Origin of the sequence: Microbulbifer zhoushanensis, from assembly GCF_021729055.1 — a bacterium.
In the GTDB taxonomy this organism is placed as follows: domain Bacteria; phylum Pseudomonadota; class Gammaproteobacteria; order Pseudomonadales; family Cellvibrionaceae; genus Microbulbifer; species Microbulbifer zhoushanensis.
This window is the reverse complement of record NZ_JAJSAO010000003.1, coordinates 173015-288357: the sequence shown is the minus strand read 5'-3', so window position 1 is coordinate 288357 and position 115343 is coordinate 173015. Positions and strand designations below refer to the sequence as shown.

At 62.1% G+C, this 115343-nt stretch carries 98 protein-coding genes and 1 riboswitch (1 of these 99 cut by a window edge); of the genes, 49 read left to right on the top strand and 49 right to left on the bottom strand.

What is annotated here, in order from left to right:
* On the bottom strand, positions 1-790 hold the start of the coding sequence (locus tag LVD10_RS07515; protein WP_237062805.1) for a PhoX family protein. 1139 nt of this gene lie to the left of the window's left edge; the window shows 790 of its 1929 coding nt (coding positions 1-790); it begins with the start codon at positions 788-790; its stop codon lies off the left edge, out of view.
* 228 nt (positions 791-1018) lie between these two features.
* Here LVD10_RS07515 and LVD10_RS07510 point away from each other — a divergent pair, with 228 nt between their 5' ends.
* The 3 genes from LVD10_RS07510 to LVD10_RS07500 all read left to right on the top strand — a co-directional run bounded on the left by LVD10_RS07510 (position 1019) and on the right by LVD10_RS07500 (position 6564).
* A complete protein-coding gene (locus LVD10_RS07510; RefSeq protein ID WP_237062803.1) occupies positions 1019-3628 on the top strand; it encodes a TonB-dependent receptor in 2610 nt (869 codons plus the stop codon).
* A 378-nt stretch (positions 3629-4006) separates the two neighbouring features.
* The gene (locus tag LVD10_RS07505) at positions 4007-5956 is read left to right on the top strand and encodes a phytase (protein WP_233006398.1); all 1950 of its coding nucleotides are present in this window, start codon (positions 4007-4009) and stop codon (positions 5954-5956) included.
* 68 nt (positions 5957-6024) lie between these two features.
* On the top strand, positions 6025-6564 hold the full coding sequence (locus LVD10_RS07500) for an HD-GYP domain-containing protein (protein ID WP_233006397.1): 540 nt from the start codon (positions 6025-6027) through the stop codon (positions 6562-6564).
* An 83-nt stretch (positions 6565-6647) separates the two neighbouring features.
* Here LVD10_RS07500 and LVD10_RS07495 read toward each other — a convergent pair whose 3' ends face one another.
* The 4 genes from LVD10_RS07495 to LVD10_RS07480 all read right to left on the bottom strand — a co-directional run bounded on the left by LVD10_RS07495 (position 6648) and on the right by LVD10_RS07480 (position 9946).
* The gene (locus tag LVD10_RS07495; protein ID WP_439651227.1) at positions 6648-7115 is read right to left on the bottom strand and encodes an REP-associated tyrosine transposase; all 468 of its coding nucleotides are present in this window, start codon (positions 7113-7115) and stop codon (positions 6648-6650) included.
* Between the two features lie 73 nt (positions 7116-7188).
* Positions 7189-7902 carry an outer membrane beta-barrel protein gene (locus tag LVD10_RS07490; protein ID WP_233006395.1) on the bottom strand — a complete coding sequence of 238 codons (714 nt, stop codon included), beginning with the start codon at positions 7900-7902 and terminating at the stop codon, positions 7189-7191.
* Between the two features lie 129 nt (positions 7903-8031).
* Positions 8032-8688, bottom strand: coding sequence for a replication protein P (locus LVD10_RS07485; protein ID WP_237062800.1), 657 nt, complete (start codon positions 8686-8688; stop codon positions 8032-8034).
* Positions 8609-9946, bottom strand: a complete 1338-nt coding sequence (locus LVD10_RS07480) for a DnaT-like ssDNA-binding domain-containing protein (RefSeq protein ID WP_237062797.1) — start codon at positions 9944-9946, stop codon at positions 8609-8611. The genes LVD10_RS07485 and LVD10_RS07480 overlap by 80 nt, the downstream gene beginning before the upstream one ends.
* Before the next feature lie 196 nt (positions 9947-10142).
* Here LVD10_RS07480 and LVD10_RS07475 point away from each other — a divergent pair, with 196 nt between their 5' ends.
* The 6 genes from LVD10_RS07475 to LVD10_RS07450 all read left to right on the top strand — a co-directional run bounded on the left by LVD10_RS07475 (position 10143) and on the right by LVD10_RS07450 (position 15786).
* Complete coding sequence (locus tag LVD10_RS07475; RefSeq protein WP_237062795.1) at positions 10143-11345, top strand: permease; 1203 nt, start codon at positions 10143-10145, stop codon at positions 11343-11345.
* Positions 11346-11503: 158 nt separating this feature from the next.
* On the top strand, positions 11504-13804 hold the full coding sequence (locus LVD10_RS07470; protein ID WP_237062793.1) for a heavy metal translocating P-type ATPase: 2301 nt from the start codon (positions 11504-11506) through the stop codon (positions 13802-13804).
* A complete protein-coding gene (locus tag LVD10_RS07465; protein WP_233006390.1) occupies positions 13801-14172 on the top strand; it encodes a cupredoxin domain-containing protein in 372 nt (123 codons plus the stop codon). Before LVD10_RS07470 ends, LVD10_RS07465 begins: the two co-directional genes overlap by 4 nt.
* Before the next feature lie 97 nt (positions 14173-14269).
* Positions 14270-14728 (top strand): hypothetical protein, encoded by a 459-nt coding sequence (locus LVD10_RS07460; protein WP_233006389.1) that lies wholly within the window; start codon positions 14270-14272, stop codon positions 14726-14728.
* A gap of 273 nt (positions 14729-15001) precedes the next feature.
* Positions 15002-15460 (top strand): ATPase, encoded by a 459-nt coding sequence (locus LVD10_RS07455; protein ID WP_237062791.1) that lies wholly within the window; start codon positions 15002-15004, stop codon positions 15458-15460.
* A 71-nt stretch (positions 15461-15531) separates the two neighbouring features.
* Positions 15532-15786: a DUF5676 family membrane protein gene (locus tag LVD10_RS07450; RefSeq protein WP_237062789.1), complete on the top strand. Its 255-nt coding sequence runs from the start codon at positions 15532-15534 to the stop codon at positions 15784-15786.
* Positions 15787-15861: 75 nt separating this feature from the next.
* Here LVD10_RS07450 and LVD10_RS07445 read toward each other — a convergent pair whose 3' ends face one another.
* The 11 genes from LVD10_RS07445 to LVD10_RS07395 all read right to left on the bottom strand — a co-directional run bounded on the left by LVD10_RS07445 (position 15862) and on the right by LVD10_RS07395 (position 27766).
* Positions 15862-16362: a YybH family protein gene (locus LVD10_RS07445; RefSeq protein ID WP_237062787.1), complete on the bottom strand. Its 501-nt coding sequence runs from the start codon at positions 16360-16362 to the stop codon at positions 15862-15864.
* A gap of 43 nt (positions 16363-16405) precedes the next feature.
* Positions 16406-17260 carry a CopD family protein gene (locus tag LVD10_RS18040; protein WP_233006385.1) on the bottom strand — a complete coding sequence of 285 codons (855 nt, stop codon included), beginning with the start codon at positions 17258-17260 and terminating at the stop codon, positions 16406-16408.
* Between the two features lie 3 nt (positions 17261-17263).
* Entirely contained in the window at positions 17264-17626 is a 363-nt protein-coding gene (locus LVD10_RS07435) for a copper resistance CopC family protein (RefSeq protein ID WP_233006384.1), read from the bottom strand.
* A gap of 95 nt (positions 17627-17721) precedes the next feature.
* Positions 17722-18633 carry a copper resistance protein B gene (locus tag LVD10_RS07430; RefSeq protein WP_233006383.1) on the bottom strand — a complete coding sequence of 304 codons (912 nt, stop codon included), beginning with the start codon at positions 18631-18633 and terminating at the stop codon, positions 17722-17724.
* A gap of 11 nt (positions 18634-18644) precedes the next feature.
* Positions 18645-20594: a copper resistance system multicopper oxidase gene (locus LVD10_RS07425; RefSeq protein WP_255774600.1), complete on the bottom strand. Its 1950-nt coding sequence runs from the start codon at positions 20592-20594 to the stop codon at positions 18645-18647.
* Between the two features lie 8 nt (positions 20595-20602).
* Entirely contained in the window at positions 20603-21115 is a 513-nt protein-coding gene (locus LVD10_RS07420; protein WP_233006382.1) for a DUF411 domain-containing protein, read from the bottom strand.
* 151 nt (positions 21116-21266) lie between these two features.
* Positions 21267-21683: a CopL family metal-binding regulatory protein gene (locus LVD10_RS07415; protein WP_237062785.1), complete on the bottom strand. Its 417-nt coding sequence runs from the start codon at positions 21681-21683 to the stop codon at positions 21267-21269.
* A gap of 119 nt (positions 21684-21802) precedes the next feature.
* Positions 21803-23668, bottom strand: coding sequence for an NADH:ubiquinone reductase (Na(+)-transporting) subunit F (nqrF, locus tag LVD10_RS07410; RefSeq protein WP_237062777.1), 1866 nt, complete (start codon positions 23666-23668; stop codon positions 21803-21805).
* The gene (locus LVD10_RS07405) at positions 23665-24396 is read right to left on the bottom strand and encodes a hypothetical protein (RefSeq protein ID WP_237062775.1); all 732 of its coding nucleotides are present in this window, start codon (positions 24394-24396) and stop codon (positions 23665-23667) included. Before LVD10_RS07405 ends, nqrF begins: the two co-directional genes overlap by 4 nt.
* Before the next feature lie 86 nt (positions 24397-24482).
* On the bottom strand, positions 24483-27212 hold the full coding sequence (locus LVD10_RS07400; RefSeq protein WP_237062773.1) for a TonB-dependent receptor domain-containing protein: 2730 nt from the start codon (positions 27210-27212) through the stop codon (positions 24483-24485).
* 173 nt (positions 27213-27385) lie between these two features.
* On the bottom strand, positions 27386-27766 hold the full coding sequence (locus LVD10_RS07395; RefSeq protein ID WP_237062771.1) for a hypothetical protein: 381 nt from the start codon (positions 27764-27766) through the stop codon (positions 27386-27388).
* A gap of 286 nt (positions 27767-28052) precedes the next feature.
* Here LVD10_RS07395 and ppk2 point away from each other — a divergent pair, with 286 nt between their 5' ends.
* Positions 28053-28847, top strand: a complete 795-nt coding sequence (gene ppk2 / locus LVD10_RS07390) for a polyphosphate kinase 2 (RefSeq protein WP_237062769.1) — start codon at positions 28053-28055, stop codon at positions 28845-28847.
* 42 nt (positions 28848-28889) lie between these two features.
* Here ppk2 and LVD10_RS07385 read toward each other — a convergent pair whose 3' ends face one another.
* On the bottom strand, positions 28890-29597 hold the full coding sequence (locus LVD10_RS07385) for a 4'-phosphopantetheinyl transferase family protein (RefSeq protein ID WP_237062762.1): 708 nt from the start codon (positions 29595-29597) through the stop codon (positions 28890-28892).
* A 136-nt stretch (positions 29598-29733) separates the two neighbouring features.
* On the opposite strand from LVD10_RS07385, the gene radA reads away from it, so the two are divergent.
* Positions 29734-31128, top strand: coding sequence for a DNA repair protein RadA (radA, locus tag LVD10_RS07380; protein ID WP_233006374.1), 1395 nt, complete (start codon positions 29734-29736; stop codon positions 31126-31128).
* A gap of 17 nt (positions 31129-31145) precedes the next feature.
* Here the strand turns inward: radA and LVD10_RS07375 are convergent, their stop codons facing one another.
* A complete protein-coding gene (locus tag LVD10_RS07375) occupies positions 31146-31529 on the bottom strand; it encodes a DUF6249 domain-containing protein (protein WP_233006373.1) in 384 nt (127 codons plus the stop codon).
* Between the two features lie 166 nt (positions 31530-31695).
* Here LVD10_RS07375 and LVD10_RS07370 point away from each other — a divergent pair, with 166 nt between their 5' ends.
* Genes LVD10_RS07370 through LVD10_RS07360 form a run of 3 tightly spaced genes read left to right on the top strand, consistent with a single transcriptional unit; the run spans position 31696 to position 34284 of the window.
* Positions 31696-32529 carry an ABC transporter substrate-binding protein gene (locus LVD10_RS07370; protein WP_233006372.1) on the top strand — a complete coding sequence of 278 codons (834 nt, stop codon included), beginning with the start codon at positions 31696-31698 and terminating at the stop codon, positions 32527-32529.
* Positions 32513-33517 (top strand): FecCD family ABC transporter permease, encoded by a 1005-nt coding sequence (locus LVD10_RS07365; protein ID WP_237062753.1) that lies wholly within the window; start codon positions 32513-32515, stop codon positions 33515-33517. Before LVD10_RS07370 ends, LVD10_RS07365 begins: the two co-directional genes overlap by 17 nt.
* On the top strand, positions 33514-34284 hold the full coding sequence (locus tag LVD10_RS07360; protein ID WP_233006370.1) for an ABC transporter ATP-binding protein: 771 nt from the start codon (positions 33514-33516) through the stop codon (positions 34282-34284). The genes LVD10_RS07365 and LVD10_RS07360 overlap by 4 nt, the downstream gene beginning before the upstream one ends.
* Positions 34285-34304: 20 nt before the next feature.
* On the opposite strand, the gene LVD10_RS07355 is transcribed toward LVD10_RS07360, so the two are convergent.
* Complete coding sequence (locus LVD10_RS07355; RefSeq protein WP_233006369.1) at positions 34305-34508, bottom strand: hypothetical protein; 204 nt, start codon at positions 34506-34508, stop codon at positions 34305-34307.
* A 132-nt stretch (positions 34509-34640) separates the two neighbouring features.
* Positions 34641-34782: riboswitch (cobalamin riboswitch) on the top strand.
* A gap of 124 nt (positions 34783-34906) precedes the next feature.
* On the opposite strand from LVD10_RS07355, the gene LVD10_RS07350 reads away from it, so the two are divergent.
* From LVD10_RS07350 to LVD10_RS07340, 3 genes are all read left to right on the top strand, one after another.
* On the top strand, positions 34907-36769 hold the full coding sequence (locus LVD10_RS07350; RefSeq protein WP_237062751.1) for a TonB-dependent receptor plug domain-containing protein: 1863 nt from the start codon (positions 34907-34909) through the stop codon (positions 36767-36769).
* A gap of 229 nt (positions 36770-36998) precedes the next feature.
* Entirely contained in the window at positions 36999-37625 is a 627-nt protein-coding gene (gene cobO / locus LVD10_RS07345) for a cob(I)yrinic acid a,c-diamide adenosyltransferase (RefSeq protein ID WP_237062749.1), read from the top strand.
* Between the two features lie 163 nt (positions 37626-37788).
* Entirely contained in the window at positions 37789-39762 is a 1974-nt protein-coding gene (locus LVD10_RS07340) for an alpha/beta hydrolase family protein (RefSeq protein ID WP_237062747.1), read from the top strand.
* Between the two features lie 54 nt (positions 39763-39816).
* Here LVD10_RS07340 and LVD10_RS07335 read toward each other — a convergent pair whose 3' ends face one another.
* Together LVD10_RS07335 and LVD10_RS07330 are read right to left on the bottom strand one after the other, a co-directional pair.
* Entirely contained in the window at positions 39817-42057 is a 2241-nt protein-coding gene (locus LVD10_RS07335) for a TonB-dependent receptor (protein WP_237062745.1), read from the bottom strand.
* Between the two features lie 484 nt (positions 42058-42541).
* Complete coding sequence (locus tag LVD10_RS07330) at positions 42542-43273, bottom strand: OmpW/AlkL family protein (RefSeq protein WP_233006364.1); 732 nt, start codon at positions 43271-43273, stop codon at positions 42542-42544.
* A 149-nt stretch (positions 43274-43422) separates the two neighbouring features.
* On the opposite strand from LVD10_RS07330, the gene LVD10_RS07325 reads away from it, so the two are divergent.
* Entirely contained in the window at positions 43423-44127 is a 705-nt protein-coding gene (locus tag LVD10_RS07325; RefSeq protein ID WP_233006363.1) for a glutamine amidotransferase-related protein, read from the top strand.
* Positions 44128-44227: 100 nt separating this feature from the next.
* On the opposite strand, the gene LVD10_RS07320 is transcribed toward LVD10_RS07325, so the two are convergent.
* Positions 44228-44776, bottom strand: coding sequence for a thioredoxin family protein (locus tag LVD10_RS07320; RefSeq protein ID WP_237062737.1), 549 nt, complete (start codon positions 44774-44776; stop codon positions 44228-44230).
* A 612-nt stretch (positions 44777-45388) separates the two neighbouring features.
* Between LVD10_RS07320 and LVD10_RS07315 the strand changes: the two genes are divergently transcribed.
* Positions 45389-48277 (top strand): TonB-dependent receptor, encoded by a 2889-nt coding sequence (locus tag LVD10_RS07315; protein WP_233006361.1) that lies wholly within the window; start codon positions 45389-45391, stop codon positions 48275-48277.
* Between the two features lie 62 nt (positions 48278-48339).
* On the opposite strand, the gene LVD10_RS07310 is transcribed toward LVD10_RS07315, so the two are convergent.
* Both LVD10_RS07310 and LVD10_RS07305 read right to left on the bottom strand, forming a co-directional pair.
* The gene (locus LVD10_RS07310; protein WP_237062735.1) at positions 48340-49323 is read right to left on the bottom strand and encodes a questin oxidase family protein; all 984 of its coding nucleotides are present in this window, start codon (positions 49321-49323) and stop codon (positions 48340-48342) included.
* Between the two features lie 30 nt (positions 49324-49353).
* A complete protein-coding gene (locus LVD10_RS07305) occupies positions 49354-50163 on the bottom strand; it encodes an MOSC domain-containing protein (RefSeq protein WP_233006359.1) in 810 nt (269 codons plus the stop codon).
* 346 nt (positions 50164-50509) lie between these two features.
* Between LVD10_RS07305 and LVD10_RS07300 the strand changes: the two genes are divergently transcribed.
* Together LVD10_RS07300 and LVD10_RS07295 are read left to right on the top strand one after the other, a co-directional pair.
* Positions 50510-52093 carry a diguanylate cyclase gene (locus LVD10_RS07300; protein WP_237062733.1) on the top strand — a complete coding sequence of 528 codons (1584 nt, stop codon included), beginning with the start codon at positions 50510-50512 and terminating at the stop codon, positions 52091-52093.
* A gap of 146 nt (positions 52094-52239) precedes the next feature.
* Positions 52240-53454: a methyltransferase gene (locus tag LVD10_RS07295; RefSeq protein WP_237062725.1), complete on the top strand. Its 1215-nt coding sequence runs from the start codon at positions 52240-52242 to the stop codon at positions 53452-53454.
* Between the two features lie 53 nt (positions 53455-53507).
* On the opposite strand, the gene ettA is transcribed toward LVD10_RS07295, so the two are convergent.
* Entirely contained in the window at positions 53508-55172 is a 1665-nt protein-coding gene (gene ettA / locus LVD10_RS07290; protein ID WP_233006356.1) for an energy-dependent translational throttle protein EttA, read from the bottom strand.
* Positions 55173-55449: 277 nt separating this feature from the next.
* Here ettA and LVD10_RS07285 point away from each other — a divergent pair, with 277 nt between their 5' ends.
* Both LVD10_RS07285 and mmsB read left to right on the top strand, forming a co-directional pair.
* Complete coding sequence (locus LVD10_RS07285) at positions 55450-56592, top strand: enoyl-CoA hydratase/isomerase family protein (protein ID WP_233006355.1); 1143 nt, start codon at positions 55450-55452, stop codon at positions 56590-56592.
* A 61-nt stretch (positions 56593-56653) separates the two neighbouring features.
* Positions 56654-57565, top strand: coding sequence for a 3-hydroxyisobutyrate dehydrogenase (gene mmsB / locus LVD10_RS07280; RefSeq protein WP_233006354.1), 912 nt, complete (start codon positions 56654-56656; stop codon positions 57563-57565).
* 25 nt (positions 57566-57590) lie between these two features.
* Here the strand turns inward: mmsB and LVD10_RS07275 are convergent, their stop codons facing one another.
* Together LVD10_RS07275 and LVD10_RS07270 are read right to left on the bottom strand one after the other, a co-directional pair.
* On the bottom strand, positions 57591-58010 hold the full coding sequence (locus LVD10_RS07275) for a SpoIIAA family protein (RefSeq protein WP_233006353.1): 420 nt from the start codon (positions 58008-58010) through the stop codon (positions 57591-57593).
* A 42-nt stretch (positions 58011-58052) separates the two neighbouring features.
* On the bottom strand, positions 58053-58625 hold the full coding sequence (locus LVD10_RS07270) for a hemerythrin domain-containing protein (protein WP_233006352.1): 573 nt from the start codon (positions 58623-58625) through the stop codon (positions 58053-58055).
* Positions 58626-58986: 361 nt separating this feature from the next.
* Between LVD10_RS07270 and LVD10_RS07265 the strand changes: the two genes are divergently transcribed.
* From LVD10_RS07265 to fnr, 3 genes are all read left to right on the top strand, one after another.
* The gene (locus LVD10_RS07265) at positions 58987-59670 is read left to right on the top strand and encodes an OmpW/AlkL family protein (RefSeq protein WP_233006351.1); all 684 of its coding nucleotides are present in this window, start codon (positions 58987-58989) and stop codon (positions 59668-59670) included.
* Positions 59671-59743: 73 nt separating this feature from the next.
* The gene (hemN, locus tag LVD10_RS07260; protein WP_237062723.1) at positions 59744-61129 is read left to right on the top strand and encodes an oxygen-independent coproporphyrinogen III oxidase; all 1386 of its coding nucleotides are present in this window, start codon (positions 59744-59746) and stop codon (positions 61127-61129) included.
* Positions 61130-61227: 98 nt separating this feature from the next.
* Positions 61228-61983, top strand: coding sequence for a fumarate/nitrate reduction transcriptional regulator Fnr (gene fnr / locus LVD10_RS07255; protein ID WP_233006349.1), 756 nt, complete (start codon positions 61228-61230; stop codon positions 61981-61983).
* A gap of 39 nt (positions 61984-62022) precedes the next feature.
* Here fnr and LVD10_RS07250 read toward each other — a convergent pair whose 3' ends face one another.
* Positions 62023-62589: a hemerythrin domain-containing protein gene (locus tag LVD10_RS07250; protein ID WP_237062721.1), complete on the bottom strand. Its 567-nt coding sequence runs from the start codon at positions 62587-62589 to the stop codon at positions 62023-62025.
* A 404-nt stretch (positions 62590-62993) separates the two neighbouring features.
* Here LVD10_RS07250 and LVD10_RS07245 point away from each other — a divergent pair, with 404 nt between their 5' ends.
* The 13 genes from LVD10_RS07245 (at position 62994) to ribA (ending at position 73900) form a co-directional block, all read left to right on the top strand.
* Complete coding sequence (locus LVD10_RS07245; RefSeq protein ID WP_237062719.1) at positions 62994-63485, top strand: outer membrane beta-barrel protein; 492 nt, start codon at positions 62994-62996, stop codon at positions 63483-63485.
* Between the two features lie 229 nt (positions 63486-63714).
* Entirely contained in the window at positions 63715-64980 is a 1266-nt protein-coding gene (gene glyA, locus LVD10_RS07240; RefSeq protein WP_233006346.1) for a serine hydroxymethyltransferase, read from the top strand.
* A 348-nt stretch (positions 64981-65328) separates the two neighbouring features.
* Entirely contained in the window at positions 65329-66429 is a 1101-nt protein-coding gene (locus LVD10_RS07235) for an extracellular solute-binding protein (RefSeq protein WP_237062717.1), read from the top strand.
* Between the two features lie 100 nt (positions 66430-66529).
* Positions 66530-66994: a transcriptional regulator NrdR gene (nrdR, locus tag LVD10_RS07230; protein ID WP_233006344.1), complete on the top strand. Its 465-nt coding sequence runs from the start codon at positions 66530-66532 to the stop codon at positions 66992-66994.
* Positions 66991-68124, top strand: coding sequence for a bifunctional diaminohydroxyphosphoribosylaminopyrimidine deaminase/5-amino-6-(5-phosphoribosylamino)uracil reductase RibD (ribD, locus tag LVD10_RS07225; protein WP_233006343.1), 1134 nt, complete (start codon positions 66991-66993; stop codon positions 68122-68124). Before nrdR ends, ribD begins: the two co-directional genes overlap by 4 nt.
* Before the next feature lie 26 nt (positions 68125-68150).
* Entirely contained in the window at positions 68151-68813 is a 663-nt protein-coding gene (locus LVD10_RS07220; protein WP_233006342.1) for a riboflavin synthase, read from the top strand.
* Positions 68814-68872: 59 nt separating this feature from the next.
* Positions 68873-69985, top strand: a complete 1113-nt coding sequence (ribBA, locus tag LVD10_RS07215; RefSeq protein ID WP_237062709.1) for a bifunctional 3,4-dihydroxy-2-butanone-4-phosphate synthase/GTP cyclohydrolase II — start codon at positions 68873-68875, stop codon at positions 69983-69985.
* Positions 69986-70065: 80 nt separating this feature from the next.
* On the top strand, positions 70066-70536 hold the full coding sequence (gene ribH / locus LVD10_RS07210; protein WP_233006340.1) for a 6,7-dimethyl-8-ribityllumazine synthase: 471 nt from the start codon (positions 70066-70068) through the stop codon (positions 70534-70536).
* Between the two features lie 126 nt (positions 70537-70662).
* Positions 70663-71106 (top strand): transcription antitermination factor NusB, encoded by a 444-nt coding sequence (nusB, locus tag LVD10_RS07205; protein WP_233006339.1) that lies wholly within the window; start codon positions 70663-70665, stop codon positions 71104-71106.
* Positions 71107-71117: 11 nt separating this feature from the next.
* Positions 71118-72095 carry a thiamine-phosphate kinase gene (gene thiL, locus LVD10_RS07200; protein WP_233006338.1) on the top strand — a complete coding sequence of 326 codons (978 nt, stop codon included), beginning with the start codon at positions 71118-71120 and terminating at the stop codon, positions 72093-72095.
* 3 nt (positions 72096-72098) lie between these two features.
* Positions 72099-72593 carry a phosphatidylglycerophosphatase A family protein gene (locus LVD10_RS07195; RefSeq protein WP_233006337.1) on the top strand — a complete coding sequence of 165 codons (495 nt, stop codon included), beginning with the start codon at positions 72099-72101 and terminating at the stop codon, positions 72591-72593.
* 35 nt (positions 72594-72628) lie between these two features.
* Positions 72629-73267, top strand: coding sequence for a retropepsin-like aspartic protease family protein (locus LVD10_RS07190; protein WP_233006336.1), 639 nt, complete (start codon positions 72629-72631; stop codon positions 73265-73267).
* A gap of 15 nt (positions 73268-73282) precedes the next feature.
* A complete protein-coding gene (ribA, locus tag LVD10_RS07185; protein WP_233006335.1) occupies positions 73283-73900 on the top strand; it encodes a GTP cyclohydrolase II in 618 nt (205 codons plus the stop codon).
* Between the two features lie 164 nt (positions 73901-74064).
* On the opposite strand, the gene LVD10_RS07180 is transcribed toward ribA, so the two are convergent.
* Together LVD10_RS07180 and pulA are read right to left on the bottom strand one after the other, a co-directional pair.
* The gene (locus tag LVD10_RS07180) at positions 74065-75138 is read right to left on the bottom strand and encodes an L-dopachrome tautomerase-related protein (RefSeq protein ID WP_237062707.1); all 1074 of its coding nucleotides are present in this window, start codon (positions 75136-75138) and stop codon (positions 74065-74067) included.
* Between the two features lie 211 nt (positions 75139-75349).
* Positions 75350-78703, bottom strand: coding sequence for a pullulanase-type alpha-1,6-glucosidase (pulA, locus tag LVD10_RS07175; RefSeq protein ID WP_237062705.1), 3354 nt, complete (start codon positions 78701-78703; stop codon positions 75350-75352).
* A gap of 695 nt (positions 78704-79398) precedes the next feature.
* Here pulA and rsgA point away from each other — a divergent pair.
* Positions 79399-80544 carry a ribosome small subunit-dependent GTPase A gene (gene rsgA / locus LVD10_RS07170; protein WP_237062703.1) on the top strand — a complete coding sequence of 382 codons (1146 nt, stop codon included), beginning with the start codon at positions 79399-79401 and terminating at the stop codon, positions 80542-80544.
* A 318-nt stretch (positions 80545-80862) separates the two neighbouring features.
* Here the strand turns inward: rsgA and LVD10_RS07165 are convergent, their stop codons facing one another.
* From LVD10_RS07165 to LVD10_RS07145, 5 genes are all read right to left on the bottom strand, one after another.
* Complete coding sequence (locus tag LVD10_RS07165) at positions 80863-82722, bottom strand: DUF885 domain-containing protein (RefSeq protein ID WP_237062701.1); 1860 nt, start codon at positions 82720-82722, stop codon at positions 80863-80865.
* Between the two features lie 63 nt (positions 82723-82785).
* The gene (dxs, locus tag LVD10_RS07160) at positions 82786-84699 is read right to left on the bottom strand and encodes a 1-deoxy-D-xylulose-5-phosphate synthase (protein WP_233006330.1); all 1914 of its coding nucleotides are present in this window, start codon (positions 84697-84699) and stop codon (positions 82786-82788) included.
* A gap of 163 nt (positions 84700-84862) precedes the next feature.
* Positions 84863-85774 carry a polyprenyl synthetase family protein gene (locus LVD10_RS07155; protein WP_237062699.1) on the bottom strand — a complete coding sequence of 304 codons (912 nt, stop codon included), beginning with the start codon at positions 85772-85774 and terminating at the stop codon, positions 84863-84865.
* On the bottom strand, positions 85775-86038 hold the full coding sequence (xseB, locus tag LVD10_RS07150) for an exodeoxyribonuclease VII small subunit (protein WP_233006328.1): 264 nt from the start codon (positions 86036-86038) through the stop codon (positions 85775-85777). It lies immediately after the preceding gene.
* A gap of 88 nt (positions 86039-86126) precedes the next feature.
* Positions 86127-87632, bottom strand: a complete 1506-nt coding sequence (locus tag LVD10_RS07145; RefSeq protein WP_237062697.1) for a DUF7133 domain-containing protein — start codon at positions 87630-87632, stop codon at positions 86127-86129.
* Between the two features lie 757 nt (positions 87633-88389).
* Between LVD10_RS07145 and LVD10_RS07140 the strand changes: the two genes are divergently transcribed.
* Entirely contained in the window at positions 88390-88956 is a 567-nt protein-coding gene (locus tag LVD10_RS07140) for an HNH endonuclease (RefSeq protein ID WP_233006694.1), read from the top strand.
* A gap of 237 nt (positions 88957-89193) precedes the next feature.
* Here LVD10_RS07140 and LVD10_RS07135 read toward each other — a convergent pair whose 3' ends face one another.
* The 5 genes from LVD10_RS07135 to LVD10_RS07115 are packed head-to-tail and all read right to left on the bottom strand — an operon-like array spanning position 89194 to position 94600.
* Positions 89194-90192, bottom strand: a complete 999-nt coding sequence (locus tag LVD10_RS07135) for a D-alanine--D-alanine ligase (protein WP_237062695.1) — start codon at positions 90190-90192, stop codon at positions 89194-89196.
* Between the two features lie 37 nt (positions 90193-90229).
* Positions 90230-91096: a penicillin-insensitive murein endopeptidase gene (gene mepA / locus LVD10_RS07130; protein WP_233006325.1), complete on the bottom strand. Its 867-nt coding sequence runs from the start codon at positions 91094-91096 to the stop codon at positions 90230-90232.
* A gap of 44 nt (positions 91097-91140) precedes the next feature.
* Complete coding sequence (gene hisC, locus LVD10_RS07125; RefSeq protein ID WP_237062694.1) at positions 91141-92235, bottom strand: histidinol-phosphate transaminase; 1095 nt, start codon at positions 92233-92235, stop codon at positions 91141-91143.
* Positions 92232-93311, bottom strand: a complete 1080-nt coding sequence (locus LVD10_RS07120; protein ID WP_233006323.1) for an FHA domain-containing protein — start codon at positions 93309-93311, stop codon at positions 92232-92234. Before LVD10_RS07120 ends, hisC begins: the two co-directional genes overlap by 4 nt.
* Complete coding sequence (locus LVD10_RS07115) at positions 93302-94600, bottom strand: S1C family serine protease (RefSeq protein WP_233006322.1); 1299 nt, start codon at positions 94598-94600, stop codon at positions 93302-93304. Before LVD10_RS07115 ends, LVD10_RS07120 begins: the two co-directional genes overlap by 10 nt.
* Positions 94601-95707: 1107 nt before the next feature.
* Here LVD10_RS07115 and LVD10_RS07110 point away from each other — a divergent pair.
* The gene (locus tag LVD10_RS07110; RefSeq protein WP_237062686.1) at positions 95708-96205 is read left to right on the top strand and encodes a hypothetical protein; all 498 of its coding nucleotides are present in this window, start codon (positions 95708-95710) and stop codon (positions 96203-96205) included.
* Here LVD10_RS07110 and LVD10_RS07105 read toward each other — a convergent pair whose 3' ends face one another.
* From LVD10_RS07105 to LVD10_RS07090, 4 genes are all read right to left on the bottom strand, one after another.
* Positions 96206-98770, bottom strand: coding sequence for a serine/threonine-protein kinase (locus tag LVD10_RS07105; RefSeq protein WP_237062685.1), 2565 nt, complete (start codon positions 98768-98770; stop codon positions 96206-96208).
* Between the two features lie 187 nt (positions 98771-98957).
* Entirely contained in the window at positions 98958-101579 is a 2622-nt protein-coding gene (locus LVD10_RS07100) for a serine/threonine-protein kinase (RefSeq protein WP_237062683.1), read from the bottom strand.
* Between the two features lie 112 nt (positions 101580-101691).
* On the bottom strand, positions 101692-102672 hold the full coding sequence (locus LVD10_RS07095; RefSeq protein WP_237062681.1) for an FHA domain-containing protein: 981 nt from the start codon (positions 102670-102672) through the stop codon (positions 101692-101694).
* 417 nt (positions 102673-103089) lie between these two features.
* Positions 103090-103608 (bottom strand): MarR family winged helix-turn-helix transcriptional regulator, encoded by a 519-nt coding sequence (locus LVD10_RS07090; protein ID WP_233006693.1) that lies wholly within the window; start codon positions 103606-103608, stop codon positions 103090-103092.
* A gap of 371 nt (positions 103609-103979) precedes the next feature.
* Between LVD10_RS07090 and ectA the strand changes: the two genes are divergently transcribed.
* From ectA to LVD10_RS07060, 6 genes are all read left to right on the top strand, one after another.
* Positions 103980-104576: a diaminobutyrate acetyltransferase gene (gene ectA / locus LVD10_RS07085; protein WP_237062679.1), complete on the top strand. Its 597-nt coding sequence runs from the start codon at positions 103980-103982 to the stop codon at positions 104574-104576.
* Positions 104577-104664: 88 nt separating this feature from the next.
* Positions 104665-105999 carry a diaminobutyrate--2-oxoglutarate transaminase gene (ectB, locus tag LVD10_RS07080; protein ID WP_233006316.1) on the top strand — a complete coding sequence of 445 codons (1335 nt, stop codon included), beginning with the start codon at positions 104665-104667 and terminating at the stop codon, positions 105997-105999.
* Positions 106000-106050: 51 nt separating this feature from the next.
* Positions 106051-106452 carry an ectoine synthase gene (locus tag LVD10_RS07075; protein WP_233006315.1) on the top strand — a complete coding sequence of 134 codons (402 nt, stop codon included), beginning with the start codon at positions 106051-106053 and terminating at the stop codon, positions 106450-106452.
* An 87-nt stretch (positions 106453-106539) separates the two neighbouring features.
* Entirely contained in the window at positions 106540-107988 is a 1449-nt protein-coding gene (locus LVD10_RS07070; protein ID WP_237062677.1) for an aspartate kinase, read from the top strand.
* Positions 107976-108929: a tetratricopeptide repeat protein gene (locus tag LVD10_RS07065; RefSeq protein ID WP_233006313.1), complete on the top strand. Its 954-nt coding sequence runs from the start codon at positions 107976-107978 to the stop codon at positions 108927-108929. The genes LVD10_RS07070 and LVD10_RS07065 overlap by 13 nt, the downstream gene beginning before the upstream one ends.
* Positions 108930-109035: 106 nt before the next feature.
* Positions 109036-110457: a sodium/proline symporter gene (locus tag LVD10_RS07060; protein ID WP_233006312.1), complete on the top strand. Its 1422-nt coding sequence runs from the start codon at positions 109036-109038 to the stop codon at positions 110455-110457.
* A gap of 393 nt (positions 110458-110850) precedes the next feature.
* Here the strand turns inward: LVD10_RS07060 and LVD10_RS07055 are convergent, their stop codons facing one another.
* From LVD10_RS07055 to LVD10_RS07035, 5 genes are all read right to left on the bottom strand, one after another.
* Entirely contained in the window at positions 110851-111417 is a 567-nt protein-coding gene (locus LVD10_RS07055; RefSeq protein WP_237062674.1) for a YceI family protein, read from the bottom strand.
* Between the two features lie 38 nt (positions 111418-111455).
* On the bottom strand, positions 111456-112070 hold the full coding sequence (locus LVD10_RS07050) for a cytochrome b (RefSeq protein ID WP_233006310.1): 615 nt from the start codon (positions 112068-112070) through the stop codon (positions 111456-111458).
* Positions 112071-112250: 180 nt separating this feature from the next.
* Positions 112251-112922, bottom strand: coding sequence for a hypothetical protein (locus LVD10_RS07045; protein WP_233006309.1), 672 nt, complete (start codon positions 112920-112922; stop codon positions 112251-112253).
* Positions 112923-113030: 108 nt separating this feature from the next.
* Positions 113031-113984 carry a magnesium/cobalt transporter CorA gene (gene corA / locus LVD10_RS07040; protein ID WP_237062672.1) on the bottom strand — a complete coding sequence of 318 codons (954 nt, stop codon included), beginning with the start codon at positions 113982-113984 and terminating at the stop codon, positions 113031-113033.
* A gap of 125 nt (positions 113985-114109) precedes the next feature.
* On the bottom strand, positions 114110-114547 hold the full coding sequence (locus tag LVD10_RS07035) for a host attachment protein (protein WP_237062670.1): 438 nt from the start codon (positions 114545-114547) through the stop codon (positions 114110-114112).
* A 295-nt stretch (positions 114548-114842) separates the two neighbouring features.
* Here LVD10_RS07035 and LVD10_RS07030 point away from each other — a divergent pair, with 295 nt between their 5' ends.
* A complete protein-coding gene (locus LVD10_RS07030; protein ID WP_233006306.1) occupies positions 114843-115271 on the top strand; it encodes an Hsp20/alpha crystallin family protein in 429 nt (142 codons plus the stop codon).
* Positions 115272-115343: the final 72 nt, after the last annotated feature.

Genomic DNA, 115343 nt, shown 5'->3' with positions numbered 1-115343 from the left:
CTACCGGGTCGGCAATGGCGTCCGGGTCTCCCTGGAAAGCGCCACCGAAGCCCTCTTCGGCAATCAATACCGTGCCCCAGGGGGTCTTGCCGCCGGCGCAGTTTCCCACGGTGCCGAACACCCGGGTGCCACTGGGGTCGGCGGCGGTCTGCAGGCGCGGGTCACCGGCGGCGGGGCCGACGATATCCATTTCGGTGCCGAGGGTGATGCGGCGGTTGTAGGGGCTGTCCAGCACTGCCTGCCAGCCAGCCGGGGTTTTCTCGATCTCCACGATGGCGTGACCACAGGCGGCCTGCTCGATGGCCACATGTTCGGCGCTCACGCCGCGGGTGGCGCTGTACTCATCGTTGTAGCCAGGAAACATCAGGTGCGGCTGGGTGTATTCGTGGTTGACGCACAACAGGCCGCGCTTGCTGCTGTCGCTGCGGCAGTGCCTGTCCCCATCCCCCGGGCCGGCGTCCTCGGCCAGTGGCATAAAGGCAATGAAGTCGTTGTTGTAACCAAAGCGTTGCTGCTGCTCTGCCGCGGTCAGCCCTTCCGGGTCGAATACACCGGCCCCCGCCTGGATGGGATCCCCCCAGCGCAGCAGCACGTCGGCGCGATAACCCTCGGGCAGGTGATGGCTGGCATCCAGGCCGTGGGGGACCTCGGTAAAAGTCAGCGAAGCCCGGTCAAGCCCGGGGCTTCGATTGCACGCTGATAGCAGGCCACTGGTGGCACCGGTTGCACCGAGGGCACCTATCGCTTTGAAGAGAGTGCGGCGGGACGGGTCTGGCGGCAGCTTTTTCATTTTGTCTCCGGCTCTTTCTGTGACAGTGACCAGGGCTCGCTGTCACAGATTTGCAACCTCATAGTAGTTTAGTGGGCATCGGAGTCTGCCAGTGTCCCGTGACAATTCAGTGAACGATCAGTGATGCCTGCGGTGCCACAATTTTCAACAAAATGTCACCCAACAGTCACGCCCGACGTCTAACCTGCGCCCCATCGAACACCTGCCATAAAAAGGAATGGGGACCTTATGAAAAACCGATCGACCCGGGTCGCACTCGTTACACTGCCGCTAACGGCAATCGCTGCTGCGGTTATTTCTGTGAATGCAGTGGCACAGGCTGGGGAAGGCGCCCTGGAAACCATCGAGGTGACTGCCCAGGCGGCCAACGCCAGCAGTGATATCGAGCGCCAGCGCCGCTCCAACAAAGTTGTTGCGGTGCAGACTTCCGATGCGATTGGCGAATTGCCAGACGCCAACGTCACCGAAGCACTGCAGCGCATGCCAGGTGTATTTATCGCCCGCGACCAGGGGGAGGGGCGTTTCGTCGGTGTGCGGGGTATCGACCCGAACCTGAATGCGGCGACTATTAATGGGGTCAGCCTGCCCGCGCCGGAAACCGACAGCCGGGCCGTGGCCATGGATGTGATCCCCTCCGACCTGCTTGCCAGCCTGGAAGTATTCAAGACGCTCACGCCGGATATGAGCGCGGACTCCATCGGCGGTGCCATTGAGATCAAGAGCCTGAATGCCCTGGACCAGGATGGCCAGCAGTTCAAGCTGAGTGTCGAGAACAGTTACAGCACGTTGCAGGAGGAGAACAGCCCGAAGCTTGCCGGTACCCTCACCAGGGTATTCGAGCTGGATGGCGGTCGCGAGCTGGGGGTAGCGATTGCCGCGAGCCACCAGGAACGAAAATTCGGCTCTGAAAATGTGGAGACAGATGGCATCTGGGAGGAGCTTACCGCGGAGGATGGCAGTGAGGGCTTTGGGGCCGCCGAGATTGAGCAGCGCGATTACACCGTGACCCGCGAGCGTACCGGCCTGGCCGCCAATTTCGACCTGAGCCTGGGCGAGACCAGCCTGCTTTACCTGCATACCCTCTATTCCGATTTCTCCGATGAAGAAGAGCGCCAGCGTAATTCCTGGAAGCTGGATGAGGAAAATGATAATCCGGCCACTATCACAGCCAGCTCTGCGGTATGGAACGACGCGGCACTGGAAAAGTCGTTGAAGGACCGCTTCGAGGAGCAGCAGATCCTCTCCATGGTCTTTGGCGGAGAGCATGACCTGGGTCAATGGGGCGTTGAATATGCGCTGGGCTACTCCCATGCCGAGGAAGCCGAGCCACACCGCCGCGATACAGATTTTGTACAGGAAGGCTTGCAGCTGGGCTACACCAGTGCCGGGGAAAAACCCACCCTGGCCATCGGTGCTGGTGATGTCGAAGCGGCGATGGATGCGTCCAATTACAAGCTCGACGAGATTGTGATCGAGGACAATTTTACCGAGGATGAGGAGGTCAGCTTCCGCATCGATATCAGCCGCGAAATACAGCTGGCCGGTAACCCTTCCGAGCTGAAATTCGGTTTGCACGAGCGACGCCGGGAAAAGACCGGTGACCTGAATGCCGTGGTTTACGACGATTTTGGTGGCGACTTTACCCTGGCTGATTTCGCCATGAACAATGTCGACTACAGCCTGGGCCGCTTTGGTCCCGGGATTAATATGGGTGGCCTGAATAACTTCATCGACGCCAGCCTGTCCAGCTTTGCAGTGGATGAAACCGATACCGCCCTGGACTCTGCACGCGACTATGCCATGAACGAGGATATTTCTGCGCTGTATGTCATGAACAGCATTGAGATGGACCGTGCCCAGTTGGTATACGGCGTTCGCTACGAGTCGACCGACTTCTCCGCCGCGGGAAACCAGGTGGTTGAGTCCGGTGAAGCCATTCCCGGTGCGGAGCAAGTTGCCGAAGACGTTTATGTTTCCCCGGTGAATTTTGCACAGGAGTACAGCAAGCTGTTCCCGAGTGTGAACTTCAAGTACGACTATAACGATAATATCGTTCTGCGCGCCGCCTATACCGAGTCCCTGTCGCGACCCGCGTTTGGTGCACTCAACCCGTCACCGGAAACCATTGAATACGATGAAGGCGAGCTGGAGGTGGAAGCAGGCAACCCGGCACTGGATCCCTATGAAGCGCAGAACCTGGACTTCACTGCGGAGTATTACGCCGATGCCCTGGGCATGTTCTCAGCGGGCATTTTCCACAAGCGTATCGATAACTTTATCGTGACCGCAGACGTGGCCAGCACTACGGACTTCAGCCGCTATGTGGGCAGTCTGCCGGTAGAGGACGCGGAAGTCCTGCAGTCGATCAACGGCGACACTGCAACCCTGACCGGCGCCGAGCTGTCATGGACCCGCGGTTTCGATAACGGCCTGCTGTTGCGTGCCAATGCCACCTTCGCAGACTCGGAAGCCAGCCTTGGCCCCGGGGCTGGTGCCGGGCGCAACGACGAGATATCACTGCCCTCACAGGCAGATATAGTGGGCAACTTTATCGTTGGTTACGAGCGCGATGCACTGAGCCTGCGCCTGGCCACCACGTTCAAGGGCGAGCGCCTGCTCGAAGTGGACCTGGAGGATGCCGCGGGAGACCGGTATGAATCCGACCACATGCAGGTAGATTTGTCGGCCAGGTACCGCTTCAGTAACGGGCTCCAACTGACCTTCAGCGGTGTCAACCTCACCGACGAGCCGTTCTTTGTCGAGAACTCTGGCTATAACGGCCAGTATGAGGAATATGGTCCCACCTACGCGCTGGGCCTGACTTACAGCACCTTCTAAAGTCTAGAGTCGGGATAGCAGCGGGATAGAGCCGGGAGCGAATAGCAGCAGAAGCCGGGCCCCCGGGTTGGGGACCGGCTTCCTGTTGCTGATGGGTTGTAACCTGCCAGCCGTGGACCGGGGCAGGAGCTGTCGACAGGTCCTGCCGGCCCCATTCGTTTTTGCCTGCCAGTTTTATTTGCCTGGATTTTGGCGCAAGTTCGCTCATCATTTTGTTTGCTCGCCCCTGTCATTACCCCGACCAGGGACCCCTCGGGCAGCTGGTGGTCACGGGACTATCCCGGCGCGGCGCATAGAGCCCCGCGGGTCATTCTTTTGCCACAAAGCTGGCGTAAATTTGTCATATTCTTAAAGATACTTTGCGGAAAAACGAAGACGATGGCACTCAATATTCTGTCGAAAATCGCGCCGGTTGCCGCTGTGGTGGTGTTGCTGGCGGGCTGTGATAGGCGACCCGGAGAATCCGTGCAGAGCTCGCCCCAGGCCCTCCAGGCTTCCGGCACCCTCGAGCTCTCCGGTGTGGTTTCCAGCCAGGTCGCCCCGTTGGCACTGGGTGGGGAAAATTACCTGCTGCTGGCGAGCGAGGTGCGTGGCCTGGTCCTGCTGCGGGAAGACGGCAGCGAGGCCGCTTCCCTCGATGGCGGCAGTGTCGAGCGCTTTGCCGTGCAGTCGCGCGCGGACGGCAGCTGGCTGGTCGCGGCCTTCGATGAGGACGACGGCCAGGTGCACCTGCGATCACTTGAAGTCGAGCCAAGTAGCGGCCAGCCGGGGATGAAATACCTGGGCATGCTCAAGGTTGCGGCACCGCAGACAGCGCTGTGCTTCTCCCGCCAGGGCAATCGCTCCCACCTGTATACCATCGATGAAAATGGCCTCGGCCATGAATATGTGGTTCACCCGCGCGACCAGGCCTGGTTGTTCACCGAGCTGCGCCCGCTGCACTTCGGCCAGCAGGTCAACAGCTGTGTAGTGGACGACCAGCGCCAGCGGCTGCTGGTATCGCAGCCGCCGCTGGGGGTCTGGAGCCTGAATGCCAGTGCGGAACGCGACGAGGAACGCGCGGTATTTATTGCCGGCGATACCCTGGGCGAGCAGTTCGGCGGTTTGTGGCTGGACGCCGACCGGGACCTGCTGTGGCTGGCCAGCGGCGACCGTGTGGAAGCCTTTCCACTGTCAGGGCCGCGGGGCGAGGCGATCTATAACCGCGCGTTGCAGGAACTGGAACCGGTCTCCATCGCACGGCAGAGCGATGCGCTGTTTGCCCTGGAAGAGGAAAGCAATGCTGTACAGCGTTATGCGGTGCAGCTACCGGAGCCCGGGCCTGCGGAAGAGTCACCGACTGCGGCAACCGCCGCACCGCAGATCCCTACCGTTGGCGCAAGGGCACAGACAGTACCGGTGGCATCCGGTGGCGATGCCGCCGATGACCCGGCAATCTGGGTCAACCCGAAGGACAGCAGCAAGAGCCTGGTACTGGGAACCGACAAGAAGCGCGGCCTCAATGTATACAACCTGTCCGGCCGGCTGCAGGAACAGTTCGTTGTCGGGCGGGTAAACAACGTCGACCTGCGACCGGTGGACAGCGGCCGCTTTGCTGCACTGGCGGCCACGTCGAACCGAACCACGCCGGGCGTAAACCTGTTTGGTATCCACCGCAGTGGCGATGTGGAACACCTGGGGTTACGCGAGATGGGATTGCAGGACCCGTATGGCCTGTGCATGTACCGCAACGACGGGCGCACCATGGTATGGGTATCGGACAAGGATGGCGCCCTGCACCTGGCGGAGATCGAGCTGGGCGATGACCCGCTGGAATGGCAGTTGCAGCCGCGGGCAAAACTGCCGGTGCAGAGCCAGGTGGAGGGTTGTGTCGTGGATGACGAGCGTGGCGTATTGTTCTTCGGTGAGGAGGACCGTGGTATATGGCGCCTCGATATCGCCGCATTCCTGGCCGGCAATGCGCAACCGGAATTGCTGGTGGAAGTCGATGACCGGCAGCTGGTGGCGGACGTGGAGGGTATCGATATTTTCCACGATGGAGAACGCGGGTACCTGGTGGTCTCCAGCCAGGGCAATGACAGCTACGCCCTCTATACCCGCGACGGCAGCGAGTTTATCGGCCATTTCCGGGTCGATATCAACCTGGCGCTGGGTATCGACGGGAGCTCGGAAACCGATGGCCTGGCAGTGACCAGTGCGGCCCTGGGCGATGACTACCCGGGTGGCCTGCTGGTGGTGCAGGACGGGCGCAAGCGCATGCCCGCGGGGCCGCAGAATTTCAAGCTGGTGTCCTGGGCGGATATTGAGGAACAGCTGCAACTGCAGTAACTTCTCCTGTCGGCCCTGTGATGTGTTGGTCGCGGGGTGGGCTGTGATGGATAACCCGGTGATCACCTATGGAAATCGAAGAGAAGATCCCGCTGCTGGAAGAGATACTGGCTGACTGGCGGGAATGTATTGGCCCGGAATACCCGGGCTACCGTAATCACGTCTACCGCATGCTGCATTTCTGCTTTGCACTGCGTGAATGCAGCGAGGAAGAGCGGCAGAAGCTGGTGATTGCCGGCGCCTTTCACGATATCGGTATCTGGGTCGATGATACCGTCGACTATCTCCCGCCCTCTATTACCCCGGCGATGCAATACCTGAAGCACAACGGTCGGGAAGGCTGGTGCGACGAGGTGCGCCTGATGATCAGCGAGCACCACAAACTGCGCCGGTATCGCGGCGAGTACGCGCCGCTGGTGGAACTGTTCCGCCGTGGTGACCTGGTGGATTTTTCCTGCGGCCTGGTCCGTTTCGGGCTGGACGCCGGTCTGGTGGAAGAGGTGCGTCGCGCTTTCCCCAATGCGGGTTTCCACAAAAGCCTGGGCAGGCGCGCCCTGCGCTGGCTACCCCGGCATCCGCTGCGGCCATTGCCGATGATGAAGTGGTAGGATAACAATCGCGGCCAGCGGCCGCTCCTATGGCACTTAACACGATCATGTAGGAGCGGCCGCTGGCCGCGACAATTCCCGGGTTATAACCAGGCAGAATTCCAGAACGGATATTCCCCGACGTTTTGTACGAGCCCCGCGCGCAAAGGATTGGCAATCACATACCGTGCCGCTTCGATAACCCCTTCTTCTTTTCGTAGTGCGCGGTCATGGAAGGCGCGCTCCCAAATCGCTTCTTGATGCAGACACTGGTTAACCTGGTATGCACTGGAAGATTTGAGACGCTTGATAAGTTCACTCAAGTCAAAGGAATTTCCAAGCTGTATCAGCCAGTGCACATGATCGGGCATCAATACCCAGGCGAGCATCCTGGCATCGCCCAGTAATGAAGGGTCCTGAAAAGATGTGCAGGCCTGCCGTGCCAATGTGAAATCTTTGAATATTGGTAGGCGCTGGTGAGTGCAGGTGGTTACTAGGTATACCTGCCCGGGCATGGAAACCCGGCCCCGGCGTAGTGAACGATGTCCTTTTCGTGAGTGAGCTATCGGCATATCCATATGCGTGCCTGAGTCGCGGCCAGCGGCCGCTCCTACGGAGTGGCTGGGTTTTAGCGATTGTTATGGCCTAAAAATGCATACTCCACCCCAGCGATGCGGTCTCCACGTCGAACTCGCCGCGCAGCTCGCCGCTGCCGATATCGCTGAAGGTCTCCCACTCGGCCCGCAGGGTCCAGTTGTTGTGGTGGCGGTAGCTGATGCCGGCGCCGTAGCCGTAGTGGAAGCCGTTATCGGTTGCACCACTGCTGCCGTTTACCGGTACCAGCTCTTCGGTGATAGTGCCGTCTTCCTGCTGGAACCGGAACAGGAATTCACCCGCCTGGCGCTCGGACAGCTCCATATTCCAGGCGCCGCCGCCGACCTTGGCAAACAGGCTCAGGCCGCGGTATAGCGGCCAGTGCCCCACGGCGTAGGCGTTGACCAGGTAGGTCTCGAGCTCATCCTCGAGGCGCAGGAACTCGCCGCGCGCATTGCGGAATTCGAAGTCCAGGTCGCTGCTGGCCAGTTGCTGCAGGCTGGCTTCCACCGCGAAGTAGGGGCTCCAGCGCCAGCCGGTGTACAGCTTCCAGGTCTCGCCGCCCTCGCCGCAATTGAGCAGCCGGGCCGGTTCGCCGTTGAAGCTGAAACGTTGCACCCGGTCCGACGCCTGTGGGCAGAAATTACCCTGGCCGGCGTCGCCGACACTGACGCCGACATAACGGTGGGAATAAAAGTCTGCACTGGCGGGCAGGGCAAGGGTAAGGGAGGTGAGTACCGCGAGCAGAACATGGGGCCTGGGCATGGCAATACCTGCATTCGGTTGATATCGGGGTCTATCTTCCCCCAACCCTACGCGGATTGTTTGCCACGGGATGAAATTTGGCGGTTGCTTCCTTTTATCGGCCCGGACGGGCCGGGCGCGAGAGGGTCTCTAGAGTTCCAGCTCTGCCCGCAGTTGCGCCATGCGCTCGGCGTTTTCCGCCTTGCTCAGTGGCTCGCCGGGCTTTTCCTCCAGCAGGGGCTGCTCGGGTGCGGGCAGCGCATCGCCCTCCAGCACCCGGGCGCAGATCTTGCGGTAGTGCTCGGCGAACACCGGGTAGGCCACGTGTTCCGGGTTGTTGGCGAGGAAGAACCAGTTGGCCTCGCGGCCGGCGTGGTAGACCGCCGGGTGGCTCCAGTTGAACGCGGCCTTGGGGCTGGGGGCGTTGCAGGCCTCGCGATAGGCGGCGCGGGCCTCGGGCAGGCCGTTGTCGCCGGCGGCACACAGCTGCAGCATCTTGTGTACCGTGGGCAGGTATTCGCTCTGGCGGATAGCGCGCTTGGCCCCGGCGACGATCTGCGCCGGGGAAAAGGCCGCCAGGGACTCCAGCCACAGGCGCTTGGCGTGGTTCAGGGTCTCGGTGTCGGGGAAGGCCGAATTGAACTGGTTGTGATAGCTCAGTTTCAGCAGGCCGAAGACCTCGTTCAGGGCCCGCTTGCGCTCGTTCAGCTGTTCGTCGCCGGCTCCGCTACCAGTCTGTGTCCGTGACGATGTCGAGGACGGAGCGGTCCCGGGTTCTCTGGTTGTCGGTGTGTTGCTGCGTGCCATTGGTCTTTCCTATCGCCAGCTTGTTGCGCTCTGCCCACTGGTAGCGCGCATGGCGGACGAACACGGCGTCCCAGCTCTTGCGCGCCGCATTCTGGCCCCGCCAGTAGATAATAAATTCGGGGACCAGCGACAGGGCGAAGTCGCGGTCTATTTCACACTGGTTTACCAGGTGGCTCAAGCAGTCACCACCGGGTTGCCAGTTGCGTGTTATGGGCTTGGCTACCGGGTTCTTTTCAATGCCCTGGCAGTAGTAGGCCCATTCCTCGCGTGCGTACTCGATAAACAGCTCCCCCCAACGGGCGCTGTGGCCACCGCGCTCCAGCCACTTGTATATAAATTCGGGCAGCAGCTCGGCGGCAAAACTTGGGTTGATCGCCAGCCGGCGCAGCTGCTCCCAGGTGTGCTCGCTGGGCTGCCAGTCACGGGTCATTGGGGTGGGCTTGCGCTTCTCGATAAACGGGGTGTCCTGCTTCTCCCAGTCCTCGGTGACCCAGTCATTGAACTCCAGGTCCCAGGAGATGGACTGCTTGCCGCTGGAGCGGTGGTAGTCGACGAAGCGCTGCAGGGCCCGCTGCACGAAGGTGCTGGGTACGCCCTCGTCCGCCAGCTTGCGCAGGGTGTCCTCACCCGGGTACCAGCCCTGCGGCAGGGGCTGCTTGCGCTGGGCGGTGGCGCGAAATGCCTCCCAGCGGCTCTTGACCTGCTTGAGGAACAGCGAGCCGAAGGAATGCCGTGGTTCGCCGCGCTCGCGCCAGTAGGTGACGAATTCCGGCAGCTGCTCGCGCCAGAAATGCTCGGGCACTCCCAGCTGGGCGATACGGGCCTGGGTCTCCCGGTCCGGCTGCCAGCCGGGTCCGATGGTATTGGCGCTGCGGGCGTTGTGTTCCGGGGGCGGTGGCTCCTGCATTCGCGGGGAGTGGTCGATGTGGCCTGTGGGCTCCGGGCGCCGGTGTTCGCCGGGCAGGGCAAACTTGAGCTGCATGCTGGTGCCGTAGGGGGCTGAGCCCAGCAGCAGGGCGCCCTGGTTGCGCAGGCTGGTGGCCACGCGCTGGATGTCCGCCGGCTCCCAGAAGGGCAGCAGCAGCTGCAGCTGTTCTCCCTCGGCGGTGTACCACTCCCGTCCCGGGTGCGATTCCGGCTGCAGGAAGGGCAGCAGGTCGCCGAGTGCCGTGAGCAATACCGCCTCCTCCAGGCCGATGGTGGCGGCCAGAGTAGGGGACAGGCTCAGGGGTCTTTCCGGTAGCAGGGGGTGTTTCATGGCGCGATTCTATCACCCCCGCCGCCCTCCCGCAGAGGTCTTCCGGCACCGAAATTGGCCCGTTGCGGGTTTGACTGCCGGGTCGGGGCTGTGTTGTTCTCCGGCACAGTACGTGGTTTCCCCCGATAGGGGGGACCGGGTTTCGCTAAAGTGAAAGTGCGGCCCGTCGTGGGTCGGCCGAACTGGAGACTCGACCATGCAGGCATTCCTGTCCACCTGGCACGAAGCGGCCGTCACCACCCTGGGCCTGTTCTGGATGGCTTTCTGGGCTTTTGGCCTCGGCTACCTGATCAGCAGCATGATCCAGGTGTTTGTGACCCGCGAGCGTATGCGGCGCAGCATGGGGGAGGCGGGCGCCGGGAGTGTGGGACTGGGCACCTTCTTCGGGTTTATTTCCAGTTCCTGTTCGTTTGCCGCGCTGGCCACCACGCGCGCCCTGTTTGCCAAGGGCGCCGGGCTGGTGCCGGCACTGGCCTTCCTGCTGGCGTCCACCAACCTGGTCATCGAGCTGGGCATCGTGATCGCGGTGTTCCTGGGCTGGCAGTTTGTGGTGGGTGAATATGCCGGCGGCGTGCTGCTGATCCTGCTGATGTGGCTGGTGGTGCGGTTGACGGCACCGAAGGGATTGGTCAAGAAGGCACGCAAGCGCGCCCGCTCTGCCGAGGAGTCCAGCGACGACGACGGCGAGGTGCCCGAATGGCGCGAGCTTATCCGCAGCCGCGAGGGCTGGCGCATGGTGGCGAGCAAGTACGTCATGGAATGGCACATGGTATGGAAGGACGTCACGGTGGGTTTCACCGTTGCGGGCATCATCGCTGCCTTCGTGCCGCAGTCATTTTTCCGCAGCCTGTTCGTCGGTTCCGGCGAAGCGGACCCCGCTTTCTGGGAAGTGCTGTTGCAGTGCCTGGTGGGGCCGGTGGCCGCCTTTTTTACCTTTATCGGCTCCATGGGCAATATTCCCCTGGCCGCGGTGCTGTTCGATAACGGGGTGGCCTTTGCCGGGATCATGGCGTTTATTTTCAGCGACCTGGTGGTGCTGCCGGTGCTGCGTATCCAGGCGCAGTATTACGGCTGGAAGATGGCGCTGTATATCCTCGGGGTATTCCTGCTGATCCTTGTCAGCACTGCGCTGCTGTTGCACTACGGGTTCGCCGCCCTCGACCTGCTGCCGGACCCGTCGTCCGCGAAGACGGTGACCGACCGCGAATTCTTCAAGGTGGACTACACCCTGTTCCTGAACCTGCTGTTTGCCCTGCAGGGACTGGTATTCCTTATCTGGCGCTGGAAGGCAAAAGGGCTGCCGGGGCTGAAAACCGACAGCCTGAGTGAGCGTATCTTGCTGGTGCTGGCGACGTTGGCGGTTATCTGGCTGGTGATCGGGGTGCTGCTGCCGGCATAACGCTGCCTTCGATTCCCCATTGCGGTGTCAGGATGCTTGCCCTGCCCCCGGGGCAGGGTTTTATTCTCTGTCGCGTGTCCCAAACATCGAACTGGTCCGCTTGCCTGTGGGCGTAAGTCGCAGCCACGAGAACGCGTCCAGTTGATAACGGAGAGAACATGAGCGCGGAAACAACGACAACTTCGCCCCGGACTTTTCGCCTGGAGGGCGTCACCTGCGCCGGCTGCGTGCGCAAGATCGAGAATTCACTGGGGGCTGTCGAGGGCGTAGCCGAAGCGCGCGTCAATCTGGCGGACCGGACGCTACAGGTGTCCGGTGAGGCCAGTGACGCGGAGTGCATCGCCGCGGTGGAGTCCGCCGGTTACGGTGCCGAGCGGGTGCGCGCCAGTGAGCGGGAACGCCGCGAACAGCAGCACGAGGAAGAGCAGCGCCATTACCGCGCTCTGCTGCTGCGCTGCGCCCTGGCGCTGGGCCTGGGTGTGCCGCTGATGGCGTGGGGATTGCTCGGCGGTGACATGATGGTCAATACGCCGTCGCAGCAGCTGGCCTGGGGCGCCGTGGGCCTGCTGACCCTGGGGGTGCTGGTCTACTGCGGCGGGCATTTCTTTACCGGCGCCTGGCGTGCCTTCCGTCACCACAATGCCAATATGGATACGCTGGTGGCGCTGGGTACCGGCGCCGCCTGGCTGTTCTCCATGGCGGTGGTGCTGGCCCCGCAACTGCTGCCCGAGGCGGCGCGGCATGTCTACTTCGAGGCCAGCGCCATGATCATCGGCCTGATCAACCTGGGGCAGGCACTGGAACTGCGCGCCCGCGGTCGCACCAGCGCGGCGGTGGAAAAACTGCTGGAGTTGCAGGACCCCACCGCGCGCGTGGTGCGCGACGGCGAGGAGCGCGACCTGCCGCTGGAAGAGGTGCGCGTGGATGACCGCGTGCGGGTGCGGCCCGGCGAGAAAATCCCCGTGGACGGTACCGTCGAGGAAGGCAGCAGCCTGGTTGACGAGTCCATGCTCACCGGCGAGCCGGTGCCGGTGAAAAAGGGTGAGGGGGATTTCCTGTCCGCCGGTACCCTGAACAAGAATGGCACCCTGTTGTTTCGTGCGGAAAAAGTCGGCGCCGACACCCGCCTCGCGCAAATTATCGAGATGGTGAAGAACGCCCAGAGTTCGCGGGTACCCATCGCGCGGCTGGCGGACCGCATCTCGGCCATCTTCGTGCCGACGGTAATGATCATTGCGGTGCTGGCGGCGCTGGCGTGGTTCAATTTCGGCCCGGAGCCGCGCGCCGCCCATGTGCTGGTGGTGATGACCGCAGTACTGATTATCGCGTGTCCCTGCGCGCTCGGCCTGGCGACACCCATGTCAGTGATGGTCGGCGTGGGCAAGGGCGCCGAGCACGGGGTACTGATCCGCAATGGCAAGGCGCTGCAGCAGGCGAGCAAGCTGCGCACGCTGGTGGTGGACAAGACCGGCACCCTGACCGAGGGCGAACCGAAACTCACTGAAATCGAAACTGACGATGGCTTCGCCGGTAGTGCCGACGACCTGCTGCAACTGCTGGCGAGCCTGGAGCAGGGCTCGGAGCACCCGCTGGCGGCAGCGGTAGTGGCCGCTGCCCGTGACCGGGATGTCGAATTCCTGCGCACCGAAGAGTTCGAGGCGATTACCGCCCACGGCGTTACCGGCCGTGTCGACGGCAAGGTGCTATTCCTGGGCAACCGCAAACTGATGGAGCGGGAAAAAATTGACGCCGGCCGCTGGCGCGAGCGGGTACAGGAACTCGCGGGTAAGGGCCGCACGGCAATGTACGCGGCGGTGGATGGAAAAATGGCCGGCATCATCGCCGTGTCAGACCCGCTGCGCGAGGATGCCAAAACAGCGGTGACGCGCCTGCAGCAACTCGGCCTGCGCATCGAAATGCTCACCGGTGACAACGAGGGCACGGCCCAGGCGGTGGCACGTCAGCTGGGCATCGACCGGGTGCACGCCGAGCTGCAACCGGAGGACAAGGAAAAAATCATCGGCGAACTGCAGGGCAGTGGTGAGCAGGTGGGTATGGCCGGCGACGGTATCAACGATGCCCCGGCGCTGGCACGCGCGGATGTGGGTTTTGCCATTGGTGCCGGTACCGACGTGGCCATCGAGACCGCGGACGTGACGCTGATGCGCTCCTCGCTGCATGGTGTCGCAGATGCGATCGAACTGTCCCGGGCGACGCTGCGCAATATCAAGCAGAACCTGTTCGGGGCCTTTATCTATAACACCCTGGGGATTCCCATTGCCGCCGGTGTGCTGTACCCGTTTACCGGTGCCCTGCTGAGCCCGGTCATCGCCGGCGCAGCCATGGCCATGTCGTCAGTAACGGTGGTCTCCAATGCCAACCGGCTGCGCTTTTTCAAGCCGCAGGGCAGTGGCAAGAGTAATACAAATGAACCGGCGACCGGAGGGCAGGCGCAATGATGACATTACTGGTGAACGTTACCGGGCTGGTACTGATCGTGGCGATCGTCTGGTGGTTCTGGCTGGCGGAAGCCGGTCGTGAATCGGAACCAGTCCGCGCCACGGATGAGGAAATGGAAGTCCTGGTGAAAGACGGCGTCTACGAGCCGGACCATATTCGCCTGCCGGCGGGCGAGCCCGCCACACTCTATTTTCGCCGCGAAGATCCCAGCCCCTGCGCGGAGTATGTCTTGTTCCCCGACCTGGAGGTCAGTGCACAGCTGGCCGTGGGCGAGCGCACGCCGGTAAGGCTGCCCGCAGCAGAGCCCGGCAAGTACCCGTTTACCTGCCAGATGCAGATGTACCGCGGGTCGCTCAGCATTGAGTAGGGGTTGAATTCGGGCGCGGCCACCTTCAGGTCTGTTGATAAGCGCGTGGGCCAGGCTGTGGCCCCGCACCGGAATTTCCCGATAAGGTGGAGGAACCATGCGTACCGAAACCCTGCAGGATGTCATTGCGCGTACGCGCAGCTTCCATGAGCAGTTGAATAAACGATTACAGGAGGGGCGCGAGGCCAGTGATCGCAGTCGCGTCACGCTCTTGCTGGACTACCTGGCGCAGTTCGAGCAGACCCTCGCCGAACTGGTGACTGCGATAGAGCGGGGCGCGGACGGCAAGGCCCTGAATACCTGGTGCTACGAGTACCTGCACAAATACCCGATCGATCATATCGATGTCACGAGCATCCCGTCTCTGGAGGAGGACCCGGACCGGGTCATGGAAGTGGTCATGAATTACCACAATGAGGTGATTGGTCTCTATCGTTTCCTGCACCGGCGCATGGAGACCGAATCCTCGCGCGAATTGATGGCCAACCTGAAAACGCTCGAGGAGCAGCAGACCATGCAGATGATGCAGGCTGCGAACCGGCTGCAGGACGCCTGAGGCCGGCGCCGAAGCGTCAGCCTGCGTAGTGTGGCGGCGGTACGTTCCGCTGGTGCGTGCCGTTCCCTGGCGTCCTGCAAAGGTGCTTTCTGCACCCGCTGGTTGCAGGCTGTATGTCGCGCGAGGGGCCGGGTATTCCTCAATTGGTAACCTGTTGATGCAAATCAATCGTTGCGGGCGCGAGGAGCGGTAAATTTCCAGACACCGGGTGCCCGTGACCGATTCGGGCGCTACGATAACAACTGTTCCATTTACGATTGTCCGGGAGTCCCGATGCAGGTTGAAACTCTGGAAGATGTGCTTGACTGGACCACGGCATTGCACCGGAACCTCTCCGGGTGCCTGGCGGATTGCGCAAAAGCGAACGACGATAAACGTGCCAGCATGTTGCTGGATTACCTGGCCGAGCATGAGCAGCGGCTGTCTGGGCTCGTCGACCAGTTCGAGGTTGGCGCTGAAACCAGGGCGCTCAACACCTGGTGCTACGACTACATGGACAAGCATCCAATCGTTCACAGCACGCGCTGCGACGCGCCCTTCCAGGACATGGACGCGAAAGAGATCATGGATGTGGTCTCCGGCCAGCACCAACAGGTGATCGACCTGTACCGCTATCTTCACGCCAGGGCCGACATCGATGCGACCCGGGACCTGATGGAGAAGCTGAAGTCACTGGAGGAGCACGAGGCCATGCAGATGACCCAGGCTGCCAATCGCCTGCTGGACCTGTAACAGGGTTTGTATTCGGCGTAAGTAGCTGGGGTTTCGCGCCGGGAATCACAGCAAACGCAGAGGGAGACAGGATGAAACTGAACGCCGCCAAATTTGGTCTTGCTGCAGCGATCAGCTTTGGAAGCGCATGGCTGGTCTGTGCGCTGCTGGTGGTGCTGATGCCAGGGATGATGATGAGTATGTCCGGGGATATGGTGCATATGGACCTGGCCGGTATGGGCTGGGACCTGACTCTCCCCGGTGTGCTGGTTGGCCTGGTGGCCTGGTCGGTCAGCGCCGGTTTAATTGGCTGGCTACTGGCCCGGGTGTACAACCGGCTGGTCTAGAGGCCGGTGAGCGGTTCCGTTCTGTCGCTCTTTGCGCCGGCCCTGGCCTGATCCGGTTGTGGCAGTGGGTTGAACTTATTTGCTGGACCAGTGTATCTGCACAATCTTCCATCCCGAGTCCATGCGCCTGAGTACCAGTGTCTCCATGGCCAGCAGGTCGAGGGGCTTGCCCTGGTAGTCACCCTGCAGCCTGCTGCGGCCGTAGGCGTAGGCCAGTTCCCGGCCCTCCTGTACCTGCAGCTCCAGCTGGGTCGGTTGTAGCTGTTGCAGGAATTTCATATCCGCACCCAAGTGGTGGCCGGCGTATTCCTCCCGGGACCGCTCCACCTTGCCGCCCTCGAAAATGACCACATCCTCAGCCAGGGCGGCGAGCACAGCTTCCCGGTTACCAGTGCGCAGTGCGCGGTGGAAGGATTGCACTGCCCTGCCGGCATCCGAGTCCTGGCCGGAATACAGTGGGGTATCCGCTTGCTGTGCCTGCTTGTTTCCGTGTGCGGCGACGCCGAATGGGAGCAGGGCCAGCAGCGTGAGCAGCAGGACCCGGGTGGTGGTGCCCGGTAAAGGATCACGCGTCATAATGTTGTTCCTTCAAGTTTATTTATTTTTTTTGCGCTGGCGATCAGTGCCCCGGGCCGGTCAGTGTGGACAGCAGGGCGGTGGCCAGGAGGATCGCAGTCCCCACCAGCATCTCGGCGCGGATACTTCCGGAGAGCCCGGCGGCGGTGTTGGGCAACTGCGGCACCAGCCGCCATTTGTTCTGGGCCGCGAGCAGCAACAGGCTGGCGACCAGGGCAAGTTTCACCAGCATCGCCAGTCCGTAACTGCCCTGCACCAGGGCGCCGAAACCGCCGAGCAGGGAATACAGCACCCAGGTCCCGCAGATAACCAGCAGCGCTACAAGCCAGGAGGCCTGCTGTCCGAAGCGGGCCATGGCAGCGCCATACTGTGCGGGATCACCCTGGCGGCTCAGGCGCCAAAGGGGGTAGAGGGCACCCATCCACCAGGCGGCGAGCCCCGCGTGCAGCGACAGGGCGGCACGTACCCACAGGGAGGACTCGGCAGTATGACCGCGCCAGCTGAATGGCAACAGCAACAGCACCGCCGCTACCAGCCACAGTATCGCGGCAGCCCGGTTCCTCCCCTGCAGCAGGCAAATGGCGGCAAGCGCCGCCACGGCAAAACCGGGAACCAGCAGCAAGGCCACTTCGCCCGCCGGGGATTCCCACAGGATTGACAGGTAAAGCGGGTCGAACATGCCGGACAGGCCGGCTTCCGCGAATGTGCCTACCTGGAGCAGGAATCCCGAGACGGTGAACAGCAGGCCGGCGATCGCGGCGGGCAGCAGGTAGGTCCGTGCCTGCGGGCGGACATCACCCCGCGGTGTCCACTGCAGGACGGCGGCTGTGCCACCCACACATACCGAAAGCGCGCCGTAGAGCAGCCACTTGTTCAGCGCAAACGCTGCGGCCCACACGACTTATTTTTCCGCGACGATCTTGAACGAGAGGTTGCCGGTCATCTTGTGGCCGTCGCCTCCCATCGCCATCCAGGAAACCGTATAGTCGCCCGCGTCCAGGGCCGGCAGTGGCAGGCTGATATCTCTCTCCGCCACCGCGCCGGGCATAAAGGCCAGCTTGACTTCACCCCGATCGGTCTCTTCCAGTGAGACCCGCATCAGGCGGACCTTACCGGAAAATTGCAGTTTGAGTTCCACCGGCGGTTGGCTGAGTTCATCGCCGTCAGCCGGGCTGGAACCCTGCAGGCCGGTATGGGCGAAGAGCGCGGTACTGAAAAGCAGTGTGCCCAGTGCCAGCAACCTGGCGAATGAAGCTTTAAGCATGGTTAAACTCCCACGGGTTGTTTGTGCATTATTGGAATCGGTGGGGCCCCGGGCACCCGGGGAGCAACGTCCCGAAAGGTGCCCGGTTGCCCGGCCTAGAACCAGGCGTGTAGCCCGACCACCCAGGTGGTCTCGCCGGTGGACTCGCCCTCCGCGCGCAGGAAGTCGGCGGTGTTGCCGAATTTCTTCTCGTAATTCACGCCGATATAGGGCGCAAACTGCGGGGTGAATTCATAGCGCAGGCGTAGACCGGCCTCCACATCCGACAGGCCGGATCCGGTGTTTGTGTCCGGATCGTCCTGGCCATAGAAATTCGCCTCTACTTCCGGGCTCAGAATCCACTGTTGCGTAAACAGCAGCTCGTATTCCGCCTCCAGGCGCAATGCCGTATCACCATCATCACTGACAAACAGTGCCGAGTCCACTTCGAAGAAATAGGGTGCCAGGCCGTTAAAGCCGATTGCGCCCCAGTTCTTGCTGTCACCATCCTCCAGCTGGAAATCATGGCGTACGCCTACCTGCAGGTCCCAGTAGGGCGCGATCGCGCGGCTGTACAGGGCCTGTAATTCGGCGTTTTCGGTGCTGCCTTCCTCGCGCTCCACTTCGGTCTTGAGCCACAGCTTGTTCCTGTCGCTGCCAAACCAGGCACTGCCCTCAAGGGCGCTGCCCTCATGCTCGCGTACTTCCAGCTGGTCAATGGTGACCTTGGTCAGCAGGACCTCGTGATCCATGACATGGTCGGGCTGGTCAGGGGCATGCTCCAGGTTAGCTGCCGCCGGCACCTGCATATCGCCATGGTGGCCGTGGTGCTCCCCGGATTGCGGCATGGAGTGGCCTTTGTGGGCCCCGTGGCCACTTTCACCTTTCGGCTCATCGCCCGCCGCAGTCGTTGCTCCGGTGTTATGTGACTCGTGCGCGCCGTGACCCTGGTGATCCATGGCATCCTGCGCCAGGACCTGGGATGTAACGAACGCGCTGCAGAAAAATACCAGTGTTTTCAATTTCATCATCGCGCTCCTTATACGACCCGCACTTCGCGGAACATTCCCGGCATGTGGTACAGCAGGTGACAGTGGTAGGCCCAGCGGCCGTAGGCATCGGCGGTGACCAGGTAACTGACCTTGGAGCCGGGCTGTACCAGGATGGTGTGCTTGCGCGGAATGTATTCGGCGTCGCCGGTTTCCAGCTCGCTCCACATACCGTGCAGGTGGATCGGGTGCGTCATCATGGTGTCGTTCACCAGGGTGATGCGAATCCGCTCGCCATATTTCAGCACCAGCGGCTCGGCATCATTGAACTTGATGCCGTTCATCGACCACATATAGCGGTGCATATTTCCGGTCAGGTGCAGCTGTAATTCCCGGGTGGGTTCGCGTCGGTCGAGGGTCGGCGTCAGGTTGCGGATATCGCTGTAATTGAGTACCCGCCGGCCGTAGCGCTCGGCGTGGTCGCGCAGCCCGATACCCGGGTCGTGCAGGCCGTTGGCCGGCATTTCCGAGCGCATGTCCACGCCGTAGCCGTGCTCACTGGGCAGGTGGACGATCGGGCTGTTACTGCCGTGGCCGGCCCGCCCCAGGTCGTTTGTATGCCAGACCCCCTGCATGCCGCCGAGTTCCGGGCGACCGCCGTGCAGGCTGTAACCCTTCATGTCCGCCTTGTGCTGGCTGTGGTCCATGCCATCCATGGTGCTACCGTGCTGACTGTGGTCCATACCGCCCATGTCGGCACCGTGCTGGCTGTGGTCCATACCACTCATGTCGCCATGGCCGCTGTGGTCCATTTTGCCTGCCGCCTTGTTCATGTTGTGGCCGCCATGGCTGCCGTGCCCCATGCCCATGTCGCGGTGTCCCAGCACCGGGGCGTAATCCATCGCCGGAACCTCGGCTCGCAGGGAAGGGTCCGCGGTCAGGGTGCCGCGGGCGTAGCCGCTGCGGTCGATGGTCTGGGCAAACAGCGTGTAAGCGTGGTCGCCTGCCGGTTCCACCACCACGTCGTAAGTCTCCGCAACACCGATGCGGAATTCATCCACCGTGACCGGCTCGATATTCTGGCCATCGCTCGCCACGACAGTCATCTTCAGGCCGGGAATACGAATATCGAAAATCGACATGGCCGAGCCGTTGATAAAGCGCAGGCGGACTTTTTCGCCGCGCCGGAACAGGGCGGTCCAGTTGGCGTCCGGTGTCTGGCCATTCATCAGGTAGGTGTAGGTGTAACCGGTAACGTCGGAAATGTCGCGGTCGGACATGCGCATGTCGTTCCACATTTCCCGCTCGCGCCAGGTCTGCGCCACCCCCTTTTCGCGAATGTCGCGCCACAGGTCTCCCGCTGTGCGCCGGCGACGATTGTAGTAGTGGCCTTCCTTTTTCAGCCTGGCGTAGATGTCGTGCGGGGATTCATCGCTCCAGTCAGTCAGCATCACTACGTAGTCGCGGTCATAGGCCACCGGGTCGGGTTCGGCGGGATCGATGACGATGGCCCCGTAGTGGCCCTGTTGTTCCTGGAAGTCGGAATGGCTGTGGTACCAGTAGGTGCCACTCTGGTTTACCGGGAACTGGTAGGTAAATGTTTCACCGGGCTTGATGCCGTTGAAGCTGAGCCCGGGGACACCATCCATATTGCTGGGCAGGATCAGGCCGTGCCAGTGGATGGAAGTGTCGTGGGCGAGATGGTTGGTGACATTCAGCGTGACGGTCTGGCCTTCTTTCCAGCGCAGGATCGGCGCCGGTACACCACCGTTCACCGCCACTGCGGTGCGGTCGCGGCCGGTAAAATTCACCGGGAGGTAATTGACGCTCAGGTCAAACTGGTTTCCCCGCAGGGTCTGGGGAGCGGGGTTCGTTCTGGGCGCACCCGCGGTGAGGCTGCCAGGCATGCCCAGCAGCGCCGCCCCGGCGGCCATACCGGTCACAAAGCGGCGCCTGGAGATCTGCGGGAACCCGACCGGTTGAGGATCTGTTTTTTTCATTGCACACCTCAGTACTGTTGTTCTGCGCTGTCGATCTGTGCGTACACGCTCTCGCTGCCATCTTCGTGCAGCAGCATGATGGCGTAGGGAGTGAAACGATCGCCCACTTCCATGCCCGGGCTACCCAGGGGCATTGCCGGCACGGCCAGGCCGCGCGCACCGGCGGGTGGGTGTTGCAGGAACTGGCGGATGTAGCGGGCCGGTATATGGCCCTCGAACACGAAGCCTTCGGCTGACACACTGGTGTGGCAGGACTGGTGCCGCGGCGCGATCCCGTGCTGGCCCTTGACCGCATTCAGGTCGTCGACATTTTTTGCGGTCACTGCAAAGCCATTGTCGCGGGCGTGTTCCACCCACTTCCCGCAGCAGCCACAGGTGGCGCTCTTGAAGGTTGTAATGGGGATGTCTGTCGATGCTGCGGCAACGGCCGGGCCTGCCGCACCGGCTTTCTCGCCGGTACAGGCGGCAAGGAGGAGGGCTGCCAGGCTGCCGAGCAGGGTGGCTTTCACTTTGCGATACATAACTGGATATTCCATAAATATAATTCGGGTGGTCGCAGCAATGGCGGCACATGGGGCCGGCCTGCAAACGCGCGCATGCCGGGGCAATGCCGTCCTGCTACGGAGTGTTCGGTTGGGATTGCGCCTTTTTACGGGCGCACTGCCCCTGTGGTCAGGCAGTTATGGGCGGGCGGAACTCGCTTTCCGGGACTGGAGAGGAGACGATTTCCCGGTAGGTGCTGTCGGAAACGGGGCGCAGCGGTTGCGAGGCGCAATCCTCCGCGACGGGAACTGCCGAGGCGCAGTGGCCAGGACAGCAGGTACCTTCCTGGGTGCAGTCATCGCCGGCGGTGGCCGGATCCGCACAGTGGTCCCGGTTGTCGCTCACCGGGTCGATATTACTTTCACCGCAATGATCCATGCCTGCCATGCCGGCAGTGCCTTCCGCAGGAGAGGCTTCTCCCGGGCCGGAAAGGGACACCGCCGCGGGAACCTGGCCGTGCATGTCCACGCACGCCTGGGCCGCCACCTGTCCGAAGACGGTGACCAGCATCAGCAACAGCAATGTCCGTGCGGTGAATTTGTACATTAAATGTCTTGTCCCGTAAGTCCGGAAGCCTGGTTCGCGAAGAGACCCGCCGGAGATTAGTGGCTGCGGGAGCGCATTGCAAGGCACTCCCGCAGCCGACTGCTCAGCGGTCAACCGCTTCAGCAGCCGAAGTCATCAAACGCGATCTGTTCCCGCGGTACGCCCAGTGCCGTGAGCATGGCGATGCTCGCCTTGAGCATGGCCGGGGGGCCGCAGAGGTAAAACTCGCACTCGTCCAGGTCCTGGTGTCCGCGCAGGTACTGTTCCGCCGCAATATCGCTGATGTAACCGGTAGGGCCGGACCAGCGGTCATCCGGGTGCGGTTCCGACAGTCCCAGGTGCCAGTGGAAATTGGGGTGCTCGGCCGCGAGGGTATCAAACAGGTCCCGGTAAAAAACCTCGCGAAGACTCCGAGCGCCGTACCAGAAGTGGATCCTTCGCCGGCTACCGCGGTTGCGCAGCTGGTCCACGATGATCGAGCGCAGCGGTGCCATGCCCGCGCCACCACCGATCAGGATCATTTCCCGGTCGTTGTCGCTGGCGTGGAAGCTGCCAAAGGGGCCGCTCAGCTGTACGCGGTCACCCCTGGTGAGGTTGAACATGTAGCTTGAACCGGCGCCGGCAGGCACTGCGGCCTGGCCCGGGGGCGGGGGCTGGATGCGCACATTCAGGGAAATGATGCCCTCTCCGTCGGTGCCGTCGAGGGCCTCGCCGGGGGCGCTGGCCATCGAGTATGAGCGCCGCAGGGGCTCGCCGTGCGCGCCGGCAGGGGTGTCGCGCCACTGTTGCCAGTCGTCGCGGTAAGCGGGCTCCACAATCATTTCTCCCAGCCGCAGCTGGTGTGGGGGGATCTCCACCTGCACAAAACTGCCGGCACGGAAGGAAAAGGGCCCGCTGCTGTCGGGGCGCAGCCGGATTTCCTTGATAAAGGGCGTCAGGAAACGGCTTTCAACCACCTCGGCCTCGAACTGGCCGGCCTGCAGCACGCTGTCATCCAGCACCAGGCGGGTTGCGCCGCTGGCGCGCTGCTGGCAGGCGAGGCGGTAACCGGCGGAGAGCTCGGATGGGGACAGGAGGGCCTTCTCATTGCCGGTGACTGGCGTGTCCGCCGGCATCTGCACCAGGCAGAGGCCACAGCTGCCACCGCCGCCGCAGTTGGAGGGCAGCTGCACGCCGTTGGCGGCGAGGCCCTCGAACAGGCTCACGCCGCTGGGCAGTGCCAGCTCCTGCACCGGCGCGGCGGCCCGGTCAAGCAGGGTTACGGCCACCTTACTGCGGCGCAACTTTGCCACCAGGTTGAAGTCGTGGCGGCTGAAGCTGGAAAACAGTAGCAGGCAGCCGGAGATCGCCATCAGCAGGGCGCCGATGCCGAAGGCGATCACGAACGGGTTGTTGAAATCCTGCCGCTCGGTGTAGTCCATGATGTGCAGCATCCAGAAGATGTCGAACAGCCGCCAGCTGTCATTGCGGCGCTCCAGCACCTGCCCGTCCCGGGCAGAAATGTACAGGGTCGTGCCGAACTCATCGGCGACATCCACCCGCCAGATGGGACCACTGTGGCCACGTGTTTCCATGGTGGCGGACTCGAGCATGACGGGTTCGCCGACCAGGCTGTCGTCACCGGCATAGTCCCGTGCGGCGATATCGGCGGCCGTGGTGGCGTCGATGGCCAGCAACCCGCCGCTGCGGGCATCGCGCAGCTGGATTCCCTCTGCAGTTTCCACCCGGTAGACCGGGCGGTCCAGGCCCGGTTGCAGGCGAATGGAGAATACCGCCCGGCTGTCCAGGCGGCGGGCAATTTCCGCATGGGAGAGCAGCGATTGTTGCGGCGCGATAGCCTGCGCCGCCTGCCGTTCGGCCAGGTGACGACCGCTGACCATGCTGGAGTCCAGCAGGGCAAAGGCGAGGCCACTGGCCAGCCAGATCGCGAGCTGCAGGCCAATGACCAGGCTCAGCCACTTGTGGGCTGTCTTGACGAAACTCATCGTGCACCTCCCGCCTGCGGGCTCGCAGTCACGCTATCGCGGCGGCGCCCGAAACTGTAGAACAGCAAAACCAGGCCGGCGATAACAGCACTGAGGCTCACCAGGGTGATGGTCAGCAGCAGCGGGTTGTGGATGTCCGCGCGCTCCTCGTAATCCATGATGTGCAGCATCCAGAAGAAGTCGAACGCGCGCCAGTAATCATGGCGCCGGGTAACCAGCGCACCGGTGTCCGGGTGGATATAAAAACTGGTGCCGTAGCGATCGTCGAAGTCGACACGCCACAGGGGCAGCAGGCGCGACTGGAGCTCGGTGGGAGGGTTTTCCTCGATCAGTTGCGCGCTTCCGGCAGCTATCTCGCCGGTATAGTAGTGCTCCGCCAGCTCAATGGCGCGGTCCCGCTCTATGGGGGATACCTCGATACCACTGCGGGCATCAACCAGGTGCGCACCATCGTTATCGCGCAGGATGTAGAACGGTTTCCCCTGGATGGCCTTGAGCTGCACCGACAGGGGGTCGCTGTACTCGCGCAGCAGGTCTTCGGTGGGAACGAGTTGCGCAGTGTTGTCCGGTAGTGGCTCACGCAGGTTTTTTACCAGGTGGTCGCCGTGGATAAAATCCAGGTCCATCACCACCATGTAGACGCCACTCAGGGTCCACAGCAGGGCCTGGATACCGACAAACAGGAACAGCCATTTGTGGATCTTCCTGGAAAGTGATGCCGTTTTCATGATTATTTTTCTCTGGGTTACAGCTGGTGAGAAAGTAAACAGCAGGCGGGAGTGTACCTCCCGCCGCCGTGAATGTCCCGGCTGCTTCAGTCGAAGCGGTAGGTCATGCGCATATAGCTGCGCATGCCGGCCAGGTCATAGGTCATGGTATCGGTATTGCCGTCCGTCCAGCTGGCAACCCGCGGCGCTTCCTGGTCGAACAGGTTGTCCACGCCCACGCTCATCCGCAATGCGTCGCTCAGGGCATATGAGAACTGCACATTGTGGTAGAAGATATTGGGCATGCTGGAACCGATGCCGCTGTCCGCATTGAAGTCGTCACCCTCGCCGATCATGCGGATCGAGTAGGTGCCGCTCCACTGGTTGCCGCGTGTGGTCAGCGAGGTGTTGGTGCGCCAGTGCGGGTAGCCCCCGTTGCCACTACCGATGTAGCCGGCGAGCACAAACGGGGCGTCCCCCTCGAACGCCACGGTCTCGTACTCCTGCAGGTATGAGGCCTTGAAGTCCAGGGTGTGGGACAGGCCGGCGAAATCGAAGTCGTACAGCGCGCCGAAGTCGATGCCCTGCATGGTTTCCCTGCCGGTGTTGAACTTCTGCGTGGACAGGTAGTTCACATCGCCGTTGACCGGGTTGCGGGTGTGCTGGTCCGGTGCGCAGAAAGCGTGGCCGAGATTGGCCGACTCATAGCACATGGCCAGCTTGGTGGAGCCGGACACTTCGCGGATGGCATCGTCGATTTCGATATCGAAGTAGTCGAGGGTCAGGGACAGGCCGTCCAGCGGCTGCAACACCAGGCCCAACGTGAAAGTTTCGGCGCTCTCCGGCGTCAGGTTCTGGTTGCCGCCCCGGTCGGTCAGGATAGTGGTGCCCAGCTGGGTATAGTTCAGCGGCACACCGGCATCCCGGCAGTTCTGGTAGACAGTGCTGGACGGGTCCAGTGAGGCGTAGTCCGAGCAGGGGTCGACGGTGGTCAGGTTGCCCTCGGAAACGCCGCCGAACAGCTCCGGTACATTCGGCACGCGGAAGGCGGTGGTCATGGTGCCGCGCACCTTGAGCATGTCGTTTACCTGCCAGTTGAGGCCCGCCTTGTAGGTGTCCTCGCCGTCGAACAGGTCATAGTCGGAGTAGCGCATCGCCAGGTCCAAATCCAGCGATTGCACCAGTGGCAGTCCGGCCAGCACCGGCACCAGCATTTCCGCGTACACTTCGCGGGCTTCGGTGGAGCCGGAGATCGGGTCCGCCTGGTTGCCCAGCGCGTAACCCGCCTGCACAAGTGAGTCGGGTTTGCGCCAGCCGCTGTCCTCGCGCCATTCAATCCCGGTGGCAAAGCCGACGGTACCGGCAGGCATTTCGAACAGGTCACCATTGACGTGGGCACTGATGCTCTTCTGTTCGTTGCCACCGGTGCCTTCCTGGTTGAAGACGATATAGTCGAGTACATCGCCGGTCACGTCCCCGTAGCCAAGGAAGTCAGCGCAGGGGATACCGTCCATGCCGCACAGGCTGGGGTCGAGGGTTTCGCCCACACGCTGCATGTTGATGTTGTTGGCGATAGCGTCGGTGGCAGTGTTGCGTCCCCAGTTGAAGGCGACCTCATAGCCCCAGTTGCCGTTGATATCGCCCTCGATCCCGGTTACCGCGCGCCAGGTATCCACCTCCTGGTAGAAATCTCGCGCGCCGTTTTCCAGCAGGCGACGACGCTCCAGCACGAAATCAGTACCGGTGGGGTTGGTGGGGTGGTCCGCGGAGTAGGCAATGCCTGACAGGCTTGCCGGGGAGGCCGGCTGCATGGACTGGCGGTTGGTGAACATCAGTTCGGTGAACAGGGTGGCCGAGTCGGTTATGTCGAAGTTGCCCAGGGTGGTGAAGCTGAAGCGTTCGATCGGCTGCACCGCATTGAAATAGGGGTTGTAATTGAAGCCGTGTTTGGCGCCATCGTAGCGCTCGTAAAAGTCGCCGTTGCCACCCGGGTCCTGGTTGAAATTGATCCGGGTGGGCTCGGTCAGCACGGTACCGTCGGCCAGCACGGCCCCGGCCGGCAGGGTGGCGCGACCACCAATGGTCGATGAACTGCCGCTGCACTCGGTATAGCTGTCACCGGTCAGCGGGCAGGGGACGCGGTCGACCAGCGGCGAGGGGCCGTTGTCCTGGTAGCTCATGTTGACCATCAGGTTGCCGCGGTCACCGGAAACGCCCCAGGTCAGGTCGAGCACGGTTTCCTCGCCATCGCCGAGGGCAGTCTGCCCATACTTGCCTTCGATCTCCAGGCCATCGAATTCCTTCTTGGTGATCAGGTTTACAACGCCCGCGACAGCGTCAGCGCCGTAGGTGGCCGAGGCACCGTCCTTCAAAACCTCGATGCTGGAAATCAGTGACATGGGAATCATGGACAGGTCGACGCTGCTGTTGGCGCCAGTGCCGCCGTTGACAACCCGACGGCCATTGACCATTACCAGCGTGCGATTGATGCCCAGGCCGCGCAGGTTGATCTGCGGCGTGCCCCAGCCGTTTGACGTCCAGTAGGCATTGGTCTGGTTGCCGCCGAAGCCCGCTGCCGCAGGAATGGATTGCAGCAGGTTCTCCAGTGAGCTGTGACCGGTGGCTTCGATGGAAGCCTCGCTCAGGACGGTTACCGGGCCGACACCCTCGATGTCAGCGCGCTTGATACGTGTGCCGGTTACGTTCACTTCCTCTATTTCCGGCTTGGCAACAGTGCTGTCGTCCTGTGCCAGCGCCAGCTGGCCATAACCAGCGACTGCAGTGGCGAATGCAAGGAAGAGAGGCGTTCTTGTCAGTGTTTTACGGGGACGAGTCATTGAGTTGTCCTCTAGTTCTAATCTGTTATGCCTGTCGCGGGGCGACAGGTTGCACGCGTCAGCCAGGTGTTTGGCAACGCGGCCCTAAGACAGGGCGCAATTTATGCGCGGGATTCCAGGCGTCGTGGGTGCCCCGGTGCAGGTGTTGTTTACTGCGGGCGCACCAATCCTGCTCAGGTGGTAATGGGGGGCCGCAAGGCAGCTTCGGGGAGAGGGGATGACTGGAGTTCTGCGTAGAGTGTGTGCGCTACAGGCGCCTGCGCTGCGGGGCCATGGACACTCTGGGCAGTGATCGCACTCGCGCAGTGGCCCGGGCAACAGCTGCAGGCCTGCTCGCAGCTTTCAGGGCCGCTATCCTGGATTGTGGAGGCCTGGGATGTTGCGTCACAGTGATGGGATTCCGGGGCGCAGTGTTGTGCTGCCTGCCCGGCCTGGTGATGTTCACCGCCGTGCTCGCCACCACTGTTGCCCCCGGCACAGGGTGCCGCGAAGGCCTGGCCGTTCAGGGCCAGTGCCAGCGTAATCAACAATATACGCGTGAGGGCAAGTGACATCAGGTTTTTCAGGGCTATGTAATTATTATCATCAGACAGCTCGAGAATAAGCGGTAACAGTTGTCTATACAAGCCCGGTGGGCCGGTGGTGTTGCGCCAGATACCGGATGGGGAGGCTTATGTCGGGTTCGGCGACAGGCATGGTTAAATAATTTTTGCGGTGTCCCGGCTGTCCTGCGGATAACCATCCTTTCACATTATTGTTTTGTGTTATCAGCCTGCGAAATTGTGCAGTGCTTGTGGGAATAGACTGAAGTGGCCAGCGGGTAACTCCCCGGGGGAAGCAATGAAGGGCCAGAAGCAGGGTGAACGGGATCGCAAAGGGGATAGAAGAGGATACAAGCGACAGCTGCGGGACCTGCAGGTGCGGCTCGTGTCCCTGCAGCGCGAGCTGATCGCGAATAACCTGCAGATCCTGGTGCTGTTTGAGGGGCGCGATGCGGCCGGGAAGGATGGCACCATCAAGCGAATCGTTGAACACCTCAGTCCGCGCGAAACCCGGGTGGTGGCGCTGGGTAAGCCCTCGGACCGGGATAACGCCAGCTGGTATTTCCAGCGCTGGGTCCCGCACCTGCCGTCAGAAGGTGAAATGGTGCTGTTCAATCGAAGCTGGTACAACCGCGCCGGGGTCGAGCGGGTGATGGGCTTCTGCACAGAACACGAGTACCGCAAGTTTATGACGTCGGTGGTGCCGTTCGAGCATATGCTGGTGAACTCCGGTATCCAGATTATCAAGTACTACCTGGATATAGACCGCGAGGAACAGGCGCGTCGCCTCGCGGACCGGCGCCGGGATCCGCTCAAACAGTGGAAGGTCAGTCCGGTTGACGAAGTGGCACTGGCACACTGGGACGAATACAGCCTGGCCCGCAACGAGATGCTTGCCCGCAGTCACACAGAGCTGGTGCCCTGGACCGTAGTCCGAGCGAATAACAAGAAGCAGGCGCGGCTGAATGTGATCCGGCACCTGCTGCGGTCGGTGGAATGTCCCGGGAAGGATCATTTCGGGGGAAAACCCGATCCGGACATTGTCTTCCCCTATGACGGCCGCGAGTTGCTGCGGGGAAGGATCGCGCCCTGAACCCGCCAGCCCGGGGTTCTCCCGCGGGGCCGGGTTCGGGGGTCACTCCCCGGGCAATCCGCGCACCAGGTGCAGTTGCTCCAGTTCCGGGTCCTGTCCCGCTACCGCCAGGTAGAAGTCCCGGTTGTGCCTCTCGGGGTTTTCCACGCAGTAGAATTGCCAGGGCATATCGCCCTCGAGCTCCGGATCAATCAGTGCCTGGTGATCGCGGTCAAAAGTCGCAAAGTTGATTCGCCCCATCCCCTCAGAGATACCCGTGCCCCGGGCCTTGAAGAAAGCTTCCTTCAGTGTCCACAGGCGGTAGAACTGGCGCTCGGTGTCCGCTGCGGGCGGTGCCTCCAGCAGCGCACATTCGTCGGGGTGAAAGTAGCGGTGCGCAATGCGCATGACATTGCGCCGGGGGCGGGGCTGCTCGATATCGATACCCACCGGCCCCTGCTCACTGACCGCCAGCGCGATCCAGTCACCGCTATGGCTCAGGCTGAATTGCAGGCTGGGCTCGTCTGCCAGAATCGGCTTGCCGCTAGGCATGACGATAAACCGGAGTGACTGCGGGGGGCGGCCGGTGACCTGGCCCAGGACCCTGCGGAGCAGGACGCGGCTCAGCAGGAAGCGGTGCCGCGCCTCACTGCTGCCAAGGCCGGTAAGCCGCTTATGCTCATCGGGCGCCAGCAGCCCGGCAAATGCCGCCGCCCTCCGGTCGTCGGGGCGAATATCGTCCAGTTTTAACAGCCAGGTACGGGTGGTCATGGTCCGGGAACTCCAACACAGTAGCCCAATGCTACCCGCTTGGCCCGAGCAGGTGCCACTGCCACGGTTTTCCCCGGCCCGTGCGGGCAGGTAAACTCTGCCGCCTGTTGTGAGTAAACCCGGTGGGGGACTGGCCGTGGCCAAGAAAAGCAAGACCGCCTTTGTATGTAACGAATGCGGAGCCGACTACACCAAGTGGGCCGGCCAGTGTAACGCCTGCGGCACCTGGAACAGCCTCAGCGAGGTACGCCTGGGTGCGGAACACACCGACAGCCGCGCCGCCAACTTCACCGACGCCCAGACTGGTTATGCCGGCGCCGCCGGTGCCGGCAAAGTGCAGAAACTGTCCGAGATCGACCTGAGTGAACTGCCGCGAATTCCCACCAACGCCGGGGAAATGGACCGGGTACTGGGCGGCGGCCTGGTACCGGGTTCCGTGGTGCTGATCGGTGGCCATCCCGGTGCCGGCAAGTCCACCATCCTGCTGCAGACCCTGTGCCACCTGGCCCGGCAGATGCCGGCACTGTACATCACCGGTGAGGAATCCCTGCAGCAGGTGGCCATGCGGGCCAAGCGGCTGGGGTTGCCGGCGGACGACCTGCAGATGCTGAGTGAGACCGAGGTCGAGCGGATCTGCCTGGCGGCCAGGGATGTCAAGCCGCGGGTAATGGTGGTCGACTCCATCCAGGTCATGCATATGAGCGATGTGCAGTCGGCCCCCGGCTCGGTGGCCCAGGTGCGCGAGAGTGCCGCCTACCTGACCCGCTATGCCAAGCAGACCGGTACTGCGCTGATCCTGGTGGGGCATGTCACCAAGGACGGCAGCCTCGCCGGCCCCAAGGTGCTGGAGCACATTATCGACTGCTCCATCCTGCTGGAGGGCACCCACGATTCCCGTTTCCGTACCCTGCGTGCCCACAAGAACCGCTTCGGTGCGGTCAATGAGCTGGGGGTGTTCGCCATGACCGAGCAGGGCCTGAAGGAGGTCTCCAACCCTTCCGCGATTTTCCTGCAGCGCGCCGAGGAAGTGGCAGCGGGATCGGTAGTGACCTCGGTGTGGGAGGGTACCCGCCCGCTGCTGGTGGAACTGCAGGCGCTGGTGGACGACAGCAGCCTGGGCAACCCGCGCCGGGTGGCCGTGGGCCTGGACCAGAACCGGCTGAATATGCTGCTGGCGGTACTGCACCGCCACGGCGGCGTCCTGGTCGGGGACCAGGATGTGTTTATCAATGTGGTGGGTGGCGTGAAGGTCATGGAGACCAGCGCGGACCTCACCCTGTTACTGTCGGTGGTGTCCAGCTTCCGCAACCGCGTGCTGCCGCGCGACCTGATGGTGTTCGGCGAGGTGGGCCTGGCGGGTGAAATACGCCCGGTACCCCACGGTCAGGAGCGCCTGCGGGAGGCCGCCAAGCACGGCTTTCGCAAGGCCATCGTCCCGGCCGCCAACCGCCTCAAGAGCGATATCGAGGGGATGGAAATAATGGCGGTCAAGACCCTGGCGGAAGCACTCAGCGCGATAGAGATGAGCTGAGCGCCCCGGTTGCCTCCTCAGGCTGGCTGTTGCCGTGAGAACAGGTGCATGGCCAGGTAGCCCAGGCCAATAGCGAACGGCAGCGTGGCTACTGCCAGTAGGGCAAACATGGCGTGATTGCTCGGGTCAGGGACAAAAACGCCAAACGCCGCGATGCCGGCGGCAACGGCGATCCAGACAATGCCACGCCGCAGGTCCTTCAACGGGTGCGGCTTGTTGTTGGCTCCCAGGTGCTCAATCAGGTCTGGTGTCAGCTCGACGCCCTTTTCCAGGGCCAGGCGCAGGGTGTTCTGGATCTCCAGGTTCCTTTTGGCGCGAAAGTTCAATACCAGCCAAAGTGAAACCCCGATCAGCAGGAAGACCCCGAAGGGGACCAGGAGTGCAAGAGTTGCTTCGTTCACGGTGTTCTCCGTCTTTTTCTTTGTCGTTAACTAATTGCCCATGCAATCGGTATGATGCATCGACAGGGCAATTCAGATGCACCCTCCGTGCGCGGGACCTTCGGGAACAGTGTTTCCTTATCGCAATGCGCCCCGGTAACAGATTGTAAAGGAAGCCACAGCAGCGATGCATTTCGTGTCCCGGATACTGCTATTACTGGCCATGGCCCCCGGCGCCCTGGCCCAGGAGAGGATTGCGTCGCTGAACCTGTGCCTGGACCAGTTGCTGCTGGAATGGGTGGCACCGGAGAAGATTGTATCGGTGACCTGGCTTGCCGATAACGACCACTACCGCCGCGCGCCCCTGCCGGTGGGCATTCACCTGAACCGCGGGCGTGCGGAAGAGCTGCTGAAACTGGATCCCGACCTTGTGCTGGCGGGGCAGTACGGCGCCGGCCGCGCGGCGGCACGCCTGCAGGAGCTGGGGGTGCGGGTGGTCAAGGTTCCCGACGCCTACAGACTGGAACAGCTACTGGAGCAGCTGCAGTCATTGCGCTCGGTACTGGGTGATAACCCACAGCTGGACTCTCACTATAAAACGCTGCAGTCGCTGCTTGCAGGGCAACCCCCGGCAGTGGCGACAGAAAAAGCCGGTGGCGATCCGACCGCATTAATCCTGTCGGCGAACAATATTACCTATGGCAGTGGCATGCTGGAGCACCAATTGCTGGAGCGTGCCGGTTTCCGCAACCTGGCCGCCGAACGCGGCGGCGAGCAGTTACAGAAGGTGAGCCTGGAAGAGGTGATTGCCGCACAGCCCGACCTGCTGGTGCTCTATGGCGGTGAGCAGGAGTTCGCCCTGGCCCACCTGGCGACCCGGCACCCGGTCATCCGGCGCTATATCGAGCGCGGCCATGTGTATACCCTGCCGGCGGAACTGGGTTTCTGTCCCGCCCTGGTGGCGGGGGCGACCCTGGAAGAACTCACGGAAAAGAGAGCAGAGTTTGTTAAATCGCAGTAACGCAATACTGGCCCTGATGGTGCTGGCCCTGCCGCTGGCACTGCTCGGTGCCCTGGCCAGTGGCCCGGTGGACATCGACCTGGCTGGCGCCCTTACCGATGGTTGGCATGCGCAGGGCAGTGATGCAGTCATCCTGTGGCAACTGCGCCTGCCCCGGGCATTGCTGGCGGTGCTGGTGGGGGCCGCGCTGGGGATGGGCGGCGCCGCCATGCAGGGTATGTTGCGCAACCCGCTGGCAGAGCCGGCGCTGCTGGGGGTGAGCAGTGGCGCGGCGCTGGCGGCCATCCTGCTACTGTATTACGGCCTCGCCTGGCAGGCCGGCTGGCTGCTGCCGCTGCTGCCGCTGCTGGCGATTGGCGGCGCCTTTCTGGCTGTCGCCTGTGTCTGGCTGCTGGCCGGTCGCGGGGCCAGCGCCAGCCGGCTGGTCCTGGCCGGGGTAGCCATCAACGCCTTCCTGTCCGCACTGATGGCCCTGGCCCTCAACTACGCGCCCAGTATGTTCGCCATGCAGGAAATCGTCTTCTGGCTGCTGGGCTCACTGGCGAACCGGGGCTGGGACCAGCTGCTACTGGCGCTGCCGTTCGTTGTGGTGGGTGCAGCGCTGATGTTCTGCGGGCGCAACTACCTGCGGGCCCTGTCCCTGGGGGAGGCCAGCGCTGCGTCGCTCGGCTTCGGCGGGCGCCGCTATCCGCTGGCGATCCTGCTGGGTATTGCCGCCGCGGTAGGGGCCGCGGTGGCGGTAGCGGGCACGATTGGATTTATCGGCCTGGTGGTGCCGCACCTGGTACGGCCGTTGGTCAACCAGGATCCGGGCCGGCTGCTGTGGGCCAGCGCCCTGGCCGGTGCGCTGCTGTTGTTGCTGGCGGATATCCTGGTGCTCAACTTTATCGGTGCGCAGGAACTGCGCATCGGTGCGGTGACTGCCTTTATCGGCGCACCATTCTTTTTCTGGCTGATCGTGAGCGCGCGGCGGGGGTTGCAGTTATGAGCCGGGGAGCGCTACCAGTCAGCGTGCACCAGCTGGCGGTCGACCGGCATCGCCAGCGTGTGCTCGAAAATCTCAGCTGCCGCTTTCAACCTGGTGAGCTGACTGCGGTGGTGGGCCCCAACGGTGCGGGCAAGAGCAGCCTGTTACAGGTGCTGGCGGGAGTGCTGGCGCCGGCCGCGGGAAGGGTCGAGATCGATGGCAATGACGCGGCGAAAATCCCGGCCGGGGAGCGCGCACAGTTGTGTGCCTATCTGCCCCAGGCCGAGACGCCCGCCTGGAGCCTGGCCGCCCGTGACCTGGTGGCGCTGGGCCTGCTGCCCTGGGGCAAGCCGGCCGACCGCGATAACCGGGTGCACCGGGCGCTGGCCCAGGTGGACGCTGTGGAATTCGCCGACCGCCCGGTAACCCGGCTGTCGGGCGGTGAGCTGCGCCGGGTGCAACTGGCGCGGTTACTGGTGGGCGAGGCGCCCGTACTGATCGCCGATGAGCCCACCGCGGCGCTGGATATCCGCCACCAGTTGCAGTTGATGCAGAACTTTCGCCAGCAGGCGGACAGCGGGCGCACGGTAGTCCTGGCCCTGCACGACCTGGCGCTGGCAGCCCGTTACTGCGACCGCATCCTGCTCCTGGAGGGCGGCCGCCTGCGTGCCACGGGCACCCCGGAGGAGGTCCTCACGCCTGACCTGATCGGCGAGGTGTACGGAGTCAGTTGCGAGTTCCGCTGGCGCGATGGCGTGGCGGATTTTGTGCCGCTGGACCTGCTGTAGGCGGGCGGGTTTCGCCGGGGTTAATCCCGATCGTTGGCTCCACCGGTTCCCGGTGGCTTCCCACCCGATTCCTCCAGCGCCTTCTCCAGCCGGCGCACGCGGTTCCGTGCGGCCTCGACCTCCCGGCGGTACTTGTCGGCGTTGCCCTCGCGAGCATTTTCCCAGCGCGCTTCCGAATCCTGCAATTCCTGCCTTGCCAGTTCCAGCTCCTTGAGCATGCTCATCTGCTCACCTCCGCCAGTCGCATCTACGGGGTTGCTATCGGGTAGTCCCTGTAACGGTAGCACCGGATCGTGACCTGCGGTTCGCCGTGGGGTGCTTCACTGCTATACTGCGGCCCGCTTTGGGTGCCCGGCAGCGTCTTTTCCCTCGGGGGTGGCGCTTGGTCGGGTTAAACGGGAAGTCCGGTGAACTGGTTCCAGTGAGTCCGGCGCTGCCCCCGCAACGGTGAGCCGCTAACGCGGTAAGCCCGATACCGGCCCTCGGCATTCGTAGGATAAAGCGGAGGGCTTTGTCTGGTCTGTGTAAGGCGACCGCTGAAGCCCGCTTCCGGTCCCTGTGGTAAGCACCGATTGCACTCACCCTCCCTCAATCCGTCCTTTTTCGAGATTGGGGAATCACTGTGAACAAAACTCTTCTCCCGGCGGCGCTACTGCCATTGCTGACCGCCACCAGCCAGATTGTGTCCGCCGAAGACAACGGCGAACTGGAACAGGTTTCCGTTACTGCCAGCCGCGTGGAAATACCGCGACGGGAGCTGGGGGTATCGGTGTCGATTGTTACTGCCGCCGATATCGAGCGGTTGGGCTATGCCAGGTTGCTGGATGTCATTCGCACTCTGCCAGGGGTTGCTGTCAGCAATAACGGTGGCGCCGGCAAAGTGAGCAATATCTACCTGCGCGGTGAAAGCAATTATCGCACCCTGGTATTGCTGGACGGTGTCAACATTGCCGATCCCGCGAACACCCAGGTGGCCACCCAGTTCCAGCACCTGCTGGCGGGTGATATCGAGCGAGTGGAAGTCCTGCGTGGCCCCCAGGGCATGATGTATGGCGCCGGGGCCGGTGGTGTGATCAATATCATCACCAAAAAAGCCGATGCCCCGCTGGGTGGGTCCCTGGCAGTAGAGGCGGGACGTTACGGTAGCCGCGATACCAGCGCCAGCCTCTACGGCGAGGGCGAACAATGGGATTACCGGATCAACCTGGGGGTATTCGATACCGATGGTTTCAACAGCCAGGTGGCGGATGCCAGCGGCGAACGGGACGGCTACAGCAATCGCACCGCCAGCGCCCAGCTGGGATACCAGGTCAGCGAGAACCTTGCCCTGCGTGCGCAGGTACGTCACACCGGCACCGAGTCGGCGTTTGACGGCTGCTTCGCCGGTTTTTCCACTTCCAATGACTGTCTCGACGAATACACCCAGGGCAGCTATCGCCTGAGTGCCGACTACCGGGTCTCCGGCATCGGCAACCAGTTGGCGGTGGCACGACAGGAGATCGAGCGGGACAGCCTCGCGGTGGGTGCAAGTACCTTTGCCGTGGATGGTGGTATCGACGAGCTCAACTATGTGGGCAATACGGCGCTTGCCGGCGGTGAGTTGCTCTGGGGTGCGGAGTACGAACAGCAGGAGTTCTCCAGCGCCTTCGATGCCCGGGAACTGGATAGCCTGGGAATCTTCAGTGAATGGCGTGCCGACCTGGGAGGGGTAATCCATTACTCTGTAGGTGTGCGTCGCGACAGCCTGGAGACCGAGGATCACGACAGCTGGCGCAGCTCCCTGGCCTACCCGATCCTGTTGGGTGATGAGGTGGAGGCCAAGCTGCGCGCGAGCTACGGCACCGGTTACCGGGCGCCCAGCCCGTTCGAGCTGGCGTATAACGTGGGCGAGGGCGCAGGGCCGGTGGGGCCGGAGACCAGCCGCGGCTATGAGCTGGCCGCCGAATACCGGCTTGCCGAGAGACTGCACCTGGAGCTGGTTTATTTCGACCAGCAGATCCAGGACGCCATCATCTTTGACTACAGCCTGGGCAATTCCGGTTTCGGTGCCTACGGGCAGGATGACGGTGTAAGCCGGTCCGAGGGCATCGAGTTGGTCATGTCTGGCAAGCTTCTGGATAGCCTGGACTGGTACTTTAACGGAACGCTCCTGGATGCCGAAGACACGAATGGTAGCCAGCGCCTGCAGGTACCGGAGCAGGTCTATAACCTGGGTGGGAATTATCGCCTGCTGGGGGACCGCCTTGCAGTGGGAGCAAACTGGCGCAGGGTCGCAAACCGGCTGAGTCCGAACCCGGATTTTTTCGGTCCAGTGGTCGCCCTGGATGATTACAGCGTGCTGGACCTGAAGGTGTCTTACCGGATTTCCGAGTCCCTGCGGCTGAACCTGCGTGGTGAGAATACCCTCGATGAGGATTACCGCGAGGTGGCCGGCTACAATACGGCCGGGGCGGCGGTTTATGCCGGAGTCGAGATGACACTTTGAGTCTGGTGTAGGAGCGGCTCTGGGCGGGAACGCTATCCCAGCGACGCTGGAGGGGTGTAGGGGCGAACCTTGTGTTCGCCCGGACTGCGATCCGGTTACTACCGGCTGCGCGGGACTGCAGAGTGCGATAATTACCATGTGTCGCGCCGAGTATCCTTTCGGCCGCGACCAGCGGCCGCTCCTACAGCTCTTGAGTTTGCGAGCAATTTTCTAACGCGGAGTTTTGTCCATGACCGATTCGGACACCGGTAAAAAAGCCGAGCGCCATAAGCGGCGTATGCAGCAGCGCAAGGAAATTGTCGATGCGGGTGTTGCAAAGGCGCTGGAAGAGCGCGGGATTGCCATCCTCTACACCGGTGACGGCAAGGGCAAGACCACCGCGGCAATGGGTACGGTCACCCGGGCCCTGGGGTATGGCTACAGGGTAGTGGTGGGGCAGTTTATCAAGGGAGCCTGGGAGTGCGGGGAGAAAAACCTCCTCACGGGACTGCCGGCGGAGCAGTTTCCCCTGCAGTGGTTTGAAATGGGCACCGACTTTACCTGGGAGACCCAGGACTTCGAGGCCGACAAGGCTGCGGCCCTGGCATTGTGGGAAAAACTTTCCGCGGCGCTCGCGGATGAGTCGGTATACCTGGTAGTGCTGGATGAGCTCACTTATGCCCTCAATTACAAGTGGCTCGATCGAGATGCAGTGATCACCGCTATAGAAAACCGCCCGCGTGAGCAGACGGTGATCATTACCGGGCGTGGCGCAAAGCAGTACCTGAAGGGTATTGCCGATACGGTTACCGAGATGCGGGCTGAGAAACATGCATTCGAAAAAGGAGTTGCCGCCCGCAAGGGTATTGAATGGTGATTGCCTAACCTGTCATTGTATTCAAACCTTTTGGCCCTTCTTGAATCGTGCAGAAAATAATGTAGTAAATGGTCGATCAACCGGCTGTATGCCGGTTATCCTCTTTCCCGATTTAGTAAATCCAGCCTAAGTGTTTAGGGATATAACTATAAAGAAATCGGGATTGGGGGTTGATATGAATTCAAGTTGCTTGAAAAGCCTATTTGTTACAGTTTGTCTCATCGTTGCAGTGGGTGTGCGTGCGGCAGACTCTGGAGCATTCAGTGACCTTCCATTGGTTAACCAGGTATCAGTTTCCCCAGATGGAAAGAACCTGCTGGCTGTAGTCAACTCAGAGAACAAGACTCTTGTGGCAACAGCCCCCTACGGTAGTAAAGAGGTGAACTTTCTTGTTGGACTGGAGGAGGGCAAGTTCAGGATTGAGTCCGTAAGCTGGCTCAATAATGAGCGTGTGTTGGCGGCAGTCTCGCAACCAGAGCAACTGCGGGTGGGGGGGCGCAACGTGCGGGCCCGGTTGACCACCCTGTACTCAATCTCAATTGATGGAAAGTCCACAATTGAGCTGAAGAAAAGGGATGTTGCAGAGAGTGATATTGACCTCCTGAGGTTGAATCCATCGGTAGTAAGCCTTTTGCCTGAGGATGACGAGCATATACTCGTCGAGGTTGCCGATCCGCGGGATAATTATTTTTCCTCTGTGTTCAAGGTTAATGTTGAAAACGGGGATTTCGAGAAGTACTTGCCCAATGATCGCCAGATATTTAGCTGGGGAGTAGATCGCAAAGGTGAGGTTCGGCTCGCCATGGGGCGTGACACCAAGAGAGAGTCGCGCGTTAATCATGTCTACTTCCGCAAAAATGCCAAGGAGGACTGGCAGCGCATCGCCAGCTTTGATGCCTATAAAGATGACAGTTTTTATCCATTTTTTTATGAGGATGAAAGTCACACACTCCTGGTGATCAGCAATCGCAAGCTGGGGAAGAGGGCCATCTGGCGTTACGACATAGAAAGTGGGCAGTTTTCCGGTTTGGTCGGGGAGGCACCGGCCACTCTCGATGTGGAGGGTCCTATTTTCTGGAGGGCGGGCGATGCCAATGAATTTATCGGCTTCAGTTACCTGGATAATTTTGTAGAGCATAAATATGTCAGTGCGCAGAAATCCAATATTTCGCAGCAACTGAGGCTCCTGTTCCAGCGGCAGGGGTTGAAGTCCCATATTGTGAGCAGGGATAAGTCCGGCAACCGGATGGTGGTATATGCAATATCGGATCACTCCCCCGGGAAGTATTATCTGTTTGACCGACAGAAAAAGACCCTGGATTTCTGGTTCAGCCAGTTTCCGAAGCTCGAGAACAAGAGCCTAGCGAAAGTTGAGCCTTTCAGTTTCGAGGCCTCTGATGGGATGGAGCTGAACGGGTATCTTACTCGCCCTGGGGGTGTTACCGATGCTCCGCTGGTTGTATTTCCCCATGGTGGCCCGCATGCCCGTGATACCCAGTACTTTGATCCCTGGGTGCAGATGTTTGCAGATCGTGGGTATGCGGTATTACAAGTGAACTTTCGTGGTTCCTCCGGGTTTGGCGATGATTATCTCGTTGCGGGATATAAGCAATGGGGTAAGGCAATGCAGCAGGATGTTATTGATGCTGTAAGCTGGGTAGAGCGGAACAAACTGGCTGATACCGAGAGGGCCTGTATCGTTGGCGCCAGTTACGGCGGGTATGTAGCTCTTACCGCTGGTTTCAAAACGCCGAAAAGGTTCGATTGTGTGGTCAGTTTGGCTGGCGTCAGCGATATTCCCAGCATGATTAATTTTGATTTCGTGCGGGGCTACAACCGTTACTACGAGGAGCAGCTTGCTGATATTCATTCCCCGGAGGAAAGGAAGGATATCGAGAACAATTCACCGGTGAACCATGCCGGCAGTTTCAGTGTCCCGGTATTGTTGGTGCATGGTGGGTTTGATACACGGGTTGATGTTGGCCAGTCGAAAATGATGGCCAAGGCGCTGGAGCGAGAAGATAAGAGGGTGCGTCTGGAAGTGCTTGACCATGGAACCCACCATTTCAATGAATCTGTAAACAGAAAAGCGGCAATGTCGGAAGTTATCGGTTTCCTGGACCAGCACCTCAAATAAAAGCAGGCAGGCCGGCGCCCCCACAGGGGCCCCGGCGCGTGCTTGCATGCTGGCTTACAGTTTCCAGCTGAAGCGCATGCCCGCAGTGCGCGGCTGGCCCCAGACGCCGTATCCCCAGTCGCTGCCGAGGGTATTCTGGTAGGTGAAATACTCCTCGTCCGCCAGGTTGTTCACAAACGCCTGCACACTGTAGCGCTGGGAGGGTGAATACCAGCTGACGCTGGCGTTGGCCAGGCCGTAGGCTTCATGGCGGGAGTAGGGGTCGTTCTCGATCTGCAGGAAGTGGTCATCCTGCCAGGAGTAATCACCCTGGAATACCAGCTCGCCTGATTCTCCCAGGGCCTGGTAGTAACGCGCCACCAGGTTGTAGGTGAAGCCGGGCGCAGAGGGCAGTTCATTGCCGTCCAGCGTATAGCTGTCGCCGGCCACGAAGAATATCTGCTCCGAGTCGAACTCGGTGGACAGCCAGCCGGCGCCGGCGATTACCTCGAAGTTGTCGGTAATCGGCGCGGTCAGTTCGATTTCCGCGCCGGTTCCCCCTACATCCCCCGCGTTGGTAATCACGCTGCCGTCGGCCACCGTCAGGAAAACCTGCGCCTGGTAGTCTTCCACCGTGTAGTGGAACGCTGCCGCGTTGAGTCGGTAGACTTCTGCCAGGGTAGTTTTCAGCCCTACCTCGAAGTTGGTGATCTCCTCGGCGCTCACCGGGCGGGTGGCTTCCAGCGAGGCGTTGTAGCTGCCGGAGAAACCGCCACTCTTGAAACCAGTGGAAAAGCTGGCATAGGCGAGGGTGTCATCACCGGGACGCCAGTCGAGCCCCAGCCTGCCGGTGGTGGCGCTTTCACTCAGGTCGTCCCGCACAGAGAGCGGCTCGTAAAAGCTGGGGCCGGAATCCTGGGCAAACTCCCGTTCCTCTTCGGTATAGCGCAGGCCGCTCACCAGGGTCAGGGTCGGGGCCAGGTCGTATTCCACCTGGCCGAACAGCGCCCAGGATTCGCTGTCGAGGGCGACGATTTCCTGGTGCCAGAGGCCGTCGGCGGTTGTCGGGGCTTCCGTGACCAGGCCACGATCATCCTTGTAGTAGTAAAAGCCGGTAACCCAGGTGGCATTATCGGTGGCGCCATCCAACCGTAATTCCTGGGTATATTGCTCCGCGTCCACGGCATACTGCTCGTCAAACCAGACCACTTCGGTGCCATCGCCGTCATCCTGCAGGAACTTGTCCAGTTCTTCGTAGGCGGTGATGGAGGTCAGGGTAAAGTCCTCGAACTCCCAATCGAGGGTGGCCGACGTACCATAGGTGTCAATCTGGGTGATCAGGCCATTGGCGGCACCGCTGGCCACATGCTCGGGATCAAATTTGCCGTCCACGGCCTCTGCGCCGGTAAACCCGAAGGTATTGCTGGTGCAGCCACCATCCTGGATGCGGGAAATGGAACAGGTCGCGGCATCTTCACTGGCCGCTTCCAGGTAGCCCATATGGGCGAAGCCAACCGAGTTCTGGTCCGCCTCGCTGCCATGGAAATTCAGTAGCAGGCCGCCGCTTTCACCGAGGTCGAAGTCAAGCTGGCCGCGGTAGCCGAAGCTGTCAGTATCGTTCAGCTTGTCACCGGTAACAGTGTTGGTCTGCCAGCCATCATTGGTGGTGCTTTTGAAGGCGAAGCGACCGCGCACGCCGTCGGCCAGCGCGCCGCCAACCGCGCCCTCCAGGATCTGCTCGGAATAGCTGCCGAGGCTGGCGCTGGCGCTAGCGGTAAATTCATCGGTGGGTTTGCGGGATACATAGTGCACAAGCCCGCCGGTGGTGTTGCGGCCATAAAGGGTGCCCTGGGGCCCGCGCAGCACTTCCACGCGCTCCAGGTCGAACAACTGGATAGCAGAGCCGGCAGGATTACCTCGATAGACGTCATCCACATAGATGGATACCGGCGACTCCCAGGAGTCGGAAAAATTCACCAGGCTGATACCGCGCAGGCTGACGGACGGACTGGATGCCTCGCCGAAGATAGCGAAGAAATTCATATTGGGGACCTGCTGGGTAATGTCCAGGCCCTCCTCGAAACCCATTTTCTCGATAGCATCGCCGGAAAACGCGCTGACAGCGACCGAGACATCCTGCATCGACTGTTCACGTTTCTGTGCTGTCACCGTGACTTCTTCGAGCACCGATTGTTGCTGGGCAGTAACCGGCGCGCTGATTGCGAGAGCCAGTAGTGCCGGGAGGAAGTGGCGATGGGAAAGCCCCTGGCGGATAACCGCAGTTCCTGGGCGGTTGATGGTGGTGGCGCGTTGCATATTGCTCTCCTTGTCGTGCGATATTCTTATGCCGTGTTATTTTGAATTTTCGCTCTCACCTTTTTATTGGTTTCTTGTTATTGGCTTTTTGTTCTTGTTTTTATGCCGGCGCCATTACACGCAATTACAGCCACCGGAGTAGCGGGGGCATGCCGAGGCACAGCGGCAAAGTATTGCCGTTGTCGGGCGCAATAGAATCAGAGTTGTCTGTTGTTCTTTTAGTTGAACTGCGTTCGAACTTGGCGCTGGTAAACAACACCTCGAGATAACAGGCAGCACATTGGCGCGGCGCTCCGGGCTGCCGGGGGAAACCAGGCTAAACCGGGCTGGAAATGACTCGATGGCCCGATCTGGTGACAGGTTTATTTCACCTTAACCAGAATAAAGGACTATCGCAAGGCGCCGGGCGGGAATCTGCGGCTGCCATGGATGGTCCTGGCAGTATTATTTTCTTTTCGCGTCCTGAGGATAAATCGTATCTGTATCAGAAACGATATCCGATGCCTACGCTGTATACGAAGGGGTCGATCTCCACTTCCGTTTTAATCCGGGAAACTCCGGTCTCGGTGGGAAAGCGAATCTCCGCGTCGGCGTCGATGTCCAGGTACCACATGGAGGCATTAAACAGCCAGCGGCTTTCAGGGCCAAATTGCACGTCTACACCCAGCTCGCCCGCCAGCCCCCAGGAATCATCGAGCTCAAGTCTCGCATCCCGCGTGGCACCGAGCATGTTGAGGAAATATCCATTGGCGATGCGGGCAACGTCTTCGTCGACAAAAGTGGTGTAGTTGACGCCGAAGCCGACGTAAGGCTGGACCCATGACTCTACACAGACCGGGAACCACTGTACCGTCAGCGTCGGGGGCAGGTGCTTGATGTCACCCAGGGGTACAGTGCCAATCGAGAGCCCATCTGCGTCCGGCAGGCCGCGGACATCCAGGTCGTGTTCAAACGGGGTGGCCAGGAGCAAGCCCAGGCCCCAGTGGTCGGCAAACACCCAGGCGCCGGTAAAGGTGGCGGCATATCCATCATCTACCAGGACGCGGGTGCCCGGCAGGAGGGCGCCATTCAGCCTCAGCTCCTCGGACATGTCATCCGGTATTGTCGCCCCAGCCCCGGCTCGCAGGATGAAATCCCCCTGGCGGTTTTCCGCCAGGACGCTGTTGCCGGCCAGTGCCAGCGCCAGGGCGGAGGTCAGAAGTGCCGTGGATCTCATTTTCGGTTCGCTCCATGAAGACTGCGGTTCCCAAAAGTCAGTCTAGACACTGGGCGCAGGCGCCGAGGGGATGCTGTGGTACAGGACGCCAGACGGGGCTGGGATATGCCATAATCCGCCACCTCAGTAGTCAATTCAGCGGTGAGATAATGAAAATAGGCGTGTTGAAAACCGATGATGTCCGCAAGGAGCTGGTGGGTGAATTTGGTGAATATCCGGAAATGTTTGCCCAGCTGCTGCGGGACCAGGATCCATCCCTGGAGTTTGTGACCTATGAAGTGCAGCACGGTCACTACCCGGATGACGTCGATGAAGTGGACGCTTACCTGATTACCGGCAGCAAGACTGGTGTCTACGAGGACAAGCCCTGGATCCCGCCCCTGATGGAGTTTGTGCGCATGCTGCGGGAACGGGGCAAGCCCACCATCGGCATCTGTTTCGGTCACCAGCTGATCGCCCAGGCCCTGGGGGGCAAGACCCGCAAGTCCGACAAGGGCTGGGGTGTCGGCGTCCATACCTACGAGCTGCAGGAGACACCGAGCTGGATGTCAGAACCGCTCGACCAGTTCAGCCTGCTGGTCAGCCACCAGGACCAGGTGGAAACCCTGCCGCCCGGGGCCCGGATCCTGGCGTCCAGCGACTTCTGCCCCATGGCCATGGTGCAGGTGGATGAGAATATGCTCACCTTCCAGGCCCACCCGGAGTTCACCAAGCCCTATTCCAACAGCCTGATGGAGCTGCGCCGCGAGGCTTTCGGCGGGGATGTGGTGGAAAAGGGGCAGGCTTCCCTGCAGAACGATATCCACGAAAGCACCGTGGCCAAGTGGATGCTGGAGTTCCTGCGCAAGCAGTAATCACCGGTTGATACGGTAGGAGCGGTTGCTGGCTGCGATCACCCAAAGGCGGGTGTATTCGCGGCCATGGGGCGCTCCTACAGGGCAACCGGGGTCCGGTTTACTTCCATTTGATATTGCAGCCGATGGACGGCGTCTGGTCCGCGTCCGGCTGCTCCCCCCGCAGTACCGCATCTGCCGCCGCGCGCAAGTCAGAGCCGTCCACTGGCTCGCCATTGCCCGGTCGACTGCTGTCGAACTGGCCCCGGTACGCCAGCTTGCCATCCCGGTCGAAGAGGAAGAAGTCCGGCGTACATGCTGCGTCGAACGCCCTTGCCACTTCCTGCCCTTCGTCCACCAGGTATGGGAACCGGTAGCCCCTTGCAGCTATTTCCTCGCGCATCTTATCCGGGCTGTCGTCCGGGTGGCTGGCAAAGTCGTTGCTGTTAATGGCGACAATGGCGAGGCCAGCGGGAATATATTGCTCCGCAAATTCTGACAATGCGGCGGCTATATGTTTTACAAAAGGGCAGTGATTGCAGATAAACATCACAAGCAGCGGCTTGCCCGCCATCTTAGCACTCGACAGCATCCCGCCATTGGTATCGGGAAGGGTAAATGCCGGCATCTCGGTGCCGAGCGGAATCATGCTTGATGGGGTAAGAGCCATGTGCGGTCCTGCAATCAGCTGGTTAAGGAATCATTCTCCATACAGGTTACTGTTCCGGGGGCCGGTGTAAAAGGTGGAGTGCATGCGTCCCTGTCATAACCGGGCTGGTTGATTTTTATTCGTTACCGGCGGGCGGGCATATTTCTTTTGCCCTGTGATCATGCTGCCCTGTCCTGTTGAGGTTCTCCAGGGAGTTCTCGGGCACCGGCCTGAAAGTCGGTCCGCAATGATACAAAGCGGCAGCCTGTTTAATTTGTGAGCTTTTTGAGAGTTTTGATCACCCGTTAAATCAAAACTTTGCTGACTAAGCTGAATATGAGCCCCTTAGTGTAAAGCCTGACCCTTATGGGATAGGTTTATCGATAATATGCCGTTTTTGAATTTATCCTGCTCTCTTTTGCTTTCGGTTAGGAGCTGATGTTCCAGGGGTAGTGCCAATATGGATGCATCTGGCATAAAAATATTTTCGTTTTGTGACTTTTTTACAAAAAAAGTTGAGTAAAACTGTTCCTCGCTCGTCTTGGTACTTGTGTTGGGAAAGTGATCGCTGGGGGGCGATCACGTTCAATAAATACAACTCACACAACAACTTCCTATAAGAGAGGGGTCAATATGAGCTCAAATAACAAGCTCAGAATGCACCTGGCCAAGAGCGTCCTGGCTCTGGCGATCGGTGCTACCACTGTCGCCAGCCCGACAGTATTTGCCGACGACACCACCGGCACCATTCGCGGTTCCGTGGTGGGTGTCGAGAATGCCAAGACTATCAAGCTGACTGATACCGCTCGTGGTATCACCAAGGAAATCAGTGTCGATGCCGACGGCGAGTTCCGCTTTGGCAGCCTGACTCCGGGCAAATACCAGCTGCAGGTATTCAATGACGGCGGTGTCGTTGATACGCAGACTGTTGTCGTTAGCCTTGGCGGCACGGCTACCATCGTCCTAGGCTCCGGCGCTGAGCTGGAGCAGGTTGTCGTTAACGGTGAGCGTATCTCCCAGGTAGACGTGGGTATCGCAGAATCCGGCATGGTAATTTCTGCCGAGGAACTGAACGAAATCCCCGTAGCCCGCGACCTGACCTCTGTTACCCTGCTGGCCCCGAGCGTAACGCGCGGTGACCAGACCTTTGGTAATCATGCCAGCTTTGCCGGTGCGTCAGTTGCGGAGAACGTGAGCTACATCAACGGCCTCAACACCACCAACTTCCGTAACGGTCTGGGCTTTTCTGAAGTTCCGTTTGAATTCTACGACAGCATCCAGGTCAAGACCGGCGGTTACTCCGCCAAGTTCGGCCGCTCCACCGGTGGTGTCATGAATGCCACCTCCAAGAGTGGTACCAACGAATTCAAGTTCGGTTCCAACTTCTACTACGATACCGAGGTCGAAACGGCACCGAATACTTACGCCGCCGATAACGACAAGGACGAATACTCGGAGACCAATGCCGATATCTATGCCTCCGGCCCGATCATCGAAGATCGCCTGTTCTTCTACGCGCTCTACAGCAACAAGAGCGAGGAGCAGGAATATTACGGCATGCTCAGCGGCCGTGGTTACAAGGCCGAGCAGGACACCGATTTCTGGGGCGTAAAACTGGATGGCTACATCAGTGAAAACCACCGTGTTGAACTGACCGCTTTCAGTGACGAGCGCGAGACCATCGAAGGCTCCTACGAGTACGACTCTGCCACTGAAACTGTTGGCAACTACCTGGGTGATACCCTGTACGAGCGCGGTGGTATGAACTGGATTGCCACCTACACCGGTAACCTGACTGACACTGTCACCCTGGCCGTGTCCTACGGTGAAAACGAGGCAAACCGCACTACCGCTCCTGCCACTGCCGATATCCCGGTGGTGTACGAGTACAACGGTGGCTTTATCGCTCGCGGTGACTGGACCAACTTCACCGTTGAAACCGGTGAAGATACACGCGAAATGCTGCGTGTTGACCTTTCCTGGGACCTGAATGACCACTTCCTGGAAGTGGGCCTCGACCAGGAAAACAACACCTCTACCAGTGCGACTGTGAACTCTGGTGGCGTCTACTGGCTGCTGGATCCGAACAACACTTACAACGAGTGCTCCCTGGCTGAGTGTCCCTCCGGCGCGAACGTTCGTGAGCGTATCTATAACGTAGGTGGTGAGTTCGACGTAGAGTCCTCAGCGTTCTACATCCAGGACACCTGGCAGGCAACCGACCAGCTCTCCCTGCAGCTGGGTCTGCGTAACGAGACCTTCAAGAACAACAACGGTGCCGGTGACGCGTTCATCGAGATCGACAACCAGTGGGCACCGCGCCTGTCAGCGGTATTCGACCCGACCGGTGCCGGCAACCAGAAGATCTTTGCCAACTGGGGTATGTACTACCTGCCGATCGCCTCGAATACCAATATTCGGATGGCCGGTAACGAGACCTATATCCAGAACTACTACGACTGGGACGGCGAGTGCCTGAACGCCGACTTTACCCCGTGTAACGTCGGTGGCCAGTTCGACCAGGACCTGTTTGGTGACGGCACTGTGCCGGATACCCGCAGCCTGGTGGATACCAACATTGAGCCCATGTACCAGTCTGAGTTCATCCTCGGTTACGAATACGTAATGGAGAATGGCATGGAGCTGGGTGTCAAGGGTATGTACCGCAACCTGGAGACCTCCATCGAGGACGTGGCGATCGATGCTGCCGTTATCGATTACTACAACACCGAGGGCAACTGGACTGCAGACGGTACTGTTGAAGATGCCTTCACTGGTTTCCACCAGTACGTACTCACCAACCCGGGTAACGATATGCGTATCTACATCCCGGAGACCGATGAGTTCGTGAACCTTTCCGCGGACCAGCTGGGTTACCCGGAGGCCAAGCGTCAGTACGGTGCGCTGGAATTCACTTTCCGTCGTCCGTTCGATGGTCGCTGGATGGTTGATGCGTCCTATACCTGGGGCCACAGCTGGGGTAACAACGAAGGTTACGTGCGTTCGGACAACGGCCAGGACGATGCCGGCCTGACCACTAACTTCGACCAGCCGGGACTGCTGGATGGTGGTTACGGCAACCTGCCGAACGATCGCCGCCACACCCTGAAGGCATTTGGTACTTACCAGTTCGACATGGGCCTGCGCCTGGGTGGTAACTTCATGTGGCAGACCGGTCGTCCGAAGAACTGCTTCGGCGTTCACCCGACCGACGTGTTTGCCCAGGCCTACGGTGCTGAATCCTTCTACTGCCAGGGTGAGCTTCAGCCGCGCGGTAGCCAGGGTCGCACTGACACCTACTGGAACCTGGACCTGAATGCCCAGTACCCGGTGCAGTTCGCCAACAACCAGGAGCTGATGCTGTCTTTCGACGTGTTTAACGTGTTCGGCAACGACGCTGTCAGCGAAGTGGTTGAGACTGGTGACACCGACGGCGGTCTCGTCGATGAGTTCTACGGTGAGCCGGTTTACTACCAGGCACCTCGTGCCGTTCGCCTTGGCGTTCGCTACGAGTTCAACTAAGTCTTAAACGGCTTTTGTTGGAAAATCCCCGCCGTTCGGCGGGGATTTTTTTATTCCGGCTACTACTCGAATAACGACGACGCGACATGCCGGTAGGCGGCGTTTTCGTAAAACTCGAACTCCTGCTGACAGCTGTAGCTCAATTTGATGATGTGATCATCATCACTGCGGCATGCTTTCTCCCTTATCTCTTGCCACGCCTTCACTTGCTCCACTGCGTCACCGCGTGCCCCCGCTGACACGATTGGTTCTGGCCCGGTGCTGAGATAGGCAATGACCAGCCCCTCCCAGAAATACCGCATGGCAACCTCCCGATCGGGACAATAGGGCAATATCAGCCGCAGGGCATGACATCCCGTCACGCCGTGCAGAAGGGTAAAGCTTCCCGTGCCGGCATAGGCCTTGAGGGCGATTGCGGCGATATCCTCCAGTCCCAGCTGCCGCGGCTGGATCGGGGTGTCCATCCAGCCATCCTGGCCCATGACCGCATGCATGTGGTCACTGATATTGCCCGGGGCTACCTCTACCTGCGGATAGCGCTGGCTGACATCCGCAATCACCTCGGCCGCCGCCAGGTCTGTGCGTTCACCAGAGGACTCCAGTGGGTAATACTCCAGATTCCAGTACGCGAGACCCATCGCGACCTCCTCCAGGTGCCTCGCGTCGATACCGTAAGCAGTGCGAATCAGGCCGTGGAAAGCGGCGGTCGCTATGGAGGGAAGCAGCGGCGGCAGCTCGCGTCGCAGGCAGTCCGCGATTCCGTGTTGCTCCAGCTGTTGTTCGTAGTACTGCAGCGCGCTAGGGAATAACTCCTCACTGTGCCGGCAGGTGGTGATATCGCTGACAGGCTTCACCGGGCTCGCCGGCCTGAGTTGCAGGTGGGGGGTGGAACGGTCGAATGCATATTGGAGCTGCTCGCGGGTAGCACCCATCTGGTCCAGCGCGATCAGCACCATTGGCAGGTGGTTTGCCAGCCTGTCGCCATAATGGACATGGAAACGACTCGCCGATTCCAGCAGTTCCGTACAGTATCGCGTGATGGCCATCGGATCCCTCCTGCCTGCAGGTGTGGCCCGCTAGATTGCTTCCACCCTGTCGCCCAAGTTTATGGTGCCGGTAGCAGTCGCTCCACTAATTGGCGCCAGGTTCACGCCGAAATAGACCTGCCCATCCTCCCCGCGCCGATACCGGGCAAGGGTCCGCAGGGGTTCCCGGCGCACTTCACCGGTCAGTGGGTCGAGTCCGGGAATTGCACAGCGGGCACAGGGGTGGGTGCACTCGAACGCGGCGGGCCCGTCACGGGTATGCACGATCATGCGTGTCCACTGGTCCTCGGCGAAGGGTTCGCAATCGCTCACTACCAGGTTGGGCCTGAAGTTGAGCATGGAGACCGGCTCTGCGAGACGTGCGTTGAGGTCGTCCAGGGACGCCTGGCTGATCACCAGCAGCGGCGCTGCATCGGCGAAGCCCACCTGCCGGTCTGCCCGCGGCGCTGCCAGTGGGCGGTGGAATTCCGCGCCCATCGCCACCAGTCGCACGCTTGTTTGTAATCGCTCACTCAACCAATGGGCGGCCATATCCCCGGCGTCCCGTGCCAGGACCGCGTCATCCCAGACCGTGACACGGAGCACGGGCGCAGACTCGCCTGGTTGCGTGATCTCAATCTCATCCCCGTCCCGATGCTGTATCCGCACGCCGGTGGGTGTGACGGTGGCCCGCAGCTGTGCCATATGGCGGATTCGCCGCTGGGTCACAAACCGGTTTTCGGCATCCACCAGCATCCAGCGCCGGTCATCGACAGCGCCGTAGCGATCGAGGGACAGGCTGTCGGTAATGTGTCCCTGCAGGGACTTCACGGGGAACAGGTAGAGCGAGTCAATCTTCATCGAGGTCACCGGTGCGGCGGAAAAGGTGAACTGCTGATACTAACAGCTCGCCATCGGCCTGTTGGCAGGATTTCCACGGCAGGGTGGAGGCAGACAGGGCGAATCACTGTGATAACATCCTGAAGTGTCAGGGGTAACAGTGGCCATTGGAAAGGCCGCCGGCTAGAGGACAATCTATCCCTTGCGCCCCGTACAACAAGATCCGCTAACAAGAACAAGACGGGAAGGCAGGATGCGAGTTGCCGCGGTACTTTCGGGGGTACTTTTACTCTGCGTGGGCCTGGTTGTCCGGGGAGAGTCATTATCCATAGAGCCGGGCCAGGAACCCCGGTCGCTGGTTCCCGCCATGCGTCTCCTGGAAGACCCGGACCACTCCCTGACTTTCGACCTGTTACAGTCGCCGGACGGCCAGGCCCGACTGCAACCCTGGGGAGAAAAATCCGCCAACTTTGGCTATAGCCGCTCCGCTTACTGGGTGGCATTCACCCTGGTTAACCCCAGCGACCAGTCCCTGCCCCTGCTAATCCGGCAGGACTATCCACTGATTGACCACCTGGATTTCTGGGCCCCGCGCGAGGATGGCAGCTGGCAGCATATCGCCACCGGCGACCGGCTCCCATTTGCCAGCCGCCCACTGGAGCTGCGGAACTTTGTATTTCCGGTAACCCTCCCGCCCAATACCGAGCGCACTTTCTACCTGCGCTATGCCACCCAGGGATCAATGAATATCGGCCTGGAGGTCAGCAGCGAGAGGGCGTTTATCCCGCACCTTACCCTGGACCAGTTCCTGCTCGGGGTTTACTACGGTGGATTTCTGGTGCTGGTGATCTACAACCTGTTTCTCTTCCTGGCAGTGCGCGACCGGGCCTATATCTATTACATGGGCTACGCGCTCAGTTACGGCCTCTACTTCGGGGTGCTGAACGGTGTGGCTTTCCAGTTTTTCTGGCCCGGGAATCCCTGGCTGGCGAATGAGAGCCTGGTGGTGCTGCTGGGTATTGTGCTGGTCTGTGCTACCCAGTTCGCCCGCTCAATCTGCTCCGGCCGGCAACTGGCACCGCGACTGGACCGGCTGGCGCGCCTGCTGCTGGTGGTGACGATTCCGCTGACGATCGTGTCACCCTTTGCCGGCTACCGGCTGATGGTCACCCTTTTTACGGTGCTGATCCTGCTGGCGAGCTTCCTGTTGCTGGCCATGGGCGCCGTCAGCTTGCTGCGGGGATCCATCCCCGCACGCTATTTTATGGTGGGCTGGAGCACCCTGCTGGCCAGTGTGATTGTCTACGTGCTGAAGACGTTCGGCTGGCTGCCCCACAACGCCATCACCCACAACGCATTCCAGGTGGCCGCCCTGGTCGAGATGGTGTTGCTGTCACTGGCGCTGGGTGCGCGGGTGCGCGAGATCCGGCGGCGCGGATACACCGACGAGCTTTCGGGGCTCAGTAACCGGCGCTATTTCGAGGAAATGCTGCCCCGGGAATTCGAACTGGCCCGGCGCACCGGTGCACCGCTCTCGTTGCTGTTTATGGATCTTGATCACTTCAAGGCCATCAACGATCGCTACGGGCACGCCCGTGGTGATGAGGCGATCCGTGCGATCGGCGAACTGATCGAGCAGGAGACACGCCGGCCGATGGTGGCCTGTCGTTATGGTGGCGAAGAGTTTGCGCTGCTGTTGCCGGATACCCGCGGCGAGCAGGCGCAGGTACTGGCCGAGCGCCTGCTGCGACGGGTGCGGGAGCTGGACCTGTTCGAGCTGCCCCTCACCATCAGTATCGGCGTGGCGAGTTTCGAGCGCGGCAACCTGGGTGCACCGGTGCAGCTGCTAGAGGCGGCGGATGCGGCGCTTTACCGGGCCAAACAGGGGGGGCGTGACCGCACAGCGGCGAGCGCGGCCCCGGTTGCGTTTGCAGAAGCTGAGACCTCCTGAAATCGCACTTTCGCCGGTAGGGCCGGCCAGGCGATACTGCCGGGTTCCCGCCCGCCGGCCTGGCCGGAAACTGCGGTCCTTTGGTGTGCCGGCCCGTCCCGGTAAACTGTGAAGGGGTTTCAGCGGTTTACGAAACGGAGCTTGGCATGGGCAGTGAGAGGCGGGACAGCGAGCGGTCGAACCTGCGCCAGTGGTTTTGCCAGCTCGACCAGCTGCTCGCCGGCGCTGCCCGGTGGTGGCAATTCCGGCCCTTCCATCACCGCCAGTGGCGCTGGCTCGATACCCATCCCGAACTCTGTCAGGCCCTGGATTCGCTGGAAGACGACGTTCTCCGGCAGCTGGAGGCGGATATGGTCGAGGCTGCCGACTGGCTCTCCCCCTGGCTGGCCGAAGCGCCGCCGCTGCTGGCACTGAGCCGCCTGCCCCGGCTGGAGGCCCGCGTGCTGGCGCCACCGGAGCGACTGGACCACGGGGTACCCGGGCGCAAGTGGCAGCAGATCCTGGCTTTTGCCGGATGCCTGCCGGAGTCGCAGGATCCGGTCCTGGAATGGTGCGCCGGTAAGGGCCACCTGGGCCGGGTGCTGGCCACCTGCGATGGGCGGCCGGTGACCAGCCTCGAGTGGCAGGCGCGTCTCTGCGACGAGGGTACCCAACTGGCGCAACGCAGTGGCGCGCCCATGCGCTTTGTGCATTGCGATGCGTTCGCGCCGGAAGCGGCGCAGTGGGTGACCGGCGCCGATGCGGTGGCCCTGCACGCCTGCGGCGACCTGCATACCACCCTGATGCGGCACTGGGCCCACGGCGGCGGGCGGCACCTGAGCCTGTCACCCTGCTGCTATCACCTGTTGCGCGGTGAGGCGTTCCTGCCGCTCTCCGAAACTGCCAGGGTGGCCCAGGTGCGGCTCAGTCGCGACGACCTGCACCTGCCCCTGCAGGAAACGGTTACAGCGGGTGCCGGCGTGCGCCGCCTGCGCCAGCGCGAACTGCACTGGCGGATGGCGTTTGACGAGCTTCAGCGTGAGCTCCGCGGTGTCGACGAATACCTGGCGGTACCGAATATACGCAAGGGTTTACTGACCGGACGCTTTGCCGATTTTGCCCGCTGGGCGGCGGAGCGCCGGCAGCTGTCGTTGCCGGCAGATATCGACGAGGAGCACTGGTTGGCGCTGGGCCTGCAGCGGCGGCATCGCGTGCGGCGCATGGAGCTGGTGGCCCATGTTTTCCGCCGGCCGCTGGAGTTGTGGCTGGTGCTGGACCGGGCGCTGTACCTGGAAGAGCAGGGCGCACGGGTGGAGATCGGGGAATTCTGCGATCGCGAAATCACGCCACGCAATATCCTGGTCCGGGCAACTCGCCCATAAAAAAGGCGGCCATGGTGGCCGCCTTTTTTGTCTCTCGCTTCAGGACCTGCCGATCAGGTCTTCAGCTTCTTGTACTGCATCCGGTGCGGGGTGGCATCCTCACCCTTACGCTCCACGAAGTCCTCGTGGTATTCGGTGTAGTTGCCCTCGAAGAACACCACATCGCTCTCGCCCTCGTAGGCCAGGATATGGGTCGCCACCCGGTCCAGGAACCAGCGGTCGTGCGAGATTACCAGGGCGCAGCCGGGGAAGTTCAGCAGGGCCTCTTCCAGTGCGCGCAGGGTCTCGATGTCCAGGTCGTTGGACGGTTCGTCCAGCAGCAGCACGTTGGCGCCCTGCTTGAGGGTGTAGGCCAGGTGCAGCCGGCCGCGCTCACCACCGGACAGTTCGCCCACGCGTTTCTGCTGGTCGCTGCCCTTGAAATTGAAGCGCCCGACGTAGTTGCGGGAGCCCACTTCGTAGTTGCCGATCTTCAGCATGTCGTGGCCGTCGGAGATGGCTTCCCACACGGTCTTGTTGTCGTCCAGGTTCTCGCGGCCCTGCTCGACGTAGGCCACCTGCACGGTCTCGCCGACCTTGATCTCACCGGAGTCCGGTTTCTCGCTGCCGGTGATCATGCGGAACAGGGTCGACTTACCGGCGCCGTTACCGCCGACGATACCCACGATGGCACCTTTCGGCACACGGAAGGACAGGTCGTCGATCAACAGGCGGTCGCCGAAACCCTTGCTTACGTGCTCGAACTCAATCACGTTGTCGCCCAGGCGCTCACCCGGCGGAATGTAGATCTCGTTGGTCTCGTTGCGGGCCTGGAAGTCCTGCGACTGCATTTCTTCCAGCCGCGACAGGCGGGCCTTGTTCTTGGACTGGCGGCCCTTGGGGTTCTGGCGCGCCCACTCCAGCTCCTTTTTCATTGCCTTCTGGCGGGCCTGCTCGCCGCGCTGCTCCTGCTCCAGGCGCTTTTCCTTCTGCTCCAGCCAGGTGGTGTAGTTGCCCTCCCAGGGGATACCGTGGCCGCGGTCCAGTTCCAGGATCCAGCCGGCGACATTGTCGAGGAAGTAGCGGTCGTGGGTGATGGCCACCACGGTGCCATCGAAGTCGTGCAGGAAGCGCTCCAGCCAGTAGACACTCTCGGCGTCCAGGTGGTTGGTGGGCTCGTCCAGCAGCAGCATGTCGGGGCGCGACAGCAGCAGGCGGCACAGGGCCACGCGGCGCTTCTCACCACCGGACAGCAGGTTTACGTCGGCGTCCCAGGGCGGCAGGCGCAGGGCGTCGGCGGCCACTTCCAGGCGGTGCTCCAGGTTGTGGGCATCCCAGGCCTGGATCACGTCCTCGTACTGTTGCTGCTTCTTGGCCAGAGCATCGAAGTCGGCGTCCGGCTCGGCGTAGTCGGCGTAGACCTGCTCCAGGCCGGCGAGGGCGTCGATGGCCTCGCGTACACCGTCTTCCACATTGCCGCGCACGGTCTTGGCCGGGTCCAGCTGGGGCTCCTGCGGCAGGTAGCCCACCTTGATGCCCGGCATGGCCCGGGCCTCGCCGTTATAGTCCTGGTCCACGCCGGCCATGATGCGCAGCAGGGTGGATTTACCGGCGCCGTTCAGGCCCAGCACGCCAATCTTGGCGCCGGGGAAGAAAGACAGGGAGATATCCTTGAGGATTTCGCGTTTGGGCGGCACTACCTTGCCCACCCGGTTCATTGTGTAGACGTATTCAGCCATTGATAGAGGGCTTCCCGTAATCGGTTGCAGGATCGGTCAGAAATTGCGCGCAACTTATCAGTTTGCCGGAAAAGTGCAACCGGCCCGCGGGCCGGCCGGGCTTGATACCGCGGGCCTGGCCGATAATGTGGCATCCACAGGCAGCGGCCGGACCTGTAGGGGCGGACCTTGTGTCCGCCTGTTCGACCAGGCGCCGTTGCTCCCGGCGGTCATTTGGGCACCCGGCTGACCCGCCCGTCGATCTGTGGTTAACTGCGGCGAACATGAATAGCACTAGATGAGAGCAGTCGAGATGGAGCGAGAAGCCAGCAGCGATTCCCCGGTCACCTTCCGGCGCCACGGCGCCCTGGCGCAGGCGACCCTGAACCTGCCAAAGGCGCTGAACGCGCTCAACCTGGAAATGATCGATCTGTTGTCGGCCCAGCTGGATGCCTGGGCCGAGGACGACAGCGTGGCCTGCGTGTGGATCGATGGCAGCGGCGACAAGGCATTCTGCGCCGGTGGCGATGTGATCGCGCTCTACCGGGAGTCGGCCAGCTACGCGGAGGCCGCGGCGGGGGAGGGCAGTACCGAGTTCACCTCAAAGTTTTTCTCGCATGAATACCGGCTCGACTATCGCATCCATACCTACGAGAAACCGATTGTGGTCTGGGGTGGCGGTTACGTGATGGGTGGCGGAATCGGTGTCATGGCCGGCGCCAGTCACCGGGTGGTCACCCCGTCGACGCGCCTGGCCATGCCGGAAGTGACCATCGGCCTGTTCCCGGATGTGGGCAGCAGCTGGTTCCTCAACCGGATGCCCGGGCGGCTGGGGTTGTTCCTGGGCCTGACCGGGGCGCAGTTCAACGGTAGCGACGCACTCTTCGCCGGCATGGCGGACCGGATGCTGGCTGACGATGCGCGTGAGCGGGCACTGGAAGCGGTGGCCGGGCTGGATTTCACCGGCTCCGGCAAGCCCTTCCACCAGCTGGTGAGTGATTGCCTGAAAGGCCTGCAGCTGCCCCATGAAGAGCAGCCGGCATCCCCACTGCGCGAGCACTTCGACATCATCCAGCAGCTCACCGATTTCGCCACCCTGCCGGAGGTGTGGCACTCCATTACCGGTTATGGCGGGGATGATCCCTGGCTGCAGAAAGCAGCGAAGACACTCGCCGCCGGCTCACCGATGACGCCCTGGGTGGTCTGGGAGCAGCTGCAGCGTGCCCGGCACCTGTCGCTGGCGGATGTGTTCCGCATGGAGCTGGCGCTGGCGGTCAACCTCTGCAACAGCGGTCACCTGCGCGAGGGCGTGCGTGCGCTGCTGGTAGACAAGGACCGCAACCCGCAGTGGCAGCCGGCCGGCCTGGAGGAGGTGCCGCTGGGCGAGGTCCTGGGCTGCTTCCGCGATCCCTGGCCGGTACACCCGCTGCGGGATCTTTGAGGCCCCGCACCGGACAGCCCCTCGACCAATGGATAAAAACACAATAAAAGGATGGTAAGAGATGCACAAAGCAATCGAGAAAGTGGCCTTTATCGGCCTGGGCCATATGGGTGGCCCGATGGCGGCCAACCTGGTGAAGGCAGGTTTTGCGGTAACTGCCTTTGACCTGTCAGAAGCGGCGCTGAAGCAGGCCGAGGCAGAGGGCTGCAAGCGTGCGGGCAGTGCGCAGGAGGCGGTGGCCGGCGCCGACGCGGTGATCTCGATGCTCACCACCGGCGACGTGGTCAAGGGCGTCTACCTGGGGGCCCGAGGCCTGCTGCAGGCAATGGATGACGGCACCCTGGTGGTCGACTGTTCCACCATTGCCGCCAGTGATGCACGCCAGCTGCTCTCCGCCGCCCACGAGCGCGGCCTGCCGGCCATCGAGGCGCCGGTATCCGGTGGCACCGCCGCGGCGGAGGCGGGGACCCTGTCATTTATGTGCGGTGGCGATGCCTCTGCGGTGGACGCGGCGCGGCCCCTGCTGGAAGCCATGGGGGCAAATGTCTTCCACGCCGGGCCGGCGGGGTCCGGCCAGGTGGCGAAAATCTGCAATAACATGTTGCTGGCGATCCATATGATTGGCACCGCCGAGGCCCTGCAGATGGGGGTGGATAATGGCCTGGACCCGAAGGTGCTGTCCGACATCATGCGTGCCAGTTCCGGCGGCAACTGGTCACTGGAAAAATACAACCCGTATCCGGGCGTGATGGAGGGAGTCCCGGCATCGCGGGATTATGAGGGAGGGTTCTCTGTGCAGCTGATGCTGAAGGACCTGGGGCTGGCGATGGACACAGCCGCCGGCAGCGCTTCCTCGACGCCCCTGGGAGCGCTGGCGAAAAACCTGTACCAGCTGCACGGTGGTGACCCGTCGAACCGGATGCTGGATTTCTCCAGCATCCAGAATATGTTCCGCCGGCCGGCTGGCGACTGAAGGCGGCTATTGCGCGGGCCGGCGCTCAGGCGAGGGCGCGGTGCCCGGTTGCCTCTCCCCGGGTGCCTGTCAGCCACGCCAGGGCAGCGCCCTCGCTGCGGAAGTAGCGCAGTTCCGCGCCGGTAAACCAGTTGGCGACCCGTGTGGCCAGCTCCTGCCAGTTGCCGTTACCGAGCAGGGCCACCTGCGAGAATTCATTGCCGTGGCGCAGTCCCAGTCTCAGGTCATCCCAGGCCGCGCGCCATTCCCACCCGCTCAGCTCCCGGATATCCACCAGTGCCTTTACATTCGGGTGTGCCACCGAGTCCAGGGCCTGCTCCAGCAGCGGCGTGATGATCTCGTAGTCCCAGTGGGTCAGTTCGCCCGAAACCCGGATATGCAGGAAAAACTCCGAGTCTACCCGTTCTATCCCCACGGACAGGCCATGGCGCTGGAAATCTTTCATTAAACTCTCCCCAAACTTTCCCCGGTACAGTGATTTTGTGATTCAGGCGCCGACGCAGGCATCGAACTGCAGGCTGGCAAGGTAGTGCTGCAGGGACTCATACAGGTTGCGGATTTCCGCATTGAACAGGGGATCCCGCTGGCACTGCAGTTGTTGCTCTATGGCCTGCCAGTCTTCCCGGGTCAGCAGTTGCTCGAACTGCGGGAAGATCTCCCGGTTTTCCCTTTCCATATGCTGTCGCTGCAGTTGCAGGTATTCCCGCACGGACCGGAACAGCTGGTTGCGTTCCACGGCTGCATCGTTGGCAATGGCGTAGAAGAGGGTGCTCATGTGGCGGGTGGCGGCGGTAATGGCCCGGTGCTCCGACAGGGTTGTTTCAACCGGGGCCAGGCTGGCACCGGGTTTCGCGCGCAGGCGCTCCATGGCCAGGTCCTCCACCGGGTGATGCCAGCGGTCGGGGTACACACTGATGTAGTCCAGTGCGTCGAGGATCAGCCCCAGGGTTCCCGGGTCGCGCTCCTGCCGGGCAAAGTCGGCCAGCAGCTGGTCGAAGGCATCCAGCAGCTGCTGCATGTTGCGGTGATCGCGGCAAAGCTGGCGGTAGAGATTGTGCATGGTGGTCTCCATCCCCGGGTCAGTTTCTGGTTCCCAGTATTGAAGCCCCACGGCAATGCGGCCTTGACCTGAATCAAGTGGCCGGCGCTTTGCGGTGTAGATCTGCGCCGACGGGCACCGGGGAAACTGGAAGAGAGCCCCGGCGGCAGGGGACGCGGCCCGGAAAGCGCTAGTGGCCACCAGAAGACTCTCCCCGTCGATTGCCCGCCAGTCATAAACCCGCCCGATTGATTTACATCAATTGCCCCTCTTTCCATTTGGTTAACCTGCGCTCGTCCCGCTCGCATGCTGGCAGTAACAAAACCAATAACAGGATGTTCTCGTGCGGGTGGGCTTTAAGACAAAGGTATGGAGAACCCGAATGAAAGTATTTGCCGCTGTTGCCGGCCTTCTCGTTTCCCTGCAAGCCGTGGCCTACCAGCCCGGTGAGGTCATCGTCCGCAGTGGTGCGGCCACGGTCAGCCCGGATGTCAGCTCGAGTGCGCTGTCCCTGTCCGGCACGGAGCTCGCCGGCACTGCTGCAGACGTCGAGGACGGCACGGCACTGGGCCTGACTGCCACTTATATGCTCACCGATACATGGGGCCTGGAACTGGTGGCGTCCTCACCGTTCAGTCACGACCTTGCTGTCGAGGGGCTGGGAGAGACCTTCGCCCTCGGCGAGACCCGCCACCTGCCGCCCACACTGCTGCTGCAGTGGTATCCCCGGGTGGCGGGAGAGGTGGTGCAGCCCTACCTGGGGCTCGGGGTGAACTACACGGCGTTCTTCGACGAGCAGGTGGACGGGGCGGCCGATCGCCTGTTCGCAGACCTGGGCGCAACCGGCAGTGCCGACTTGTCGCTGAAGAATTCCGTGGGTGTCGCCGCGGAAGCCGGCGTGGATTTTGCCTTCGGCCAGGATCGCCGCTGGCTGTTGAACCTGAGTGTCTGGTGGATGGATATCGATACCGAGGCCAGCGTCCGGGTGCCCGGCCTCGGCAACATCGAGGCAGATGTGGAGCTGGACCCACTGGTCACCGTCGCCGGGCTGGGTTACCGATTCTGAGGCCTGCAGGCCCCTGGCTACTCGGACTGAACGTGAGCCGGCTGCGGCCGGCGCCTTTACTGGGTGAAGCATTATGATCGCGTCGTACCAACAACCCGATTCGGCCCTTTCGGCGGAACTACTGTCCCGCTATAGCGGCCCCTGCCCGCGCTACACTTCCTATCCCTCGGCCGACCGCTTCGTGCCGCTGGGGGAGGGCATGGAGCCGTGGGCGTCACTGCGGGATATCGACAGCCTGTCGCTCTATGTGCATATCCCGTTCTGTCACTCACTATGTTACTTCTGTGCCTGCAACAAGGTGATTACCAACCAGTACGGCCTGGCCTCCAGTTACCTGGACCGGGTGCTGGAGGAAGCGCGCTGGTACCGGGAGCGGGTGGCGCGGGTGCCGGTGGTGCAGTTGCACCTGGGCGGTGGCACGCCCACATTCCTGACCGACTCGGACCTGTGTCGGCTGGTGGAGGGCCTGGGGGAGATCTTTGACCTCCGCCGCGACGACGCCAGCGAGTACAGTGTGGAGGCGGATCCCCGTACCTTCCGGCTGGAGACCCTGGATACCCTGCGGGAGCTGGGCTTCAACCGCCTGAGCCTGGGTATCCAGGACTTCAACCCGGTTGTTCAGCGGGCCATTAACCGTATCTGTGATGCGGAGGCAGTGGAGCAGATTACCCGTGCAGCACGGGAGCGGGGCTTCCGCTCGATCTCCTATGACCTGGTCTATGGGTTACCGCACCAGACGGTGGCCACCCTGGAGCAGACCATCGGCCGCGTGGCACAGCTGGCGCCGGACCGGATCGCGCTCTATCACTACGCCCACCTGCCGCAGCGGTTCAAGGCCCAGCGCCTGATCGACAGCGATGCCATGCCGGCGCCGGCGGAGAAGATCGCCATGCAACTGGCCGCGGTGGAACAGCTGGGCGCGGCGGGTTACGAATTCCTGGGCATGGACCACTTTGCCCTGCCCGGCGATGAGCTGGCCCGCGCGGCCAGAGAGGGCACGCTGCAGCGTAACTTCCAGGGCTATACGTTAATGCCGGCAGATGCCCTGATCGGTCTGGGGGCCTCGGCGATCAGTTACAGCGCCGGCGGCTACTGGCAGAACCAGCATCGGCTGAAGGAATATGTCGAGTCGATCCGCGAGCGTGGCTTTGCCGGCTTCCGCGGCTGGGCCATGTCGACAGATGACCGGTTGCGCCAGTATGTGATCATGGAGCTGATGTGCCGTATGCGCGTGGACAAGGAGGATGTTGCCCGGCGCGCCGGCGCGCCGTTCGGGGAGGCCTTTGCCGCGGAACTGGAGCGGTTGCAGCCATTGATTGCCGATGGCCTGCTGCGCGAGGATGACCGGTCGCTGGAAATCACCGGGCGCGGCCGCTGGTTCACCCGCAATATTGCCGCGGCTTTCGATGCTTACCTGCATGCGACGGCTGGCGAGTCGCGCTACTCGCGTGTGCTCTGAAAAAGTGTTTGCGACCAGCTGGCTAGCTGGCCAGTGACCGCGACGACAGGTTTCCGAGGGAGTACAATGCCGCTATCGCAACCAGCCCGGAGCATCCCATGACAGACAGCCGCCACGCAGTGCAATGCAGCGATTGCTCGGTTCGTCGCCTGTGCCTGCCCGCCGGCCTGCCGGAGGCGGATATCGACCGCCTCGAGCAGGTGACACGCAACAAGCGGCTGGTCAAGGCAGGGGAGAACCTCTACCGCAGCGGCGATCCGTTCCACAACCTCTATGCAATCCGCTCCGGCAGTTTCAAGACCGCGGTAATCGCCTCTGATGGTGACACCCAGGTGACCCACTTTGCCCTGCCGGGTGAATTGCTGGGGCTGGATGCCTACAGCAGCCGTGCCCATCCCAGTTACGCCGAGGCGCTGGAAGACAGCAGTGTCTGTGTGCTGCCGTTTGGCCAGCTGGAGTCCCTCGCGCAGCAGGTGCCGGCATTGCAGCAGCAGATTTACAGTATTTTTTCCGAGGAGCTGCGGCAGGAAAACGAGATCCTGCTGTTACTGGGTAAGCGTTCCGCCAATGCCCGCCTGGCGGCACTGCTGGTCAATATTTCCAGCCGCTATGCGCGCCGGGGTTATTCCGCCAGCCGCTTTGTGCTGTCGATGCCCCGTATGGATATCGCCAATTACCTGGGGCTGACACCGGAAACCGTCAGCCGCCTGTTCAGGGCCCTGCAGAAAGACGGGCTGATCCGGGTGAGCGGGCGCGAAGTGGAAGTGCTCGACCTGATCGCGCTCAGCGAACTGGCCGGCACTCACTGCGGCTACGATGAAAGTGAAATCGGTCGCCGGTCGGCGATCACCTGAATAATCCTGCCCCGCATATCGCCGGGGACTCCTGCCCGCTCAGGCCACTGTTGCCGACTGGCTGTTACTGACGTACCGCTGTACCGCATCGTACTGGTCGCGCATTGCCGGCCCGAATACCGGGTCCTCGCGGTCGCCGAGTTGCGCGCGGACCAGCTCCCAGTCTTCCGGTTCCAGGTAACGCTCCATCAGCGGGAATACACAATGGTTTTCCATCAGGATATGGGAGCGCTGGGCGGCCAGGTACTGGCGCGCCGCGCCGTAGAGGTGGTCCCGTTCCACCGCGCAATCGTTGGCGACGGCATAAAACAACTCTTTCATCTTGCGGGTTTCCTGCGCCAGGCGGCGATGCTCCTCACGGGCGCGCAGTATCGGTTCCGGCTCCACTCCCGGCTTGGCGAGCAGGATCTCGCAGGTGACATCCTCCACCGGGTGATGCCACTTTTCCGGGTAAATGGCGATGTAATCCAGTGCGTCGATAATCAGGTCGAGGGTTGACGGATCGCGGTCCTCCCGCGTCATTTCCGCCAGCAGCTGTTCGAGGGCATCGAGCACCTGCTGGATATTCCGGTGGTCCTGGCACAGTTGTGCAAAGATGCTGTCCATCGCTATCTCCGTCGCTTGATAGTGGGGCGTTAACGCATTGGGTCGCGCATTGTCATTGTCAGGATCTGTTCAGGTTCTGTTAATTACCGTTATTCATAATGCTGTGGTGGAAGGCTTCGGCGCCATGTCCAGCGATTGCGCCCGTGGGGCGGGTACAGTCGCAGAGCCAAGTTAATGTAGCAGTGAGTATGTCGCTGTATGTGGCTTATGGTGCCGACAGAGTCGGTATCAGGCGAATTGTGACTTTTTCCCGCAGCTGCGGAACGATTACTGCGACAGCCGGGTCTATTGCCGTCCTGAGACCTGTTCATTTTTTTACTGTGAACAGGGAGCTGGCCGGAACGGAGAAAGGCGGATAGAATCCGCGCAAATTTAACCAAGACAACAATTTGGGGATTTTTCCTATGCGTAAATTGGCGACGGGCCTGGCGGCCCTGGCACTGGTTTGTTCTTCTGCAGCGAACGCCGAGGGCGGCTACTGGGGCGCTACTGCCGGCCTGATGACCGTTGACGCGAACACCGTTGACGACCCGATCAACTTCGGCCTGCGCGGCGGTTACACCTTCTCCTCCGGCTGGGGCTTCGAGGGTGAGTTCACCGATTCCCTGGTCAGCGGCGAGGCGGATGCCTTTGATGGTCGCGACATCGATGTGGATATCCAGACCCTGGGTGGTTACGCCACTTACCGCTCCTTCGGCGACGTCTACTTCAAGGGCCGCCTGGGCCTGATCTACGAAGACGTGAGCGTTGGTGGCTACAGCAGCGATGACACCGGTATCTCCGTCGGTGGTGGTATCGGCCTGAACCTGAGCCCGAACACCAATGTCGAGTTCGAGTACACCATGATCGAAGAGGACGTGAACTTCTGGTCCGGCACCATGATCCTGACCTTCTGATCCCCTTCGCGGCGCGGCCGGCCACGGCCGCGCCCATCCCTGCCAGCCCTCGCTGCATGCCAGCTGCCGGACCCCCCGGTCAAAAACACGTTTATCCTCCCCGAAGCCGCATAAATTGGGGCGCAGAGCAGTTTTCCTTGGTGTACAATGCGCGCCTTTCTACAGTTGTGCTAATGGCTCCTGTGCCCATCGGTGCAGCGTCCACAGCCCGATTTATTGAGGGAAAACCATGTTTGATCCATCAGTCACACTCTCCTCTTACGACCCGGAAGTCTGGGAAGCCATCCAGGAAGAGGACCGCCGCCAGGAAGAGCATATCGAGCTGATCGCCTCCGAGAACTACACCAGCCCGATGGTGATGGAGGCGCAGGGCAGCACCATGACCAACAAGTACGCCGAGGGTTACCCGGGCAAGCGTTACTACGGCGGCTGTGAGTATGTGGACAAGGTGGAAGTGCTGGCGATCGAGCGCGCCAAGAAGCTGTTTGGTGCCGATTACGCCAACGTGCAGCCGCACTCCGGTTCCCAGGCCAACGCCGCGGTTTACCAGGCGCTGTGTGCGCCGGGCGACACCGTGCTGGGCATGAGCCTGGCCCACGGCGGTCACCTGACCCATGGCGCGCGGGTGAACTTCTCCGGCAAGATCTACAACGCGGTGCAGTACGGCCTGAACCCGGAAACCGGCGAGGTGGACTACGAGGAAGTCGAGCGCCTGGCACTGGAACACAAGCCGAAGATGATCGTTGGCGGTTTCTCCGCTTACAGCCGTGTCATGGACTGGGCGCGTTTCCGCGAGATCGCCGACAAGGTGGGTGCCTACCTGCTGGTGGACATGGCCCACGTGGCCGGCCTGGTGGCCGCGGGTGAGTACCCGTCACCGATCCCCCACGCCGACGTGGTGACCTCCACCACCCACAAGACCCTGCGCGGCCCGCGCGGCGGCATCATCCTGGCCAAGGCCAACGAGGAGATCGAGAAGAAACTGAACTCCGCGGTATTCCCGGGCGGCCAGGGCGGCCCGCTGATGCACGTGATCGCCGCCAAGGCAGTCTCCTTCAAGGAGGCCATGACCCCGGAGTACAAGCAGTACCAGAAAAAGGTGGTCGAGAACGCCCGCGCCATGGCCGATACCTTCCTCGACCGCGGCATCAACATCGTATCCGGTGGTACCGATGATCACCTGATGCTGGTGGACCTGATCGGCAAGGATTACACCGGTAAGGATGCGGACGAGGCGCTGGGCCGTGCCAATATCACCGTGAACAAGAATGCGGTGCCCAACGACCCGCGCTCACCGTTCATCACCTCCGGCCTGCGCGTCGGTACCCCGGCCATCACCACCCGCGGTTTTGGTGTGGAGGAAACAAAGCAGCTGACCCACTGGATCTGTGATGTGCTGGACGCACTGGAGCAGGGCGATGCGGAAGCCACCATCGGCGAAGTGAAGCAGAAGGTACTGGATATCTGCGCCAGCTTCCCGGTGTACAAGGGCTGAGCAGCCAAGAGGCGCGGGCGTCGATAGCGCCCGCCGGTGCAGTTCTTGCTAAAAGCGGCCTTTGGGCCGCTTTTTTTATGCCTTTTCCGCCTGATTGCAGACTTTTGTTCTGGAAGATGCAGTCCCCCGGCAATTCTGTTTTAATGGGCCCAATCCTAAAAGCCGAACTCTAATTCGGTTCTTCCCGGCGCACCGTTTGATTTGTGTGTCCGTCGTACTCCGCCCGGATTGGCGGAAGTTTTTTCTGGGGCCCACGCGGTATCGGGCACATGTCTCCGCCGGTGGCCGGACTGCCGTTGGGCGGGGGCCGGTCAATCCCGCAGCGTTGCTGCGATATTGGGGGAGAGTATGCGCACCATCCGACAAGTTTTCGGCGTCCTGTTGCTGGCCACTGGCCTGGTACAGGGCGCGGCCGCGCAGCAGGAGCTGCACCTGGCCAACTGGTCCGACTACATCGGTGAGAACACCATTACCCGTTTCGAGGCCGAGACCGGTATCCGGGTGCACTATTTCGAGTACGACGATATCGAGGAGCTGGAGGACGCCTGGATCAATGGCGGGCGGAAGTTCGACCTGATTGTTCCCAGTACCGAGAACCTCGCGGCCTACATCCAGGCCGGACTGCTCAGCCCGCTCGACAAGAGTCGCCTGTCCGGGCTGGAGAGCCAGGACCCGGAATTTATGCGGCGCCTGCGGGACTTCGACCCGGACAATCGCTACGCCCTGCCGTTTCTCTGGGGCACCGTGGGCATCGGCTACAACGTGGAAGCGGTCAGGGAGGCCTTTGACGGGCGCCTGCCCACCGACAGCTGGGACCTGCTGTTTGACCCCGTGCGCCTGCAGCGGCTGGATCACTGCGGCGTGACGCTGATGCGCTCGCCGGAAGAGATTTTCGATGTGGGGCTCAAGTACATCGGCAAGGACCCCAATAGCATGAGCACCGCGCACCAGCTGATGGTGGCCAACCTGCTGTCGAAAGTACGCCTGCACGTGACCGACTTCGATTCCGGCGAATATGTCGAGAACCTGGCCAGTGGCAGGCATTGCCTGGTACACGGCTGGAGCGGCGATATCCTGCAGGCGCAGGTGGATGCCCGGGAAGCGGGCAAGGAGTTTGAGATCCGCTACGTCACCCCCCGGGAAGGGTTCCCGCTGTGGATCGATACCATCGCCATGCCCGCCAGCGCCGCCAATCAGGATGCGGCCTACCAGTTCATGAATTACCTGCTGCGCCCGGAGGTGATCGCCGAGATCTCCAATGAGCTGCAGTATGCCAACGCCAATACCGCTTCCCGCGACCTGATGGACCCGGAGTTGCTGGCCAATCCCATCGTGTACCCGGACAGCTCCCAGTTGACCAATGCCTGGATGGCGCTGCCCACCGAGAGCCGGGTGCTGACCCTGCGCCATAAGCTCTGGCAGCGGATCATCGAGCGGGAGGACCTCTAGGGAACCGACTGGAGCCCAACCCCCCGGATCCGGCAGGTGGCGCCCCGCTGCGCCGCCTGTGTTAAACTGCCGCCCGTTTTTCTACAGGGCCGAATACCCCATGCACTGTCCTTTCTGCAGCGCGGAAGAAACCAAGGTCGTCGACTCGCGCCTGGTGGCGGAGGGCGACCAGGTGCGCCGGCGCCGCGAGTGCCTCGATTGCCACGAGCGCTTTACCACCTTTGAGACCGCCGAATTGCTCCTGCCCCGTGTCATCAAGCAGAACGGGCAGCGCGAACCCTTCAACGAAGACAAGCTGCGCGCCGGCATCCAGCGTGCGGTGGAGAAGCGGCCGGTCAGCACCGAGCGGGTCGAGTCCGCGGTGGCCCAGATCAAGCACGCCCTGCAGGCCACCGGTGAGCGCGAGTTGCCGGCCATGCGCGTCGGCGAGCTGGTGATGGAGCAGCTGCGGGAGCTGGACCAGGTGGCCTATGTACGCTTTGCCTCTGTATACCGCCGCTTCGAGGATGTCAGTGACTTCAGCCAGGAAATCGAGCGGCTGACAAAGCCGACGGAGCCGCAATGACCCATAGCCCCCAGGCCCTGATGAACCGCGCCGTGCAGCTGGCGGAGCGCGGTCTCTACACCACCATGCCCAACCCCCGTGTCGGCTGTGTGATAGTCGATGACAACGGCGCCATTGTGGGAGAGGGCTGGCACCGCCGCGCGGGCCTGCCCCACGCCGAGATCGAGGCGCTGCGGGACGCCGGCGACCGCGCCCGCGGTGCCACCGCCTACGTCACCCTGGAGCCCTGCAGCCATACCGGCAAGACCGGTCCCTGCGCCCAGGCGCTGGTGGAGGCGGGCGTGGCCCGGGTCGTCTACGGTATGGAAGACCCGAATCCCGCGGTCAGTGGCCAGGGGCTGCAGATATTGCGGGATGCCGGCATCGAGATCGAGGGCCCGCTGCTGGAAGTCGCCTGTCGCGCCCTGAATCCGGGCTTTATCAAGCGCATGACCCTGGGGCTGCCGCTGGTGCGCAGCAAGTCGGCGATGAGCCTCGACGGCCGTACGGGTATGGCCAGTGGCGAGTCGAAGTGGGTTACCGGCCCCGCGGCACGCGCCGATGTGCAGCGCCTGCGGGCGCGCAGCTGTGCGATCGTTACCGGCGTGGACACCGTGCGGTTCGACAACCCCAATATGAATGTCCGCGCCGATGAAATGGCGCTGGAGATGCTCGCCGCCGAGCAGGCGGCGGAAGTGCAGCCGCTGCGGGTAATCGTCGACAGTCACCTGCGCACCCCGGCGCGGGCCTTTATATTGCAGGGCGACGCCCCCACACTGGTGTGCACGACCGCACAGGCCGAGCCGGAGCGCCGTGAGCGGCTGGAAAAGGCCGGGGCCGAGGTGGTCGTCCTGCCGGCGGGCGGCGATGGGCGCGTGGACCTGCTGGCCCTGCTGCAGGAGCTGGCGCGCCGGGAGTGCAACGAGGTGCTGGTGGAGAGCGGTGCGACCCTCTCCGGCGAGTTCCTCTACCGCGGCCACGTGGACGAGATGATCGTCTATATGGCACCCAAACTACTGGGCAGCACCGCCCGGCCGCTGTTCGAGCTGCCCATCGAGCGGATGGGCTCGGTGTTGCCGATAACCATCACCGACATGCGCGCGGTGGGACACGACTGGCGCATTACCGCCACCACAGACATCGAGCGCTAGCGGCGCCCGACTGGAGATTTTCCCCGATGTTTACCGGTATTGTGGAAGCCGTAGGCGAGATCACCGAATTGAAACCCGTGGGCGGCGACCTGCGGGTGCGGGTAAAGAGCGGCAAGCTTGACCTGGGCGACGTGCAGCTGGGGGACAGTATCGCCACCAACGGCGTTTGCCTGACAGTGGTGGACCTGCCGGGCGACGGCTACTGGGCGGATGTTTCCGCCGAGACCATGGATGTCACCAGTGTCAGTAACTGGAAAAAGGGTGACCGGGTCAACCTGGAGAAAGCCCTGACGCCGCAGACCCGGCTGGGTGGCCATATTGTCAGCGGTCACGTGGACGGTATCGGTGAGGTGGTCTGGCGCAAACAGGAGGCCCGAGCCGAGCGCTTCCGCCTGCGCGCGCCGGCGCAGCTGGCAAAATATATCGCCCACAAGGGGTCGATCACGGTGGACGGCACCAGCCTCACCGTGAATGCGGTGGATGGCGCGGAATTCGAGCTGACCATCGTCCCCCACACTCTGCAGGAGACAGTGATGGGCGACTACCAGGCGGGCACCCGGGTCAACCTGGAGGTGGACCTGATCGCCCGCTACCTTGAGCGATTGCTGCTGGGGGACAAGGCCGCAGAGCCGGACAGCGATGGGCTGACCGTAGAGTTCCTGGCGAAACACGGTTTTTACCGGGGCTGAATACCGCGATCCCAGTGGGAAATTGATACCTGCTTGCAGGCGAACACGAAGAGAGATTTATGGAACTGAACACCGTTGAAGAACTGATCGATGATATCCGCCAGGGCAAAATGGTGATCCTGATGGACGACGAGGATCGGGAAAACGAGGGCGACCTGGTGATGGCGGCCGAGCAGGTGCGCGCCGAGGATATCAACTTCATGGCCACCCATGCCCGCGGCCTGATCTGCCTGCCCATGTCCCGGGAGCGCTGCGAGCAGCTGGACCTGCCGCTGATGTCACAGGACAACGGTGCCCAGTTCAGCACCAATTTCACGGTTTCCATCGAGGCTGCCGACGGTGTAACCACTGGCATCTCCGCCGCCGACCGCGCCCGCACCGTGCGCGCCGCGGTGGCGCGCAATGCGAAGCCGCGGGATATCGTCCAGCCGGGGCATATCTTCCCGATCATGGCCCAGCCCGGCGGCGTGCTGAGCCGCGCCGGCCACACTGAGGCCAGCTGTGACCTGGCGCGCCTGGCCGGGTTCGAGTCGGCGGCGGTGATCGTCGAGATCATGAATGAAGACGGCACCATGGCGCGGCGCCCGGACCTGGAGACCTTTGCCAAGACCCACAACCTGAAAATCGGCACCATCGCCGACCTGATCAACTACCGCGCGCTGAACGAGACCACCGTGGAGTGCACCAACGAGCGCCAGGTGGAGACCGAGTACGGCAATTTCACGCTGCGCACTTACCTGGACAAGGCGCGCCGCGAGCGCCACTTCGCCTTTATCAAGGGCGAGCCCAGCCCGGAGGAGCCGACGCTGGTGCGGGTCCATGTGGGCAACACCCTGCGCGACGTGCTTACCATCCGCCGCGGCGACGAAAAATACACCCCCTGGACCTTCCGCCGCGCCATGCAGCGGGTGGAAAAGGAGGGCAAGGGTGTGGTGGTACTGATCTGCCACAATGAGACCACCGAGGAGATCGAGGAGAGCATCGACTGGCTGATCAGCGGCAAGCAGCAGCGTCCCAGCCAGGACCTGGTCTACAAGCAGGTGGGCACCGGCTCGCAGATCCTGCGGGACCTCAAGGTGCGCAAAATGCGCCTGATGAGCGCACCTTTCCGTTTCAGCGCCATTTCCGGTTTCGACCTGGAAGTGGAAGAGTACCTGAACGCGGACGATTGATTTGAGCGCCCCCCTGGGGGGCGAATTTTCGCCTGCGCGGCAGGCGCCTGTAAGACACAAGAACGTATCTGGAAACAACGATGAGCAAGATCAAGGTTATCGAAGGGGATTTCGTCGGCTGCCATGGCAAATATGCCCTGCTGGTGAGCCGCTGGAACAGCTTTGTGGTGGAAAGCCTGAAAGATGGCGCCCTGGATACCCTGCGCCGCAAGGGCATCAAGGAAGAGGACATCACCATTTACTACGCGCCGGGTGCCTTCGAGTTCCCGCTGGCGGCCAAGAAGCTGGCGGCCAGCGGTCGCTATGACGCCATCATCGCGCTGGGCGCGGTTATCCGAGGCGGCACCCCGCACTTTGAGTATGTGGCGGGCGAGTGCACCAAGGGCCTGGCACAGGTTTCCCTCGACAGTGGCGTGCCGGTGACCTTCGGCGTGCTGACCGTGGACTCCATCGAGCAGGCCATCGAGCGCTCCGGCACCAAGGCCGGCAACAAGGGCTGCGAGGCGGCGGAAACCGCGCTCGAGATGGTGTCTCTACTGGGTAAAGTCTGAAGCCGGGTTACACCGGTTGGTGGATAATCTCGTAGGAGCGGCCCGTGGCCGCGACCGGTAGACGCTGGCATGGAACAGCAATCGCGGCCTGAGGCCGCTCCTACAGTTTTTGAATCGGAATTGATAATGACCGTTACCGCATCCGCGCGCCGCAAGGCGCGCCACTACGCCATGCAGGCGCTGTACCAGTGGCAGATGGCCGGCGCCAGCCTGAATGCCATCGAGGCCGAGTTTCACGCCGACAACGATATGAGCAAGACGGACGTGGCGTATTTCCGCGACCTTTTCCACGGTGTGGCCAAGAACCTCGACGAAGTCGAGGGAGCGTTCGGCCCGCACCTGGACCGCGGTATCGAGGCGCTGGACCCGGTGTCCCGTGCCTTGCTGCGTATGGCCACCTATGAATTGCAGAACCGTATCGACGTGCCCTACAAGGTGGTGATCAATGAGTCGGTGGCGCTGGCGAAGAAGTTCGGCCCCACCGATGCTTTCAAATATATCAACGGCATTCTCGACAAGACCGCCGCAGACGTGCGCGCGGCGGAAGTGAACGCCGACAAGCAGGGCTGAGCATCCTGGCCATGCGCACGCCCCCCGGCGAGTTCGAGATTATCCGCGAGTATTTCGCCGGCGCACCGCGCGGCGAGGGGGTGGTGCTGGGCATTGGCGATGACTGCGCATTGCTGCAACCGCCCGCCGGGGAGCAGCTGGCCACCAGTGTCGACACGCTGGTGGCCGGGCGCCATTTTCCCGACGGTGCTGACCCGGCCCTGCTGGCCGGGCGCGCGTTGCGGGTAAACCTGAGCGACCTGGCGGGAATGAACGCCCGCCCGCTCTGGTTTACCCTGGCGCTGACCCTGCCGGAGAGCGATCCGGACTGGCTCCGCGGCTTTGCCGATGGGCTGTTACAGACAGCGCAAGCCTACGGGATTTCCCTGGTGGGCGGCGATACCACCAAGGGCCCGTTGACGATTACCGTGCAGGTAACCGGCAGCACCTCGGCGCCGCTGCGCCGCGACGGGGCCCGGGCGGGAGACGCGGTGTTTGTCAGTGGGCCACTGGGTGCGGCTGCGGCAGCGCTGCCGGTGATTCTCGGCGAACGCGAGGTGGCCCCGGAGCTTTACCAGCGCGCCCAGCGCGCCTACTACTCGCCGGAGCCGCAGCTGCAGACCGCAGCGGCTGTCGCGGGGCTGGCCACCAGCGCCCTGGATATTTCCGATGGCCTGCTGGGGGACCTGGGCCATATCTGTGCCGCCAGTGACCTGGATGCGGAACTCGATATGGCGCGACTGCCGGTGGACCCCCTGGCCGCCGAGTTGGCGGGTGAGGGGGCACTGGAGCTGGCCGCCACCGGCGGCGACGATTACCAGCTCTGTTTTACTGCCCCGCCGTCGAGGGCGGGCGAGGTGGCAGAGCGCTGCGCCGCACACGGTGCCAGGCCAGTACGGATCGGCACCCTGGTGGCGCGGCCCCGGGGCACACAGGAACGGGCGCGAGTTCGCTGCCTGCTCGATGGCGAGGAGTGGCTGGCAAAACAGCCCGGATACCGGCACTTTTGAACTATGACAGATACCTCCATCCCCCAGCCCACCGCCGCCCAGCTACTGCGCAGTCCCACCATGCTGCTGGCATTTGGCTTCGGGTCCGGCCTGGCGCCTAAAGCCCCGGGTACCTTCGGAACCCTGATGGCGCTGCCATTCTGGTGGCTGCTGCAGCACCTGCCGCCGGTCCAGTACCTGGCGGTGGTGGTCATCAGTGCGGCGGTGGGCTGCTACCTCTGCGGTACCGCCTCGCGGGCCCTGGGGGTGCACGACCACGGCGGCATCGTCTGGGACGAGATGGTGGGCTACTGGCTGACCATGTTCCTGGCGCCGGCGGGATGGGGCTGGGCCCTGTACGGGTTCGTGCTGTTCCGCCTGTTCGATATCGCCAAGCCGCAGCCCATCGGCTGGGTGGACCGCCGGGTGCACGGTGGTGTGGGGATTATGCTCGACGATATACTGGCGGCCGGATACGCGGCGCTGGTGTTGCAGCTGACCGCGGCCTGGATGGGATAGACCGGTTTGCGGACCGGTGAAAGGGGATTGCCACCGTGAAACTTCGTCGCCTGCTTGCCTGTTGCCTCCTGCTCTGCTCGTCACCCCTGTGGGCGCAGCAGGTACAGCTGAAAGCGCTGTTCGGCACCAGCGCCATGCTCGAGGTGGACGGCAGGCAGCGACTGCTCAAGAGTGGCGAGACCTCTCCCGAGGGGGTACGCCTGCTGGAAGCGAATAGCGAATTCGCGCGGGTGAAGGTCGGTGACCGCGAGCAGAAACTGACCCTGGATGCCCCAGTGGCGGCGCGTTATGCGAAGAGCGAGCGGAAGGAAGTGCGCCTGGTGGCGGACAGCCGCGGCCATTTCAGCACCGATGCCTGGGTCAATGGGCTCAGGGTGCCGGTGCTGGTGGATACCGGCGCGACCAGCATCGCGTTCAACTTCCCTACCGCACAACGGCTGGGCCTGGACCTGGAGCGCGCCGAGCCGGTACGTGTGGCCACGGCCAATGGGGTCACCCGTGCCTACCGGGTAACACTTGCCAGCGTCACGGTGGGTAGTATCAAGCTGCACAATATCGAGGCGACAGTGCACGCCAACAACTTTCCCCATATCACCCTGCTGGGCAACAGTTTCCTGAGCCGGCTGGATATGGAACAGCAGCGCGGCATGCTGATCCTGCGCGCGCGCAATTGATGATGAGGTAAGAACTTGACCATTCGCTTTGTGGAATCCTCCAAGCTACCCACCCCCTGGGGCATGTTTGAGATGCACGGGTTCGAGGAGACCGACACCGGCAAGGAGCACCTGGTGCTCACCATGGGTGACCTGGATACCGATGAGCCGGTGCTGGCCCGGATTCACTCCGAGTGCCTTACCGGTGACGCCCTGTTCTCGCTGCGCTGTGACTGCGGTGCGCAGCTGCAGCATGCGCTGCACCGCATTGCGATGGAGGGGCGTGGGGCAGTGTTTTACCTGCGCCAGGAAGGGCGCGGCATCGGCCTGCTGAACAAGATCCGCGCCTACAAGCTGCAGGATTGCGGCGCCGATACGGTGGAGGCCAATGAGCAGCTGGGCTTCGGTGCGGATATGCGCGATTACTCGATCCTGAAGGCAATGCTGGACCACCTGCATATCGGCTCCATCCGCCTCATGACCAACAACCCGCGCAAGGTGAAAGCGCTGGAAGACCTGGGGGTGAAAGTAGTGGAGCGCCTGTCCCACCAGACCGGCCGCAACCCGCATAATATCAAGTACCTCTCCACCAAGCGGGGCAAGCTGGGGCACCTGCTCAACGACGAGGAAGAGGGGGATGGCCAAGAGTCCTGAGCCTTCCCACTGCCTGATGTTTCTGCCGTAGGGGCGGACCTTGTGTCCGCCCGCATCCCCCGCGCTGTAACCCCTGTCCTTGCAAACACTTTTCCGCGGCACTCGCCTGCAGGGCGGGTTTCCTCCCGGCGTTATATTCGCGGCAGCGGTGCTGCCTTCAGCGCTCAGAGGCCCGGCAGCGGCACCCGGTAGATACCGAACTCCATATCGTCGATGGGCCCGGTGACCTCGTGGATGCGGCTGTTGGTGTAATACAGCATACCGTCGTGAATGCTGAAGGTGTCGGCCCAGCGAACCCTGTCACCTTCCACCAGCACATGTGTCTCCCCGGCTGGATCGCGGTAGAGGATTTTATGGTTTTCCAGGTCGGCGAAATACAGGTTGCCCTGCTGGTCCAGGATCATGCCATCGGGGGCGCTGGTCCTCGCCACCCTGCGGACGTGGGCGGCGGCGTCCCCACTGTCTTCCAGGTAACGGGTATCGATTGCATACAGGGTGTAACCGGTCAGGGCGTGGAAATAGAGCACCTTGTCTTTGAGGTCGAGGGCAATACCGTCACTGTGCACCGTATTGTTCCAGCGCTTACCGTCGATGGTCAGGTAGTCCTGCTCCGCCCGTGTGCTCTTGTGATCGTCCAGCACCCGATAGCTCTTCCCCTTGTCCCCATTCTCTCCCTGGGCCAGCTCGTAAACCACCAGCCCCGGGTGGTTGGAATCCGTCATGTAGATGCGGCCCGCCGCCCTATCAATGCGCAGGTCATTGATGTAGGAATCGGGGTGATAGCCGGCATTGCTGAGTAAAAGCACGCGCTCCAGTTTGTTGCTGTCCAGGTCGAAAACGAAAATGCGTGGAGCATCTACCACACCCTGGAATTTCGGGTTGCGTGTATCGAGGACATAGAGCTTGTTGTCATGGGCCACCACGGACTGCACGGCCAGGAAGCAGTCATCCCGGGCAGTGCTGTCTGCCACGCAACGGTTCATGGCGCTATTGGGATAGGGCAGGTACTCGCCAGTGTCCCGGTCGACCTCTGCGACGGCAAAGGGCACGCCATCCCGCCAGTTCGGTGCATTGGTGAAGATCCTGCCAGCGTCGGTAACGGTGATGCCGGTTGTCTGCACTCCCTGGATGGCACTGACCTTTTCCGCCTGTGTTGGGCCCGTATCGGCGGAGTGGCCATTGGCAGTAAATAGCAGAGTAAAAATGCTGACGGTCAGCAGTCTTCTGAGTAAGCTCATCCGTGATATCTCCGGGCTGTTATAGCGGGGAATCGGTTGGGAAACTGCCTGTCATTGACGGTGGCTTGTGCGCCACTGGATGACCCGGCGACAGCTGCAGCCTGTTGAAATTACAGCATAGCGTCACCCCCGGGCAGCAAAAAGCCCTTCAAGCGCGCAAGAAAATGGCCGGCGCAATGCCGGCCCTGTGGGGTTGCTGCCTGTCAGTCGGTCAGTGCGAGCCGCGGTAATTGACCAGTACCGCGGTGGTGCGGCCCGGAATCGAGACACTGCCGGACCGGCGATCGAAATCCACCCCGCGCAGGCGCTGGTCTGCGGAGTGCCGCTGGTGTGGGTGCAGCACGAATGGCTTGCCCTGCAGTTCCTTGCTGGAAAACGCCACCGCTTCGTCATCACCGTTGAATAGCACCAGTATCTCCTTGTGGCGGCGATCGAACCGGCCTTCCTCATCCAGCAGCTGCATGGCGATCAGTCCCGGCACCTGGTCCGGTCCCATATTCAGGAACCGCACATGCTCCACCACCGCGTCGGCATCGGGCAGGCGGAACAGCCGCGAGCTGTTGCGAATCGCCAGCTGCTCACGGAACAGTGCAATGGTGTCGAGGCGATGCTTGCGCTGCGGTGCGATATCCGGGTTGGCCAGCAGCGGCGCCATCAACGGCCACTTGTCCTCATTCTTGTCCGCGACCGGCAGGCCCACACCCCAGTTACCGCTGCTGAAACTGAAATCCAGCGCGTTGAACCAGTCACCGGAATTGTAGCTGTCACGGTCCATGGACTTGGAGCGCAGGAATTCCTGGCCGGCATGGATAAACGGCACTCCCTGGGCAAACAGCACCAGTGAATTGCTGAAGGCCTGCATGCGTACGCGCTCGTCAATAGTGGCGCTGCTGTTGGCCTTGATCTGGATGCCGTCGAACAGGGTTTCGTTGTCGTGGGCAGCGATATAGTTGATCGACTCCTGCGGGTCGCGGGTATAGCCGGTGGGCTGGCCGTTATAGACCAGCTCCGCGCCGGTAATCACGTTGCCGTAGGAATCGATCAGCGGGAAATCCGCCAGGTTGCCGGCCAGGGAAACCCGCACCTTGTCCGCCAGCGTCAACAGGGTGGCGCGTTCGTTGTCACCACCCCCTTCGCCATTGTTAAAGCGGCCATTGGAGTCGGTGTAGAGGCCGGTACCAAAGCCCTGCTCCTCGTAGCCGCCGAAGGGGTTACCGCCGCGCACACTGTCGCGCAGCCGGTCGTTGAAGGTGCCCACACCGGTTCCGGCCATATTCGACTGGCGCGCCTGCTTGAAGCGGGCATCGTTGGCCACCTCACCGAAGTTCCAGCCCTCACCGTAGAGGTAGATGCTGCCGCCGTCGACACCGTCCCGCTGCGGGGTCAGTGCGCCCAGCGCCTCCCTGGTGTTGAGGATATTGTCCAGGCTGTGGTGGCCCATCAGGTCGAAGCGGAAACCGTCCACCTTGTAGTCTCGGGCCCACACCAGCATGGAATCGATCATCAGTTTTTCCATCATGGCGTGTTCACTGGCCGTGTTGGCGCAGCAACTGCTCATTTCCACGCCGCCGTCGCCGTTGCGGCGGTGGTAATAGCCCGGGACGATCTTGTCCAGAACCGAATTCTGGTACTGGCCAAAGGAACTGGTGTGGTTGTAAACCACATCCATTACCAGGCGCAGGCCACTCTTGCCCAGCCCCTGCACCATTTCGCGGAACTCGCGAATCCGCGCGGCGCCATCGGGCGCAGTGCTGTAGCTGCCCTCGGGCACCGTAAAGTGGAGCGGGTCGTAGCCCCAGTTGAAGCCGTCGGCATCGCGGATCGCATTGACCGCCGCCTGTTGTTCCGGGCTGTCGGGCGCGTACATGCTGAGGTCCGGTGTCGCCGCCCGCTGTGAGGGATCCTCGTTGACGGTGGCAAAATCAAACGCCGGCAGCAGGTGCACATGGGTCAGGCCGGACCTGGCCAGGCGGCGCAGGTGACGCATGCCATCACTGTTGCGCTGAGCGAATGCGCTGAAAGTGCCCCGCTGCTGTTCGGCAACGGATTCATCCTCGATACTGAAATCCCGCACGTGCAGCTCATAGACGGAGATATCCTCCGGCTGTGCCAGGACGGGCTTGCGCAGCCGGTCCCAGCCGCGGGGTTTCAGGTCGGCATCGTCCAGGTCGATTACCTGGCTCTTGCCGCTGTTGACCGACAGGCTGAGGGAGTAGGGATCCGTTACCAGGTTGGTCTCGATGTTGCGGCTGAAGTAGGAATAGACCTCAACCTCGTAGAGATAGAACTTGCGGTCCCACTCACTGCTTACCTCGGCGGTCCACACGCCGGTTTCCGGGTCGCGCTGCATGGGGACCACCATGTCCGCGGAGTCCTGGCCGGAGGTGCTGAACAGCTGCAGGTTGAGGGAGCGCGCGGTGGGAGCCCAGAGGCGGAACACAACCCGGTCATCGAGCACCTCGGCGCCGAGCTTGCCGTCGTAAGTGAAGGCGTCATCGAGAGCGCCGGGTAGCTGGATACCAGTGGCATCGCGCAGCTTGCCCTCACTGTCGTACACCGCCAGCGCCAGCTGCTTCTGCACCAGGGATTCGATCGCGGGTGCATCTGCCGGCAGGGTCAGGGCGGTGTAACCGGACAGGTGGCGGAATTTCTCCTGTGCTGCCGCGGGCAGCCCGCCGGTCTGCTGGAGTGCGACGGCACCGTCTCCGCTGACCCCATCGGCACCCAGTACCAGCCCGGCGCTGTCACTGTAATGCAGCATGACGGTGTCACCTTCCCCGATGGAGATATTCCAGGCGAAGGTCTGGCTGTCGACCCAGTGCGCCTTGTCCAGGCCCAGGTCGCCACGGGGAATGCCGTCGGTGCTGACGGTGACCTGGCGGGTACTGGTATCGAAGGCGAAATAGATCTCGTCGCCGTCAGCGTCCACAGTAAAGGGCACATTGCCGCCGTTATTGCCGTAGCTCTCGCTCCAGTTCTCGTCCAGGGCCACCTTGAACTCGTAATTGCCGGCGGGGATCTCGGTGGAGAGGAAGGTGTAGATGCCATCGCCGTCGACATCCTGCATCCAGCTGCGCAGGCAGTCCGGCTGCCAGTCGCCGGGGCAACCGAGCTCGGACTGGAAATTGCCGGCCACGGTGGCGATGGTGCTGTTGACGCTGTCGGTAATCCAGTGGGTCTCGTGATCGTAGTAGAACTTAACGTCACGGGGGCTATCCAGCTGCAGCGGGATATTGCCGCCGTTGCGGATGGCGCCCAGGCCATAGTTTTCATCCCAGCTGCTGTTCAGGGCCGTCTTGTATTCGTAGTAGCCGGCGGGCAATGGAAAGCTGCCCTGCCACTTGTTGTCGGCGCTGTCGTAACCCAGCATGCTGGCGGCACACTCCGGCTGCCAGTCACCGGGGCAGCCGATGGGGCCCTGGACAGTGCCGGGGATGTTCACGGCGGCGGGGGCCGGGGTGTCACTGGCATATGCCGGCAGGCTGGTGGCCAGCACACCGGCGGTGATTGCCAGGGCCAGGTGCGCGGGGCGCGCCGGTATCGGGAGGACTCTCGTGGATCGCATAGGTGTGGTTCCTCGGGTTTATTGTTATTGAGGCTTTGTCGTTCTGGATTGAGCGGGGAGTGTCAGGAACTTCCCCCTGTCCCCATTGAACCCCACCCAAACGGCGGCCTCCTCCCACCCCCGGGGGCGGAGGTAATAAGTGGGCCCTTTTGGCGTCTCGTCCCTCTTTTCAGGTGATCGCTGTCACATAATTTTTATAAAAGTGTCACAGGGCGGAAACGGGGTCAGGGGAATATTGTTTGCGAGTAAGGCATTGCATGAATTTCTCTTTGTCTATACTCAGTCCATCTGGTTGTGGCGAGTCGAGAAAGGTGATGCACTCGCTATAGCTGGGTATAAAGGCCGGCGTTTCGCCGGCTTTTTCGTTTCCGCTTCCCCTTCAGAGTTTTTTACGCCCGGCTGCAGGCTTGCGGGCGCCGGCCCCCGGTGCTAATTTCCCACAGGTTATTCCTGTCCACACTTTGCCACGGAGGATCCCAGATGATTGTCGTTACCCTCCGCCGGGCCGTGTAGCGCCAAATCCGTTCCCCGCGCATCCGGGCTGGTGCCTGCACCTGCCTCGCGCCGCGAACCCGCGCTTCCACCCGGCGACAAGTTTCCATCGATTCGCCGGGTTTCCCCTTACCGGAAATCCGCCCGCCACCTTTTCTGGTGTGGCTGACTCGCGCCTGTGCGCAAAAACCGGGTTTACTGCAATGAGCAAATCACTGATTTCACGTCGTCCGCCGATCCGTCGCGGCGGTGCTGATAATGGGCGCGCCACGGCGCCATCACTTTCCCCGCTGCAACTGCTGGGATGGAAGCCTTTCTTCCAGCAACAACTGGCTCTAGAGGAGCTGGAGGCCTGTGACCCGCTCCGGGTGATGGCCGTACACCGGGACCGGCTGTTGCTGGCCGGGGAGCAGGGCGAGGAAGTCCTGGCCCTGGGCGGCACATTTTTCAACGAGCCGGCGTCCGGTGATACCGGTGGGCAGCGTGTCACCGTCGGCGACTGGCTGCTGCTGGACCGGGAGTCGCGCCGGGCGCAGCGCTGCCTGGAACGGCAGAGCCTGTTCCAGCGCATGGCGCCCGGGGGGCAGCGCACCCAGTTGATCGCAGCCAATGTGGACACTGCGGTGGTGGTGTCCTCCTGCAATCACGACTTCAACCTGTCGCGTATCGAGCGTTACCTGGCGCTGGTACGGGCCACCGGCGCGCGGCCAGTGGTGGTGCTGACAAAAGCGGACCAGTGTGACGCCCCGGGGGATTACCTGGACCGGCTGCGGGAGCTGCCCGATATCCAGGCGCTGGCACTCAATGCCACTGACCCGGACAGCGTGGAGCCATTACGGGGCTGGTGCGGAGTGGGCGAAACAGTGGCTCTTCTGGGATCCTCCGGGGTGGGCAAGTCGACCCTGCTAAATACCCTGAGCGGCGAGCAACAAGCCGCCATTGCCGCTATCCGCGAGGACGACAGCAAGGGGCGCCATACCACCCGCCACCGGGAACTCTACCCGCTACCGGGGGGCGCCCTGCTGCTGGACAGCCCGGGTATGCGGGAGCTGGGGCTCGCCGGTGTGGAGAGGGGACTCGAGGAGGCGTTTGGAGATATCGGGGTACTCGCGTCGCAGTGCCGCTTTGCCGACTGCCGGCACCAGTCGGAACCGGGCTGCGCGGTAATCGCGGCGCTGGACAGCGGCGAGCTGGACGAGCGCAGACTGCACAACTGGCGCAAGCTGGAACGGGAAGTTGCCCGTAACAACCGCACGCTGGCAGAGCAACGCGCCGGTGATAAAGCCCTGGGGCAAATGTACCGGGCGGTGCAGGGGCATGCACGCAACCGCAAGCAGCGTGGGGACTGACGACATGCCGGTCCTGGCCGGAACCAGGCCTGGGCAGGCACGTCGGAGTGGGCGGATACAAGATCCGCCCCTATCGGTGAATCAGGATTGTAGGGGCGAACCTTGTGTTCGCCCGGTTGCGGCGCCCTCAGATGCTGATGCCCTGCGTCGCGGCCAGCGGCCGCTCCTACGGTCGCGCGGTGGGGTTCCCGGGTGCTACGGCGACCTCCGGGGCGCCCCGGCCCTCGCAGTCGGATACAGGTGAATCGTTGGGCGTAGGGGCGAACCTTGAGTTCGCCCGGGGAGGGGACGGGCGGGATGCCCGCCCCGGGAGGTGGGTTACAGGGAAGCGGCGGCCTGCCCGGCGCTGCTCTTGGTTGTCCCGTTGTTGGCGCGCTGTGAGGCCTGGCTTTCGATCCAGGCGGTCATGCGGGTTTCCAGCACATTCAGCGGTACGGCACCGGCACCCAGCAGGTGGTCGTGGAAGGCGCGGATATCGAAACTGTTACCCAGCTCCTCTTCCGCCGCGGCCCGCAGCGCCTTGATTTTCAGCTGGCCCAGTTTGTAGGCCAGGGCCTGGCCCGGCCACACCAGGTAGCGGTCGATCTCCACGGTGACATCGTGCCGGGGCTTGGCACTGTTATTCATGAAGTACTCGATCGCCTGCTCGCGGCTCCAGCCCAGCTGGTGCATGCCGGTGTCCACTACCAGGCGCACGGCGCGCCACATGTCATAGGTCAGGGCGCCGAAGCGGCTGTAGGGATCCTGGTACATGCCCAGGTCGTGGCCCAGGCTCTCGGAATACAGGCCCCAGCCCTCGACGAAGGCGGTGTAGCCGCCCAGCCGGCGCAGTGGGTGCACACCCTCCAGTTCCTGCGCCAGGGCGATCTGCAGGTGGTGGCCGGGCATCGCCTCATGCACGGTCAGGGCTTCCATCTCCCATTTCGGGCGGCTGTCCAGCGCATAGGTGTTGGCGAAGAAGACCCCTGCACGGCCAGCCTCGATGGAGCCGGGCATGTAATAGGCGGTGGTCTGGGATTTCTCCGAGTACTCCGGGATTCGCTTCACACCATAGGGCAGGCGCGGCAGTTTGCCGAACAGCTTCGGCAGTTCCCCGTCGATGCGCTTGGCGATATCGCGGTAGTCCCGCATCAGCGCCTCGCGGCTGGTGTGGAAGAAGCGCGGGTCGGTACGCAGGAATTCGGTGAAGGCATCGAAATCGCCCTCGAACCCGGTCTCGGCGATGATCTTCTGCATCTCGCCGCGGATACGCTTTACCTCATTGAGGCCGATGCGGTGGATCTCCGCCGGGCTCAGTGCGGTGGTGGTGTTCTCACGCACCTTGTGGGCGTACCAGCGCAGGCCGTCGGGGCGGCTGGTAAAGGCGGTGTCGGTCACCGCACCGGGGATATAGTCCCGCTCCACAAATTCCGCCATCACGCGCCAGGCCGGTGCCAGCTCGTCGCGGTAGAGGGCGTGGGCGCGCTTTTTCAGGCGCCGCTGCTGGGCGGCGGGGATGCTCGCCGGCATCTCGTTGAACGGCTTCAGCAGCGGGCTCTCGTCCGGGTTCTCCGGGATCAGGGCGCGGATCTGGTCCGGCAGGTCACGCAGGGTGATCTGCGGCGGGGTAATGTTCTGTTCCAGGCCGCGGGCCATCAGCTCCCGCGTCTGCTGTACCAGTGCCGGCAGCTTTTCCAGGCGGGTGAGGATGTTCTCGTAGTCATCGGCATTGCCCCTGGCCATGGCGTTCAGGACCCCGGGCACATTGCGCTGGATGCCGCTCATATGGGTGACCGGCAACAGGTGGTCGCGGAACTGGAAACCCTTCACCTCGGTCAGCAGGTCCTGGTACAGCAGCTGGTAATCCAGTTGCAGCTCTTCCGGCAGCGCCTCCTCGTCGAGCTGGCGGCTGGCAGCGAGCATGCGACGGGTCTGCTCCTGGCGGCGCTTGATACCGTCCAGGGACGCATCGGTCCAGCGGTCGTCGACACCGGGGTAGCCCCGGTAAGTGGCACTCGCCGGGTAGCTCTCCATGATCCAGCGGTAGCGCAGGTCCTGCAGGCCCTTCAGCTGGGCTGCGGCGCCGTCGCCGGGCAGCTCGGCAAAGGCCTCGTCGAAAGCGCGTTCTTCCATGGCTGTGGTGCCGGCCGCGGCACACAGGCCGATGGCGGCAATCAGGGATTTGCGGAAAAGAGACATGGATACCTCGTTGGGAATAGGCGGTCTTGAATAATTATTCTGCGGGGCGGCAGGGGCGGCGCACTAAAACGCCGCCGCCTGGCCCTTTATGTTTTTCTCATCGAGCTGTGCCAGCCGGCGGCGGATCTGTTCTTCCATACCATCCGCGTCCAGGCCCACAGCGGCCAGCAGGTCCTTGTGCTTGCCGTGTTCGATGGTCCGGTCCGGCAGGCCCAGCTGCGCCAGTGGCACCATAGTGCCGCGCGCGTTCAGGTACTCGGCCACGGCACTGCCGGCGCCGCCGGCAATGGTGTTTTCCTCCACGGTCACCAACAGCTCGTGTCCCGCTGCCAGTTCATCGATCAGGGCCTCGTCGAGGGGCTTCACCCAGCGCATATCGGCCACGGTCGCGTCCAGGCGTGCGGCCGCTTCCAGGGCCGGGGCCAGCAGGGTACCGAAGTTCAGGATCGCCACCCGGCGACCATCGCGCACCTGGCGCCCGCGGCCAATGGGCAGGGCCTGCATGGCCTCCTCGATACGGACGCCGGTGCCGGTGCCGCGCGGATAGCGCACGGCCGCGGGCCCTTCGTGCTGGTAGGCGGTGTAGAGCAGCTGGCGGCACTCGTTCTCGTCGCTGGGCGCGGCGATCACCATATTGGGCAGGCAGCGCATGAAGGTGAGGTCGAAGCTGCCGGCGTGGGTGGGGCCGTCCTCGCCCACCAGGCCGGCGCGGTCGATGGCGAAGGTGACATCCAGGTCCTGGATTGCCACGTCGTGCACCAGCTGGTCGTAGCCGCGCTGCAGGAAGGTGGAGTAAATGGCCACTACCGGTTTCTGGCCCTCGCAGGCCAGGCCGGCGCCCAGGGTCACCGCGTGCTGTTCAGCGATGGCCACGTCGTGGAACCGGTCCGGGAAGCGCTCGGCGAACTCCACCATCCCGGAGCCCTCACACATCGCCGGGGTGATGGCGACCAGCTTCTCGTCCTGCTCGGCCATATCGCACAGCCACTGGCCGAATACCTGCTGGTACTTGGGCAGCTTGCGCTCTCCGGGCACGGCCACCTGTACCTTGGGTTCCGGCTCCAGCTTGTTCAGCGCGTGGTAGCCCACGGGGTCTTCCTCGGCGGGCCCGAAGCCCTTGCCCTTGGTGGTGACGATATGCAGCAGCTGGGGGCCGCGCTGGCTGCGCAGGTTGCGCAGGGTGTGCACCAGGTCGTGGAGGTTGTGGCCGTCCAGCGGGCCCACATAGTTGAAGCCCAGCTCCTCGAACAGGGTGCCGGGGGTGATCATGCCCTTCACGTGTTCCTCGGTACGCCGGGCCAGCTGCCAGGCCTTGGGGATCACGGACAGTATCTTACGGCTGCCCTCGCGCATGCTGAGGTAGGTCTTGCTGGCGAGGATACGGGCAAAGTAGGTGGCCAGGCCGCCGACATTCTTCGAGATGGACATGCGGTTGTCATTCAGCACCACCAGCATATCGCGACCCGTGTGGGCGGCGTGGTTCAGGGCCTCGAAGGCCATGCCGGCGGTCATGGCGCCGTCGCCGATCACGGCCACTACCTTGCGCTCCTCCGGGGAGCCCAGGGCCATGCCCAGTGCCGCGCTGATCGAGGTGCTGGAGTGGCCCACGCCGAAGGTGTCGTAGGGGCTCTCGCTGCGCTTGGGGAAGCCGGACAGGCCGCCCTGCTGGCGCATGGTGTGCATCTGCTCGCGGCGCCCGGTAAGGATCTTGTGGGGGTAGGTCTGGTGGCCCACATCCCACACCAGCCGGTCCTCCGGCGTGTTGTAGATGTAGTGGAGGGCAATGGTCAGCTCTACCACACCCAGGCCGGCACCGAAGTGTCCGCCACTCTGGCCGACGCTGTACAGCAGGTACTCGCGCAGCTGGGAGGCGAGCTCCGGCAGCTGGCGCTCATCCAGGGCGCGCAATTGCGCCGGCTCGTCAATGGAATCCAGCAGCGGGGTGTGCGGGCGTGTACGGGGGATTTCGTCGAACATCGAGTGTCCTGTAACTACACCAGGGCGGGCGCGGCCGCGGGGCGGCGGGGACGGGCCTGGTATCAATTGCAACCAATTCAAACAGGGGATTGTATGCCTGTGGGGGGCAGATTGCATCCCGGTTGGCGGGGGCGCCAGGGGCTTCAGGCCGGCACCGGTAGCGTCAGTGACTGCGCTGGACGATAAAGTCAGCCAGTTGCTCAAGCAGGCGGCAGTCGCCGCCCAGCCCGGCCAGGTTCTCCAGGGCCTGGCGGTGCAGCGCGGCCAGTTTGCTGCGCGCGCCCTCCAGCCCCAGCAGGGAGACATAGGTGGGTTTGTTGCGCGCGGCATCGGCACCCTGGGTTTTGCCCAGGGTGGCGGTATCGGCGGTGACATCGAGGATGTCATCCTGCACCTGGAAGGCGAGGCCGATGGCATCGGCGTAGGTGGTCACCGCATCCAGGCGCTGTTGGTCGGCGCCGGCGATCAGGGCGCCGATTCGCGCACTGGCGCGGATCAGCGCGCCGGTCTTGAGCCGGTGCATGTGTTCCAGCTGGGCCAGGCCGGGCTGCCGGTTGACCGCCGCCAGGTCGATTGCCTGGCCTGCCACCATGCCGTGGGCGCCCGACGCCCGGGCCAGCTCCTGCAATAGCTGCAGGCGCAGCTCTGCGGGTGCATCGCAGTCGGCCAGCGACTCGAAGGCGCGGGTTTGCAGGGCGTCACCGGCGAGGATGGCGGTGGCTTCATCAAACTGGATATGGCAGGTGGGGCGTCCGCGGCGCAGGTCGTCGTCGTCCATGGCCGGCAGGTCGTCATGTACCAGCGAATAGGCGTGGATGCATTCCAGCGCCGCTGCGGCGGTGTCGCACAGTTCCGGCCGGACGGCGCGGCTGTCGATGGCGGCGGCACTGGCGTAGACCAGCGCCGGGCGCAGGCGCTTGCCCGGGCCCAGGGCCGCGTAACGCATGGCCTCGTGCAGGGTCTCGGCGCCGGGTTCGGGCCGGGCCAGGACGGTGTCCAGGTGGGCCTCGACCCGCTCAGCGCACTCCTGCAGGAAAGCCTGCAGCCCGGCAGCGGATTGTGCTGGCGTGGTCACTCAGTTGCCGTCCCCGCGCTCGTCGGTGTCATCACCGGCATCGAAGGGCTGCTCGCGAACCTCCCCGTTCTCCTCCATCAGCACCTTGACCTTCTGCTCGGCGCTGGCCAGCTTCTGCTGGCATTCGCGGGTCAGCTTCACCCCGCGCTCGAAATCTGCCAGGGCGTCCTCCAGCGGCAGGTCGCCCGCTTCCAGGCGCTCCACAAGCTGTTCCAGCTCTCCCAGAGCCTGCTCAAAAGTCGCGGGTTTCTCTTTTGCTGCCATAAGCCTGTTGCCTCAGCCTGGTGGTATATTGCGCCGCGGCAACCTTAGCCGCTGCCGCGCCCACGGTCAATCTCGCTGCCCGGGGCACTCAGGTGCCCGGAGACGTCTCCGGCAGGGCATTGCCCAGGTCCTGCTCCAGTGACATCAGGTAGTGTGCCAGCGCCCGCTTTTGCGGGCGGCTGAAATCGTAATCCGGCATCGGCGGTGTCGGGGCATCGAAATAGTCCGCCAGGGAGCGCAGGGTGTATTTCCCCGACAGGTTCTCCAGCACCACCTGCTCGGCATGGCATTGCGCACAATTGTGCCGCTGGTAGAGTTCGGCGCCGCGCTGGGCGGCGTCGCTGTCGATGGCTACCGGCTTGGGCGGGGCCTGGACCCGCGGCGCACCGCCGGCAGCGGTGACGGCTTCCCGCTGCTGGCCCCGGGTGACCCGGTAGATGGCCCCGGCGTAGTCGTCGGAGATGTAAATATTACCGGCTGCATCCTCGGCAATGGCCACCGGGCGGCCGTAGACCTCGTCCCGGTCCGGCCCCAGGAAGCCCCAGAGAAAGTCCCGCTGGTGAATCTCGCCACTGTCGTCCCAGTGCAGGGACACCACCTTGTAACCATCCTTTACCGAGCGGTTCCAGGAGCCGTGCAGGGCCACCAGTGCCGCATCGCGGTATTCCCCGGGCTGGGCCGGGCTGCGCAGGAACTGGATTCCCAGCGGTGCATTGTGGGCCGGGAAGTTGTGCACCGGGGTGCGGGAGGCGGCGATCTTCTCCCGGATCGCGGCGCTGGCGTCGACGCCCAGGTCCGGGTCGGGTACCCGGTCGCCGTTGGCGTAGGGCCAGCCGTAGAAAGCGCCTTTCTCCACCAGGTTCAGTTCACAGGGCGGGAAATCATCACCGAGCCAGTCGCGGCCGTTGTCGGTGGCATAGAGGGCGCCGTCGACCGGCGACCAGTCGAAACCGACGCTGTTGCGCAGGCCGGTGGCAAAAATTTCCAGCCCGCTGCCATCGGGGCGGAAGCGCATGATGGTGGCGCGCTGTGGGTCTTCTTCTTCGCACACATTGCAGGTGGAGCCGCTGCTCAGGTACAGCCAGCCGTCCGGGCCCATGCCGAGGGTCTTGGTCCAGTGGTTGCCACTGTCACCGAGGCCGGTGACGATGCGCTGGTAGCTGCCCGCCAGCCGCCCGTCGGAGTGATCGAAGGCCACCCGGCCCACGGCGTCGCTCTCGGCGATATAGAGCCAGTCCTCGTGCAGTAGCAGCCCGTGGGGGCGATTCAGGTCCTCGATCAGGATACGGCGTTCGTCGCTGTGCCCGTCGCGATCCTGGTCCGCGTGCAGCAGGGAGACCTGGCCGCGCTTGGGCTGGGAGACAATGATGTCGCCGCGGCGGGTCACCGCCAGCCAGCGCGCATTGGGCAGGTCGTCGGCAAACAGGTTGACGCGGTAGCCCTCCGCAGCGCGCAGCTGGCGCTGGACAGTCTGCTCATCGGTATCGCCGCCACCGGTCAGTTGTTTCCACGGGATATCCACGCCCGGGGTCAGGAATAACAGGGCCACGAGTCCTGCGACCAGCGCAGCGACAAAAGTTAGCGCGTATTTCAACAAGTTGGTTATGCCTTTTCTTGATATTGTAATCGTTTGTAATAGAGTAACGCCCGGAGCAACGCTTCACGAAGCGGCTCTCCTTACCTCCAGCCCCGGAATTCTCCCCATGGCTGTCGGGCCCGCGCCCGCCACGTGCGATATCTCATACGCTTGTGAGATATCTCGCACATGAAAATCAGCCGATCTCCCCTGTTAAATTTTCCCGCCCTGTCCATAATGTAATTGCAAGGACGCGAAAGGGACTGACCACAGCGGCAAGGGAACACGGAAAGGTGAGCCGCTCCGCCCACGGAATTGGGCACCATCCTGTGAGACGCACCGTTCGGGCGGGAAGCCCGAGCGGTGTTTTTAATTTGGGCGCCTGGTTTTTTTCACCGGGTGCCGCCGCAACTCGGTGCAGCGCCCAGGGAAAGTGACACCATCCGCATTAGTGTCGCCACTGTCATCCTGCGGCTTTCCTGTCTGGAAATTGAAACAATATTCCGCTTTAATCTCAACGAACCGGCCATTTTTTGATGCGGCCGGCGGAGGGTGAAGCATTCAGTAATTTAGTGCCAGAAACGTCCGCCATTCCTGTAGCCTCCTATATCCGGGCGGGCTCTCTCTCCCTCACTGTCGATTTTCAGCCAAAGCCCCGCCGGCTCGCCCGCGGGGCTTTTTGCTTTTTGCATTCTGTTGTTTTTGGCGCCCCGGTTGCGGGGGTCCCGGTGTCTTCAATCGGTTTTGGGTCGAATGGTGGAGTGGGGGTGTCATGATGGAAGCGAGAATCCTGCGTCTCAATCTTGCCGGGCAGCCGCTGGAGTGGCTGAACTGGCAGGAGGCCGCATGCCTTTATGTGCGCGAGCTGGTGACCTGGTCCCTGGGTGGCGTGGTGCAGCGGGTGCACGGTGGTATTAACCGCTTTGGCGAGCGCTCCAGCCTCGACCTGTCGGCGATCATCGCCTGTGGCGGCGAGCGCATGGCGCGCCCGCGCCGGCGCCCGCCACTCACCAATCGCGCGCTTTTCTACCGCGATCGCCATACCTGCCTCTACTGCGGTAGTGAGTTTCGCACCGGCGAACTGACCCGCGACCATGTGCACCCGGTGTCCCGGGGCGGTCGCGATGTGTGGGAGAACGTGGTCACCGCCTGCCGCCGCTGTAACCAGCACAAGGGCAACCGGCTGCTGGAGGATATCGAGCTGGACCTGCTGGCACTGCCGTTCTGCCCCAACGCCGCCGAGTACCTGGCACTGATCAACAGCGAGCGGATCCGCGGCGACCAGATGGAATTCCTGCGCGGGCAGTTTTCCAGTGGGCGCAAGGAAGGCTGGCTGGTTTAACGGAATTGTATTCGGCGGGTGATTCGGGCGGACACAAGGTCCGCCCCTACGGTCATTGGCGTTCTTCCCGGGGCACGTGGATGCCGGCCCGCGCCGGTGAGCCGGCCCAACGGAATGACGACCAGGTGGAATTCCTGCGGGTGCGGTTTTCCAGTGGGCGCAAGGAGGGCTGGCTGGTTTAACGGAATTGGATTCGGCGGGTGATTCGGGCGGACACGAGGTCCGCCCGGCCGGTAATCAGGACGCGGTGGCCGCTTTGATCAGGCCGTGCAGGTACTCGCCAAAATCGTGGCCGGCGTTTTCCATCATCTTCGGGAACATGGAAATCGGCGTCATGCCCGGGAAGGTATTCACCTCGTTCAGGTAGATATCGCCGTCGTCGGTGAGGAAGAAGTCGATGCGCGACAGGTCTTTCAGCTGCAGGCCGGTAAACGCCTTGCGGGAGGCCGCCTGGATCCAGCCCAGCTGTGCGTCGCTCAGGCCCTGTGCCTCCACATGGGTCACCGCCCGGCTGCCTTCGGCATACTTCTCCTCGTAGCTGTAGAAGGTGTCTGACGGCGCGCAGACCTCCCCGGGCGGCGTGACCACCAGCTTGCCTCCGTGGGTATAGGCCGCCACTTCCAGCTCACGCACCTTCAGGCACTTTTCCACCAGCACATAGGGCGACAACCCGAAGGCCTGTTCCAGTGCCTCCGCCAGTTCGTCCGCAGAGGTGACCTTGTAACAGCCCACCGACGAGCCCTGGTTGGACGCCTTGACGAAAATCTCCCCCCACTCCTCCAGTGCCATGGAGGCCTTGGCCACTTCCTCGGCATCGTTGCTGCACAGGAACTGGTAGGGGGTGTTATCGATATCCAGTGCCGTGAGCCACAGCTTGGTGCTGATCTTGTTGAAGCAGGTCTTGCTGGCCTCGGGGCCACAGCCGAAGTAGGGGATGCCATAAAGCTCCAGCATCGACTGGAGGTCGCCGGTTTCCCCTGGATAGCCGTGGATGGCGGGAATCACGTAGTGGATTTCCGTGTCGTTGTCGCCGTCACCACCGCGCAGGTGGCGGTCCTGGCCCAGCTGGAAGACGCGCCCGGCAGTGTCCGCCAGGCGACCGTTGCCGTCCATCTCCACCGGGATAATGTTCAGGTCGTCGAATGCCTGCAGCCGGCGCTGGATAAATTCAGCGGTGCGCACCGACACTTCGTGTTCGCTGCCACCGCCACCGCATATCAGCAGGGTATTGATCATCGTTGTAGTCCCTGTTCCGCCCGGGTATCTCCCGCCCTCAGGGCGCGGTCAGCACCCGGGCGCACTGTTCCGGCATGGGCCGGGGTTTTTCCTTCGGTGCCGGCTCTTCCGGTGCCCGCAGCAGCGCGTAAAACTCGTCGCTGAACCACCAGTCCAGGTCGCTGCCGCAGGGCTCGCCGCGGGGTGGGCGCTGCGGCTTGCAGTCGGCTTCGCCGTCGGGGCATGCCAGCCGCACATGGAAATGGTAATTGTGGCCCCACCAGGGGCGCACCTTGCGCAGCCACTCGTTGTCGGAGCCGGCGCTGTCACACATTTTGCGCTTGATGGTGGGGTGGACAAAAATCCGCTCCACCCGTTCATCTTCCGCCGCTATCCGCAGGATAGACGGAATTCGCTCGTCCCAGTTTTTCTCGATCAGGCGATGCTGCTCGGTGTCGGCCATGGGGATGGCGGAGATATTGTCGCGCTCCCAGGCGGTGAGTGGCCGTTCCCCGGCACGCCTGTCCTGTGAGTACCAGATGTCGATGTCCAGGCCCACCTGGTGGCTGCGATGGCCGGAGGAAAAGGGCCCGCCGCGGGCCATGGACATATCGCCGATCTGCAGGCGGCCCAGGTCCTGCCGGGCCACCCGGCGGGAAAAGTCCTCCAGGAAGCTTACCGTCTCGGGATGGCCGTAGTGGCGGTCGCGACCGGTGCGCACCAGCTGGAAGCCCTCGCCGCGCAGGGGCATCTGCCGGGCGCCACTGAGGCAGCCATTGGTGTAGGTGCCGATACTGGCCGGGGACAGGCTGGCGGGTTGCCCCACCTCTTCCCAGGGATTGCCGCCGGCAGGACCGGCAGCCGCGGGGCCGGCGGCCGCGATGGCGGCGCCGAGCAACAGGGATGCCATTTTTCTGGTAAACATAAGCGCTCTACTGCTGACTCCAGAGCACATTATAGAGGCTCCGGTTATTGCGTCTGTGACTTGTCTTGTGTCGCCTGGATTTCCCGGCAGGCCTCCAGCAGCGCATCCATTTCGGCGTCGGTGCCGATGCTGATACGCAGGTAATCGCCGATGCGCGGCTTGTTGAAATAGCGCACCAGGATCTGCCGCTCGCGCAGCTGCAGGTACAGGGTTTCGGCGTCGATCGCGCGCGGGCGCGCCAGGACAAAATTGGCCAGCGACGGTACCACCTCGAAGTCGAGGGCCGCCAGGTCGGTGGTCACCCGCTCGCGGGTGGCGATGACCTTGGCACTGGTCTCCCGCAGCCAGGCGCTGTCGCCGATGGCCGCGGCGGCCAGGCGCTGGGCGACGCTGTCGATGGGGTAGGAGTTGAAGGAATTCTTGGTGCGCTGCAGCCCCTCCACCAGGTGCGGCTGCCCCAGTGCGTAGCCCAGGCGCAGGCCCGCCAGCGCGTGGGACTTGGACAGGGTGCGGATCACCAGCAGGTTGGGGTAGCGGTCGATCAGCTGTGCGGCGCTGTCGCCGCCGAAATCGATATAGGCCTCGTCGATCGCCACCACCCGTTCCGGCTGCAGCTGCAGCAGCTGCTCGATCTCCTCCAGGGGCAGGAAGCGGCCGGTGGGGGCGTTGGGATTGGGCAGGATCACCCCCGCCGCCGGGCCGGCATAATCCTCCACCGCAATACTGAAATCCTCCCGCAGTGCCGGCCGCCGGTGCGGGATGTCATACAGCTGGCAGTACACGGGGTAGAAGCTGTAGGTGATATCCGGGAACAGTAGCGGCTCGTCGGCGCCGCGGCGGAAGAAACTGTAAAAGGCGTGGGCCAACACCTCGTCGGAGCCGTTGCCCACGAACACCTGCGCCGGGTCCAGGCCTTCCTGCGCGGCGATGGCGGCGCAGAGCTCGCTGGATTCCGGGTCCGGGTAGCGGCGCAGGGCATCGGGCAACTGCGGGTCCGCCAGCACCTCCATGGCCCGGGCCGAGGGCGGGTAGGGGTTCTCGTTGGTGTTCAGCTTTACCAGCCGGGTGCCGCGGGGCTGTTCCCCGGGGACATAGGGTTCGAGTGCGGCCAGCGCCGGGCTCCAGAATGGATTGTTCATGCCTGCTCCTCCATGCCGGTTTCGTCAGCGCGTTCCTGCGGGGACTCCCCGTCGGTTGCCGGGGTTTCTTCCGGCGCCTGGTCCCCTGAGCCGCTGCCGGTCTCTTCCTCGGGAATCTCGATATCGTAGAGGCCGGAAGACTCGGCCAGGAACTCCTGCATGGGTTGCGGCTCGCGCAGCAGCAGGTCCTCGTACTTGAGGGTGGTGGATATCTGCGGGACACCGCTGAACTCGGCCATGCCGGCGATGTCCTCCGCCAGCCCCAGGCCCAGGAAGCCCAGTGGCAGCAGCAGCGATACCGCCCAGCGCCAGCCGCGGGAGATATTCAGCGCCAGGTAGCAGGCGCACCACAGCATGGTGGGCAGGATGATAGCCAGCACTGCAAAGTTCAGCAGCGGCATGGTCTTGCCGATGGCAAAATTGAAGTCCAGCAGGCCGCGAAACCATTCCCAGCTGGTGTAGGCCAGCGCCCCCAGCGCGGCGATTGACAGGTGGGCAAAGAAGCGGGTGTCGTGGCGCACCACGCGGCCGATAAACGCCCAGGCACCGGCGTACACCAGCAGGCCCACCAGGCTGCCGATGGCCAGGTTGATGACCGCGGTCCATTCCAGCCTACCGGCAAAATTCAGGTAGGCCAGCAGCAGCGTCAGCGCCGCCACCACCGCCAGCAGGCTGATGGCCTTGGCCGGGTGCGACAGCCGCTCGAGGATGCCCTCGAGGGAATGCAGGGGCACCGCGGGCGGCACCGCCGACTCCGAGTGGCTGATACGCAGGTGGGTGCGGCCCACCTGGATTTCGTCGCCGGACTCGATCAGGCGCCGGTCCACGTCCTCGCTCTTGATCGAGCTGTCGTACATATTGCGCACCAGCTGGGTGCCGTTGACGCTGTCCAGGTCGTGCAGCACAAAGCCGCCGTCCTCATCGCGCACGATCTCCGCATGGGCGGGGTCCGCGTGCACATCCTCGATAATCACGTCATTGCCGTAGCCGCGGCCCAGGGTCAGGCGCTCGCCGTCCATGCGGTAGCGCGCCTGCACATGGCGGGCGCGGTTCAGCTCCTCAATAATCAGTGCCATTGGATCTCGCTCGTAAACTTCTCGGTAAACGCCTCGGCGGATTCCCGGGTAAACCCGGACAGGGTGAAATGGCTCACCAGCGCGTTGTTCTTGCGGTCGACACTCAGGCTCAGGTAGAAGATGTCGTAGAGGTCGGGGAAATCCTTATATCGGCGCACGCAGTAACTGGTGCGGGCGATCACCGGCGGCTTTTTGCTCTCGGCCTTGGGTACGCCCGGCTGGCGGTCGCGGGGTTGGGCCGTGAATGACTGCTTGCAGTTGAAGTTGGTGACATCCTCCTCGCCGGCGTCGTTGCCGGGGAAGAAGGTGCTCATCTGGCGCTCGTATTCACTGTAGAAACGCGCCGGCAGCAGGTCGTCGGCCTCGAACCAGAAGAATTCGTACTCCACCCGGCCGGTGTTGAAGTCGTCGGCGAGGAATACCACATCCTGGCCGGTGCAGCCCTTGTCGATGCGCTTGACCGGGTTGTCCTCGTCTTCCTCGGTGTTGCCCCAGCACTGGATGGCGGGAATGATCTCGCCCACCACCCTGGCCTCGCCCAGGGCACGCTTTTTCCACTCGGCGCTGAGGATGGCGTCAATAATGCGTTGCTGGTTCGCCTTGAGCTGCTGGGCGGTCACCTCATGCAGGTCGACGGAGTTGCCCTGCTTGCGGTAGTGGGACAGCAGCCGGGATAGTTTCCCCACCGGCACCAGGAAGCTGACCTGGTTGCCCGCCGTGGCCACGTTGATGCCCACCACCTCTCCGCGGGTATTGATGGCGGGGCCGCCACTCATGCCCGGGTTGATGGAGCCGGCAAAGTGGATGCGATCGTAAAAGCTGCCGGTGGCAATACCGTTATAGGTGCCGGGAATCAGGGTCATGCCCAGGTCCAGCGGGTTGCCCAGGGAGACGATGGTCTCGCCCCGTTTCGGCGTGTCGCTGGCCAGCTGCAGGTAGGACTTGCCGGGTTGCTCCAGGCGCAGGATCGCCAGGTCGTTGATCACGTCGATATCCAGCAACTTGAGGCCGCCCTTGTCGCCGTCCACCGAGACAAACTCCAGCAGGTACTTGTCCGGGTCGCTGACCGCTTCCGCTACCACGTGGTAGTTGGTGGCCAGCAGGCCGTCGGCGGAAATCTGGAAGGCGGAGCCGATGGCGGCCTTGGAGTTGGATGATTTCTCGATCAGGCGGATCTGGTACAGCGTGTCGCGATAATCACTGTAAAGCTTCTCGTAGCTCTGCGCCGCGGCGAAACCGGAAAAACAGCACAACAGCAGGATCAATAGGCGCATGCAAAATGTGGACATTATGTCTGATTAAATTATGGGCAGAAGGCCGTGGATATTACGGAATATAAGATAGTGCAACAAACGGCGCCGCGTTGCACTTCCTGCGGTCAATAAGTTGACTGGCGCGGCTGCGGCGAACGTCGTTGGGTTGCCGTCATGTCACTGGCCGGCAGCCGAAGTTACCGCAGGATTCGCCCGGAAAGGCGGGTCTTTTGCCTTGCGGGGCGGACCTCGTGTCCGCCCGGACCGGCCGTGTCTCCGTGGATACAGGGCGGACACAAGGTCCGCCCCTACGGTTACGTGTGATTTCGCAGCGCTCGACCCGGTGTCGCCGTATAAAACTGGTGGGAAAACGGCCGTTTTTTTTTAAGAGCCAGGAAAAACACCACCCCGTAGGGGCGGACCTGGTGTCCGCCCGGTCCGCCGCGTCTCCGTGGATACAGGGCGGACACAAGGTCCGCTCCTACGGTTTTACGTAATTCCCCACGCCCCTCTACGAGGGCGCAGGGTTCGCCCCCTTGATACGAAAGAGGGCGCCCAGCCGGTGTGCAACCGTTCATGTAATTGCCTGTAATTCCCTGTGATCGACCTGTAATCCCGCGATCCGTAGAGTGGCTCTCAGGGTTCAGGGGCACATCTCCATTGCAGTGTGTGCGGGCAGGATGCCCATGCCCTGACCGCAGTATCCGATGGACCGGAGGCCGGGGAAACCCGGCACGGTACGGAAACCCATTCAGCGCAAGCTGGATCGTCAGGCCGGCCCCGGCTTTCACAGAGCCTTGGAGCGCCGGGGTTTGGGGAAGGGCCTGACGGGGGCAAGGAGGCTCCATTTCGCTCTTGATAGTGTTGTTGTAACCGTCGATGGCTGGGACCATCATTCGGACCGGCAGTAACCTGGTTGCTGCCGGTTTTTTTTGTCTGTCACACTTGAAATGTGATGGAGTTCCGGTGCCGGTTGCGATTATCCTATTGGGCGCTGCACGCGTGTGGGCGGGGGTGAAAGCACCACATAGCGCAGTTTTAGGGGATGGCGCTGCGGGAAGTCCGGGCCTCAGGTGACCTTCAGGGATTCCGGAACCGGGATCCCGCGGCCATTTGGATGAAATAAGAAGACAGGAATTGGAAATGGAAAATTCAGAGATCAAGTGCGCGGACCTGAAAACCCTGGAATGGAACTTCCCGGAACAGGGACGGAAAATCGACCTGGTGCTGAAACCGATGCCGGCCAAGAATGGCGTGCCGCAGTACTGGCAGCTGAACGAGGCGGGCAATCTCGACCCGTCAGAGGCGTTCGGCAATATGGACTTCAAGATCAAGAGTGGGCAAGGGGCGCTGACCCTCAATGTGACCCTGGACAGCTCCGAGTTCGGTGTCGACGACCTGCAGTTTATGGATTTCGAGAGCTGCAAGCAGCTGGATGGGATTATCCCGCTGAGCCCGGATTTCCGTCACCAGTTCCGCACCCGGGTAAAAAATAACAGTGGCGGCAAGGAGCTGAAGATCAAGATCTGGGATGTTGAGGAAGTTGCGGACGATTTCTCCTTCCTGTGGTTTTGCTACAGCCCTTCGCTGAATGTGCACTTTGTATCAGGTGACCCCAACGCTCTGATTGATCCGCTTTAATCAGTCACAGATAGCGGAAGAAACTTCTTCTGATGTCTCGGGTTGGGTGCAGAGTTGCTGGAACGCCGGCAGGTTAAACCACTCTGCACTCATTCCCTGCTCTAGTAGCTGCTCCATATAATAGTTTGCTGAGCGCCATTCTCCTGCCAGAGAGTAAACTTGTACGGCATTGTATTTTATGTCGGTGTCTTCAGGGGCTTCCCGAAGCAGATTCATGGTTAATGCGATTGATGAGGAGGTTTGGTTCAAATTGGCTTGAGCGATAGCCTGATACATTCGTGATTCCAAGTCATCTTTCCTTTCAGTTAATTGCCGTAGCTGCATGAAAGACGCTTTGGCACTATCTGCGTTATTGAGCATCAGGTGTGTCTCGGCGATTTGCCCGATTGTGGGGATGTTGTTCGGTGCCCTGGATAGTACTTGCTGGAAGGTTTGCAATGCATCTGTGTATTTCTGCTGTAAGAAATAAACACTCCCAAGATTGGACTTCGTCCGCCAGCTGCGTAGCTCCTCCGGGATGGCCGTGATGGCTGCTTCCGCTTCTGGCAGGTTGCCACCCTCCAGTTCGATTACCCCCAGAAGTGAATAGGAGGACCAATGTTCCGGATAGCTATCAGTCAGTCGCTCGAGTGTTGAACGCGCAGCACTATAGTCGCCGCTTGCAGTCTGGTTGATGGCAATTAGATACAGATTATCGGCCGAAGGGTTGAGTTGAGCTGCTTCTATTGCCTCCTGCAGACCATCCTCATACTTTCCGCTTCGGTAAAAATAACGGGCCCGTCTGTTTCTCAGTTCGGCGATCGGATAATTCGATGATTCCAGCTTGGAAGAGAGGGCTTCAAACTGCTCCTGATAATCCCCCAGGCTGTAAAGGAAAAGCTTGAGTTCATCGACAGTGGTTTCCTCGATCCCGAACTCTTTTGCCTCATTGAGTTTCGATAAAGCCGAGTCGAGGTAGAGTTTGTCCCCTGTGAGCACGTGTAGTATTGCGGAGACATTGACTAGCGTGTGATAGACCATCCTGCTTTCCGGGTGGATACTACGCAGTCGATTGAGGGTGGCCAGGTCTTCCTCCGCTACATCCTTGCTGTCCAGGCGGCTGACGATATCGAGGTAATCGGTGTAGTCCGACTGTGACATCAGTACCTGTTGGCTGGCAGACTTGGCATAGCCATCAGGGAATAGCGCTGCTGCACTATTCCCGATTCTATACTCCGCCTCCTGCCGCTTATCCACCAGAAACGCAAACCCCGCCTGCTCCTTTACCACCTCATCCGCTGGCCCAATCCGCTGCAGTTCAATCTCACACCGCACCCGTGCACATTCCAGCCGCGCAAACAGCGCATCGGTGACGCCCTTGTCCCGCAATGCCTGCAGCTGGGCATCAAAGTCCTGCCCGTCTTTCGGGGTAAAACTCACCAGTGCACTGGCCTTCAGCTGCGAGACCGAGTTCATCAGTGCCTGGCGCACCATGGTTGCGGTGAGGGCCCTGGCGTTGTCCTCGCCGCGCACTTCGCCATGGATCTCCACCGGCATCACGGCGATATATTGCGGTTCCAGGCGGGTGGCGTATTCCCAGCCGAGGTAGCCGGCGACGGTGAAGGCGCCCAGGGCGGCGGCATAGCCGAGCCGTTTGTACAGCTTGCGGCGCTGGCTGGGGGGCTTGCGCAGCAGGGCGGTGACGGTGGCGGAGAATTCGTCGCTGTCGGTGTCGGCGGCCTGGTGCTGGTGCAGGAAGGCCAGCGCCTCGTACACCTGCTGGGCGGATTCCGGGCGTGCCCCGGGCTGCTTGGCCAGCAGGCGGTCGAGCAGGGCGGCCAGGGGCTCCGGCACTTCCGGGCAGGCCTGCTGCGGCGGGATATGCGGTTCGTGAATTACCTTGTGGGCCAGTGCCAGGCTGCCGCCGTCGCCCTTGTCGAACGGGCGGGCGTTGCACAGCAGCTGGTAGGCGATGGCGCCCAGGCTGAACAGGTCGCTGCGCGGGCACAGGGGCTGGCCCTGCAGTTGCTCCGGGGACATGGCGTCCACGGTGCCGGCCACATGGTCCTCGCGGGTGATATCGGTACTTTCCTGCTGCAGCGACTTGGCGATGCCAAAATCGGTGATCTTGGCAGTGACCCCGCCGGTGCCGATGGCCAGCAGAATATTGTCCGGCTTCAGGTCGCGGTGGACGATGCCCAGGCTGTGGGCCTCGGACAGACCGCGGCAGATCTGCATCAGCAGGTCCAGCTTCTCCCGCAGGGTGGGGGTGCGCTCGCGCATCCACTCCTTGAGGGTGGTGCCCTCCACGTACTCCATTACCAGCGCGATATCGCCATCGCGCTCGATCACGTCGTACAGCTGGACAATATTGGGGTGGTTGAGCTGGGCCAGCAGGCGGGCCTCGGAGCGGATGCGGGCGCCGGCGGACTCGGTGGTGGCGTCGGCGCGCAGCTGCTTGATGGCCACCGGGCGGTGCAGCTGGGTGTCGCGGGCCAGGTACACCACGCCCATACCGCCGGCGCCGAGCGCGCGCTCGACCCGGTAGCGACCGAGCAGGGACTGTGGTGGTTCGGCGATTTCCATGGCCATTTATTCTTGTTGGAGACGACAGGTCCGTTACATCTCCGCCCGTCCGGGCAGTGATTCCGGTTGCCTGCGGGCGATTGGGCGCAAGTTTACCGCTTTTAGGGTGGCGGTACTAATTCATGGTTCAAGGATGCTTCCCGGCCGGTCCCATCGGTCTCTGTTTCTATTTCACGGCGCTCTGGCCCTATCCCTCGTCCCCGGCGGACTGGCCCTGCGCCATGCGGGTGGGTTCCTGCTGCCGGGACTGGCACAGTCCCGGGTGTTCCCGGCGCAACTGTGCGAATTTGTCACTGGAGCAGATGGGGGCGAAGCGCGCGGTGTTGAACCAGATTGGGGAAACGCCCAGCTCCAGGGTTTTTTCCACATGTGCCCGGGTGGACACCAGGTCGCCGCTGGCGATATAGACCTGGGCGCGGGTGTAATTGACGTAGAGATCGTCCGGGGCGGTACGGCGTATCCGGATCAGCGTACTGATCGCCCTGTCCGGCTGGCCCAGTTCGGCATAGGCGCGGGCGCGCATCAGCAACCCTTCCCAGTCGTCGCGCCCCTCTGTCACCGACAGGGCCCGCTCCGCCAGCTGGTGCGCCTGCTCCGTTTTGCCCCGGGCGCGCGCAATCTCCGACTGGTATAGCAGGATATCGGCATCCTTTGGTGCCCGTTCCGATGCGCCGGCAAAGCAGGACTGGGCCTGCTCGAACTGTTTCTCGATGTAGTAGGCCAGGCACAGGTTGTAGGTGTCCATCGTGCGCAGCTTTTCCACAGGGGCATTCTGCAGCAGGCGGATGGTCTCTTCCGGGTGGCCTCTGTCGAGTTCGTTGGCGGCCAGCACGGAGATCACCATCATGTTGTCCTTGTCGATCTCCAGGGCCTCTATCAGCAGGGGCCGGGCGGCTTCCATATCGCCCCGGGTGCTCAGGGTGACAGCCTTCTGCAGCAGGTAGCGGTGGCTGGTGCGCAGTTCCAGGGCGTTGTTAATGGCGGCAAGGGCCTTGTCGTAATTGCCGCTTTCCTGATGGTAGAAATGGAGCAATTGGTAGTAGGTGGCGCGGTCCGGGAGGCTCATCCTGAGCTGGTCCAGCAGGGCCTCGGCACGGCTGGAATTACCATCCACAATGGCCAGGCGCACTTCTGCCAGCAGCAGGTCCGGGTGGTTCCTGACTTTGTGTGGTGCCAGGGCGAGGAATTCCCGCAGCCGGTCGAGGGCATCGGTATGGCGCGTGTTGAAGCGCTGGTCAATCACCAGTTCGCTGTAGAGTTCATAGAACGGGGTAAAGGCCGGTGTACGCCGCTGCATTGCTTCGAGCGCTTCCATTGCCTGCTCCCGGTCGGTACTACCGGAGTTTTTATCGTCGTAAATGGCCAGGTAGCGCTGGTAGTCCGTTTCGGAGATATTTGCCTGGGCAGCGCCATCGCGGGTCGGGAAATCCCGCAGCAGGTAGTTCAACTGCTGCATGGTGCGCGCCCGTGTTTCCAGCCCCTCGTTGATATTGAGGGTCGTGGTGCGGTTGCTGATCACGGCCAGGTTATCGGCCTCGATCAGCTCCAGGGACACCTCGCACTGCTGTCCCTCACAGGAGAGTGACGGGTGCAACAGCAGGTCGGCATTCAGGGCCTCGACCTGGTCCTGCAGTCTCTCACCGGCCAGTTGCCGGGATTCAGAGTAGGGCACCAGTAGCAGGCCCTGGCGGTTGGACAGTCCCTGCTTGAGGGCGCTGAGGATGTTGTTGCCCAGCAGGCGCATTTCCCGGCTGCCGAGGTTTTTCTCGTGTGGCGCCAGGATAGCGAGGTACTTGCCCTTCGGTTTTTCCGTTGTGGGAATCAGGGTGGCGAGGGAGGCCAGGGTGACGGCGGCGGCCACGGCAATAGCCGCACCGGCCAGCAGGGGCTTGCGCTGTTTCTGGCGGCGTCGTGCCTGGGCGTGGAAGCTCTCGGCGGTAACGGTGACTGTGCGGCTGGTGGTGGAAACCGCGGTCTTCGCGTCCAGTGCGGCGCGAATGTTGTGCAGTTCCTCGGCCACCGCCCTGGCGCTGAGAGGGCGTTTGTTGGGATCTTTCTCCAGCAACCGGTCGAGCAGGTGCGACAGCGGCGCGGGCAGCTCGGGGTTGAGTTTCTGCGCCGGCGGGTGCCCGCTGTTGACGATACGGTCCACAATGACAAAGGCGCTGTCGTGATCGCCGAACGGGCCCTGCCCGGTCAGCAGGCGGTAGGCGAGCACGCCCAGGGCAAAGAGGTCGCAGCGGTTGTCCAGCGGACGCCCCAGCGCCTGCTCCGGGGACATCGCCCCCCAGCTGCCGGCTACATGCTGTTCCCGGGTGAGGTCACTCTCTTCTCGCCAGTTCTTGGCGATGCCGAAATCGGTGATCTTGGCAGTATTGTCCTGGTTCACCAGGATATTGTCGGCCTTCAGGTCCCGGTGGATGATGCCGATGCTGTGGGCACGGGCCAGTCCGGCACAGACCTGGTCGAGGATATCGAGCTTTTGTGCGAGACCGGGATTGCGCTCCCGCTGCCACTGGGACAGGGTACAGCCGTCGACAAACTCCATTACCAGCGCCATTTTGCCGGCTTCTTCCACTACATCGTAAATCTGCACGATGTTGCTGTGGTTGAGCTGCGCCAGCAGTTTGGCCTCCTGGCGGATGCGCAAGTGTGCTGTGTCGCTGGACGGGTTGCTGATGAGTCGCTTGATCGCCACCCGGCGCTGGAGGTGCTCGTCGATAGCGAGATACACCACGCCCATACCACCGGCGCCAAGTTGCCCGGTGATTTTGTAGCGTCCGATCTGTTCTGGTTGTTCTTCTGACATCAATATTCCGGGGAATGGCCCTGTTGCTGCTCCCTGCCTTCCCTGACGAAGTCTGTTTGTCCGTGATTATCCGGGCGTCCCGCTTCCCTTCCCCCAGGGGCGCCCGTATTGATCAGCCGGGCTCGGTAATGTAGCCGGCCCGGGACTCGCGCTGTGAGCCCTTGTAAATCTCGAAGTTGCTGCACCCCAGGCGAATCTCCCAGGAGCGCCGCTCTACCAGTCCCGAGGTATCGATAGCGTCCGGCAGCGCCTCGGCAATCTGCTTGCGGGCGCGGAAGATCTGGGTGTTGAGGTGGTTGACGGTAATGCCCAGCTCGCGAGTGGCAACCTGGATGGACACCCAGCCCTGGGAGTCCGGATCGGCACCGCGTTCGATATCCTCCATACGGGCCCGGGCCAGGTACAGCAGCAGGTAGTGGTGGATGCGCGCGGGCAGGGCCACCTGCAGGTCCGGGCGACGCAGTTGCAGCTGCACATGCTCTTCATGGTGGCTGACCGAAAAGCGCAGGTCGAATTCGCAGATGGTCATCTGCTGCATGGAGAGTTCCTTGGTTGCCCCCTGGTTGTCGGGCAGGAACAGCTCCCAGCTGTAATGGCCGCAGTCAATCCGCTCGCCATGGCCGACGGCGATGGCGCTGTCACTGCCACTGGAGCTGCCAGTGAGTTCGTACAGCCACTGGCCGGAGATCGGGTTGAAATGCAGGCTGGCGAGGGGCTCGCGCTCATCCGGCAGCAGGTGGTACTGCTCCAGGGAGAGGGCGTCACCCGACTTCAGGTCGATCAGCAGGTTTTCCGGCTCGTCGAGGTTCTCCACCACCCACGCCGGGTTGGTGGCACGGCCAAAACAGACTTTGTCACCCTGCTCCAGCTCATAATTCCTGGCGGGCACGAGCTGCTGGCCGTTGAGCCAGGTCCCGTTACGGCTCAGGTCGCGGATATTCCAGTGGGTACCGGTCCATTGGATGGCCGCGTGGATACCGGAAATCTCGGCACTGGCGATGCGGGTGTCCACGGCGCCAAGGCGACGGCCCACAGTGTGGTGGGCCATCAGGTATTCGGGGTGCTCCCTATCCGGGTGCTGCAAACAAGCCATCTTATTGTCCCTTGATCCCTGCGGGGTGTTTGCTTTCAGGCGTTATCAGGACAGGCAGAACTGTGGCCTGGCGGGGAGCCCGGTCCGTGGGATGGACTGATTTCGCCAGGCGCATAGGGGAGTCGCACCAGCACACATGCCTGCCCGGTTGCCGTTCTCCGGCAGGCCGTGCAGTGGCGGTGGGTTTTGCGACAAGTCCCTGGTTTTCTAGTTGTTACGCCATGTCTTGAGTAAGTGGGCGCTAACTCAAAAGTGTCGCGCCACCTTAGTGTTGTGGCTTCATTTATACCGATCTGCGGTGTAAATGCAATGATTGCGTGCCATCGTGGCAACACTCGCCCATGGATTGCGCGAAGGCGGGGGAGTCCGCCTGAGAAAGCGGCGGAAATGGCGCCCGATGACGATCGTGGCGGGCGCTTAGTAGTCGCTTTTGTCGCCTTTTTCCCCGGATTGGTTGCGGCTCACCTTGCGGTCCAGGTCGCCGATGTCGAGTACCGGAGAGGCATCGATATGTTCCGCGTCCATCATCAGTGCCACTCGCTGGAGGGAGGAGATGATCATGGACTGCTCCCAGTCGCGCAGGTCGCGGAACTGGCGCACGAAGTGCTCCTGTAGTGGCGTGGGCGCGTCGCGGATAAAGTCCATGCCCTTGTCGGTGAGGTAGGCGTGCACCTTGCGCTTATCCTCTGATGAGCGCTCGCGGTAAACCAACCCGCGTTTTTCCAGGCGGTCTAAAATAGTGGTTACCGTGGCCTGGCTGAGGCTGATTTCCTTGGCCAGCGCGCCGATCGTTACCTGGCCTTTTTCACGGATGGCCTGGAGCAACAGTAGTTGCGGCGCGGTCAGGCCGGCGGTCTTGACCAGTTGTTTCGAGTGCAGGTCGGTGGCGCGGATCAGGCGGCGCAGGGTGATCAGTACTTCTTCAATCTTGTCCATCAGTAGCAGGCTCTGCAGTTCTCGGCGGGACATCCGCTCGCGTCCGACTTTATGCGCCGGTGGCGTTTTGTCAATCCTGCCGTGCACGCGCTCGCCCTGCGCTCGGGCGCGCCGGTCATATTTGTGCTCACTGGGCTGGCCGGGGTCCCTTTCCGTGCTCTCTACCAGCTCCTGGTTGGGCAGATTTTGTTCAGTCTCCATGGGTTTGGTCTTGCGGTTGCGTGTTTGTTTAGAGTACTATGCAAAAAATTGTTTAGAGCAGTAAACAATTAATTAGACAAAAGGTCAAATTTGGCCTTTAAGGCCTAAATTGCGTGCCAGCGCAGGGATTCCGGGCCTTTTAATACAATTTGATGACTAAAGGTATTGATTTGAGCGCCACAAGCGTAGCCAACAATCAGGGCGGGGGTTCGGAAGGCAAAGCCGAAGAGTCCCCGGAAGACAAGGTAGAGGCGCGGCAGGATTCCGCCAGGAAGGAAGCCCTGCTGCGCCAGCCGGTCAGTGAAGACGGTGCCGATGTGCATCGCTTGATCCAGCGCTGCCCTCCACTGGATGAAAATTCCGTTTACTGCAACCTGTTGCAGACCAGCCATTTCGCCGACACCAGTGTCGCCGCGGAGGTTGCCGGGGAACTCGCCGGCTTCGTCTCCGGGTACCTGGTCCCGTCGCGTCCCGACACTCTCTTTATCTGGCAGGTAGCCGTGGCCGAGGAAGGCCGCGGACAGGGCCTCGCCGGCCGCATGATCCGCGAGATCCTCGGTCGCCCGAACTGTGCGCAAGTGCGTTACCTGGAGACCACCATTACACCGGACAACGAGGCCTCCTGGGCCCTGTTCCGCGGCCTTGCCCGAAAGCTGGGCACTGAGTGCAATGAATCGGTGATGTTTGACCGGGAGCGCCACTTCCAGGGTCAGCATGACAGCGAGATGTTGCTGCGTATCGGTCCCTTTACCCAGGCCGGCAGCTGAGGTTGCGACGGCATGTCATATATGCCGGGTAAGAATTGAGTTTTCCTGAATCCTGAAATCAGACATTAACCAATCAAAGGTTGACAACATGAAAGTTTTTGACGAAATCGAATCGGAAGTCCAGAGCTATGCGCGCGCTTTCCCCCGGGTTTTCAACAAGGCCCAGGGCGAGTACCTGTATGACGAGGAAGGCAACCAGTACCTGGACTTCCTCGGCGGTGCCGGCACCCTGAACTACGGCCACAATAACCCGGTCTTCAAGGAAGCACTGCTGGAGTATATCCAGGCTGATGGCATCACCCACGGCCTGGACTTGCACACTAAGGCCAAGCGCGAGTTCATGGAGAGCTTTGCCGAGAAGATCCTGCAGCCGCGCGGCATGGAATATGTCATGCAGTTCACCGGCCCGACCGGCACCAATGCCGTGGAAGCGGCAATGAAGATCGCGCGCAAGCTGAAGGGCCGCGAGAACATCATCTCCTTCACCAACGGTTTCCATGGCTGCAGCCTGGGCGCCCTTGCCGCCACCGGTAACTCCCACCACCGCGGCGCCGCCGGCGTGAGCATGAGCGGTATTACCCGCATGCCCTACGAGGGTTACCTGGGCGACGACATCGACACCACCGCCTACCTGGACAAGGTGCTGTCCGACTCCTCCTCCGGCGTGGACCACCCGGCTGCGGTAATGGTCGAGACCGTGCAGGGTGAGGGCGGTATCAACGCCTGCAGCATGGAATGGCTGCGTAACCTCGAGGCGGTATGTAAGAAGCACGACATGCTGCTGATCGTCGACGACATCCAGGCGGGTTGTGGCCGTACCGGTGCCTTCTTCAGCTTCGAGGAAGCCGGAATCTCGCCGGACATCGTCACCCTGTCCAAGTCCCTGAGTGGTTACGGCCTGCCGTTCGCGGTAGTGCTGATGCGCCCGGAACTGGACCAGTGGAAGCCGGGTGAGCACAACGGTACTTTCCGTGGCAACAACCTGGCCTTCGTTACCGCCAAGGCGGCCATCGACCACTTCTGGAGCGACGACAAGTTCGCCAAAGAAGTGCAGCGCAAGGGTGAGTACATCGAGCAGCGGATGTCTGCCATCGTCGAGAAGTACGGTGACGGCAACATGACCACCCGCGGTCGCGGCATGATGCGTGGCCTGAACTGCATCAGCGGTGAGCTGGCCGACCAGATTACCAGCGAAGCGTTCAAGCACGGCCTGGTGATCGAAACCAGCGGTGCAGACGACCAGGTGGTAAAAACCCTGTGCCCGCTGACCATCAGTGATGAAAACCTGAAGCGTGGCCTGGATATCGTCGAAGCGGCGGTACAGAAAGTCCTGAAGGGCCAGGACGTGCCGGAAGAGCACGATTTCTTCGCCGAGGAAACCGACGCGGAAAAGGGTAAGGAATCCCTGGCTGGCGCCGCCTGATCGGCGCCCGTGAAAATTTAGTCCTTAAACTAATTTGATGAGAGACCAGTAATGATTGTCAGACAGCTGCAAGAAGCAGAGAAAAGCGACCGACGTATTGTTTCCGAGGGCTGGGAGAGCACTCGCCTGTTGTTGAAGGGCGACAACATGGGCTTTTCCTTCCATATCACCACCATTTATGAGGGTGCCAACCTGAACCTGCACTACCAGAATCACCTGGAGTCTGTGTACTGCATGTCCGGTGAGGGTGAAGTGGAAACTGTTGCCGATGGCAAGGTCTACCCGATCACCCCGGGTACCATCTATATCCTGGACAAGAACGACAAGCACATCCTGCGCGCCAAGAAAGAAATGAAAATGGCCTGTGTTTTCAATCCGCCGCTGCACGGCAAGGAAGTGCACAACGCGGAAGGCGCGTACGAACTGGATGCGGAAGAGGTATCCGACAAATAAAGATGTTGCGAGGTTCGCACCGGCGCCGCCGATAGGATCGGGGGCGCCGGTTCACATACATCCAGACACAACATCTACAGGAAGACCATGAAAGAACACACGGTGGAAAAGATTGGCGGCACGTCCATGAGCGACTATGCCGCGGTACGCGACAATATTGTTCTCAAGAACCGCAAGGCCGCGATGGAAGGTGTGTACCAGCGCATCTTTGTGGTATCCGCTTACGGCGGTATCACCGACCTGCTGCTGGAGCACAAGAAGTCCGGGCGTCCGGGCATTTTCGCTCTCTTCGCCGACGCCAATGAGGACCGCAGCTGGTCCGAGGCCATCGAGGGGCTGCGCGAGCGCGTCAGGGAAATCAACGCATCACTGTTCAAGGATCCGGAACTGCTGGCGAAGGCCAATGACTTTATCGGGGAGCGCCTGGAAGATGCCGAGCGCTGCCTGGGGGACCTGGAGCGGGTATGCCAGCACGGCCACTTCGCGCTGGAAGGCCACCTCAATACTGTGAGCGAAATGCTCGCCAGCCTGGGTGAGGCGCACAGCGCCTGGAACACCGCCGCGCTGTTGCGTGAGGAAGAAGGCATCAATGCCCGCTTTGTCGACCTGACCGGCTGGCAGGACAGCGACCACCTCACCCTGGACCAGCGCATCGAGCGCGCGTTCAAGGATATCGACATGGCGACGGAACTGCCGATCGTCACCGGCTATGCCCACACCGCCGAGGGCCTGATGAATACCTTCGCGCGTGGCTACAGCGAGATGACCTTCAGTCGTATCGCGGTAATTACCGAGGCACGCGAGGCCATCATTCACAAGGAATATCACCTGAGCAGTGCCGACCCGCGCCTGGTAGGCGAGGAGCAGGCAGTGCCGATCGGCCGCACCAACTACGATGTGGCGGACCAGCTGGCGAACCTGGGTATGGAGGCAATCCACCCGCGTGCGGCGAAGGGCCTGCGCCAGCAGGAAATCCCCCTGCGCGTGATGAACACCTTCGAGCCCGAGCACCGCGGCACCCTGGTGACCGGTGACTATGTCAGCGAAACCCCCTGTGTCGAGATTATCGCCGGCCGCAAGAACATATACGCGGTGGAGTGTTTCGACCAGGACATGATGGGCCTGATGACCAGCTACGATCGTTCCATCAACGATATCATCGCGCGCTTCAAGGGCAGCGTGGTAACCAAGGACATCAACGCCAATACCATCACCCACTTTATTGCCAATAACCTGAAAACGGTGAAGCGTATCCGCAGCGCCATCTGCGAGAAGTACCCGGATTGTGATATCCAGGTACGCAAGGTGGCCGTGGTATCCGCCATCGGTAGCGACATGAAAGTGCCGGGCATGCTGTCCCGCGCTGTTGCCGCCCTGGCCCGCTCCGGTATCAGCGTGCTGGCGGTCCACCAGTCCATGCGCCAGGTGGATATGCAGTTCGTGATCAACGAGACGGACTACGAGGAAGCGGTGAAGAGCCTGCACCACGCACTGGTCGAGGTCTATGACCACGGCGAGGCGATATGCGCGGCCTGAGTGCATGGCTGATGCTGGCGGCGGCATTACTGCTGCCGCTGGCAGCCAGCGCCCAGCAGGAAGCGCAAACAAGGCAGGAAGAAGAAAAGCAGCAGGCGGCCGAGGAGCATGTCAATAAGCTCCAGGAGCCCCTGTACACGCCGTTTGTCGAGCGCTACGTGCTGGATGAGCTCAAGCAGCTGCGCAAGGAAATGGCGGAGCAGCGGGTGGCGATTACACAGGAAGTGGTGGACCGGCAGATCAACGCCGCCGACAAGGCCATCACCTATGCCACCGACACGGTGACCTATTTCTTTTACCTGATTGCCGGCGTCAGCTCGATGCTGGTAATTGTCGGCTGGACTTCCATCCGGGATATCAAGGAAAAGGTACATAGCCTCGCTACGGATGAAGTGAACAAACTGGTCACACAGTACGAGGAGCGCCTGCGCAGTATCGAGGAGCAGCTCAGTGAAAAGACGCGACATATCGAGCACAACCGCGATGAGATTGAGCTGACCCAGGAAATCCAGTCGCTGTGGTTGCGAGCCGGTCGCGAGCATACTCCCGCGGGCAAGATTGCCGTCTACGACCAGATCCTGGGGTTGCGCCGGGACGATGGCGAGGCGCTGACTTACAAGGCCGACGCCGTGCTGGAACTGGGTGAGCCGCAGTGGGCGATCAACCTGTGCCTGCAGGCGCTGGAAATCGACCCGGAAAACGGCAACGCCTACTACCAGCTGGCCTGTGCCCACGCGAGCCAGGAACAGTGGGAAGAGGCAGTGGCCAACCTGGCGCGGGCGCTGGATATCTCCAGTGCCTACCGGGATGAGGCGATGGATGACCCGGCGCTGGACGGACTGGTTGAGTTTCCACCCTTTGCCGAGCTGATGGGTATCCAGAGTGTCAGTGCCCAGCCCGCGGATACCAGTGCAGCCGCGGCCCGCTCCAGCAGCGCCTGATTGCGATATACGCCCGGTCGATCCACACTGGTCTACCGGGTTTCGCCTCCCGCCCAGGGCCGGGGGCTGATCACCTGACAATAATAACGACCGCAAGGAGTGGCCCGTGTTACTGAGTTTCCTGTTCTTCCTCGCCCTGTTTGCCGCCGTTGGTATCAGCTCATACCTGCGCAGCCGCGGCACCAAACATGACTATTACCTCGCCAGCAGTGACGTGCCGCCATTCCTGGTGGGGCTTTCCGCCGTGGCCACCAATAACAGCGGCTACATGTTTATCGGTGTGATTGGCTACACCTACGCCACCGGCCTCGCCTCAATCTGGCTGATGGTGGGCTGGATCCTGGGCGACTTTCTCGGCTCCATGTGGGTACACCGCTCCCTGTGCCGCGCCACACGCGAGACCGGCGAGAGCAGCTATGCCGGCGTGATCAGCAAGTGGGGCGGCTCCCGTTTCGCCACCTGGCAGCGCCTTGCCGGAGTGCTGGCGCTGATGTTCCTGCTGGCCTACGCCAGTGCCCAGCTGGTGGCCGGCAGCAAGGCGCTGTACGTGCTGCTGGACCTGCCCATCTGGAGTGGTGCGGTGATCGGCGGGGTGATTGTGGCGGCCTACTGCCTGGCGGGTGGTATCCGTGCCTCGATCTGGACCGACGCCGCGCAGTCGATCGTGATGATCGTGGCCATGGGAATCCTGTTGTACGCCGCCACCCAGTCGGTCGGTGGCCTGGGCGCCGCCTGGGACCAGATGGGGCAGGTCGAGGGGTTCCTGAACTGGTATCCGGAAGATATGTTGCTGCCGGGCCTTGCCGGTGGTGTGGTGTTTGCGATCGGCTGGCTGTTTGCAGGCCTGTCGGTAATCGGCCAGCCCCATGTGATGGTGCGGTTTATGGCGCTGCAGGATGAGAACCGCATGGTGCACGCGCGCTGCTGGTATTACCTGTGGTTCACCGCGTTCTATTTCATGGCTACCGGCGTGGGCATGCTGGCGCGGATCATGCTGAGCGACCCGGGCGGCTTCGACGCCGAGCTGGCGCTGCCGATGATGGCCCAGGAACTGCTGCACCCGGTGTTGGTAGGGCTGATCCTGGCGGGTGTGTTCGCAGCCACCATGTCCACCGCAGATTCCCTGGTACTGAGCTGCTCCGCCGCACTCACCCACGACATCATCCCGCACCGGGTCGAGCGCACCTGGATGCTCAAGGCCGCCACCCTGGCAATCACCGTGGCTGCGGTGGGCTGGGCGCTGCTGAACAAGCAGAGTGTGTTCAGCCTGGTGGTGATGTCCTGGTCGGCGCTGGCCTCGGCATTTGCGCCGCTGTTGATCGTGCTGGCCCTCGGCGGACGGCCGTCGCAGCGCGTGTACATCGTCATGAGTGTGGTGGGCCTGGCCACGGCCCTGCTGTGGCGCTATGGGCTGGGCTGGCACAGCCATATCTACGAGGGCATGCCGGGCATCCTCGCCGGCCTTGCGGTCTACGGCGGCAGCCGCCTGCTGGAGCGGGCACCCCTGGCGAGTGAGGCGCGGGCCTGACCGCAAACCGAAGAGCGATGTCCTGAAAGCCCGGCCTGTGCCGGGCTTTTTCGTTTTTGTGCCCTGCCAATCCGGCGTCCCCATGCGTTCGCCAGTACAAGGACGGACACGGTGTCCCCTTACCGCGAGGTTCTGCGAGATAGAGTGCAATCCTGCCAGTCCACAGGGTGCACCGAGGGGGCGTTGGGTAGCGCCCCGGGTTCTTTCCCGTCGTCCTGTATCCCTATGAATACCCTGGCGGTTAGCCGTAGGGGCGGACCTTGTGTCCGCCCATGTATCAGCGGGCACAGGAGGTGCTGGGTGCAGAACCCTGCCGGCAGGCGCATATGCCGCGCACAAAAAAGCCCGGCATGTGCCGGGCTTTCGGGTAATGGATGTAAGCCGTTATCAGATTCAGATACGGATACCTTCCACGTCCAGGATCATCTCCACGGTCTGGGAAGCCGGGCCCAGGTCGTACATGATGCCGAAGTCTTTCAGGGCAAATTCGGTGGTGCCGGTGAAGCCCTGGCGATAGCCGCCCCACGGGTCCTGGCCGCCGCCGACGTGCTCAACGTCGATCACGATCGGCTTGGTCACGCCGTGCAGGGTCAGTTCGCCGCTGAGCTTGCCCTTGCCCTCGCCCACGGGCTCGTAGCTGGTGCTCTTGAAGGTGGCGGTGGGGTATTTTTCCACATACAGGAAGTCCTCGCCGCGCAGGTGCTTGTCGCGCTCGGCGTGGTTGCTGTCGATGCTGGCCACATCGATTTCCACATTGATGGAGGAGTCAGCGGGTTTCTTTTCGTCGTACTCGAAAGAACCGCTGAACTCATCAAAGCGGCCATAGAGCCAGCTGTAGCCCAGGTGCTTGATGCGGAACTGGATAAAGGCGTGGGCGCCCTTGGTGTCGATCTTGTACTCGGCCGCCTGGGCGGTGGCGCCTATCAGGGCGGCGAACAGGAAAATGGCGATTTTCTTCATTGTCGTTCCTCGGTCTTCAGTGATTGGTAGAGTGGTGATTATTTAGTCAGTTCGGCGGTTTCGTTCATACCTGACTCGTTACGGCGCCCGACCGGCGCTGGATTACCGCGCAGGCCCAGCATACGGCGCAGGGTGGCGTCGCGGTCTACAAAGTGATGCTTGAGGGCGGCCAGGGCATGCAGGGCCACCAGCCCCATCAGGGTCCACGCCAGCACCTCGTGTATTTCCCCGGCCAGGTCTTCCTGGTTGGCCAGTCCCTGCAGGGTGGCGGGAACCTCGAACCAGCCAAATACGCTGATGGCACGGCCATCCGCAGTGGAGATCAGGTAGCCGGAAACCATGATGGCCAGCAGCAGCAGGTAGAGACCGCCGTGCGCCGCCCGTGCCGCCAGCGCCTGCCAGCGCGGTGTGCCCGGCACATCCTGGGGGTGCGGATTCATGGCCTTCCACACCAGGCGCAGCAGCAACAGTGCCAGCAGCAGGATGCCAATGCCCTTATGGATCTCCGGGCCCTGGCGATACCAGGGGTCGTAGTAGGACAGCTGGCGCATCCACCAGCCCAGCGCAAACATGCCGATAATTGCCGGGGCCATCAGCCAGTGCAGGGCGATGGCCATCCAGCCGTATTGCTGTTTGCTGTTCCTGGCCGCCACAGGTCTCCTCCCGTTTTACTGGATTTTCTATGGCGTCGGGCGGTTACCGCTTACGGAACCGCACACCAGCCCTGGATGATGAAGTGAGTGTAAATAAATTGCGACGATGCCTTCCAGCGAAAAAAGGCGGAGTAACCTTTCGATTTATTAGAAATGGCTGCTGGCCGGTGTTTGCGGCACTTAGTGTGGCGTACCGCGGAGCCCCTCGCGCTGGGCGGCGTCCAGGACCCGCTCCAGGTCAGCGCGATCCACGCCGGGTGATCGACGCGCCAGCTGGTCTGCCAGCCAGGCGGTGGAATGGTGGTCGCCATCCAGTGCCAGCTGCTCTAGCTGCCAGATGACCCGCAGCAGCAGTGGGGTTTCCAGCACGTGGGTGCCGGCGGCTTCCTGGCCGGAAAAGAGATGGGGTTCCAGCTGCTCCAGGTCTTCCCGGCGCACCACCAGCTCCGCCAGGGTGGGATACCAGCGACTGCTGAAGGGTTCGGGCCTGTGGCGACGGTCAAAAGTGATGCGCAGGCGGTCGCCGTTGGCGTCTTCCAGCAGTGGGGTGTCCTGTTCGAATGCGGGCAGTGCTGGGTGGTGGCGCAGGATATCGGCAATTGCGTGCCAGTCGCTGTGGTCTTCCCCGCACAGTCGCAGTGGGGTGTCGAGGGTGGTCACTTCCGGGCGCCCCATATAGGCCACCTGCTGGCCGGGGCGGTACCAGTACAGGTCCAGCTGGTGCTCCTCGGCCAGGTCGGCCAGGTCGGCGCCGCTGAGCGGCTCCTCCGAGAGGGCGCTCAGGTGATCGACGGCCTGCTGCACGCTGAGCCAGCGCTTGCGGTGAAAATTCTTGTGGGTCGGTGTCACCATTTTCTTCTCCGGTTGCTGTGTACCGGTGCGCGAAATCTTGCTGCAGGACAAAGAATTCTAGCAGCTGGGCGGCACATCCTGCCGTAGTAAAAGGCGCCAGAGGGGCCGTTACAGCCAGCCCTTTATCTTGAAATACAGGTAAGGTGCCACCCCGGCGAGGACCATCAGGCCCAGCGCGAAGGGGTAGCCCAGTTCCCAGTCCACCTCCGGCATGAACTCAAAATTCATGCCGTAGATACTGGCCACCATTGTCGGGGGCAGGAACACCACCGCGGCGATAGAGAAAATCTTGATGATCTGGTTCTGTTCGATGTTGATGAAGCCCTGGGTGGAGTCCATCAGGAAGTTGATCTTGTCGAACAGGAAGCTGGTATGGGCGGAGAGCGTGTCGATATCGCGGATGACATCCCGAAACCGCTCCTGCTGATCGCCATCGATCTGTATATGTCGTTGCAGGAAGGTGATGGAGCGGCGTGTATCCATCAGGCACAACAGGACTTTGCCGTTGCTGTCCTCCACCTTGGCCAGCTGGTCGATGGCATCTTCCAGTTCTGCGGACTCATCCTCCAGAACCATGTAGCTGACTTCCCCCAGCTTCAGGTGGATATCCTCCAGCGCGTCAGCCAGGTTTTCCGCCTTCTGCTCGAACACCTCGACGACCAGCTCCTGCGCACTACGGGCCTCCACGCCGCCACGGCGGGCCCGCATACGCAGCAGGCGAAAATCTGCCAGTTCAGTGTCGCGGACAGTAATCAGCCGGTCCGGCTGCAGGATGAAGGCCACGGTGGACGTGTCGTGGCGACCCTCGCTCTGGGTGAGGAACAGCGAGTGAATGTGCACGCCCGCGGCGTCGATAAAGTAGCGCGCCGAGGCCTCGATTTCCTCCACATCCTCTGATTCCGGCAGTTCAGTCCGCAGCAGCTCCTCCAGCAGCTCCCGCTCCTGTTCTTCCGGCTCCTGGATATCAATCCAGACAGCCTCGGCCAACTGCTTCGGTTCCGGCGGGGTGGCAGCCGCTGCTTCGCTGATTCTGCCGCGCCTGATATCGAAAAGTCTCAGCATTGCCTTGTCCGTGTGGCGATCGGGTTGGAACCATAGTAAAGCAGACTGTCGGGGGGAGCTAACCGCAAGCTGGATACGGTAAGGGCACGGTCTGGAGCCGTGCCCGGTAGCGTCTGTGGTGAGGTTCAGAGCAAGTGGGGAAGTTGTGAGCGTATTTCCTCTGGTGCGCAATGGACCACGTTTTTGCCTGACTCACCGGCGATGGTAGCCCGTGTCGGTGGGTCCAGTTCATCGCGCAGGTTCCCTACCATTTGCGGCTCGGCAATGATGTAGAGTTTCTCATAGCGCCCCTCCTGGCGACCCCGCTCGAGCGCATGGGCCAGCTCCTTTGCGAACCTGCTGCCCGCCCGGTTATGGAGCTCGCGCGGGTTACCCATCCCATGACGCCCTTCGCCCCCGCTGTCGAATGACCGCCCGGGGCCGTCTGAGTAAAGTTCAGTGCCCTTCATGCGTGCTTCCGGGTAGATCATGCCTTCTACTTCGTGGAGGTTCCCCGTGGCATTGGTTGCCTCAAAGAGTCGGGCGTGGGACTGGTTTGCTACGAGCACCCAGGAAATGGCCATGGCAAGTTCCTCGCTAACAGTGTCTTATGCCATTTTAGTTGAACGCGGCGCCATCCAGCTGGGAATAAAAGTATATTCGGAGCGCTCTTTAGACCTCCCCGGCATAGAAGATCCATGTTTTTGGCCTGCAGGAAAGGCCATCCTGTCCCGCTGTTGCCCACGCTGCCGATCAGTTCCTGCAGCCCTACCAATCAATGCCGCTCTCCCTACAATTCGGGCGCAGGGGAGCCTTGCCGGGGTTTTTCCCCGAGAGCGGGTTTCCACCTACCGGCGCAAGTTTGCGGAGGAACTGTTTATGAGCTTGATACCGAGGGGATCACTACTGGATCTCGACAATATATTTGACCAGTGGATGTCTACGGGACGCGCTGGCGGCGAGGGGAAGGAAGGCTTCTTTTCTCCCCGAATCGATATCAGGGAAACCGAGGATAGTTATGAAATCAGTGCAGAAGTGCCCGGGGTGAACAAGGATGATATCAGCGTCACGCTGGAAAATGGCGTGCTCACCATCGAGGCGGAAGTGCACCAGGAAGACAAGGAGGAAAAAGAGGGGCGCGTGATCCGCCAGGAGCGACGCTACGGTAAGTACATGCGCAGTTTCAACCTGGGCACGGATATCAGTGAAGAGGAAATTGATGCGAGTTTCAAGGACGGGGTGCTGACGCTTACGGCGCCCAAGCGCAAGGAGCCCGAGCCCCGTCACCACCGGATTGAAATTCACTAAAGCAAGCGCCGCCCCGCGGCGCTGACTAATCCTGCATATTAACCAGGGGCTGTCGTCCGGTTGTCAATCGGG

What these genes read in the sequence shown, in the direction of transcription:
- LVD10_RS07510 (WP_237062803.1), top strand. Translation starts at nt 1,019, where the DNA reads ATGAAAAACCGATCGACCCGGGTCGCACTCGTTACACTGCCGCTAACG.
- LVD10_RS07505 (WP_233006398.1), top strand. Translation starts at nt 4,007, where the DNA reads ATGGCACTCAATATTCTGTCGAAAATCGCGCCGGTTGCCGCTGTGGTG.
- LVD10_RS07500 (WP_233006397.1), top strand. Translation starts at nt 6,025, where the DNA reads ATGGAAATCGAAGAGAAGATCCCGCTGCTGGAAGAGATACTGGCTGAC.
- LVD10_RS07495 (WP_439651227.1), bottom strand. Translation starts at nt 7,115, where the DNA reads ATGCCGATAGCTCACTCACGAAAAGGACATCGTTCACTACGCCGGGGC.
- LVD10_RS07490 (WP_233006395.1), bottom strand. Translation starts at nt 7,902, where the DNA reads ATGCCCAGGCCCCATGTTCTGCTCGCGGTACTCACCTCCCTTACCCTT.
- LVD10_RS07485 (WP_237062800.1), bottom strand. Translation starts at nt 8,688, where the DNA reads ATGGCACGCAGCAACACACCGACAACCAGAGAACCCGGGACCGCTCCG.
- LVD10_RS07480 (WP_237062797.1), bottom strand. Translation starts at nt 9,946, where the DNA reads ATGAAACACCCCCTGCTACCGGAAAGACCCCTGAGCCTGTCCCCTACT.
- LVD10_RS07475 (WP_237062795.1), top strand. Translation starts at nt 10,143, where the DNA reads ATGCAGGCATTCCTGTCCACCTGGCACGAAGCGGCCGTCACCACCCTG.
- LVD10_RS07470 (WP_237062793.1), top strand. Translation starts at nt 11,504, where the DNA reads ATGAGCGCGGAAACAACGACAACTTCGCCCCGGACTTTTCGCCTGGAG.
- LVD10_RS07465 (WP_233006390.1), top strand. Translation starts at nt 13,801, where the DNA reads ATGATGACATTACTGGTGAACGTTACCGGGCTGGTACTGATCGTGGCG.
- LVD10_RS07460 (WP_233006389.1), top strand. Translation starts at nt 14,270, where the DNA reads ATGCGTACCGAAACCCTGCAGGATGTCATTGCGCGTACGCGCAGCTTC.
- LVD10_RS07455 (WP_237062791.1), top strand. Translation starts at nt 15,002, where the DNA reads ATGCAGGTTGAAACTCTGGAAGATGTGCTTGACTGGACCACGGCATTG.
- LVD10_RS07450 (WP_237062789.1), top strand. Translation starts at nt 15,532, where the DNA reads ATGAAACTGAACGCCGCCAAATTTGGTCTTGCTGCAGCGATCAGCTTT.
- LVD10_RS07445 (WP_237062787.1), bottom strand. Translation starts at nt 16,362, where the DNA reads ATGACGCGTGATCCTTTACCGGGCACCACCACCCGGGTCCTGCTGCTC.
- LVD10_RS07435 (WP_233006384.1), bottom strand. Translation starts at nt 17,626, where the DNA reads ATGCTTAAAGCTTCATTCGCCAGGTTGCTGGCACTGGGCACACTGCTT.
- LVD10_RS07430 (WP_233006383.1), bottom strand. Translation starts at nt 18,633, where the DNA reads ATGAAATTGAAAACACTGGTATTTTTCTGCAGCGCGTTCGTTACATCC.
- LVD10_RS07425 (WP_255774600.1), bottom strand. Translation starts at nt 20,594, where the DNA reads ATGAAAAAAACAGATCCTCAACCGGTCGGGTTCCCGCAGATCTCCAGG.
- LVD10_RS07420 (WP_233006382.1), bottom strand. Translation starts at nt 21,115, where the DNA reads ATGTATCGCAAAGTGAAAGCCACCCTGCTCGGCAGCCTGGCAGCCCTC.
- LVD10_RS07415 (WP_237062785.1), bottom strand. Translation starts at nt 21,683, where the DNA reads ATGTACAAATTCACCGCACGGACATTGCTGTTGCTGATGCTGGTCACC.
- nqrF (WP_237062777.1), bottom strand. Translation starts at nt 23,668, where the DNA reads ATGAGTTTCGTCAAGACAGCCCACAAGTGGCTGAGCCTGGTCATTGGC.
- LVD10_RS07405 (WP_237062775.1), bottom strand. Translation starts at nt 24,396, where the DNA reads ATGAAAACGGCATCACTTTCCAGGAAGATCCACAAATGGCTGTTCCTG.
- LVD10_RS07400 (WP_237062773.1), bottom strand. Translation starts at nt 27,212, where the DNA reads ATGACTCGTCCCCGTAAAACACTGACAAGAACGCCTCTCTTCCTTGCA.
- LVD10_RS07395 (WP_237062771.1), bottom strand. Translation starts at nt 27,766, where the DNA reads ATGTCACTTGCCCTCACGCGTATATTGTTGATTACGCTGGCACTGGCC.
- ppk2 (WP_237062769.1), top strand. Translation starts at nt 28,053, where the DNA reads ATGAAGGGCCAGAAGCAGGGTGAACGGGATCGCAAAGGGGATAGAAGA.
- LVD10_RS07385 (WP_237062762.1), bottom strand. Translation starts at nt 29,597, where the DNA reads ATGACCACCCGTACCTGGCTGTTAAAACTGGACGATATTCGCCCCGAC.
- LVD10_RS07370 (WP_233006372.1), top strand. Translation starts at nt 31,696, where the DNA reads ATGCATTTCGTGTCCCGGATACTGCTATTACTGGCCATGGCCCCCGGC.
- LVD10_RS07360 (WP_233006370.1), top strand. Translation starts at nt 33,514, where the DNA reads ATGAGCCGGGGAGCGCTACCAGTCAGCGTGCACCAGCTGGCGGTCGAC.
- LVD10_RS07355 (WP_233006369.1), bottom strand. Translation starts at nt 34,508, where the DNA reads ATGAGCATGCTCAAGGAGCTGGAACTGGCAAGGCAGGAATTGCAGGAT.
- cobO (WP_237062749.1), top strand. Translation starts at nt 36,999, where the DNA reads ATGACCGATTCGGACACCGGTAAAAAAGCCGAGCGCCATAAGCGGCGT.
- LVD10_RS07335 (WP_237062745.1), bottom strand. Translation starts at nt 42,057, where the DNA reads ATGCAACGCGCCACCACCATCAACCGCCCAGGAACTGCGGTTATCCGC.
- LVD10_RS07330 (WP_233006364.1), bottom strand. Translation starts at nt 43,273, where the DNA reads ATGAGATCCACGGCACTTCTGACCTCCGCCCTGGCGCTGGCACTGGCC.
- LVD10_RS07325 (WP_233006363.1), top strand. Translation starts at nt 43,423, where the DNA reads ATGAAAATAGGCGTGTTGAAAACCGATGATGTCCGCAAGGAGCTGGTG.
- LVD10_RS07320 (WP_237062737.1), bottom strand. Translation starts at nt 44,776, where the DNA reads ATGGCTCTTACCCCATCAAGCATGATTCCGCTCGGCACCGAGATGCCG.
- LVD10_RS07315 (WP_233006361.1), top strand. Translation starts at nt 45,389, where the DNA reads ATGAGCTCAAATAACAAGCTCAGAATGCACCTGGCCAAGAGCGTCCTG.
- LVD10_RS07310 (WP_237062735.1), bottom strand. Translation starts at nt 49,323, where the DNA reads ATGGCCATCACGCGATACTGTACGGAACTGCTGGAATCGGCGAGTCGT.
- LVD10_RS07305 (WP_233006359.1), bottom strand. Translation starts at nt 50,163, where the DNA reads ATGAAGATTGACTCGCTCTACCTGTTCCCCGTGAAGTCCCTGCAGGGA.
- LVD10_RS07300 (WP_237062733.1), top strand. Translation starts at nt 50,510, where the DNA reads ATGCGTCTCCTGGAAGACCCGGACCACTCCCTGACTTTCGACCTGTTA.
- LVD10_RS07295 (WP_237062725.1), top strand. Translation starts at nt 52,240, where the DNA reads ATGGGCAGTGAGAGGCGGGACAGCGAGCGGTCGAACCTGCGCCAGTGG.
- ettA (WP_233006356.1), bottom strand. Translation starts at nt 55,172, where the DNA reads ATGGCTGAATACGTCTACACAATGAACCGGGTGGGCAAGGTAGTGCCG.
- LVD10_RS07285 (WP_233006355.1), top strand. Translation starts at nt 55,450, where the DNA reads ATGAGAGCAGTCGAGATGGAGCGAGAAGCCAGCAGCGATTCCCCGGTC.
- mmsB (WP_233006354.1), top strand. Translation starts at nt 56,654, where the DNA reads ATGCACAAAGCAATCGAGAAAGTGGCCTTTATCGGCCTGGGCCATATG.
- LVD10_RS07275 (WP_233006353.1), bottom strand. Translation starts at nt 58,010, where the DNA reads ATGAAAGATTTCCAGCGCCATGGCCTGTCCGTGGGGATAGAACGGGTA.
- LVD10_RS07270 (WP_233006352.1), bottom strand. Translation starts at nt 58,625, where the DNA reads ATGCACAATCTCTACCGCCAGCTTTGCCGCGATCACCGCAACATGCAG.
- LVD10_RS07265 (WP_233006351.1), top strand. Translation starts at nt 58,987, where the DNA reads ATGAAAGTATTTGCCGCTGTTGCCGGCCTTCTCGTTTCCCTGCAAGCC.
- hemN (WP_237062723.1), top strand. Translation starts at nt 59,744, where the DNA reads ATGATCGCGTCGTACCAACAACCCGATTCGGCCCTTTCGGCGGAACTA.
- fnr (WP_233006349.1), top strand. Translation starts at nt 61,228, where the DNA reads ATGACAGACAGCCGCCACGCAGTGCAATGCAGCGATTGCTCGGTTCGT.
- LVD10_RS07250 (WP_237062721.1), bottom strand. Translation starts at nt 62,589, where the DNA reads ATGGACAGCATCTTTGCACAACTGTGCCAGGACCACCGGAATATCCAG.
- LVD10_RS07245 (WP_237062719.1), top strand. Translation starts at nt 62,994, where the DNA reads ATGCGTAAATTGGCGACGGGCCTGGCGGCCCTGGCACTGGTTTGTTCT.
- glyA (WP_233006346.1), top strand. Translation starts at nt 63,715, where the DNA reads ATGTTTGATCCATCAGTCACACTCTCCTCTTACGACCCGGAAGTCTGG.
- LVD10_RS07235 (WP_237062717.1), top strand. Translation starts at nt 65,329, where the DNA reads ATGCGCACCATCCGACAAGTTTTCGGCGTCCTGTTGCTGGCCACTGGC.
- nrdR (WP_233006344.1), top strand. Translation starts at nt 66,530, where the DNA reads ATGCACTGTCCTTTCTGCAGCGCGGAAGAAACCAAGGTCGTCGACTCG.
- ribD (WP_233006343.1), top strand. Translation starts at nt 66,991, where the DNA reads ATGACCCATAGCCCCCAGGCCCTGATGAACCGCGCCGTGCAGCTGGCG.
- LVD10_RS07220 (WP_233006342.1), top strand. Translation starts at nt 68,151, where the DNA reads ATGTTTACCGGTATTGTGGAAGCCGTAGGCGAGATCACCGAATTGAAA.
- ribBA (WP_237062709.1), top strand. Translation starts at nt 68,873, where the DNA reads ATGGAACTGAACACCGTTGAAGAACTGATCGATGATATCCGCCAGGGC.
- ribH (WP_233006340.1), top strand. Translation starts at nt 70,066, where the DNA reads ATGAGCAAGATCAAGGTTATCGAAGGGGATTTCGTCGGCTGCCATGGC.
- nusB (WP_233006339.1), top strand. Translation starts at nt 70,663, where the DNA reads ATGACCGTTACCGCATCCGCGCGCCGCAAGGCGCGCCACTACGCCATG.
- thiL (WP_233006338.1), top strand. Translation starts at nt 71,118, where the DNA reads ATGCGCACGCCCCCCGGCGAGTTCGAGATTATCCGCGAGTATTTCGCC.
- LVD10_RS07195 (WP_233006337.1), top strand. Translation starts at nt 72,099, where the DNA reads ATGACAGATACCTCCATCCCCCAGCCCACCGCCGCCCAGCTACTGCGC.
- LVD10_RS07180 (WP_237062707.1), bottom strand. Translation starts at nt 75,138, where the DNA reads ATGAGCTTACTCAGAAGACTGCTGACCGTCAGCATTTTTACTCTGCTA.
- pulA (WP_237062705.1), bottom strand. Translation starts at nt 78,703, where the DNA reads ATGCGATCCACGAGAGTCCTCCCGATACCGGCGCGCCCCGCGCACCTG.
- rsgA (WP_237062703.1), top strand. Translation starts at nt 79,399, where the DNA reads ATGAGCAAATCACTGATTTCACGTCGTCCGCCGATCCGTCGCGGCGGT.
- LVD10_RS07165 (WP_237062701.1), bottom strand. Translation starts at nt 82,722, where the DNA reads ATGTCTCTTTTCCGCAAATCCCTGATTGCCGCCATCGGCCTGTGTGCC.
- dxs (WP_233006330.1), bottom strand. Translation starts at nt 84,699, where the DNA reads ATGTTCGACGAAATCCCCCGTACACGCCCGCACACCCCGCTGCTGGAT.
- xseB (WP_233006328.1), bottom strand. Translation starts at nt 86,038, where the DNA reads ATGGCAGCAAAAGAGAAACCCGCGACTTTTGAGCAGGCTCTGGGAGAG.
- LVD10_RS07140 (WP_233006694.1), top strand. Translation starts at nt 88,390, where the DNA reads ATGGAAGCGAGAATCCTGCGTCTCAATCTTGCCGGGCAGCCGCTGGAG.
- LVD10_RS07135 (WP_237062695.1), bottom strand. Translation starts at nt 90,192, where the DNA reads ATGATCAATACCCTGCTGATATGCGGTGGCGGTGGCAGCGAACACGAA.
- mepA (WP_233006325.1), bottom strand. Translation starts at nt 91,096, where the DNA reads ATGTTTACCAGAAAAATGGCATCCCTGTTGCTCGGCGCCGCCATCGCG.
- hisC (WP_237062694.1), bottom strand. Translation starts at nt 92,235, where the DNA reads ATGAACAATCCATTCTGGAGCCCGGCGCTGGCCGCACTCGAACCCTAT.
- LVD10_RS07120 (WP_233006323.1), bottom strand. Translation starts at nt 93,311, where the DNA reads ATGGCACTGATTATTGAGGAGCTGAACCGCGCCCGCCATGTGCAGGCG.
- LVD10_RS07115 (WP_233006322.1), bottom strand. Translation starts at nt 94,600, where the DNA reads ATGTCCACATTTTGCATGCGCCTATTGATCCTGCTGTTGTGCTGTTTT.
- LVD10_RS07110 (WP_237062686.1), top strand. Translation starts at nt 95,708, where the DNA reads ATGGAAAATTCAGAGATCAAGTGCGCGGACCTGAAAACCCTGGAATGG.
- LVD10_RS07105 (WP_237062685.1), bottom strand. Translation starts at nt 98,770, where the DNA reads ATGGAAATCGCCGAACCACCACAGTCCCTGCTCGGTCGCTACCGGGTC.
- LVD10_RS07100 (WP_237062683.1), bottom strand. Translation starts at nt 101,579, where the DNA reads ATGTCAGAAGAACAACCAGAACAGATCGGACGCTACAAAATCACCGGG.
- LVD10_RS07095 (WP_237062681.1), bottom strand. Translation starts at nt 102,672, where the DNA reads ATGGCTTGTTTGCAGCACCCGGATAGGGAGCACCCCGAATACCTGATG.
- LVD10_RS07090 (WP_233006693.1), bottom strand. Translation starts at nt 103,608, where the DNA reads ATGGACAAGATTGAAGAAGTACTGATCACCCTGCGCCGCCTGATCCGC.
- ectB (WP_233006316.1), top strand. Translation starts at nt 104,665, where the DNA reads ATGAAAGTTTTTGACGAAATCGAATCGGAAGTCCAGAGCTATGCGCGC.
- LVD10_RS07075 (WP_233006315.1), top strand. Translation starts at nt 106,051, where the DNA reads ATGATTGTCAGACAGCTGCAAGAAGCAGAGAAAAGCGACCGACGTATT.
- LVD10_RS07070 (WP_237062677.1), top strand. Translation starts at nt 106,540, where the DNA reads ATGAAAGAACACACGGTGGAAAAGATTGGCGGCACGTCCATGAGCGAC.
- LVD10_RS07065 (WP_233006313.1), top strand. Translation starts at nt 107,976, where the DNA reads ATGCGCGGCCTGAGTGCATGGCTGATGCTGGCGGCGGCATTACTGCTG.
- LVD10_RS07055 (WP_237062674.1), bottom strand. Translation starts at nt 111,417, where the DNA reads ATGAAGAAAATCGCCATTTTCCTGTTCGCCGCCCTGATAGGCGCCACC.
- LVD10_RS07045 (WP_233006309.1), bottom strand. Translation starts at nt 112,922, where the DNA reads ATGGTGACACCGACCCACAAGAATTTTCACCGCAAGCGCTGGCTCAGC.
- corA (WP_237062672.1), bottom strand. Translation starts at nt 113,984, where the DNA reads ATGCTGAGACTTTTCGATATCAGGCGCGGCAGAATCAGCGAAGCAGCG.
- LVD10_RS07035 (WP_237062670.1), bottom strand. Translation starts at nt 114,547, where the DNA reads ATGGCCATTTCCTGGGTGCTCGTAGCAAACCAGTCCCACGCCCGACTC.
- LVD10_RS07030 (WP_233006306.1), top strand. Translation starts at nt 114,843, where the DNA reads ATGAGCTTGATACCGAGGGGATCACTACTGGATCTCGACAATATATTT.